The 113517-nt window shown below is 71.7% G+C and carries 111 protein-coding genes and 1 tRNA gene (2 of these 112 running past the window's edge); 82 read left to right on the top strand and 30 right to left on the bottom strand.

Going from position 1 to position 113517, the window contains the following annotated elements:
* The 8 genes from M3147_RS05030 to M3147_RS05065 all read left to right on the top strand — a co-directional run.
* Positions 1-630, top strand: partial view of a uracil-DNA glycosylase gene (locus M3147_RS05030; RefSeq protein WP_251202385.1) — the 3' portion only. Its footprint begins 72 nt before the window's first position; the window shows 630 of its 702 coding nt (coding positions 73-702); the start codon falls outside the window, past its left edge; it ends in the stop codon at positions 628-630.
* A gap of 70 nt (positions 631-700) precedes the next feature.
* Entirely contained in the window at positions 701-1279 is a 579-nt protein-coding gene (locus M3147_RS05035) for a GNAT family N-acetyltransferase (RefSeq protein ID WP_251202386.1), read from the top strand.
* A gap of 34 nt (positions 1280-1313) precedes the next feature.
* Positions 1314-2747: an amidase gene (locus M3147_RS05040; protein WP_251202387.1), complete on the top strand. Its 1434-nt coding sequence runs from the start codon at positions 1314-1316 to the stop codon at positions 2745-2747.
* Positions 2748-2925: 178 nt separating this feature from the next.
* Positions 2926-3894, top strand: a complete 969-nt coding sequence (locus M3147_RS05045) for a siderophore-interacting protein (RefSeq protein WP_251202388.1) — start codon at positions 2926-2928, stop codon at positions 3892-3894.
* Positions 3894-4988 carry a FecCD family ABC transporter permease gene (locus tag M3147_RS05050; protein ID WP_251202389.1) on the top strand — a complete coding sequence of 365 codons (1095 nt, stop codon included), beginning with the start codon at positions 3894-3896 and terminating at the stop codon, positions 4986-4988. The genes M3147_RS05045 and M3147_RS05050 overlap by 1 nt, the downstream gene beginning before the upstream one ends.
* Positions 4985-6055 (top strand): FecCD family ABC transporter permease, encoded by a 1071-nt coding sequence (locus M3147_RS05055; RefSeq protein WP_251202390.1) that lies wholly within the window; start codon positions 4985-4987, stop codon positions 6053-6055. Before M3147_RS05050 ends, M3147_RS05055 begins: the two co-directional genes overlap by 4 nt.
* Complete coding sequence (locus tag M3147_RS05060; protein ID WP_251202391.1) at positions 6052-6969, top strand: ABC transporter ATP-binding protein; 918 nt, start codon at positions 6052-6054, stop codon at positions 6967-6969. Before M3147_RS05055 ends, M3147_RS05060 begins: the two co-directional genes overlap by 4 nt.
* A 44-nt stretch (positions 6970-7013) precedes the next feature.
* Positions 7014-8042 (top strand): iron-siderophore ABC transporter substrate-binding protein, encoded by a 1029-nt coding sequence (locus tag M3147_RS05065; protein WP_251202392.1) that lies wholly within the window; start codon positions 7014-7016, stop codon positions 8040-8042.
* A gap of 238 nt (positions 8043-8280) precedes the next feature.
* On the opposite strand, the gene M3147_RS05070 is transcribed toward M3147_RS05065, so the two are convergent.
* From M3147_RS05070 to M3147_RS05110, 9 genes are all read right to left on the bottom strand, one after another.
* Positions 8281-8694: a Fe-S oxidoreductase gene (locus tag M3147_RS05070; protein ID WP_439954183.1), complete on the bottom strand. Its 414-nt coding sequence runs from the start codon at positions 8692-8694 to the stop codon at positions 8281-8283.
* Positions 8691-9542, bottom strand: a complete 852-nt coding sequence (locus M3147_RS05075) for an arginase family protein (protein WP_251202393.1) — start codon at positions 9540-9542, stop codon at positions 8691-8693. Before M3147_RS05075 ends, M3147_RS05070 begins: the two co-directional genes overlap by 4 nt.
* A gap of 94 nt (positions 9543-9636) precedes the next feature.
* Entirely contained in the window at positions 9637-10371 is a 735-nt protein-coding gene (locus tag M3147_RS05080) for a PspA/IM30 family protein (RefSeq protein WP_251202394.1), read from the bottom strand.
* Positions 10372-10486: 115 nt separating this feature from the next.
* Entirely contained in the window at positions 10487-12517 is a 2031-nt protein-coding gene (locus M3147_RS05085; RefSeq protein ID WP_251202395.1) for a TPM domain-containing protein, read from the bottom strand.
* Positions 12518-12601: 84 nt separating this feature from the next.
* Entirely contained in the window at positions 12602-13408 is an 807-nt protein-coding gene (locus M3147_RS05090) for a hypothetical protein (RefSeq protein ID WP_251202396.1), read from the bottom strand.
* Positions 13389-13925 (bottom strand): sigma-70 family RNA polymerase sigma factor, encoded by a 537-nt coding sequence (locus M3147_RS05095; protein ID WP_251202397.1) that lies wholly within the window; start codon positions 13923-13925, stop codon positions 13389-13391. The genes M3147_RS05090 and M3147_RS05095 overlap by 20 nt, the downstream gene beginning before the upstream one ends.
* 190 nt (positions 13926-14115) lie before the next feature.
* Positions 14116-14188, bottom strand: a tRNA-Arg gene (locus tag M3147_RS05100).
* A 50-nt stretch (positions 14189-14238) separates the two neighbouring features.
* Positions 14239-15432: an ROK family transcriptional regulator gene (locus M3147_RS05105; protein WP_251202398.1), complete on the bottom strand. Its 1194-nt coding sequence runs from the start codon at positions 15430-15432 to the stop codon at positions 14239-14241.
* A 38-nt stretch (positions 15433-15470) separates the two neighbouring features.
* Entirely contained in the window at positions 15471-16097 is a 627-nt protein-coding gene (locus M3147_RS05110) for a DUF3558 family protein (protein WP_251202399.1), read from the bottom strand.
* A 39-nt stretch (positions 16098-16136) separates the two neighbouring features.
* Here M3147_RS05110 and M3147_RS05115 point away from each other — a divergent pair, with 39 nt between their 5' ends.
* The 9 genes from M3147_RS05115 (at position 16137) to M3147_RS05155 (ending at position 28705) form a co-directional block, all read left to right on the top strand.
* Positions 16137-17810, top strand: a complete 1674-nt coding sequence (locus M3147_RS05115; protein ID WP_251202400.1) for an arginine--tRNA ligase — start codon at positions 16137-16139, stop codon at positions 17808-17810.
* A 10-nt stretch (positions 17811-17820) separates the two neighbouring features.
* The gene (locus tag M3147_RS05120; RefSeq protein ID WP_251202401.1) at positions 17821-18627 is read left to right on the top strand and encodes an LmeA family phospholipid-binding protein; all 807 of its coding nucleotides are present in this window, start codon (positions 17821-17823) and stop codon (positions 18625-18627) included.
* A gap of 166 nt (positions 18628-18793) precedes the next feature.
* Positions 18794-20227 carry a diaminopimelate decarboxylase gene (gene lysA / locus M3147_RS05125; protein ID WP_251202402.1) on the top strand — a complete coding sequence of 478 codons (1434 nt, stop codon included), beginning with the start codon at positions 18794-18796 and terminating at the stop codon, positions 20225-20227.
* Complete coding sequence (locus M3147_RS05130; RefSeq protein ID WP_251202403.1) at positions 20224-21534, top strand: homoserine dehydrogenase; 1311 nt, start codon at positions 20224-20226, stop codon at positions 21532-21534. The genes lysA and M3147_RS05130 overlap by 4 nt, the downstream gene beginning before the upstream one ends.
* The gene (gene thrC / locus M3147_RS05135; protein WP_251202404.1) at positions 21531-22628 is read left to right on the top strand and encodes a threonine synthase; all 1098 of its coding nucleotides are present in this window, start codon (positions 21531-21533) and stop codon (positions 22626-22628) included. Before M3147_RS05130 ends, thrC begins: the two co-directional genes overlap by 4 nt.
* 20 nt (positions 22629-22648) lie before the next feature.
* A complete protein-coding gene (gene thrB / locus M3147_RS05140; RefSeq protein WP_251202405.1) occupies positions 22649-23590 on the top strand; it encodes a homoserine kinase in 942 nt (313 codons plus the stop codon).
* Between the two features lie 257 nt (positions 23591-23847).
* Entirely contained in the window at positions 23848-25980 is a 2133-nt protein-coding gene (gene rho / locus M3147_RS05145; RefSeq protein ID WP_251202406.1) for a transcription termination factor Rho, read from the top strand.
* A gap of 7 nt (positions 25981-25987) precedes the next feature.
* A complete protein-coding gene (prfA, locus tag M3147_RS05150; RefSeq protein ID WP_251202407.1) occupies positions 25988-27064 on the top strand; it encodes a peptide chain release factor 1 in 1077 nt (358 codons plus the stop codon).
* Positions 27065-27733: 669 nt separating this feature from the next.
* Complete coding sequence (locus M3147_RS05155; RefSeq protein ID WP_251202408.1) at positions 27734-28705, top strand: hypothetical protein; 972 nt, start codon at positions 27734-27736, stop codon at positions 28703-28705.
* Positions 28706-28747: 42 nt separating this feature from the next.
* Here M3147_RS05155 and epsC read toward each other — a convergent pair whose 3' ends face one another.
* A complete protein-coding gene (gene epsC, locus M3147_RS05160) occupies positions 28748-29332 on the bottom strand; it encodes a serine O-acetyltransferase EpsC (protein ID WP_243570875.1) in 585 nt (194 codons plus the stop codon).
* A gap of 4 nt (positions 29333-29336) precedes the next feature.
* Complete coding sequence (gene cysK, locus M3147_RS05165; protein ID WP_251202409.1) at positions 29337-30272, bottom strand: cysteine synthase A; 936 nt, start codon at positions 30270-30272, stop codon at positions 29337-29339.
* A 112-nt stretch (positions 30273-30384) separates the two neighbouring features.
* On the opposite strand from cysK, the gene prmC reads away from it, so the two are divergent.
* Positions 30385-31263, top strand: coding sequence for a peptide chain release factor N(5)-glutamine methyltransferase (prmC, locus tag M3147_RS05170; RefSeq protein WP_439954184.1), 879 nt, complete (start codon positions 30385-30387; stop codon positions 31261-31263).
* 61 nt (positions 31264-31324) lie between these two features.
* Here the strand turns inward: prmC and M3147_RS05175 are convergent, their stop codons facing one another.
* Complete coding sequence (locus M3147_RS05175; RefSeq protein ID WP_251202410.1) at positions 31325-32386, bottom strand: TetR/AcrR family transcriptional regulator C-terminal domain-containing protein; 1062 nt, start codon at positions 32384-32386, stop codon at positions 31325-31327.
* Between the two features lie 115 nt (positions 32387-32501).
* On the opposite strand from M3147_RS05175, the gene M3147_RS05180 reads away from it, so the two are divergent.
* From M3147_RS05180 to M3147_RS05250, 15 genes are all read left to right on the top strand, one after another.
* Entirely contained in the window at positions 32502-33434 is a 933-nt protein-coding gene (locus M3147_RS05180; protein WP_251202411.1) for an ATP-binding cassette domain-containing protein, read from the top strand.
* A 44-nt stretch (positions 33435-33478) separates the two neighbouring features.
* On the top strand, positions 33479-34324 hold the full coding sequence (locus M3147_RS05185) for an ABC transporter permease (protein WP_251202412.1): 846 nt from the start codon (positions 33479-33481) through the stop codon (positions 34322-34324).
* 104 nt (positions 34325-34428) lie between these two features.
* Positions 34429-35196 (top strand): L-threonylcarbamoyladenylate synthase, encoded by a 768-nt coding sequence (locus M3147_RS05190; RefSeq protein WP_251202413.1) that lies wholly within the window; start codon positions 34429-34431, stop codon positions 35194-35196.
* Positions 35193-36473, top strand: a complete 1281-nt coding sequence (locus M3147_RS05195; RefSeq protein ID WP_251202414.1) for an MraY family glycosyltransferase — start codon at positions 35193-35195, stop codon at positions 36471-36473. The genes M3147_RS05190 and M3147_RS05195 overlap by 4 nt, the downstream gene beginning before the upstream one ends.
* Positions 36470-36943, top strand: a complete 474-nt coding sequence (locus tag M3147_RS05200) for a hypothetical protein (RefSeq protein WP_251202415.1) — start codon at positions 36470-36472, stop codon at positions 36941-36943. Before M3147_RS05195 ends, M3147_RS05200 begins: the two co-directional genes overlap by 4 nt.
* A gap of 196 nt (positions 36944-37139) precedes the next feature.
* Positions 37140-37919, top strand: a complete 780-nt coding sequence (gene atpB, locus M3147_RS05205; RefSeq protein ID WP_251202416.1) for a F0F1 ATP synthase subunit A — start codon at positions 37140-37142, stop codon at positions 37917-37919.
* A 45-nt stretch (positions 37920-37964) separates the two neighbouring features.
* On the top strand, positions 37965-38201 hold the full coding sequence (gene atpE / locus M3147_RS05210; RefSeq protein WP_108390493.1) for an ATP synthase F0 subunit C: 237 nt from the start codon (positions 37965-37967) through the stop codon (positions 38199-38201).
* Positions 38202-38231: 30 nt separating this feature from the next.
* Positions 38232-38792, top strand: coding sequence for a F0F1 ATP synthase subunit B (locus M3147_RS05215; RefSeq protein ID WP_243568764.1), 561 nt, complete (start codon positions 38232-38234; stop codon positions 38790-38792).
* A gap of 3 nt (positions 38793-38795) precedes the next feature.
* Positions 38796-39587: a F0F1 ATP synthase subunit delta gene (locus tag M3147_RS05220; RefSeq protein WP_251202417.1), complete on the top strand. Its 792-nt coding sequence runs from the start codon at positions 38796-38798 to the stop codon at positions 39585-39587.
* Between the two features lie 87 nt (positions 39588-39674).
* Positions 39675-41315, top strand: a complete 1641-nt coding sequence (gene atpA / locus M3147_RS05225) for a F0F1 ATP synthase subunit alpha (protein ID WP_243568762.1) — start codon at positions 39675-39677, stop codon at positions 41313-41315.
* 44 nt (positions 41316-41359) lie between these two features.
* A complete protein-coding gene (locus tag M3147_RS05230) occupies positions 41360-42256 on the top strand; it encodes a F0F1 ATP synthase subunit gamma (RefSeq protein WP_251202418.1) in 897 nt (298 codons plus the stop codon).
* Between the two features lie 22 nt (positions 42257-42278).
* On the top strand, positions 42279-43733 hold the full coding sequence (atpD, locus tag M3147_RS05235; protein WP_251202419.1) for a F0F1 ATP synthase subunit beta: 1455 nt from the start codon (positions 42279-42281) through the stop codon (positions 43731-43733).
* Positions 43734-43735: 2 nt separating this feature from the next.
* Entirely contained in the window at positions 43736-43996 is a 261-nt protein-coding gene (locus tag M3147_RS05240; protein WP_251202420.1) for a F0F1 ATP synthase subunit epsilon, read from the top strand.
* 32 nt (positions 43997-44028) lie between these two features.
* Positions 44029-44601, top strand: coding sequence for an AAA family ATPase (locus M3147_RS05245; RefSeq protein ID WP_251202421.1), 573 nt, complete (start codon positions 44029-44031; stop codon positions 44599-44601).
* Positions 44601-45368, top strand: coding sequence for a YaaA family protein (locus tag M3147_RS05250; protein ID WP_251202422.1), 768 nt, complete (start codon positions 44601-44603; stop codon positions 45366-45368). The genes M3147_RS05245 and M3147_RS05250 overlap by 1 nt, the downstream gene beginning before the upstream one ends.
* Before the next feature lie 100 nt (positions 45369-45468).
* Here M3147_RS05250 and M3147_RS05255 read toward each other — a convergent pair whose 3' ends face one another.
* Together M3147_RS05255 and M3147_RS05260 are read right to left on the bottom strand one after the other, a co-directional pair.
* Complete coding sequence (locus M3147_RS05255; protein WP_251202423.1) at positions 45469-46059, bottom strand: DNA-3-methyladenine glycosylase I; 591 nt, start codon at positions 46057-46059, stop codon at positions 45469-45471.
* A complete protein-coding gene (locus M3147_RS05260; protein ID WP_251202424.1) occupies positions 46056-46553 on the bottom strand; it encodes a methylated-DNA--[protein]-cysteine S-methyltransferase in 498 nt (165 codons plus the stop codon). Before M3147_RS05260 ends, M3147_RS05255 begins: the two co-directional genes overlap by 4 nt.
* A gap of 210 nt (positions 46554-46763) precedes the next feature.
* On the opposite strand from M3147_RS05260, the gene M3147_RS05265 reads away from it, so the two are divergent.
* Complete coding sequence (locus M3147_RS05265) at positions 46764-47909, top strand: DUF4192 family protein (RefSeq protein ID WP_251202425.1); 1146 nt, start codon at positions 46764-46766, stop codon at positions 47907-47909.
* A 145-nt stretch (positions 47910-48054) separates the two neighbouring features.
* On the opposite strand, the gene M3147_RS05270 is transcribed toward M3147_RS05265, so the two are convergent.
* Positions 48055-49437, bottom strand: coding sequence for an aspartate aminotransferase family protein (locus M3147_RS05270; RefSeq protein WP_424221786.1), 1383 nt, complete (start codon positions 49435-49437; stop codon positions 48055-48057).
* A 2-nt stretch (positions 49438-49439) separates the two neighbouring features.
* On the bottom strand, positions 49440-49928 hold the full coding sequence (locus M3147_RS05275) for an Lrp/AsnC family transcriptional regulator (protein WP_251202426.1): 489 nt from the start codon (positions 49926-49928) through the stop codon (positions 49440-49442).
* A 212-nt stretch (positions 49929-50140) separates the two neighbouring features.
* Here M3147_RS05275 and M3147_RS05280 point away from each other — a divergent pair, with 212 nt between their 5' ends.
* The 7 genes from M3147_RS05280 (at position 50141) to M3147_RS05310 (ending at position 58967) form a co-directional block, all read left to right on the top strand.
* On the top strand, positions 50141-50938 hold the full coding sequence (locus tag M3147_RS05280; RefSeq protein WP_251202427.1) for a PP2C family protein-serine/threonine phosphatase: 798 nt from the start codon (positions 50141-50143) through the stop codon (positions 50936-50938).
* A gap of 73 nt (positions 50939-51011) precedes the next feature.
* Complete coding sequence (locus M3147_RS05285; protein ID WP_251202428.1) at positions 51012-51656, top strand: FHA domain-containing protein; 645 nt, start codon at positions 51012-51014, stop codon at positions 51654-51656.
* A 155-nt stretch (positions 51657-51811) separates the two neighbouring features.
* Positions 51812-54667 (top strand): FtsK/SpoIIIE domain-containing protein, encoded by a 2856-nt coding sequence (locus tag M3147_RS05290; RefSeq protein ID WP_251202429.1) that lies wholly within the window; start codon positions 51812-51814, stop codon positions 54665-54667.
* Between the two features lie 152 nt (positions 54668-54819).
* Positions 54820-55962, top strand: a complete 1143-nt coding sequence (locus M3147_RS05295) for an ABC transporter substrate-binding protein (RefSeq protein WP_251202430.1) — start codon at positions 54820-54822, stop codon at positions 55960-55962.
* Positions 55963-55964: 2 nt separating this feature from the next.
* Entirely contained in the window at positions 55965-57161 is a 1197-nt protein-coding gene (locus M3147_RS05300) for an ABC transporter ATP-binding protein (protein WP_251202431.1), read from the top strand.
* A 1-nt stretch (position 57162) separates the two neighbouring features.
* On the top strand, positions 57163-58074 hold the full coding sequence (locus M3147_RS05305; RefSeq protein WP_251202432.1) for an ABC transporter permease: 912 nt from the start codon (positions 57163-57165) through the stop codon (positions 58072-58074).
* Positions 58075-58223: 149 nt separating this feature from the next.
* Positions 58224-58967, top strand: a complete 744-nt coding sequence (locus M3147_RS05310) for an ABC transporter permease (RefSeq protein WP_251202601.1) — start codon at positions 58224-58226, stop codon at positions 58965-58967.
* Between the two features lie 159 nt (positions 58968-59126).
* On the opposite strand, the gene M3147_RS05315 is transcribed toward M3147_RS05310, so the two are convergent.
* Together M3147_RS05315 and gabT are read right to left on the bottom strand one after the other, a co-directional pair.
* Entirely contained in the window at positions 59127-60116 is a 990-nt protein-coding gene (locus tag M3147_RS05315) for an asparaginase (RefSeq protein ID WP_251202433.1), read from the bottom strand.
* A complete protein-coding gene (gabT, locus tag M3147_RS05320; protein WP_251202434.1) occupies positions 60116-61474 on the bottom strand; it encodes a 4-aminobutyrate--2-oxoglutarate transaminase in 1359 nt (452 codons plus the stop codon). Before gabT ends, M3147_RS05315 begins: the two co-directional genes overlap by 1 nt.
* Positions 61475-61579: 105 nt before the next feature.
* On the opposite strand from gabT, the gene M3147_RS05325 reads away from it, so the two are divergent.
* Positions 61580-62062 carry an OsmC family protein gene (locus M3147_RS05325; RefSeq protein WP_251202435.1) on the top strand — a complete coding sequence of 161 codons (483 nt, stop codon included), beginning with the start codon at positions 61580-61582 and terminating at the stop codon, positions 62060-62062.
* A gap of 13 nt (positions 62063-62075) precedes the next feature.
* Here M3147_RS05325 and M3147_RS05330 read toward each other — a convergent pair whose 3' ends face one another.
* Complete coding sequence (locus M3147_RS05330) at positions 62076-62990, bottom strand: hypothetical protein (RefSeq protein WP_251202436.1); 915 nt, start codon at positions 62988-62990, stop codon at positions 62076-62078.
* A 103-nt stretch (positions 62991-63093) separates the two neighbouring features.
* Positions 63094-63894, bottom strand: coding sequence for a lysophospholipid acyltransferase family protein (locus tag M3147_RS05335; protein WP_439954185.1), 801 nt, complete (start codon positions 63892-63894; stop codon positions 63094-63096).
* Between the two features lie 46 nt (positions 63895-63940).
* Here M3147_RS05335 and dxr point away from each other — a divergent pair, with 46 nt between their 5' ends.
* The 5 genes from dxr (at position 63941) to M3147_RS05360 (ending at position 68874) form a co-directional block, all read left to right on the top strand.
* Positions 63941-65035: a 1-deoxy-D-xylulose-5-phosphate reductoisomerase gene (gene dxr / locus M3147_RS05340; protein WP_251202437.1), complete on the top strand. Its 1095-nt coding sequence runs from the start codon at positions 63941-63943 to the stop codon at positions 65033-65035.
* Positions 65036-65080: 45 nt separating this feature from the next.
* A complete protein-coding gene (locus tag M3147_RS05345) occupies positions 65081-66406 on the top strand; it encodes a M50 family metallopeptidase (protein ID WP_251202438.1) in 1326 nt (441 codons plus the stop codon).
* Positions 66407-66534: 128 nt separating this feature from the next.
* Positions 66535-67728, top strand: coding sequence for a sensor histidine kinase (locus tag M3147_RS05350; protein WP_251202439.1), 1194 nt, complete (start codon positions 66535-66537; stop codon positions 67726-67728).
* Positions 67729-67757: 29 nt separating this feature from the next.
* Positions 67758-68432, top strand: a complete 675-nt coding sequence (locus M3147_RS05355; RefSeq protein ID WP_251202603.1) for a response regulator — start codon at positions 67758-67760, stop codon at positions 68430-68432.
* Positions 68433-68571: 139 nt separating this feature from the next.
* Positions 68572-68874 (top strand): SHOCT domain-containing protein, encoded by a 303-nt coding sequence (locus tag M3147_RS05360; protein WP_251202440.1) that lies wholly within the window; start codon positions 68572-68574, stop codon positions 68872-68874.
* A gap of 48 nt (positions 68875-68922) precedes the next feature.
* On the opposite strand, the gene M3147_RS05365 is transcribed toward M3147_RS05360, so the two are convergent.
* Together M3147_RS05365 and M3147_RS05370 are read right to left on the bottom strand one after the other, a co-directional pair.
* A complete protein-coding gene (locus M3147_RS05365; RefSeq protein ID WP_251202441.1) occupies positions 68923-70176 on the bottom strand; it encodes a low temperature requirement protein A in 1254 nt (417 codons plus the stop codon).
* Between the two features lie 83 nt (positions 70177-70259).
* Positions 70260-71444: an acetyl-CoA C-acetyltransferase gene (locus M3147_RS05370; protein ID WP_251202442.1), complete on the bottom strand. Its 1185-nt coding sequence runs from the start codon at positions 71442-71444 to the stop codon at positions 70260-70262.
* 130 nt (positions 71445-71574) lie between these two features.
* Here M3147_RS05370 and M3147_RS05375 point away from each other — a divergent pair, with 130 nt between their 5' ends.
* The 7 genes from M3147_RS05375 (at position 71575) to M3147_RS05405 (ending at position 78510) form a co-directional block, all read left to right on the top strand.
* A complete protein-coding gene (locus M3147_RS05375; protein ID WP_251202443.1) occupies positions 71575-72348 on the top strand; it encodes a CoA transferase subunit A in 774 nt (257 codons plus the stop codon).
* A gap of 1 nt (position 72349) precedes the next feature.
* The gene (locus tag M3147_RS05380) at positions 72350-72997 is read left to right on the top strand and encodes a CoA transferase subunit B (RefSeq protein WP_251202444.1); all 648 of its coding nucleotides are present in this window, start codon (positions 72350-72352) and stop codon (positions 72995-72997) included.
* 62 nt (positions 72998-73059) lie between these two features.
* The gene (locus M3147_RS05385; RefSeq protein ID WP_251202445.1) at positions 73060-74055 is read left to right on the top strand and encodes a YihY/virulence factor BrkB family protein; all 996 of its coding nucleotides are present in this window, start codon (positions 73060-73062) and stop codon (positions 74053-74055) included.
* Positions 74056-74164: 109 nt separating this feature from the next.
* On the top strand, positions 74165-74872 hold the full coding sequence (locus M3147_RS05390) for a hypothetical protein (protein ID WP_251202446.1): 708 nt from the start codon (positions 74165-74167) through the stop codon (positions 74870-74872).
* A gap of 146 nt (positions 74873-75018) precedes the next feature.
* On the top strand, positions 75019-75585 hold the full coding sequence (locus M3147_RS05395; protein ID WP_251202447.1) for a hypothetical protein: 567 nt from the start codon (positions 75019-75021) through the stop codon (positions 75583-75585).
* Positions 75586-75659: 74 nt separating this feature from the next.
* Positions 75660-76790, top strand: a complete 1131-nt coding sequence (ispG, locus tag M3147_RS05400; protein ID WP_251202604.1) for a flavodoxin-dependent (E)-4-hydroxy-3-methylbut-2-enyl-diphosphate synthase — start codon at positions 75660-75662, stop codon at positions 76788-76790.
* Positions 76791-77019: 229 nt separating this feature from the next.
* Complete coding sequence (locus M3147_RS05405) at positions 77020-78510, top strand: hypothetical protein (protein ID WP_251202448.1); 1491 nt, start codon at positions 77020-77022, stop codon at positions 78508-78510.
* On the opposite strand, the gene M3147_RS05410 is transcribed toward M3147_RS05405, so the two are convergent.
* Positions 78476-79942, bottom strand: a complete 1467-nt coding sequence (locus tag M3147_RS05410; protein ID WP_251202449.1) for an RNB domain-containing ribonuclease — start codon at positions 79940-79942, stop codon at positions 78476-78478. The two genes, M3147_RS05405 and M3147_RS05410, sit on opposite strands and share 35 nt — an antisense overlap.
* Before the next feature lie 62 nt (positions 79943-80004).
* On the opposite strand from M3147_RS05410, the gene M3147_RS05415 reads away from it, so the two are divergent.
* From M3147_RS05415 to rbfA, 6 genes are all read left to right on the top strand, one after another.
* Positions 80005-81774, top strand: a complete 1770-nt coding sequence (locus M3147_RS05415) for a proline--tRNA ligase (RefSeq protein ID WP_251202450.1) — start codon at positions 80005-80007, stop codon at positions 81772-81774.
* Between the two features lie 57 nt (positions 81775-81831).
* Complete coding sequence (locus M3147_RS05420; protein ID WP_251202451.1) at positions 81832-82899, top strand: TIGR00730 family Rossman fold protein; 1068 nt, start codon at positions 81832-81834, stop codon at positions 82897-82899.
* Positions 82900-83009: 110 nt separating this feature from the next.
* Positions 83010-83999, top strand: coding sequence for a transcription termination factor NusA (gene nusA, locus M3147_RS05425; RefSeq protein WP_251202452.1), 990 nt, complete (start codon positions 83010-83012; stop codon positions 83997-83999).
* Between the two features lie 65 nt (positions 84000-84064).
* Positions 84065-84310: a YlxR family protein gene (locus tag M3147_RS05430; protein WP_251202453.1), complete on the top strand. Its 246-nt coding sequence runs from the start codon at positions 84065-84067 to the stop codon at positions 84308-84310.
* A gap of 85 nt (positions 84311-84395) precedes the next feature.
* Positions 84396-87185 (top strand): translation initiation factor IF-2, encoded by a 2790-nt coding sequence (infB, locus tag M3147_RS05435; protein WP_251202454.1) that lies wholly within the window; start codon positions 84396-84398, stop codon positions 87183-87185.
* A 59-nt stretch (positions 87186-87244) separates the two neighbouring features.
* On the top strand, positions 87245-87709 hold the full coding sequence (rbfA, locus tag M3147_RS05440) for a 30S ribosome-binding factor RbfA (RefSeq protein ID WP_251202455.1): 465 nt from the start codon (positions 87245-87247) through the stop codon (positions 87707-87709).
* 73 nt (positions 87710-87782) lie between these two features.
* Here rbfA and M3147_RS05445 read toward each other — a convergent pair whose 3' ends face one another.
* Positions 87783-88667, bottom strand: coding sequence for an A/G-specific adenine glycosylase (locus M3147_RS05445; RefSeq protein WP_251202456.1), 885 nt, complete (start codon positions 88665-88667; stop codon positions 87783-87785).
* A 52-nt stretch (positions 88668-88719) separates the two neighbouring features.
* On the opposite strand from M3147_RS05445, the gene M3147_RS05450 reads away from it, so the two are divergent.
* Positions 88720-89307 carry a hypothetical protein gene (locus M3147_RS05450; RefSeq protein ID WP_251202457.1) on the top strand — a complete coding sequence of 196 codons (588 nt, stop codon included), beginning with the start codon at positions 88720-88722 and terminating at the stop codon, positions 89305-89307.
* Between the two features lie 52 nt (positions 89308-89359).
* Here M3147_RS05450 and M3147_RS19285 read toward each other — a convergent pair whose 3' ends face one another.
* Both M3147_RS19285 and M3147_RS05455 read right to left on the bottom strand, forming a co-directional pair.
* Positions 89360-89482, bottom strand: a complete 123-nt coding sequence (locus tag M3147_RS19285) for a hypothetical protein (protein WP_268243570.1) — start codon at positions 89480-89482, stop codon at positions 89360-89362.
* Positions 89483-89622: 140 nt separating this feature from the next.
* Complete coding sequence (locus M3147_RS05455) at positions 89623-89847, bottom strand: hypothetical protein (protein ID WP_251202458.1); 225 nt, start codon at positions 89845-89847, stop codon at positions 89623-89625.
* On the opposite strand from M3147_RS05455, the gene M3147_RS05460 reads away from it, so the two are divergent.
* A complete protein-coding gene (locus tag M3147_RS05460; protein ID WP_251202459.1) occupies positions 89837-90172 on the top strand; it encodes a hypothetical protein in 336 nt (111 codons plus the stop codon). The two genes, M3147_RS05455 and M3147_RS05460, sit on opposite strands and share 11 nt — an antisense overlap.
* A 28-nt stretch (positions 90173-90200) precedes the next feature.
* Here M3147_RS05460 and M3147_RS05465 read toward each other — a convergent pair whose 3' ends face one another.
* Complete coding sequence (locus tag M3147_RS05465) at positions 90201-91196, bottom strand: ketopantoate reductase family protein (RefSeq protein WP_251202460.1); 996 nt, start codon at positions 91194-91196, stop codon at positions 90201-90203.
* A gap of 55 nt (positions 91197-91251) precedes the next feature.
* Here M3147_RS05465 and truB point away from each other — a divergent pair, with 55 nt between their 5' ends.
* The 10 genes from truB (at position 91252) to M3147_RS05515 (ending at position 100070) form a co-directional block, all read left to right on the top strand.
* Positions 91252-92148, top strand: coding sequence for a tRNA pseudouridine(55) synthase TruB (gene truB, locus M3147_RS05470; RefSeq protein WP_251202461.1), 897 nt, complete (start codon positions 91252-91254; stop codon positions 92146-92148).
* On the top strand, positions 92145-92513 hold the full coding sequence (locus M3147_RS05475) for a hypothetical protein (protein WP_251202462.1): 369 nt from the start codon (positions 92145-92147) through the stop codon (positions 92511-92513). Before truB ends, M3147_RS05475 begins: the two co-directional genes overlap by 4 nt.
* Positions 92514-92559: 46 nt before the next feature.
* Positions 92560-93036, top strand: a complete 477-nt coding sequence (locus M3147_RS05480) for a hypothetical protein (protein WP_251202463.1) — start codon at positions 92560-92562, stop codon at positions 93034-93036.
* The gene (locus M3147_RS05485) at positions 93033-93968 is read left to right on the top strand and encodes a bifunctional riboflavin kinase/FAD synthetase (RefSeq protein ID WP_251202464.1); all 936 of its coding nucleotides are present in this window, start codon (positions 93033-93035) and stop codon (positions 93966-93968) included. Before M3147_RS05480 ends, M3147_RS05485 begins: the two co-directional genes overlap by 4 nt.
* Positions 93969-93971: 3 nt before the next feature.
* Positions 93972-95189: an MFS transporter gene (locus tag M3147_RS05490; RefSeq protein ID WP_251202465.1), complete on the top strand. Its 1218-nt coding sequence runs from the start codon at positions 93972-93974 to the stop codon at positions 95187-95189.
* Between the two features lie 158 nt (positions 95190-95347).
* Positions 95348-96292: a sugar-binding transcriptional regulator gene (locus M3147_RS05495; RefSeq protein WP_251202466.1), complete on the top strand. Its 945-nt coding sequence runs from the start codon at positions 95348-95350 to the stop codon at positions 96290-96292.
* 67 nt (positions 96293-96359) lie between these two features.
* The gene (deoC, locus tag M3147_RS05500) at positions 96360-97367 is read left to right on the top strand and encodes a deoxyribose-phosphate aldolase (RefSeq protein ID WP_251202467.1); all 1008 of its coding nucleotides are present in this window, start codon (positions 96360-96362) and stop codon (positions 97365-97367) included.
* 17 nt (positions 97368-97384) lie between these two features.
* Positions 97385-98953, top strand: a complete 1569-nt coding sequence (locus tag M3147_RS05505; protein WP_251202468.1) for an aldehyde dehydrogenase family protein — start codon at positions 97385-97387, stop codon at positions 98951-98953.
* Positions 98950-99810 carry an aldehyde dehydrogenase family protein gene (locus M3147_RS05510; protein ID WP_251202469.1) on the top strand — a complete coding sequence of 287 codons (861 nt, stop codon included), beginning with the start codon at positions 98950-98952 and terminating at the stop codon, positions 99808-99810. Before M3147_RS05505 ends, M3147_RS05510 begins: the two co-directional genes overlap by 4 nt.
* A gap of 2 nt (positions 99811-99812) precedes the next feature.
* Positions 99813-100070, top strand: coding sequence for a hypothetical protein (locus tag M3147_RS05515; RefSeq protein WP_251202470.1), 258 nt, complete (start codon positions 99813-99815; stop codon positions 100068-100070).
* Positions 100071-100079: 9 nt separating this feature from the next.
* On the opposite strand, the gene M3147_RS05520 is transcribed toward M3147_RS05515, so the two are convergent.
* The gene (locus M3147_RS05520) at positions 100080-100358 is read right to left on the bottom strand and encodes a metal-sensitive transcriptional regulator (protein WP_251202471.1); all 279 of its coding nucleotides are present in this window, start codon (positions 100356-100358) and stop codon (positions 100080-100082) included.
* Positions 100359-100442: 84 nt separating this feature from the next.
* Here M3147_RS05520 and M3147_RS05525 point away from each other — a divergent pair, with 84 nt between their 5' ends.
* The 10 genes from M3147_RS05525 (at position 100443) to M3147_RS05570 (ending at position 111254) form a co-directional block, all read left to right on the top strand.
* Positions 100443-102326: a DUF2207 domain-containing protein gene (locus tag M3147_RS05525; RefSeq protein WP_251202472.1), complete on the top strand. Its 1884-nt coding sequence runs from the start codon at positions 100443-100445 to the stop codon at positions 102324-102326.
* 378 nt (positions 102327-102704) lie between these two features.
* Positions 102705-104828, top strand: a complete 2124-nt coding sequence (locus M3147_RS05530) for a DEAD/DEAH box helicase (protein WP_251202473.1) — start codon at positions 102705-102707, stop codon at positions 104826-104828.
* Between the two features lie 149 nt (positions 104829-104977).
* Positions 104978-106009, top strand: a complete 1032-nt coding sequence (locus M3147_RS05535; protein WP_251202474.1) for a 6-phosphofructokinase — start codon at positions 104978-104980, stop codon at positions 106007-106009.
* An 11-nt stretch (positions 106010-106020) separates the two neighbouring features.
* Complete coding sequence (locus M3147_RS05540; RefSeq protein ID WP_251202475.1) at positions 106021-106503, top strand: 8-oxo-dGTP diphosphatase; 483 nt, start codon at positions 106021-106023, stop codon at positions 106501-106503.
* Positions 106504-106610: 107 nt separating this feature from the next.
* Entirely contained in the window at positions 106611-107789 is a 1179-nt protein-coding gene (locus M3147_RS05545) for an inorganic phosphate transporter (protein WP_251202476.1), read from the top strand.
* Positions 107786-108136 carry a peptidase gene (locus M3147_RS05550; RefSeq protein ID WP_251202477.1) on the top strand — a complete coding sequence of 117 codons (351 nt, stop codon included), beginning with the start codon at positions 107786-107788 and terminating at the stop codon, positions 108134-108136. Before M3147_RS05545 ends, M3147_RS05550 begins: the two co-directional genes overlap by 4 nt.
* A 77-nt stretch (positions 108137-108213) precedes the next feature.
* Positions 108214-109674 (top strand): NCS2 family permease, encoded by a 1461-nt coding sequence (locus M3147_RS05555; RefSeq protein WP_251202478.1) that lies wholly within the window; start codon positions 108214-108216, stop codon positions 109672-109674.
* Between the two features lie 193 nt (positions 109675-109867).
* The gene (locus M3147_RS05560; RefSeq protein ID WP_251202479.1) at positions 109868-110176 is read left to right on the top strand and encodes a hypothetical protein; all 309 of its coding nucleotides are present in this window, start codon (positions 109868-109870) and stop codon (positions 110174-110176) included.
* Between the two features lie 74 nt (positions 110177-110250).
* Positions 110251-110607: a Cd(II)/Pb(II)-sensing metalloregulatory transcriptional regulator CmtR gene (gene cmtR, locus M3147_RS05565; RefSeq protein ID WP_251202480.1), complete on the top strand. Its 357-nt coding sequence runs from the start codon at positions 110251-110253 to the stop codon at positions 110605-110607.
* Complete coding sequence (locus tag M3147_RS05570) at positions 110604-111254, top strand: cation diffusion facilitator family transporter (RefSeq protein WP_251202481.1); 651 nt, start codon at positions 110604-110606, stop codon at positions 111252-111254. The genes cmtR and M3147_RS05570 overlap by 4 nt, the downstream gene beginning before the upstream one ends.
* Positions 111255-111699: 445 nt before the next feature.
* Here the strand turns inward: M3147_RS05570 and M3147_RS05580 are convergent, their stop codons facing one another.
* Both M3147_RS05580 and M3147_RS05585 read right to left on the bottom strand, forming a co-directional pair.
* Positions 111700-112986: a uracil-xanthine permease family protein gene (locus M3147_RS05580; protein ID WP_251202482.1), complete on the bottom strand. Its 1287-nt coding sequence runs from the start codon at positions 112984-112986 to the stop codon at positions 111700-111702.
* Positions 112987-113208: 222 nt separating this feature from the next.
* Positions 113209-113517, bottom strand: the final stretch of a protein-coding gene (locus tag M3147_RS05585) for a GMC oxidoreductase (protein WP_251202483.1). The gene runs 1341 nt beyond the window's last position; the window shows 309 of its 1650 coding nt (coding positions 1342-1650); the start codon falls outside the window, past its right edge — the gene reads right to left on this strand; the stop codon is at positions 113209-113211.

The following is a 113517-nucleotide window of genomic DNA, read 5'->3' on the forward strand; positions in this document are numbered from 1 at the left end:
CTCGAACCCGTCGCCCCGCGCATCGCGGAGCTCGGCGACTTCCTGCGCGCCGAGCAGGCCGCCGGGCACGGCTACCTCCCGGCCGGCGACCGCGTGCTGCGCGCCTTCTCGCAGCCGATCGGCGACGTCCGGGTGCTCATCGTGGGCCAGGACCCGTACCCCACCCCGGGCCATCCGATCGGCCTCAGCTTCGCCGTCGAGGCGCACGTCCGCCCGCTGCCGCGCAGCCTCGGCAACATCTACAAAGAGCTGCGCGACGATCTCGGCGTGGAGCCCCCGGCGCACGGCGACCTCGGCGCCTGGAGCCGCAACGGGGTCATGCTCCTGAACCGCGTGCTGACGGTGCGCCCGGGCACACCGGCCTCGCACCGGGGCAAGGGCTGGGAGGCCGTCACCGACCACGCCATCCGCACCCTCGTCGCCCGCGGCGCGCCGCTCGTCGCGATCCTCTGGGGGCGTGACGCGCAGTCGCTGAAGCCGCTGCTCGGCGAGGTCCCGACCGTCGAGTCGGTGCATCCGAGCCCGCTCTCGGCCTCGCGCGGCTTCTTCGGCTCGAAGCCGTTCAGCCGGGCGAACGCGCTGCTCGAGGCGCAGGGCGGTGCGCCCGTGGACTGGTCGCTGCCCGCCTGAGCCGCGCCACCGACCGACTGGATCCGCCGCCGAAACGTGGACGCAACACCGGACGCGTAGGCTGACCGCCATGCTCGAGGAGGAATACCAGCAGCGGCGCGTGCCGCCGCCGCACCTGCGGCCGGTCGAGCCCGCCGAGGCGCCGTTCGAGTACGTCATCCGGCCGGCGAGCCCCGCCGACCTGCCGAGCGTGCGCGAGATCTACAACCACTACGTCGCGAACTCCACGGTCACGTTCGACGAGGACGCGATGACCCTCCGCGCGTGGCGGCAGAAGTACGCCATGCTCGACAAGCTCGGCCTGCCGTTCCTCGTCGCCGAGTCGCCGTCCGGGCAATTGCTCGGCTACGCGCTCGCCGCGCCCTGGCGGCAGCGGCGTGCGTACCGCTACACCGTCGAGAACTCGATCTACCTCGGGCCGGCGGCGTCCGGCAAGGGCCTCGGCCGGGCGCTGCTCGGCGCACTCATCGACGCCTCGACGGCGGCGGGGCTCCGCGAGATGATCGCCGTCATCGCCGATCAGGGCGCCGAGGCGTCGCTCGCGCTGCACGAGAAGTTCGGCTTCGTGGAGATCGGCCGGATGGGCCGGGTCGGCTTCAAGTTCGACCGTTGGCTCGGCACGGTGCTGCTACAGAAGAACCTCCGCTGAGCGGGCGGGCTCCCGTCGGTCGTAGGCTCGACGGATGAGCGAACCGGTGGAACTGCACGACGCGACCGCCCTCGAACTGCACCAGCTGCTCCAGCGCGGCCGCATCTCGCCGAGCGAGCTCGCCGCCCATTTCCTCGCGAGGATCGAGCGGCTGGGGCCCGAGCTCGGCGCCTTCGCCCACGTGGACGCGGATGCCGCGCTCGAACGCGCCCGGCTCGTCGAGCGGGCGGTGCCGAAGACGGCGCCGCCCTGGGGCATGCCGCTCGCGGACAAGGACCTGCAGCTCCGCGCCGGGATGCCGGCCCGCTTCGGCTCCCGCGCCTTCGCCGGGTTCGTGCCGACCGAGTCCGATGCGCTCGTCCGCGACGTCGACCGGGCCGGCGCCGTGAGCCTCGGCAAGACGGCGACGCCCGAGTTCGGACTGCCCTCGTACACCGAAGGGCTCGCCTTCCCGCCGGCGCGCACCGCGTGGGACCTGTCCCGCGGCGCCGGCGGCTCGAGCGGTGGTGCCGCGGCGGCGGTCGCCGCCGGCCTGCTGCCGTTCGCCCCCGGGTCGGACGGCGGGGGCTCGATCCGGATCCCGGCGGCCTCCTGCGGGCTCGTCGGGCTGAAGCCCTCTCGCGGCCGGGTGCCGGGCGGCTCGGGGATCGGCAGCCTCGCCGGCCTGGGCGTCGCCGGCCCGATCGCGCGTACCGTCGCGGATGCCGCGCTGCTCCTGGACGGGCTGGTCGCCCCAGTGGGGTATCCGGCCGAGCATCCCTTCGCGCTCCGGCCCGCCGGCGGCGACGGCCCCTTCCTCGGGGCTGCGATCCGGGGCGAGGGCCGGTTCCAGCTCGGCGTGATGACCGACACCCCGTGGGACGAGTTCACGGAGATCGTCATCGAGCCGGAGGCGCGCGCCGCCCTCGACCGGGGCATCGAGCTGGCCGAGCGGCTCGGCCACGGCGTCGAGGCGGTGCCGCCCGTGCCGGAGCCGGACTACGCCGACGCCTTCCGTGCGGTGTGGCAGGCGGGGGCCGGCGGCATCCCGGTGCGGGGCGAGGGGGAGGAGCTGCTGGAGCCGCTCACGAGGTGGCTGCTGCGTCGCGGACGGGCGCTGCCGGCGACCGAACTCGTCGCGGCACTGTCGTGGCTCTCGGACTACGAGCAGCGCGTCATCCGCCGGCTCGCGAGCTACGACGCGGTGCTCACCCCTGCGCTCGCGATGACGCCGCGCCCGGTCGGCTGGTACGACGCCGAGGATGGCGAGCGGAACTTCGCCCAGCAGGTCGCGTTCACGCCGTTCACCTCCTTCGTGAACGTGACCGGGCTGCCCGCGATCACGGTGCCGGTGAGTTTCACCGAGGGCGGCCTGCCGATGGGCGTGCAGCTCATCGGACGTCCCGGCGGCGAGGCGGTGCTGCTGTCGATCGCCGCGCAGTTCGAGCGTCGGGCGGGGATCGTGGGGCAGCGCCCGCCCGTCTGGTGATCCCGCCCCGCCCCGCCCGCCTCGCCCGGTCGTGCGTCGCGCCCGGTGCGACAACTCAGGAACGCGTCCAGGACAGGCCCGGATTCTCGGGCCGTGCGGGAATGCTCGAGGGCCATATCGGGCAGATGTTCCTGAATTGTCTCTTCGCACACGGGGAGGCGTGTGCGAGACTTAGGTAATGCTTACCTCAGTAGCGGAGTCGGTCGTCCGGCCGCGACCGGCGTACCGCACCTTCCGCGCCGCCGTCGCGCGCGCCGAACGGCTCTCGCCCCACTTCGTCCGGGTCACCTTCGCGGGTGAGGAGCTCGCCGACTTCGGCACGGCCGGTCTCGATCAGCGGGTGAAGCTCGTGTTCCCGATCGAGGGCCGCGGCTTCGCCGACTTCCCCGCGGGCGAGGACTGGTACCGCGCCTGGCGGGAGCTGCCCGCCGACCGGCGAAACGCGTTCCGCACCTACACGGTGCGCGCCGTGCGGCCGGGCCGCCGCGAGGTCGACGTCGACTTCGCCCTGCACGGCGACCTCGGCCCCGCCTCCGCCTGGGCAGCTCGCGCGAGCGAGGGCGACGAACTCCTCATCATCGGGCCGGACGAGCGCAGCCCGGAGCGCACCGTGGGCATCGATTTCCGCCCCGGCGCGGTCGACACGGTGCTGCTCGCCGGTGACGAGACCGCGGCGCCCGCGATCTGCGCGATCCTCGAGCAGCTCCCGGCGGATGCCTCGGGCGCCGCCCTCATCGAGGTGCCGAGCCCCGCCGACGTCCTCCAGGTCGCCGCGCCGGAGGGCGTCGAGGTGCGCTGGCTCGCCCGCTCGTCGGCCGACGCCGTGCACGGCGAGCGACTGGTGCCCGCGGTGCGGGACTGGGTGGCCCGGGCGACGACGCCGATCGACGACCGGCCGGCGACCGACGCCGCGGCGGACGCCTCGGCCGCCGCGCTCTCCGCGGCCGAGCTGGCCGACGGCGACGATGTCCCGCTCTGGGACGTGCCCGAGGGCCGGAGCCTCGACGGAGCCTGCTACGCGTGGCTCGCCGGCGAGGCATCCGTCATCACTTCGCTGCGTCGTTTCCTCGTGCGCGACGCCGGACTCGACCGTCGTCAGGTCGCGTTCATGGGCTACTGGCGGCGCGGTCGCGCCGAACTGGAGTGATGCCGGCGACCGCCTCCCGCCCGGACGGATCGAGCACGCCCGAGTCCGGTGAGAGCCCCGCGGCGGCCGCCGCCGCGTCCGCGCCGGCGCCGCGCCGAACGAAGCGGGCCCGGCCCGGCCGCATCGCCCTCGTCTTCCTCGTCGCGTCCGTCGTCCTCGTGCTGATGGTGCTCGCGAGCCTCGCGTTCGGCGTCCGGGCGATGGACCCCGCCCAAGTCTGGCGGGCGATCTTCTCTCCCGACACGGCCGACCCCGACCAGTTCGTCGTGCTCCAGCTGCGCGTGCCGCGCACCGTCATCGGCCTCGTCGCGGGCGTCGCGCTCGGCCTCGCCGGCACCGTCATCCAGGGCGTCACCCGGAACCCGATCGCCGACCCGGGCCTGCTCGGCATCAACGCCGGGGCCTCCCTCGCTGTCGTTCTCGGGATCTCCTTCCTCGGCCTCGTCGACCCGCTCGGCTACATCTGGCTCGCCTTCGCCGGCGCCGCACTCGCGGCGGTCGCGGTGTTCTCGATCGGCCACGGCGAGCCGGTGCGTCTCGCGCTCGTCGGCGCCGCCGTGACGGCCTTCATCACACCGCTCATCGCGCTCGTGCTGCTGCAGGACACCGAGGCCTTCAACCAGTACCGCTTCTGGGCCGTCGGCTCCCTGACAGGTCGGGAGCTGTCGACGGTGGGCGTGCTCTGGCCCTTCCTCCTCGTCGGCGCCGTGCTCGCCTTCTTCCTGGCCCACCGGCTGAACCTCCTCGCCCTCGGCGAAGACGTCGCGAGCGCCCTCGGTCAGCGCGTCGGGGTCACCCGTGCGCTCGCCGGAGCGGCGATCGTGCTCCTGTGCGGCACCGCGACCGCGCTCGCCGGTCCGATCGCGCTCGTCGGACTCGTGGTCCCGCACGCGGCGCGCCGGCTCATCGGCAGCGACTACCGGCTCGTGATGCCGCTCGCGCTGCTGCTCGGGCCGATCATGCTGCTCGCCGCCGACGTCCTCGGCCGGCTCATCGTGCCGAATGCGGAACTCGAGGCGGGCGTCGTCGCGGCCTTCCTCGGCGCTCCCGTGCTCATCGCCGTCGCGCGCAGCCGGAAAGTGGCCGGCCTGTGAGCGCGGTGGAGGCCGAGCGCGACCGCACGGCGACGACACGGCCGGCCGGGGTCGCGCTGCTGCACCAGGTGCGCCGCCGACGCCGCAGGCGCGAGCTCACGGTCGTGCTGATCGTCGCGGCCCTGGGGCTCGCCGTCGCGCTCGCCGCCGCCTCGCTCGGTGCCGCCGCCGTCTCTCCCGACCGGGTGCTCGCGGTGCTGCTCGGGCAGGGCGAGCGGGTGGAGCGCTTCGTCGTGCTCGAACTGCGTCTGCCGCGGATCGTGGCCGCCCTCGTCGTCGGCTGGGCCTTCGGCCTGTCCGGCTCGGTGTTCCAGGCGGTGCTGCGCAATCCGCTCGCGAGCCCCGATATCCTCGGCATCTCGTCGGGCGCGAGCCTCGGTGCGGTCTGGGCGATGCTCGGACTCGGCCTTGCGGGCGTCTGGGTCGCCGGCTTCGCCTTCGCGGGGGGTCTCGCCGTCGCCGTGATCATCTGGGCGGCCGCCTGGCGCCAGGGGTTGCACGGCATCCGCTTCGTGCTCGTCGGCGTGGGGCTCGCGTACGTCTGCGGCTCGACGGTCAGCTGGCTGCTCGCCCGCGGCGACGTCCGGCAGGCGCAACAGGCGCTGCACTGGACGGTCGGCAGCGTCGCGGACGTGCGGGGCGACGACCTCGCCGGGCTCCTCCTCGGGGTCGCCGTCATGTCGCTCGCGGTGGCGCTCGCCTCCAGGATGCTCGCCGTGCTCGCACTCGGCGACGACCACGCCGCCTCGCTCGGCGCGCGGGCGCACACGGGTCGCGTGGTCCTGCTCGCCGCGGCCGTCGGGCTCGTCGCCGTCGCCGCGGCGATCGCCGGCCCGATCGCGTTCGTCGCGCTCATCGCCCCCGCCGTCGCCCGCCGACTCGTCGGCGGCGGCGGCGCGGCACTCGTCGCCTCGGCCGTCGTCGGCGGCGTGCTCACGCTCTCCGCGGACGTCGTCGGCCAGTTCGCGATCCCGGGGGTCACCGCCCCCGTCGGCATCGTCACCGGCCTCATCGGCGCCCCCTATCTGCTCTGGCTGCTCGCCCGCACCGAGAGGACTCGCGCATGACCCCCCGCGCACGCACCGTCGACCCGGCCGAGGCATCCGTCGCCCCGGGCGGAGCTGCCGCGCCGCCAGGCGACCACGCCCTGGGACTCGCCGCCGACGGGGTGAGTCTCGGCTACGACGGCCGGCGCATCATCGACGACCTCTCGTTGCGGCTGCCGGCCGGGCGCATCACGGCCATCGTCGGCCCGAACGCGTGCGGCAAGTCGACCCTCCTGCGCGGTCTCGCCCGCCTGCACCCGCTCGAGGGCGGCCGAGTCACGCTCGACGGCCGGGACGTCGGGCGGATGCCGCGCCGCGACCTCGCCCGACGGCTCGGCGTGCTGCCGCAATCCTCGATCGCCCCCGACGGCGTGCGTGTCGCCGATCTGGTGGGCCGGGGCCGCTACCCGCATCAGGGCTGGTTCGGTCGGCATTCGAGCGGTGACGACCGGGCTGTGGCGGAGGCGCTCGAGGCGACGGGCACGGCCGAGCTCGCCGACCGGCCGATCGACGAGCTCTCCGGGGGGCAGCGCCAGCGGGTGTGGATCGCGATGGTGCTCGCGCAGCAGCCCGACGTGATGCTGCTCGACGAGCCGACCACGTACCTCGATCTTGCGCACCAGCTCGAGCTGCTGGACCTGCTGACCTCGCTGAACCGGGAGCGGGGCACGACGATCGTGATGGTGCTGCACGAGCTGAACCTCGCCGCCCGGTACGCCGATCACCTCGTCGTGATGTCGGGCGGCCGGGTGGTGGCCGAGGGGGAGCCGGCCCGCGTGCTCGACCGCGACACGGTACACGGAGCGTTCGGGCTCGAGGCCGAGGTGATCGACGATCCGGTCTCCGGCGGGCCGCTCATCGTGCCGATCGGGCGTTTCCACGCGGGGCAGCCCGTCACCGGAGGTCATCCCGGTTCCCATTCCACTGAAGCTTAGGTTAGCCTGTCCTTATCATCCCCCGACCGACTCAAGGAGTCTCCGTGCGTTCTCGCCGTCCCCTGCTCGCCGTGGCCGCCGCCGCCGTCACCGCGATCGCCCTCTCCGCCTGCGCCGGCGGGAGCGCCGAGCCCACGCCGAGTGACGCCGCCGTCACCGGGGAGGGCTTCCCGATCACGATGGAACACGCCCTCGGCGAGACCGTGATCGAGAAGGCACCCGAACGCGTCGCCACCTGGGGCTGGGGCTCCACCGAGGCGGCCGTCGCCCTCGGCGTCTACCCCGTCGCGATCGGCGAGCAGGTGTGGACGGTCGGCGCCGACAACTACCTTCCGTGGGTCGAGGCGGCCTACGAGGACGCCGGCGTCGAGCTGCCGACCCTGCTGAGCGACCCGGAGGGCGGCGCGACCGTGCCCTACGAGGAGTTCATCGAGGCCGACCCCGACCTGATCCTCGCCCCGTACTCCGGCCTCACGCAGGAGCAGTACGACACGCTCTCCGAGATCGCCCCGGTCGTCGCATACCCCGAGGCGCCGTGGACCACCCCCTGGGACGAGGAGATCCGCATCACCGCCGAGGCGCTCGGCCTCGCCGAGCAGGGCGACGAGCTGCTGGCCTCGATCTCGGACCAGCTCGCCGAGACCGCCGCGGCCCACCCCGAGTTCGCCGGCAAGACCTTCGCCGGCATCTGGGACGGCGACGGCTTCGTCTCGGTCTACACGGCGGCCGACTCCAGGATCGAGGTGCTGACCGAGCTCGGCCTCGAGGTCGCACCGAGCGTCTCGAAGCTCGACACGAGCGACGGCGGCTTCTACTACGAGCTGAGCTACGAGCAGCTCGACCAGCTCGACGCCGACTTCATCGTGAGCTACCACTCCTCGAAGGAGGAGGCCGACGCGTTCCTCACCAAGCCCGAGGTGCAGGCCATCCCCGCGGTCGCCGCGGGCAGGGTCGCCCAGGTCTCCGACCCCGTCACGGTCTCGTCGGTGTCGCCGCCGACCGCGCTCAGCTTCGACTGGGAGGGCGGCCTGCCGACCCTCGTCGACGCGATCGCGGCGGCGCTCGCCAAGTAGTCGGCCTCCGCTGGTTCCCTGAGCCCGTCGAAGGGCCGCTTCGACACGCTCGGCGAACCGCCGAGGCATCCGGGCCGTTCCGTGTCGCTCGCCGTCCCTGCCTTCCACAACTCAGGAACAATCCGACCGGCATCCCTGCGAAGCCGCGCTTCGCGCAACGGCACGTCGCGCATAATCGCCAGATGTTCCTGAGTTGTGTAGGCGGCGGAGGGAGCGGGGGCGGCGGCGGGGAGCGGCGTCAGCGACGGCGGGGGAGGTAGCCGCCGTCCTCGAGGCCGGCCTCGATCTCGAACCGGTTCTTCAGCGGGTCGCGCCCGGCGACGAAGTAGAGCAGCGGGAAGAGCATGCCGTACCTCCGCCACTGCTGTCGGTGCACCGCCTCGTGCACGAGCACTCGCCGGCCGACGTTGCGGTCGGTGAGGTAGCAGCCGCCGACGCAGGATCCGCCGCGGCCGAACGTCCACTTCGGCATCCCCTGGAAGACCCAGAGCCCGTTGCGGCGCTCGACGCGTCCGGTGCTCCAGAGCGAGCCCCAGACGAACCCGACCGCCGTGGCCCACCAGTAGCCGACCCGGCTGACGGGCGAGTCGGTGAGGCGCAGCACGAAGCGGCGCGGCTCCCGGGACGGGATGCCGCGGGCCCCGCCCGTCACGCCTCGCCCCGGTCGGCCGAGGTGAGCGCGGCGACGAGGCGCAGGATGGTCGGCAGATCGTCCTCGGCGGCCAGGGGCGAGCCCGGGGCGAAGCCCGCGATCGCCGCGCCCGCGATCGGGAAGCGGGCGACCACCGCGCGGAGCGTCGCGGCGAGGGTCGCGGCGTCGACCCCGAACGGGAGCGGGTAGGACAGCCCGGCGAGCGCGGACGGGTCGAGCACATCGAGGTCCATGTGCACGAACACCCGCTTCGCACCGGTCGCCTCGAGGGCGCCGACCACGACCGTCGGATCGGAGAGGTCCTCGACGGTGAGGGTCTGCACCCCGTGCTCGTCGATGTAGCGGCGCTCCTCGTCGTCGAACGCGCGGGCGCCGCCGAGCACGATGCGCCCGGGCGGGATCCGGTGCGTTTCGTCGAGGGTGAGGCCGTCCGCGCCCTCACCGGCGATGGCGCGGAGGGTCATCCCGCCGAAGCCGCCGGAGGGCGAACTGTCCGGCGTGTTCAGATCGGGGTGGGCGTCGAGCCAGAGCACCGCGAGCTCGCCGTCGCCGCGTGCCGAGGCGTGCCCGACCGCGGCGAGCGAGGCCCCGCAGTCGCCGCCGATCGTGAGCGCCCAGTCGGGCACCTGTTCGAGGGCGAGCTCGGCGGCGTCGCGCACCCGGCGGATCGTGCTGTACCGCTGGATGCCGGTGCCGAGGGCCTCGCCGGCCTCGACGGGCACCTCGACGGCGATGGTCGCGGCCGACGGCAGGTCGCCGCGGATCGCCTCGGCCCCGTCGACGTGGCTCATCGCGCGAGCGGAGACGGAACCCTGCCAGAGGGGGACGACGACGAAGGTGGCCGGCATGGACTCCAGTATCGCCCCTTCGCGGAGCATCGGGGGAGAAACGGCGGATGCCCCGGGCGGTTCGCCCGGGGCATCCGACTCGCGCGCGGACGGATCAGCCGCCGATCGCGCCCTGGCCGCCGCCGGCCTTCAGCGCGGCGAGCCGCGCGTCGACCTCGGTGAGCTCGCCGAGGTCGTCGAGCTCGTTGAACTGGGCGTCGAGGCTCGACGCGGCGATCTCGGCCTGGCCCCGGACGAGCGCCTCCTCGCGGCGGATCTTCTGCTCGAAGCGGCCGAGGTCGCTCGTCGGGTCGAGGATGTCGATCGACTTGACCGCGTCCTGCACCTGACGCTGCGCCTGGGCGGTCTTCGCGCGGGCGACGAGCTCGTTGCGCTTGTTCTGCAGCTCGACGAGCTTCTGCTTCATGCCGTTCAGGCCGGCCTTCAGCTTGTCGACGACGTCGGTCTGCGCCGCGATCTGCGGCTCGGCGGCCTTCGCCTCGTTCTCGGACGAGATCTGCCGGCTGAGGGCGACCTTCGCGAGGTTGTCGAACTTGTCGGCCCCGGCTGCGTCGCCCGAGCCGCGGAGCTCGTCGGCCTTGCGGCTCGCAGCGAGGGCCTTGTCGCCCCACTCCTTCGCGGCGTCGACGTCCTCGCGGTGGTCGTCCTCGAGGAGGCGCAGGTTGCCGATCGTCTCCGCGATGGCGGCCTCGGCGTCGGCGATGGAGTTCGTGTAGTCGCGCACCATCTGATCGAGCATCTTCTGCGGGTCTTCGGCCTCGTCGAGCAGCGCGTTGATGTTCGCGCGGACGAGCTGCGAGATGCGACCGAAGATGGACTGTTTGACCATGGCGGTTCCTTTCCTGTGGCGGGTCAGCGGATGCCGTCGGCATCCGCGGGGTCGTCGGGCCGGCCGGGGCCGGCGGGTCGGCCGGGGCCGGTGCGTGTGGGGCGGGCTGTGCGGATCAGAATCGGCCTCCGCTCCCGCGGCGGGATCGCGTGCCTGAGCCGCCGAAGCTCCCTGCGGAGCGGCGCCCGGAGCTGCCGCCGCCGAATCCGCCGAAGCCGCCCGACGAGCTTGAGCCGCCGCCCCAACCGCTGCTCGAGCGGCGTCCGCCGCCGCCTCCTCCGAGCAGGTTGTCGATGAGGATGCCGCCGAGCACGGCACCGAACAGGTCGCCGCCGGAGCTCCGCCCGGCCGGGGCCGCGGGGCCGCCGAATCCGCCGCCGTAACCGCCCCCACCGCCGAATCCGCCGACGTCGGTGCGCGCGAGCGAGATCGCCTCGTCGGCGAGGCGTTCGGCCTGCTGCGCGGTGGCGAGCGCCGCGACGGGGTCGCCGGGCGCCTGGCTGCCTGCCTCGGTGACGAGCCGGCGCGCCTCGGCGACCCTGGTGCGCGCCTCCGGGCCGATCGCGCCGCGGCGCGCCACGATGTAGTCCTCCGCCGTCTGCGCTTTGGCCGAGGCGGCAGCGAGGGTGCGCTGCAGCTGCGCGGCCGCGCGCTGGGCGCGTTCGGCCGCGTCGCGCGCCCCGGCGATGGCCTGATCGATGGCGGCGTTCGCCTGCGCGAGCCGCGCCTGCAGGGCGAGGGGATCACGAGCGGCGCCCGAGAGTGCGCTGCGGAGCGCGGCCGCCTCCGCGGCGGTCTGCTCGGCGAGTGCCGCGAGCCCGTCGCCCGGCATCCCGCGGGCCGTCTGCACGTCGTGCTCGAGATCCGCCACCCCGGCGGCGACCGCCGCGTCCGCGGCGGAGAGTTCGGCCGCGAGCCGTTCCACCGCCGCCGCGAGCAGCTTCGCCTGGTCGACGGCCTCCTCGGCGGCGCGGATCTCGACGGCGGCGGGACCCTGTTCGCCGCGAGCGATGGCGGCCTCCGCCTCGGTCATCGCCTCGCGGGCGAAGTCGAGGCGGGCGCGAGCCTGCGTCGGGTTGTCGGCGATCGCGGCCAGCGCCGGGCCCGCGTACTGCGCCTGGAGCGAGGCGAGCCGCGCGGCCGCCGGGGCGGCATTCGTCTCGACCGAGGCGGCGGCCTGACGCACGCGGGCGAGCGCCTCGGGTGCGGTCCGCTCGAGTTCGCGGAGGGCGTCGAAACGTTCCGCCTGCGCGTCGAGCAGGGCGTCGGCCTCGCCGGTCACGCGGATAATCGTCGTGTACCACTCGCGGCGCTGCTCGTCGGTGTCGGGGACCTCGTCGTCGAGCTGTTGCTGGATCGCGAACGCCTCGCGCACCTTGCCCTTCGCCGCGGCGAGCGCCTCCCGGAAGGGCGCGGTGGCCTCGTCGCCGTAGGAGGCGACGGCGAAGCCGAGCTCCTCCTCGCTCGTCTTCAGGGCGTCGTCGATCTGCACGAGCGCCCCGCCGGCCGTGCGGCGCAGCTCCTCGAGCGACGGCGGTGGGGGACCGGCCGCCCCGGCGGCCCCGGCGCCGCGCCGACGGCGCGAGCGCACCACGAGCACGATGACGACCACGACGGCCGCGACGACGAGGAGGGCGATGACCCAGCCCCACCAGCCGCCGCCCGCGCCGGCGCCGCCCGCGATCGCGTCGGCCGCGGCGGTCGCGGCGCCCGCCCAGTCGCCGTCGCGGAGGCGCGGTTCGACGATCTCCGAGCTGATGCGGTCGAGCTCCGCGTCGGAGAGGGAGGCGTTCTGGTCGGCCGAGAGGTAGTAGGCGCGGCCGTCGACGGCGACCGCGAGGAGGTAGTCCTCGGCGCCCATGTTCGCGCCGACGGCGGTGTCCGCCGCCCATTCGACGGCGGAGGAGGGATTCGTGAACTCGTCGACGTAGGCGACGTAGAGCTGGCGGCCGCTGCGGTCGCCGGCCGCGACGAGGGCCTGCTCGACCGAGGCGAGCTGCTCGCCGAGCACGCCCGCCTGATCGACCACGGGCGAACTGCCGAACGAGACCGGGTCCTCGGCGTGCGCGATGCCCGCGGGCACGGCCACCGCGGCCAGGACGGCGCCGAGCGCCAGCAGCATCGAACCCAGACGTCGCTTCGACATGTACCAGCAGCCCTCCGCCCCGGGACCAGACGCTCCAGAGTCTATGTCCCGCCCCCGAACGGGCGCCACCGCGCGGGCCCGCGTTCAGCGGACGGTCAGCTCCACGGCCTCCGAGACGAGCGGGACGCCGAGCGCGGCACCGGGGGCGGCGAGCGCCACTGCGGCGCTCAGCCGGTACTCGCCGGGGGCCAGCGCCGGGAGGGCGCCGGGATCGGCGAGCGAGGCGTCGTCGTCGCAGCGCACGGCCCGCAGGGTGGCGGCGAGCTCAACCGAGGCACCGGGATCGAGCTCCAGCGGGGTCCGGACGGCTTCGAGCCCGCTCGTGTGCCACCGTGTCACCTCGTCGGCGATCGTCAGGGCTGGGCCGGCGAACAGCTCGCCGCGGTAGCGCGTCTCACCCGTGTTGGTGAGGACCACGGTCGCCTGCGCGCTGCCGCCGGCGTCGAGCCGGCCGACCGAGGCGATCGAGATCGTGAGGCCGTCGGCGCCGGGCGCGGTCGCCCCGACCGGGGGCGCGCCGCAGGCGTTCAGGCGGTCGACCGGTCGCAGCACGAGCTCCTCCTCCGGCGGCTCGTCGGCGGGGGCGACTCCGGTCGAGGGAAGCGACTGCCCCTCGGTCTCGGCATCCGTATCGGCCGACGAGCTCACCGGCGCGTCGGCCGTGGTCGACCCGGCGTTCAGCCCGAGACCGCCGGTCAGTGCGATCCCGCCGATGGCGAGCACCGCGACCGCGGCGGCGGTCCCGCCGACGAGGGTCGTGCGCCGTCGCCGGCGTTCCCGGCGACTGCGGGCGAGCACCTCGTCGAGGTCGAGCCGGGCGCCCCCGGCGTTCGAGGCATCCGCTCGCAGCGCCCGCCGCAGCTCATCGGGGTCAGGAGGTGGGGTGGGCATGTTCGCCTCCCGTTCTCGCGGCCGGATCGGCCGCGGCCAGCACGGAGGAGAGCGCCCTGAGCCCGTCGCTCAGGTAGCGCTTGACCGAGCCCTCGGCGATGCCGAGGAGCCGCGCGATCTCGGCGACCGGCAGGTCCTCGTAATACCGCAGCACGAGGCACGCCGACTGACGCGGCGAGAGCGCGCGGAGCCGCTCGGCGAGGTCGATCCGTTCATCCACCGCATCGGCGGCGGAGACGGGGAGATCCGGTTCGACGGCCAGGTGCCTGACCCGGCGCCAGGTGTCCCGCCGCCTGGAGCGGTCGATGACGAGGTTCAGGATGGCCCGGCGCACGTACGCTTCGGCGCGCGGCAGCTCCAGCGAGCGCCGGGGCCTGCCGAAGGTGCGGACGAGGGCGTCCTGCACGAGATCCGCGGCCTCCTCGCGGTCGCCGCAGAGCAGGTACGCGTACCGCAGGAGGGCGTCGCCGCGTTCGGCGACGAGCCGCTCCGCTACCCGGTCCCATGCGCTCGCCACGTTGGTTCCTCCCGACGACGGACGATCCGCCGTCACCCATACAGACGAACGAGTCGCCGGTTCGGTTGGGGCAGCCGTCTCCCCGACGCTACCGGGCCCTGCCGGCCGCGGCGGGCATCGGGCGGGATCATCGCGCACGAGCCGGAAACACGAATGACGCGGGACTCGTGTCCCGCGTCATTCGAACTCGTGCCCCCGGAGGGATTCGAACCCCCGACCTACGGTACCGGAAACCGGCGCTCTATCCCCTGAGCTACGGAGGCGCACAGCTGTCAACAGTAGCACCCCGCGAGGGGCGATCCGAACGCCGCGGTCAGTGCACGACGAGGCTCGCGACGGTGTCGAGCAGGTCCTCGCGCACCTTGGCGCGGAGGTAGGTGCGGGCGCCGCGGAGGACCGGGACGTCGCGCACCTCGGTCGCCACGACCTCGGGGTACCAGCGGCTGATCCGCCGGATCGCCGACTGCACGACGACCGCGAGCTCGTCGCCGCCGATCGCCGCGACCGGGCCGGCGAGCACCAGCTGGCGAGGGTCGAGCGTGGCGAGCAGCGGCAGCACGGCATGTGCGATCCGCTCGCCGAACTCGGCGGTGAAGCGGGCGCGGACCTCGGGGCCGGCGGCCGCGAGGGCGGCGAGCGCCGTGGGGTGGTCGCCGGCGGGCAGCCCCTCGGCGCGGACGAAGCGCTCGACCGCGCGGCCGCCGACGAGGTCCTGCACGGTCTGCGCCTCGGGGTCCATCGCGCGCGCCTCGGCCGACAGGGGCAGGAAGCCGATCTCGCCCGCGCCGCCGAAGCTGCCCCGATGCAGGTCGCCCGCGACGTCGAAGGAGGCGCCGACGCCGTTGCCGAGCCACACGAGCGCGAACACCTCGCCGTCGACCCCGGCGCCGGAGTCGCGCTCGGCGACGGCGGCGAGGTTCACGTCGTTCTCGATGAACACCGTCCGGTCGAGCGCCGCCTCGAGCGTCGCCCGGACGTGCAGCACCGGCCAGCCGGGAAGCGTCTCGGTGAACAGAGCGCCCTCCTCACCCGGGTCGACGTAGCCCGCGGTGCCGATCACGACGGTGTGCACCGCCGCTGGATCGGTGCCGGCCGCGGCGCTCGCGTCGGCGATCGCCCGTCGGATCTCGGCGACCGCGTCACGGTCGGCGACTGCGGCGGGCAGGGCGAAGCGGGCGACCGGATGCTCCGTGCCGACCGCGTCGACGACGGTCGCCCGGAGCTCGGCCGCATCGAGATCGACGGCCACGCCGAGCGGCCGGTCGACGCGCGCGGCGTAGAGGGCGGCGTTCCGGCCGGGGCTGCCGGCGACCGTGCCGCGCTCCTCGATCACGCCGGCCGCGAGGAGCCGGGTCATCATCAGCGACGCCGTGGGCTTGGAGACGCCGACGATCTCGCAGATGCGGTTGCGGGTGAGCGGACCGTGGTCGAGCAGAGCGGAGAGCCCCACCCGGTCGTTGACCGCGCCGAGCCACGATGGCGTCCCCTTGGCAGATCGCGCCGCCATCTTCGCTCCTCTCCGCTCCGGTCCACCCGGGACCGGCGTCACGCCGGCAGGTTCGACAGCACCGCCTCGACGAGCTGCTGGGCGTCGCCCGGCTCGAAGAGCGCACTCGACTCGATGACGACCCAGTAGCCGGACTCGGTGAAGATCTGCGCCTCGCCGGTGTTGCCGGATTGGCGGAAGTAGCCCTCCACCGCGGGCGGGGTGCCGTAGGTGGGGACGGCGTTGGAGGAGGACGCCGCCTGATTGCGCGCCGACTCCAGGACGGAGGGGGTGGGGGTCGCCACGCCGAGCTGGATCGGGTCGCCGCTCGTCTGGTTCAGCCAGCCGCACGCGGTGCCGCCGGCGTCGACCGTCGCGGTGACATCGGCGGAGGTGGGCTCGAAGCCGTCCTGCAGGCCGAAGTTCGGGTTGAAGGCGTAGATCTGCTCCGGAGTGATGAGCGTGTCGCAGTCTGCGGCGAACGGCGTCGGAGTCTCCGAGGGCGTGGGCGTCGGCGATTCGCTCGGAGCCCCGGTCGTCGCCGTCGGCGCCGAGCTCGGCGACCCGCTCGGCGCGGGGGACTCGCTCGCGCAGCCGGCGAGCGCGGCGGTCGCCGTCAGAGCGACGAGGAGCGCCGAGACGGCCCTCGGTGACCGGACGGCGGGGGAGCGGTGCATGCGCGACATGGGAGGAACCCTATCAATCACGAACGATAGGATTCGTGCGTGACTCCAGCCGATCTTTCGCATGCCCTGTCCGACCTCGTCGCCGCCCTCGTGGAGCGACGTCGCGCGGCGGGCGCGGAGCTCGAGCTCGAGGTCACCCCGGAGCAGATCGTGCTCGAGCGGCCGAAGCTGCGCGAGCACGGCGACTGGGCCTCGAGCATCGCGCTGCGCATCGCGAAGCCGCTCGGCGCGAACCCCCGCGAGATCGCCACGGAGCTCGCTGCGGGCCTTGCGGAGCTCGACGGTGTCGCGAGCGCCGAGGTCGCCGGCCCCGGCTTCATCAACATCCGCCTCGACGCCGCTGCCGCCGGCGCCCTCGCGAAGACGATCGTCGACGCCGGGGCCGGGTACGGACACGGCACGAGCCAGGCCGGCCGGGTGATCAACATGGAGTTCGTCTCGGCGAACCCCACCGGCCCCCTGCACATCGGCCACACCCGTTGGGCGGCGCTCGGCGACTCGATCAGCCGCGTGCTGCGCGCCGCGGGCGCCGAGGTCGCGAACGAGTACTACATCAACGACGCCGGCAACCAGATGGACAACTTCGGGGCGTCGGTGCTCGCCGCCGCGAAGGGCGAGCCCACGCCCGAAGGCGGCTACCCGGGCCAGTACATCGCCGACCTCGCGAAGATCGTGCTCGAGCGCGAGCCGAACCTCGGCGAGCTCGACGACGCGGCCGCGCTGCACACCGCTCGCGAGATCGCCTACGAGCACCAGCTGGCCGAGATCAAGGCCTCGCTCGACCGCTTCAACGTGCACTTCGACGTGTGGACGAGCGAGCGCCGCCTGCACCAGAAGGACGACGAGGGCGTCTCCGCGATCGACGCGGCGCTCGAGCGGCTGCGCGCCCAGGGCCACGTCTACGAGGCCGACGACGCGATCTGGGTGAAGACGACCGACTTCGGCGACGACAAAGATCGCGTGTTCTGCCGCTCGAACGGCGTGCCCACCTACTTCGCCGCCGACGCCGCGTACTACCTCGACAAGGGCGACCGCGGCTTCGAGCACAAGATGTACCTGCTCGGCGCCGACCACCACGGCTACGTGCACCGGCTGAAGGCCGTCGCGGGCGCCGCGGGCGAGGACCCCGAGCGCGATATCGAGATCCTCATCGGCCAGCTCGTCTCCGTGAACGGCGCACGGCTGTCCAAGCGCGCCGGGAACATCATCGAGCTCGACGACCTGCAGGCCTGGCTCGGCACCGACGCGCTCCGGTACACGCTCGCCCGCTACCCGGCCGACTCGCCGATCGCGATCGACCCGGAGGTGCTGAAGCGCCGCACCAACGACAACCCCGTCTTCTACGTGCAGTACGCGCACGCCCGCACGGCGGCCGTCGCGCGGAACGCCGCGGCGTCCGGCGTCGACCGCTCCGAGTTCGCTCCGGAGCTGCTCGAGCACGAGACGGAGTCGGCCCTGCTCGGCGCCCTGCAGGAGTTCCCGCGCGTCGTGGCGCAGGCGGCGGAGCTGCGCGAGCCGCACCGCGTCGCCCGGTATCTCGAGGAGCTCGCCGCGCTCTATCACCGCTGGTACGACACCTGCCGGGTGCTGCCGCTCGGCGAGGAGCCGGTCGGCGCGCTGCACCGCACCCGGCTGTGGCTGAACGACGCCGCGGGCCAGGTGCTCCGCAACGGCCTCGATCTCCTCGGCGTCTCGGCGCCCGAGCGGATGTGACGAGGGCACGATGAGCGAGGCCGCGACGGTGCCGATCGACCCGGCTCCTGGCGCCCGGGAGCCGAAGCCGAAACGGCGCGGGCTCCGCGCTCTCGTCATCGTGCTCGTGGTGGTGGTCGTGCTCGGCGTGGCCGCGGTCGTCGCCGACGGCATCGCCCGCGGCATCGCGCAGCAGCAGGTGTCGGCGAAGATCCAGCAGAAGCTGCCCGAGGGCGTGCAGGGCGACGTCGACGTCCGCATCGGGGGATTCTCCGTCATCGCCCAGTACCTCTCCGGCCGCATGGACGAGGTCGAGCTCTCCGCCCCCGAGCTCGAGGTGCGCGGCGCGCCGGTCGCGGTCGACGTCACTCTCCACGGGGTGCCCGTCGACCTCGCCGAACCGGTCGGCCGGCTCTCCGCCCGCGTCTCGATCGGGCAGGACGCGCTGAACACCCTCATCGCCGAAGCGGGCACCGCCGCGGCGGTGGGCACCGTCGAGCTCGGCGACGGCACGGTCGGCTACGCCGGCCAGGCCGAGCTGCTCGGCTTCACGGTGGACTACACGGCGAGCGCGCGCCCGGAGGCCGCCGGCGACGAGGTGCTGCTCACCCCGGTCGACGTCTCCGTGGGCGCCCTCGGCGGCAGTATCGACGTCTCAGGGCTCGTCGAGCGGCTGCTCGGTGAGGAGCCGATCGCCGTGTGCGTCGCGCAGTACCTGCCGGAGGGGCTCCGGGCGGAGCGGGTGCAGGTCGAGCCGGGAACGGCCACGGGGTGGCTCGGCGCGGAGCGCTTCGTGCTCGACGGCGAGAGCCTGGCGACGACCGGGAACTGCGACTGAGTCCGGCGCTCCGAACGCGTCGTCATCAATTTCAGCGGCTCCCGCACGCTCGATAGACTCGCGATGATCCGCCGAGGCGGATGACGCCGACTGGCTTCAGGGACCAATCCGGGTTCGCTCGCCGCGCAGCACGCCCCCAAGCTCCCGCATCCCGTGAGGTTCGTACGTGGCAGGACACGCAGCAGACCGCGGCACCCTCGAGGTGCCCACCGACCCCAACGCGCTCGCCGAGGGCGTGTGGCCCGCGAGCGCGACGCGCGACGCCGAGGGCCGGCTCGTCGTCGGCGGCGTCGACGCCGCGACGCTGGCGTCCCGCTTCGGCACGCCGCTGTACGTGCTCGACGAGGGCGAGGTGCGGGCCAGGGCCATCCGCACCCGCGAGGCCTTCGAGGCCGCGGCGCGCCGAATCGGCACCGAGACGACGGTGTACTACGCGGGCAAGGCCTTCCTCTCCACGGCGATCGTCCGCTGGGTGACCGAGTCCGGTCTCGCGGTCGACGTCTGCTCGGGAGGCGAGCTCGCCGTCGCTCTCGCCGCCGGGGCCGACCCCGCGCGGCTCGGCTTCCACGGCAACAACAAGTCGGAGACGGAGATCGCCGCCGCGGTCGAGGCGGGCGTGGGCGCCCTCATCATCGACAGCGAGATCGAGATCGAGCGGGTCGCCCGGGCGGCGGCCGCAGCCGGGCGCGTGCAGCGCGTCCGGCTCCGGGTGAACAGCGGCGTGCACGCCTCGACGCACGAGTTCCTCGCCACCGCCCACGAGGACCAGAAGTTCGGCGTCACGCTCGGCCGTGCGGTCGAGCTCGGCGAGCGCATCCGCTCGCACCCCTCGCTCGAGTTCCTGGGCCTGCACTGCCACATCGGCTCGCAGATCTTCGACGCGGCCGGCTTCGCCGAGTCGGCGGCGCGGCTCCTCGCCGAGCACGCCGCGCTCCTCGCCACGGGCCCCGTGCCCGAGCTGAACCTCGGCGGCGGCTTCGGCATCGCCTACACCGCGGCCGACGATCCGGCGCCCATCGAGCGCATCGCCGACGGCATCGCCGACGCGGTGGCCGAGGGCTGCCGCGCCCTCGGCATCCCCGTTCCGAAGCTCGCCTTCGAGCCCGGCCGCACCATCGTGGGTCCCGCCGGCATCACCCTCTACCGGGTCGGCACGGTGAAGCCCGTGCCGACCGAGGAGGGCTGGCGGCACTACGTCTCGGTCGACGGCGGCATGAGCGACAACGCGCGCTTCGCGCTCTACGGGGCCGACTACTCGGCCCGGCTCGCCTCGCGCAGCTCGGCGGAGCCCGCCGCGCTCGTCCGCATCGCGGGCAAGCACTGCGAGGCCGGCGACATCGTGGTCGACCGCGAGTACCTGCCGCACGACGTCGGGCCGGGCGATCTCGTCGCCGTCGCCGCGACCGGAGCGTACTGCTGGTCGCTCTCGAGCAACTACAACCACGTGCCCCGCCCGGCGGTCGTCGCCGTCGACGGGGGCGCCGCGCGCGTCATCGTCCGCGGCGAGACCATCGCCGATCTCCTCGCCCGCGACGTCGGGCACGAGGCATCCGGAACCACGGACGCCGTCTCCACCCCAGCCGAAGGGACCTCAGAATGATCGAGTACCGCTCCATCCGCGTCGCACTCCTGGGCGCAGGGTCGGTCGGATCGCAGGTCGCGAGGCTCCTCCTCGAGCACGGCGACGAGCTGGCCCAGCGCATCGGCGCGCGGCTCGAGCTCGTCGGCATCGCGGTCCGCGACGTCGACGCCCGCCGCGATGTCGAGTTGCCCCGCGAGCTCCTCACGACCGACGCGGAGACGCTCATCCTCGGCGCCGACGTCGTCATCGAGCTGATGGGGGGCATCGAACCGGCCCGGGGCCTCGTGCTCCAGGCGATCGGCTCCGGCGCCGACGTCGTCACGGGCAACAAGGCGCTCATCGCCGCGCACGGCCCGGAGCTCTTCGCCGCGGCCGAGCAGGTCGGCGCGCAGCTCTCCTACGAGGCCGCCGTCGGCGGGGCGATCCCGATCATCCGGCCGCTCCGCGACTCGCTCGCCGGCGACCGGGTCGAGCGCATCCTCGGCATCGTGAACGGCACGACGAACTTCATCCTCGACCGCATGGACACGACGGGCGCCTCCCTCGAGGACGCCCTCGCCACCGCGACCGAGCTCGGCTACGCCGAGGCCGACCCGACGGCCGACATCGGCGGGTACGACGCGGCGCAGAAGGCCGCGATCCTCGCGAGCCTCGCCTTCCACACGACGGTCCCGATCGAGGAGGTGCACCGCGAGGGCATCACCCAGGTGAGCGCGGAGCAGGTGGAGTCGGCCCGGAAGGCCGGGTACGTCGTGAAACTCCTCGCGATCTGCGAGCGGATCGCGGATGACGCGACCGGCGAGGAGGGCGTCTCGGCCCGGGTCTACCCGGCGCTCGTGCCCCGCAGCCATCCCCTCGCCGCCGTGCACGGGGCGAACAACGCGGTCTTCGTCGAGGCCGCCGCCGCCGGTCCGCTGATGTTCTACGGCGCGGGCGCCGGCGGGGTGCAGACGGCCTCCGCCGTGCTCGGCGACCTCGTCGCGATCGCCCGCCGCCACGTCATCGGCGGCCCGGGCACCGCGGAGTCGACGAACGCCGCCCTGCCGGTGCTGCCGATCGACCGCATCACGACCCGCTACGCCATCACGCTCGAGGTGGCCGACGAGCCGGGCGTGCTCGCCACGATCGCGCACGTCTTCGCCGACCACGGCGTCTCGGTCGAGCAGCTCGAGCAGACCGTCGACGAGGCCTCCGGCCGGGCTACGCTGGTCATCGGCACGCACGAGGCCAGTGAGGGCGCCCTCGCCCAGACCGTCGCCGCGCTCGCGGCGAGCCCGGTCGTCGTGTCGGTCGCGTCCGTCCTCCGAGTCGAAGGAGCCCAGTGAACCAGCCCACCCCCAAGCCGGGTTCGCGCCAGTGGCGCGGCGTCATCCGCGAGTACGCCTCGAGGCTCGACGTCACCGACGCCACCCCCATCGTCTCCCTCGGCGAGGGGGGCACACCGCTGATCCCCGCGCCCGCGCTCGGCCGCCGAACGGGCGCCGACGTCTGGGTGAAGTTCGAGGGCATGAACCCGACCGGCTCGTTCAAGGACCGCGGCATGACCATGGCCGTCACGAAGGCGGTCGAGCGCGGCGCCGAGGTCGTGATCTGCGCCTCGACGGGCAACACGTCCGCCTCGGCGGCCGCCTATGCGGCGCACGCCGGCATCACCGCGGCGGTGCTCGTGCCCGAGGGCAAGGTCGCGATGGGCAAGCTCAGCCAGGCCGTCGCGCACGGCGCGCGCATCATCCAGCTGCAGGGCACCTTCGACGACTGCCTCGACATCGCCCGCGAGCTCGCCGACGTGCACCCCGTGCACCTCGTGAACTCGGTGAACAACGACCGCATCGAGGGGCAGAAGACGGCGGCGTTCGAGGTCGTCGAGGTGCTCGGCGACGCGCCCGACTTCCACTTCGTGCCGGTCGGCAACGCCGGCAACTACACGGCGTACACGCGCGGCTACCGCGAGGACATCCAGGCGGGCAACGCCACTCGGATGCCTCGGATGTTCGGCTTCCAGGCCGCCGGCTCGGCGCCTATCGTCCGCGGTGAGCCGGTGCGCGACCCCGAGACGATCGCGAGCGCCATCCGCATCGGCAATCCCGCCTCGTGGGAGCTCGCGCTCGCGGCACGGGACGAGACCGACGGCTACTTCGGCGCGATCGCCGACGAGCGCATCCTCGAGGCCCAGCGCATCCTCTCCGCCGAGGTCGGCATCTTCGTCGAGCCGGCGTCCGCGATCTCCGTCGCGGGCCTGCTCGAGCGTGCGGAGGCCGGGCAGGTCCCGGCCGGCTCGCGCGTCGTGCTCACCGTCACCGGCCACGGTCTGAAGGACCCGCAGTGGGCGGTCCGGCGTGCCGACGGCACGGAGGAGCAGCCGGTCGTCGTCCCGGTCGACACGGCCCAGGTCGCCTCGCTGCTGGAGCTCGGCGCGTGAGCGGCGGGATGCCCGGCGCGATGCCGGACCAGCAGCTGCCCGAAGCCCCCGGCATCGCGGGACGCTCCATCCTCGTGAAGGTGCCCGCCACCTCGGCGAACCTCGGCCCCGGGTTCGACACGCTCGGGCTCGCGCTCGCCCAGTACGACGAGCTCGAGGTCAGCGTGATCGACGCCGGCCTCGAGATCGAGGTGCACGGCGTCGGCGCCGGCGAGGTGCCGCTCGACGACTCGCACCTCGTCGTGCGCGCCGCGGCGCACAGCTTCGCCCGGGCGGGGTACGCCCTCCCGCCGATCCGGCTCGTCGCGCGGAACACGATCCCGCACGGCCGCGGGCTCGGCTCCTCCGGAGCGGCCATCGTCGCGGGCGTCATGATCGCGAAGGGGCTCCTCGAGGGCATCGTCGAGTTCGACGCCGACCGGCTGCTCGAGCTCGCGACCGAGCTCGAGGGCCACCCCGACAACGTCGCCCCGGCGCTCTTCGGCGGGCTCACGATCGCGTGGACCACGCCAGAGGGCCCCCGGCACAAGAAGCTCATCGTGCACCGCGGCGTCTCGCCGCTCGTGCTCGTGCCCGAGCACGAGATGTCGACGGCGCTCGCCCGTTCGCTGCAGCCCGAGCAGGTGCCGCACGAGGACGCGGTGTTCAACGTCTCGCGCTCGGCCCTGCTCGTCGCGGCGCTCATCCAGAGCCCCGAGCTGCTGCTCGCGGCCACGGAGGACAAGCTGCACCAGAACTACCGCGCGCAGGCGATGCCCGAGACCGACGCCCTCATCCGGGCGCTGCGCGCTGCGGGGCATCCCGCGGTCGTCTCCGGTGCCGGGCCCTCGATCCTCGTCCTCGCGAGCGACCCCGCCCAGCGGGCGGAGGCCGCCGCGCTCGTGGCCGAGCGCGCGGAGACGGCGTGGCAGGCGCTGCCGCTCGCGGTCGACTTCAAGGGCGCGACGGTCCAAGCGGGCTGAGCCGGCACCCGGCGGACGGTTCCGTACGGATCCGCGCGTCGCGGTTCGTCCCGAGGCGGGGTCGGGTGCTAGACTCGACCCCGCACCCGACGACCGACACGCGGTTCGCGTCCGTCGCCGCATGGTGCGATTCCCGGCAATTCATTGCTCTCGCTCACGCGCAGGTCTGCGCCCCGTGCGCATCGATCGCCCGCTGTCGAGCGACCAGCCCTTCCGAGCCCGCGAATCTCGCGGCCGGGGGAAAGGAACATACCCCAGTGACCAACGGAACCGACCGCGTCCAGAACGCGGCCAGCACCGCAGAACTCAAGAGCCTCAAGGTGGCCGAGCTCGTCGAGCTCGCCGGCTCCCTCGGCATCGCCGGCGCTTCGAAGCGCCGCAAGGGCGAGCTGATCGAGCTGATCGAGGCGCAGCAGGCAGCCGGCAGCGTCGAGCTCGACGTCCCGGCGGAGGCCGCTGCGGCCGTCGTCGAGGCCCCGGCCGAGCCGGCGCCCGCCGCCGAGCCCGAGGCCCCCGCGACGGAGGCCCCCGCGACGGAGGCCCCCGCGACGGAGGCCCCCGCCGAGGCACCGGTCCAGGCCGATGTGCCGGTCGAGGCATCCGCTCCGGCCGAAGCGCCCGCCGAGGCATCCGCCCCGACCGAGGCCCCCGCCCGTCGCGGCCGCCAGTCGCGTCGCGTGACGAGCAGCGGCACCGCCGCCGTGCAGCACGTGAACGGCGGCGGAGCCGGCGTGCCGCTCGTCCCCGGCGACGACGAGGCGGCCCGCGAGGCCGCCCGCGCCGCGGTGCGCGAGGAGCTCGCGGCGGCCACCGGCGAAGCGGGCCAGCGCCCGGCCGCCGAGGCCGAGCAGGGCGAGACGCCCGAGCCCCGTCAGGGGCGCCGCCGCGGCCGCCGTGGCGGTGAGCGCAACGGCGACGACAAGCAGCAGAACGGCCGCGGTGAGTCGCAGCCCGAGGGTGAGAAGTCGCAGGGCGGTCGCAACGGCGACGCCCGCAACGCCGAGCGCAAGAACGACAAGAACGACAAGCACGACGGCGACAAGCCCGCCGACGGCGACAAGGGCGGCGAGAAGCAGGCCCGCGAAAAGTCGGGCCAGCAGAACCAGCAGGGCGGCCAGCAGAACCAGCAGCAGGACGGCGAGGGCGGCCGTCGCAGCCGGTACCGCGACCGCAAGCGCCGCGGTCAGGGCGGGGGCGGCGACGAGGTCGAGCCCGAGATCCTCGACGACGACGTGCTGATCCCGGTCGCCGGCATCCTCGATGTCCTCGACAACTACGCCTTCGTGCGCACGACCGGCTACCTGCCCGGCCCGAGCGACGTCTACGTCTCGCTCGGCCAGGTGAAGAAGTACCACCTGCGCAAGGGCGACGCCGTGGTCGGCGCCATCAAGCAGCCCCGCGACGGCGAGGGCAACAGCCGCCAGAAGTACAACGCGCTGGTGAAGGTCGACTCCATCAACGGCCAGACGACCGATGAGGCCGCGGCGCGCGTCGACTTCCAGAAGCTCACGCCGCTCTACCCGCAGGACCGCCTGCGCCTCGAGACCGAGCCGACGAAGCTCACCCAGCGCATCATCGACCTCGTCGCCCCGATCGGCAAGGGCCAGCGCGGCCTCATCGTCGCGCCGCCGAAGGCCGGCAAGACGATCGTCCTGCAGCAGATCGCCAACGCGATCTCGCAGAACAACCCCGAGGTCCACCTCATGGTCGTGCTCGTCGACGAGCGCCCCGAAGAGGTCACCGACATGGAGCGCACGGTGAAGGGCGAGGTCATCGCCTCCACCTTCGACCGTCCCGCCGAGGACCACACCACCGTCGCCGAGCTCGCCATCGAGCGCGCGAAGCGCCTCGTGGAGCTCGGTCACGACGTTGTCGTGCTGCTCGACTCGATCACCCGTCTCGGCCGCGCGTACAACCTCGCCGCGCCGACCTCGGGCCGCGTGCTCTCCGGCGGTGTCGACGCCTCGGCGCTGTACCCGCCGAAGCGCTTCTTCGGCGCAGCGCGCAACATCGAGAACGGCGGCTCGCTCACCATCCTCGCCACCGCGCTCGTCGAGACCGGGTCGAAGATGGACGAGGTCATCTTCGAGGAGTTCAAGGGCACCGGCAACAGCGAGCTGCGGCTCAGCCGTCAGCTCGCCGACAAGCGGATCTTCCCGGCCGTCGACGTGAACGCGTCGTCCACCCGTCGCGAGGAGATGCTGCTGAGCCCCGACGAGGTGAAGATCACCTGGAAGCTCCGTCGTGCGCTCGCCGGCCTCGAGCCGCAGCAGGCGCTCGAGGCGGTCCTCGGCCGGCTGAAGGAGACCCAGTCGAACACCGAGTTCCTGCTCCTCATGCAGAAGTCGGCGCCGGTCGGCGGGCACTCGAACGAGTCCGACCACCGCTGATCCGCCGATGTTCGAATCCGTCCAGCCGCTGATCGCCGAGCACGGCGCGCTCCAGCAGGAGCTCGCCGACCCGGCGCTGCACGCCGACCCCGCTCGAGCGAAGAAGGCGAATCGGCGCTACGCGGAGCTCTCGAAGATCGTCGCCGCCCACGACACCTGGGTGCAGGCCGGCGACGATCTCGAGGCCGCCCGCGAGCTGGCGAAGGAGGACGACGCGTTCGCCGAGGAGGTGCCGGCGCTCGAGGCCGCCCTCGCCGAGGCGCAGGAGAAGCTGCGGCGCCTGCTGATCCCGCGCGACCCCGACGACGGGCGCGATGTGATCATGGAGATCAAGGGCGGCGAGGGCGGCGCCGAGAGCGCGCTGTTCGCCGCCGACCTGCTGCGCATGTACATCCAGTACGCGCAGTCCAAGGGGTGGAAGACGGAGCTGCTCGAGCGCAACGAGTCCGACCTCGGCGGCTACAAGGACGTCCAGGTCGCTATCAAGTCGAACGCCAGCGATCCCTCGCAGGGGGTGTGGGCGCACCTCAAGTACGAGGGCGGCGTGCACCGCGTGCAGCGGGTGCCGGTGACGGAGACGCAGGGGCGCATCCACACGTCGACGACCGGGGTGCTCGTGTTCCCCGAGGTCGACGAGCCCGAAGAGGTCGACATCAACCAGAACGACCTCAAGATCGACGTCTACCGGTCTTCGGGCCCCGGCGGGCAGTCGGTGAACACCACCGACTCGGCGGTGCGCATCACGCACCTGCCCACCGGCATCGTCGTCTCGATGCAGAACGAGAAGTCGCAGCTGCAGAACCGCGAAGCGGCCATGCGCGTGCTCCGCGCCCGGCTGCTCGCCCGGCAGCAGGAGGAGCTCGCCGCGGCCGCTTCCGACGCCCGCAAGTCGCAGATCCGCTCGATGGATCGCTCGGAGCGCATCCGCACCTACAACTTCCCCGAGAATCGCATCGCCGATCACCGCACCGGGTACAAGGCGTACAACCTCGACCAGGTCATGAACGGCGCCCTCGACCCCATCATCGAGTCGGCCATCCGCGCCGACGAGGAGTCGCAGCTGGCCGCGCACGGCGACGAGTAGGCGCGGCTGCGCGGGCGCTGCGCGCTGACGGCCCGAGAACACCGGCTGCCTGGCGGCTGACGGCGAGCTGACGGCCCTCACCACCTCCGGTGACTCCCCGAGGCATCCGCGCCAGTTCGTGCTCGTTGCGCCACTTGGAGTGGCGCGTGGCCGTCGAAGTGGCGCGGATGCCTCGGCCCTCCGCCCTGCGGTGCGCGGGAGGGGTGCGGGCGCGCCACGTACGCGGCTGGGGGTCCGTTCGCCGCACCGGTGATGGCGGTGTGCGCCAGTTCGTGCTCGTTGCGCCACTTGGAGTGGCGCGTGGCGGTCGAAGTGGCGCGGATGCCTCGGCCCTCCGCCCTGGGCTGTGCGGGAGGGGCGCGGGCGCGCCACGTACGCGGCTGGGGGTCCGTTCGCCGCACCGGTGATGGCGGTGTGCGCCAGTTCGTGCTCGTTGCGCCACTTGGAGTGGCGCGTGGCGGTCGAAGTGGTGCGGATGCCTCGGCCCTACGCCCTGGGCTGTGCGGGAGGTGCGTGGGATGGGTGCGGGCGCTCCACGTATGCGGCCTGAGCCCGCGGCGCCGAAGCGCTTCGGCTTCATCCCTCCTCCACATCGTCGTGCCCGGCAGCGCCGTCCACGGAAGTCGTCCGAGCGTCCGAACGGCCTCTCAAACGGCCGATGCTGGGGCGATGACCAGCCATGCGCATGAATCCACGCCCCTGCCGATCGATCGCCATCGGCTGATCCACGCGTCCGTGGTGCTGCACGCGGGGCAGCAGGCGCAACTTCTCCGGGCGGTGCGCGCCGGCGAGGTGCAGCGTGTGCGACGGGGCGTCTACTCGCCGGTCGGCGCCGACCCGCCGCGGCGCGGAGCCGAAAGCCACCTGCTGACCGCGTTCGCCGCGGCCGCCCAGCGCGACCACCCGGTCTTCGCTGGCTACACGTCCGCGCTGCTGCACCGGATGCCGGCGGTCGGCGCGATCCCGACGCAGGTGACCCTCCTCGCGAGCGGCGCCTCCGGGCGCATCCGCAACGGGGTCGTCGAGCTCGGTCGGCGTGCCGACACCATCATCGAGACGCGTGACGGGATCAGGCTCACCTCGCTCGCCGACGCGGTCCTCGAAGTCGGTCGCCGCTCACCGCTCGTGACCGCGCTCGCGATGGTGGATGCGGCGATCGGTCGTCGGTTCGAGGGTGACGACCGGCCGGGCTGCACACTCGACGAACTCGTGGCGATCCTCGATCGCCGGCGCCCGTTCCGGGGGAGTCGCCGGGTCGCCGCCGTGCTCGCTCGCGCCGACCCGTTGGCGGAGAGCCCCCTCGAGTCGTTGAGCCGGCTGCGGTTCGAGGAGTACGGATTTCCTCCGCCGCTCTCGCAGCACGAGGTGCGCCTCGTCGATGGGCGAACCGCACGGCTCGACTTCGCTTGGCCGGGCATGGGGGTCTGGGGCGAGGCCGACGGCATCGGCAAGTACGGCAGCAGCGGCCGGCACTCGGCGGAAACCGTCATCGACGAGAAACGGAGAGAGGATGCGATTCGGGCGATCACCGGGTGGCGATGCGTGCGATGGGGATGGCAGGACGCGTGGCGCGGTGTTCCCCTCGCGCGTGCCCTGCTCGACGCGGGGCTTCCCACGAGCGGCCTCGCCCGGCGGCGATGAATCGGTCCGGTGCGGGCAGCTCGGTGCTGCCCCGGGGCCGGGTCAGATCTGCCAGTGCCAATCGTGCACGCCGCGCGCGGCGTCGGCGGCGGCGTTCGAGAGCGGCCGCACGGTCGCGGGCACCCCGACGACGAGAGAGTGGGGCGGGGCATCCTTCGTGACGACCGCGTTCGCGCCCACGGCGCTCCACGCGCCGATCGTGATGTTGCCGAGTACCTTCGCGCCGGCGCCCACCGTCACGCCGTCCTCGAGGGTGGGATGCCGCTTGGTGCCTGGCGGGGTGTTTCGGGGCGCTTTCCCGCCGAGGGTGACGCCGTGGTACAGCATCACGTCATCCCCGATGACCGTGGTCTCGCCGATGACGACGCCCATTCCGTGGTCGATGAAGAAGCGTCGCCCGATGGTGGCGCCCGGGTGGATCTCGATCCCCGTGAGGAAGCGTGCGAGCTGCGAGACGAGCCGAGCGAGGAAGCGCCAGCGGCGGCGCCACATCCGGTGCGTCAGCCGGTACGTCCAGATGGCGTGCAGTCCGGAGTACACGAGGAAGACCTCGAGACCGCCCCGTGCGGCGGGATCGTGCGCACGGGCGGTCGCGAGGTCTTCCTTCAGGCGCGAGAAGATCGTCACCCGATCAGTCAAGCAGACCTTCGTACAGGACCGTCGACAGGTAGCGCTCACCGTAGCTCGCGACGATCACGACGATCGTCTTGCCGGCGTTCTCCGGGCGCTTCGCGAGCTCCAGCGCCGCGTACACCGTCGCGCCGGAGGAGATGCCGCCGAGAATGCCCTCCTCCTGACCCAGCCGGCGCGCCGTGGCGACCGCCTGGTCGATGTTCACGTCGATGATCTCGTCGTAGACCTCGCGGTCGAGCACGGCGGGCACGAAGTTCGCGCCGATGCCTTGGATCTTGTGCGGGCCGGGATCGCCGCCGTTCAGGATCGGCGACTCGGCGGGCTCCACACCGACGATCTTCACCTCGGGCTTGCGTTCCTTCAGCACCTGGCCGGTCCCCGTGAGCGTGCCGCCCGTGCCGATGCCGGAGACGAAGATGTCGACGCCGCCGTCGGTGTCCGCCCAGACCTCCTCGGCAGTCGTCTTGCGGTGGATCTCGACGTTGGCCTCGTTCTCGAACTGGCGAGCGAGGATGGCGCCGGGTGTCGAGGCCGCGATCTCCTCCGCCTTCGAGACCGCGCCGCGCATGCCCTCGGAGCCCGGCGTGAGCACGAGCTCGGCGCCGTACGCCTTCAGCAGCGCCTTGCGCTCGGCCGACATGGTCTCGGGCATCGCGAGGATGACGCGGTAGCCGCGGGCCGCACCGATCAGGGCGAGCGCGATGCCGGTGTTGCCGCTCGTGCCTTCGACGATCGTTCCGCCGGGCTGCAGCTGGCCGGATGCCTCGGCCGCGTCGACGATGCCGACCCCGAGGCGGTCCTTCACACTCGCCGACGGGTTGTAGAACTCGAGCTTCGCGAGCACGGTGGCGCCAGCACCCTCGGTGAGCCGGTTCAGGCGCACGAGCGGGGTGCCGCCGAACGTCCGGGTGATGTCGTCGTAGATCTTGGCCATCTGGAGCCCCTCTCGGAGAGCAACGGGTCGGGCGCTGCGGAGCGCAACTGGGTCGGGCGTTGCCAGACTACGGCGGGACTCTCACAGCCGGGTGTGCGTTACATTCCATTGCGTGAATCCGTTCGACGCGCCCGCCCGTTCCCTGCGCCAGCTGCGAGAGGAGACGGTGGCTCGACTGACGGCCGCCGGCGTGCCCGACCCGGAGGTCGATGCCGAGCTGCTCCTCGGCCACGTACTGGGCCTCAGCCGCGGCGCCGTCCAGGCGAAACTCGTCGTGGGCGCCGACGTTCCCGATACGGAGGTCGCGACGCTCGACGGCCTCGTGGCCCGCCGTGTGCGACGCGAACCGCTGCAGCACCTCACGGGGCGCGCTGCGTTCCGCTCGCTCGAGCTGCACGTCGGACCTGGAGTGTTCGTGCCCCGTCCGGAGACCGAGCAGGTGACCGGGCTCGCCGTCGAGGCGCTGCGGGCGGTCGCCGCTCCGGAGCCGGTCGCCGTCGACCTCGGCAGCGGAAGCGGGGCGATCGCGATCGCGCTCGCCACGGAGGTGCCGCACGCGCGGGTGTACGCCGTGGAGAAGTCCGACGACGCGATCGACTGGACGCGGCGGAACGTCGAGGAGCTCGCGGGCGCGAACCTCACCCTCGTGCACGGCGACCTGGCCGACGCGCTGCCCGAGCTCGACGGCGCCGTCGACCTCGTGATCTCGAACCCGCCCTACGTGCCCGACGAGGCGGTGCCGCGGGACCCCGAGGTCTGGTTGCACGATCCGGCGATGGCGCTGTACGGCGGGGTCGACGGGCTCGACATCGTTCGCGTGCTCTCGCAGCGCGCGCTGCGGTTGCTGCGGCCGGGGGGCATGCTCGTCATCGAGCACGGGGAACTGCAGGCGGCGCCGATCGCGGCGCTGCTGGCCGGGGACGGCTGGCGCGGCATCTCCCATCATCGCGACCTCACCGCTCGCGACCGGGCGACGACCGCCCTCCGCTGAACCGGGCGGGCGCGGCAGTTGCCGGTCCCTGCCCTGGTCCGCGGGCATCCCTCGGCGGAGCTCAGCCCTGGCGCGCGGCCTTCTGCTTCGCCTGCAGCTCCTTCTCCCTGGCGTGCTGCTCGCGCTCGCGCGCGTGCTTCACTGCCTCGCGTTCCCGCTTCCGGGCGTCGCGCAGGGCCTTCTCGGCCTCGCGGACCTTCTGCTCGGCCTCCTTCCGCGCCTTCGCCGCGTCGCGCACCTTGGGGTCGCGGGGGAGGACGAGGAGGGGGTCCGGTTCCGCGGCGGCCCCGGCTGCGGAATCCGTCGACGGCCCGGCCGGCCCGTCCGGCGCGGCCGGCCCCTCCGGCCCGTCCGACCCGGCTGCGGCGATCCGGTCGAGGTGGTACTGGAGCCCGTCGAGGATGCGCTCGAGGCCGAAGGTGAAGTCCGTGTCGATGTCCTCATCGAGGTCCTCGACCGGCGGCACGTAGCCGCCGGCGGCGAACAGCGGGCTGAGGGACGGGAAGCGCTCCGGTGTCACGAGCTCCGCGAGCGCGGCGAACGCCGCTGAGCCCGTCGCGCCGGGCTCGCGCGCGGCGGCCCGGAGATCGCGGTCCTGTGCGCTCGTGGCGCGCACGTACGCGGTGAGCAGGAGGAGGGCCGACATCTTCTCGCCGTCGCTCAGCGGCAGTTCCCGCACCTCGTGCAGGAACCAGTCGACGATCTGCAGGCTGTTCGGCGTGATCGGGGCGCCGGAGACCGGGATGTCGACGAGCCAGGGGTGCTCGCGGTACGTCGAGCGGATGCCGAGCGCCCACGCGGTGACCCCGGCTCGCCAGTCCCGTTCGACCGATTCGCTGGGCTGCACGGGAAGGCTCGCGCCTTCCTGCATCAGTAGGACGAGGTCGTCCTTGCTCGTGACGTAGCGGTAGAGCGACATGGTGGTGAACCCGAGAGCGGTGGCGACCTTGCTCATCGAGACGGCGGCGAGGCCCTCGGCGTCGGCGAGCTCGATCGCCGTCTCCACGATCCGTTCGATGGAGAGTTCGCGCTTCGGGCCGCGCTGCGGATGCGCGGCGACGCCCCACGCCAGGGCCACCCCGCGGGGCAGCTCGGGGTCGGTGGATGGCTCGGGCTGATTCACTCGGCACTCCTCGATTCGGCTTGACCACAGTCTAGAACTGTGTATTACTTAAACAACGGTAGGTAACATAAACAGTTTGCGACATACGCAGACGACTCGACGAAGGGACTCACCCGTGGAACTCGCCATCGAAGCCCGCGGACTGCGGAAGCGGTTCGGCAGCACCGAAGTGCTCGCCGGACTCGATCTCGCGGTCGCGGTGGGCAGTATCTTCGCGCTACTCGGCCCGAACGGCGCGGGCAAGACGACGACCATCGGCATCCTGACGACGCTCGTCCGGCCGGACACCGGGAACGCGACCGTCGCCGGCGCCGACGTGCGCACCGCGCCCGGCGAGGTGCAGCGGCGCATCGCGTTGACCGGCCAGTCCGCCGCGGTGGACGGGGAGCTCACCGCGATCGAGAACCTGGTGATGCTCGGGCGGTTGTCCGGGCTGGGGCGGAGGCCGGCGCGCGAGAAGGCCGCCGAGCTGCTCGCCAGGTTCGATCTCGACGGGGCCGCCAAGCGGCGCGTCAGCACCTTCTCCGGGGGGATGCGCCGACGCCTCGACCTCTCGCTGAGCCTCGTCGTCGACGTTCCGGTGCTCTTCCTCGACGAGCCGACCACCGGCCTCGACACCCGGAGTCGGCAGGAGCTCTGGGCGATCATCCGCTCGCTCGCCGATGCCGGCACCACCGTCTTCCTCACCACGCAGTATCTGGAGGAGGCCGATCGCCTCGCCGATCGCATCGCCGTGCTCGATCGCGGCGTGATCGCCGCGGAAGGCACCGCCGCCGAGCTCAAGGCGCGCGTCGGGGGCGAGCTCGTCGAGCTCCGCGACGCCGGCGGCGAGCTGCTGCGGGAGATCCCGACCGACGGCAGCGTGCACGCGCTCCGACGCGCCATCGACGAGCTCGACCGCAGCGAGCTCGGCGCCGTGCCCGGCGCGCGGATCGGCATCCGACGCCCGAGCCTCGACGACGTGTTCCTCGCGATCACCGGCGACGGAACCCGTGGCCGGGCCGAGGCATCCGCCGCACCTGCCGGCGAGCTGCTCGAGACCAAGTGACCGGCCGACTCGACGAACCACGACTCGACGAAAGAAGGACGACCATGACCGCCCACGCCCCCACCCTGCCGTCGCGCGGCACGCCGGCCGTGCCGTCGCGCACCGTGCCGTCGCGCAGCCTGCGGCCGCGCATCCGCGGCACCGTCGCCGAACGCGTCTTCGTGACCCGGAGCCTCCTCCAGGAGCTCCGCGACCCCGAGGCGCTGCTGATGGCCGTCGCGCTGCCCGTGATGCTCATGCTGATGTTCACCTTCATCTTCGGACAGGCGATCGACCCGAGCGGCGGCTACGTCGACTACGTCGTGCCCGGCATCATCCTGCTCTGCGCGGGCTTCGGCGCGTCCTCGACGGCCGTCTCGGTCTCCCGCGACATGACGACCGGCATCATCGAGCGCTTCCGAACGATGCCGCTGCGCAGCGGGGCCGTACTCACCGGGCACGTCATCGTGAGCGTCATCCGGAACCTGTTCGCGACGGCCGTCGTCATCGGCGTGGCGCTCCTCGTCGGCTTCCGGCCGAGCGCCGGCCCGCTGGACTGGGTCGCGATGTTCGGCGTGGTCGCGCTGTACATCCTCGCGATCACCTACCTGTTCGCGGCGATCGGCCTCGCCGCCTCGAGCCCGGAGGCCGCCAACGGCTACGGCTTCATCCTGCTCTTCCTGCCCTACGTCTCGAGCGCCTTCGTCCCGGTCGCCACGATGCCGGACTGGCTCCGGCCGGTCGCGGAGCACCAGCCGATCACGCCGGTGATCGAGACGATCCGTTCCCTCCTCCTCGGCACGCCGCTCGGCAACACCGGGTGGATCGCGCTGGCCTGGTGCGTCGGCATCGTGCTGGTCGCGGCCGTGTGGGGTGCTTGGCTGTTCCGGCGCAAGGCCGGCCGCCGCTGAGCGAGACGACGGGCGGATGCCTCGGGCGCGGGTCGCCCGAGGCATCCGCCGCACCCGGCCGGAGGCCCGCGGCACCCCGGCGCCCGGACTAGAATCGGCAGGTCATGACTGCCATCTACGACTGCTCGGTCGACGCCCAGCTGCTCACCGGAATGCGCCTCGCCAGGGGTGCGATCGGCCGGGGCGAGCTCGTGGTGCTGCCGACCGACACCGTCTACGGGCTCGCGGCCGACGCCTTCGCACCGGCTGCCGTGCAGCGGTTGCTCGAGGCCAAGGGCCGCGGGCGCACCTCCCCGCCGCCCGTGCTCGTGCCCGGCATCCCGACGCTCGACGCCCTGGCGGCCGAGGTGCCCGACGCGGTCCGCGAGCTCGTCGCGGCGTTCTGGCCGGGCGGCCTCACCCTGATCCTCCGGGCTCAGCCGTCGCTGCAGTGGGACCTGGGGGAGACCCGCGGCACCGTGGCGCTCCGCATGCCGTCGCACCCGATCGCGCTCGAGCTGCTGAGCGAGACGGGACCGCTCGCGGTCTCCTCGGCGAACCTCTCCGGGCGTCCGAGCGCGACCACGGCCGCAGAGGCCGAGGCCATGCTCGGCGACTCGGTCGCGGTGTACCTCGAGGCGGGGCCGAGCGGCGCCGGCTACGAGGCGGTCGGCGAGCGCCCCGGCGACCTCTCGTCGACCATCGTCGACGCGACCGCGCTCGCGAGCGGCGGGCCGCTGCGCATCGCCCGCGCCGGCGTCATCACCCGCGAGCGCATCGCGGAGGTGGTGGGGGAGGAGCTCCTCGCTCCGATCGTGGACGCGGACTCCGCCGCCGATGCCTCGAGCCCGGCCGAGGCCGGCGCCGACGGGACGGACGCCGCCCGCTCATGACCCTGTTCGTCGCGCTCGCGCTCCTCGCCGCGCTCGTCACCTTCGGGTGCGCGGTCGTCGTCTGGCGGCTCAGCCTGAAGTACCGGCTGTACCCGAAGATCCGCGAGCGCGACGTGCACACGCGGCCGACGCCGCGGCTCGGCGGCATCGCCATGTTCATCGGCGTGCTCGCCGCGTTCGGGGCGGCCTGGTTCGTCTCGTCGCTCGGCTCGACGCGGTTCGCGAACATCGCGATCATCTTCCAGAACCCGGGCCAGGTGCTCGCGATCCTCGGGGCGGCCCTGCTCATCGTCCTCATCGGCGTCGCCGACGACCTCTGGGACCTCGACTGGATGACGAAGCTCGCGGGCCAGTTCATCGCCGCCGGGCTGATCACCTGGCAGGGGGTCTCGATCGTCTCGCTGCCGATCGGCGGGATCACGGTCGGCTCGTCCTGGATGTCGGCCGCCGTGACGGTGTTCGCGATCGTGCTCGTGATGAACGCGGTGAACTTCATCGACGGGCTCGACGGCCTCGTCGCCGGCGTCACGCTCATCGCCAACGGCGTGTTCTTCGTCTACACCTATCTGCTCGTGCAGCAGACCTCGCCGACCAACTACTTCAACCTGGCCTCGGTCATCGCGGTCGCGCTCGTCGGCGCCTGCGCCGGCTTCCTCCCATTGAACTGGCGACCGGCGAAGCTCTTCATGGGCGATGCGGGAGCGCTCCTCGTCGGCCTCCTGATGGCGACCTCGGCCATCTCGGTGACGGGCCAGCTGAATCCCGGCAGCGTCGGCTTCGAGCAGCTCTTCGCCGCGTTCATCCCGATCCTGCTGCCGTTCATCGTGCTGCTCATCCCGCTGCTGGACTTCGGCCTCGCGATCGTCCGCCGCCTGCGGGCCGGCAAGTCGCCGTTCGCCGCCGATCGCAAGCACCTGCACCACCGGCTGCTCGACATGGGGCACAGCCACCTGAACGCGGTCCTCATCTTCTACGGCTGGACGGCCGTCGCGTCCGTCGGCTGCCTCCTCACGTACGTGTTCCCCGTCTACTTCGACATCGACGTGCTGTGGGCCTTCGTGTTCCTCGGGGTCGGCTTCGTCGTGTGCACTGTGTTCACCCTCGCCCCGCTCGGTCGGCGCAAGCGGCTGACGGTGGCCGCCGAGGAGCGCCCGGTCGAGGGGCCGGTCAACTCCATCGACGGCAAGACGGAGGAGCCGGTGCACGCCGACGGGCTCGACGAACTCGCAGCGACGCCCTCGGTAGAATCGGGCGACCCCGGAACAGGAGCCCGATGAACGCCGACGCCCCCGCCGACCGCACGCCGACCTCGAACCCGGTGCTCCGCCGAGCGCTGACGTGGGGCGGCCTGCTGGCCGCCGTGATCCTCGTCGTGAGCTCGGTGCTCGGGCTGATCTTCGCCGGCGTCCCCGGCCTCGTGAGCGCCCTCATCGGCACGGTGATGGCCGTGCTCTTCATGGGCATCACGTCCGCGAGCATCCTGCTCGCCAACCGATACGCGAACAGCGACCTCTTCGTCGGCATCTTCTTCGGCGTCGTGCTCGGCGGCTGGCTCGTGAAGTTCATCGTCTTCATCGTGCTGGTCGTCGTCCTGCGCGGTGTCGACTGGCTCGATCCGACCGTGCTGTTCCTCAGCATCGTGGCCGGCGTGCTCGCCTCGCTCGTCGTCGACGTGCTCGTCGTCGCACGGTCGCGACTGCCCTACGCGAGCGATGTCGAGCTCCCGAAGGCCCCCACCGAGGACTGATCTCGGGGAAACACCCGGCTACGGCGAATTCGTCTCGATGTAGAAGTATTGCTAGAGTAGACGGCGATCCCCTACGGTTTGCGCCGCTTACGCGTGTGCAAAACCGTATCCGATGTTCGTCGTCGCGAGAGCCCCGCTCCACGCCCCGAAACAGGAGAACGCGCTGCTAGCACACGCTGTGAACCTGCTGGTTCCGATGTCAACCGATGATGGTGAATTCCACGGGCCGTCGATCGGCGAATTCTTCCCGGGCCCGTTCCTGTTCGAGGACACGCCGTTCGAGATCAACCGCATCATGCTGGTGCGCTTCGTCGCCGTCGCCGCGCTCCTCCTGCTCTTCTGGCTCGGCACGCGCCGCATGCGCGTCGTCCCCGGCCGCTTCCAGAGCATCGTCGAGATGGGTCTGGACGTCGTCCGCGTGAACATCGCCGAAGACCTGCTCGGCAAGAAGGACGGCAAGCGGTTCCTGCCGATCCTCACCACCATGTTCTTCATGGTGCTGTTCATGAACATCACGGGCATCATCCCGTTCCTGAACATCGCCGGCACCTCGGTCATCGGTGTGCCGCTGGTGCTCGCGATCGTCTCGTACATCACGTTCATCTACGCCGGTGTGCGCAAGAGCCCGAAGAACTTCTTCAAGAACGCGCTCTTCCCCGCTGGGGTGCCGTGGCCGGTGTACATCATCGTCACGCCGATCGAGTTCATCTCGACGTTCATCATCCGCCCCGTCACGCTGACGCTGCGACTCATGATGAACCTGATCGTCGGCCACCTGCTGCTCGTGCTCTTCTTCTCGGCCACGCAGTTCTTCTTCTTCACGGCGCCCGGGCTGTTCAAGCTCCTGGGCGTGGGCAGCCTCGCCTTCGGCCTGGCGTTCACCCTCTTCGAGATCCTCGTCGCCGTGCTGCAGGCATACGTCTTCGCTCTTCTCACCGCGGTCTACATCCAGCTCGCGGTCGCAGAAGAGCACTGAGCCGGGCAACCGCCCACACCAATCCCTAAGAAAGGAAACCCCAACGTGGACGCAACCACCGTTCTCGCTGAGATCAACGGCAACATCGCGACGGTCGGCTACGGCCTCGCTGCCATCGGCCCGGCCATCGGCGTGGGCATCGTCGTCGGCAAGACGATCGAGGGCGTGGCCCGCCAGCCCGAGCTCGCCGGCCGCCTCCAGGTGCTGATGTGGATCGGTATCGCCTTCACCGAGGCGCTGGCCTTCATCGGTATCGCCACCTACTTCATCTTCACCAACTAGTCCCCTTCCGCAGCGAGTTAGGAGGCCACTGTGCTTCACGCAGTACTCAAGGCTGCGACGGAGGAGTCGACGCAGAACCCGGTGATCCCGGAGTGGTACGACATCATCTGGTCGTCGGTCTGCTTCGTCATCATCCTCGTCTTCTTCTGGAAGTACGTGCTGCCGCGCGTCCAGAAGATGCTCGACGAGCGCGGCGAGGCCATCGAAGGCAACATCGCGAAGGCCGACGAGGCTCAGCGCAAGGCCGAAGCGGCCCTCGAGGAGTACACCGCTCAGCTCGCCGACGCGCGCGCTGAGGCCGGTCGCATCCGCGAGACCGCCCGCGAAGACGGCAAGCAGATCGTCGCCGAAGCCAAGGACACCGCGGTCGCCGAGGCCGCTCGCGTCACCGCGAGCGCGCAGGCGCAGATCGAGGCCGAGCGTCAGTCGGCGCTCGTCTCGCTGCGCAGCGAGGTCGGCACCATCGCGATCGACCTCGCCTCGGGCGTGGTCGGCGAGACGCTGTCCGACGACGCGAAGGCGAAGGCGGTCGTCGACCGATTCCTCGCCGATCTCGAGGCCGACACGGCCACCGCCGGAGGGAAGAACTAGCCCATGGGGAGCGCCACGACCCAGGCCCTGGCCGCCACGCGCACCGCACTCGGTGCGCTCGGCCCGGCCGAGCTGTCGGTCGCGAGCGAACTGCTCGCCGCCGTTCGCGTGATCGGTGCCACGCCGCAGCTGCGCACCGCACTCACCGACAACGAGGCGGACGCCGCGCAGAAGCGCGCACTCGTCGAGTCGGTCTTCGGCGGGAAGATCTCGGCCGGCGCGGCCTCGCTCCTCGTGAGCGCCGCGTCGAGCCGCTGGTCGAACGCCGCGGACTTCCTCGCGGGTGCCGAAGAGCTCGGCATCCGGGTCGCCGCCCGGACGTCGGGCGACGCGGAGGTCGACGCCGAGCTGTTCGCCTTCGACCGCACGGTCGCGGGCGACTCCGAGCTCGAGCTCGCGCTCGGCTCGAAGCTCGGCGGCCCCGAGCCGAAGGCGGCGCTCGTCGACCGCCTCCTCACCGGCAAGGCCTCGCCCGCGACGGTGGTCATCGTTCGTCACCTGGTGCAGCAGCCCCGCGGCCGCCGCATCGGCGAGATGCTCCGCGGTGCCGCATCCGTGGTGGCCGACGAACGCGGCTTCGAGGTCGCGACCGTCACGACCGCCGTCCCGCTCACCGCCGAGCAGCTCGCCCGGCTCGAGCGCGGCCTCGCCGCCCAGGCCGGCCGTGCCATCCGCTTCGACACCATCGTCGACCCCGCCGTCGTCGGCGGAGTCCGCGTGCAGATCGGCGACGAGGTCATCGACGGCAGCGTCGCCAGCCGCCTCAACGAGCTGCGGCAGAAGCTTGCCGGCTGACGCCGGACGACAACGACCGGCGTCCCGCGCCGCGACACATCAGTAGCTGTACCGCGGTACAGGCCAGCCCAGGAAAAGGAAAAGGCAATGGCAGAACTCTCCATCAGCCCCGATGAGATCCGCTCGGCTCTCTCGGAGTTCGCTCAGGCGTACGAGCCTGGCGCGGCGCAGAAGACCGAGGTCGGGTATGTGACCGACGCGGCCGACGGTATCGCCCACGTCGAGGGCCTGCCCTCGGTCATGGCGAACGAGCTCGTCCGCTTCGCCGACGGCACCCTGGGTCTGGCTCAGAACCTCGACGAGGACGAGATCGGTGTCGTCGTGCTCGGCGAGTTCACCGGCATCGAGGAGGGCATGGAGGTCACCCGCACGGGCGAGGTCCTGTCCGTCCCGGTGGGCGAGGGCTTCCTCGGCCGTGTCGTCGACCCGCTCGGCAACCCGATCGACGGCCTCGGCGAGATCACCGACATCGACGGCCGTCGCGCCCTCGAGCTCCAGGCGCCCGGCGTCATGCAGCGCAAGAGCGTGCACGAGCCGATGCAGACCGGCATCAAGGCGATCGACGCCATGATCCCCGTCGGCCGCGGCCAGCGCCAGCTGATCATCGGCGACCGCCAGACGGGCAAGACCGCCATCGCGATCGACACGATCATCAACCAGCGCGCCAACTGGGAGTCGGGCGACCCGACCAAGCAGGTCCGCTGCATCTACGTCGCGATCGGCCAGAAGGGCTCGACCATCGCGAGCGTGAAGGGCGCCCTCGAGGAAGCCGGCGCGATGGAGTACACCACCATCGTCGCCGCGCCGGCCTCGGACCCGGCGGGCTTCAAATACCTCGCGCCGTACACCGGCTCGGCCATCGGCCAGCAGTGGATGTACGCCGGCAAGCACGTCCTCATCGTGTTCGACGACCTGTCGAAGCAGGCCGAGGCCTACCGCGCCGTGTCGCTGCTCCTCCGCCGTCCGCCGGGCCGCGAGGCCTACCCGGGCGACGTCTTCTACCTGCACTCGCGTCTGCTCGAGCGTTGCGCCAAGCTCTCCGACGAGCTCGGCGCCGGTTCGATGACCGGCCTGCCGATCATCGAGACCAAGGCGAACGACGTCTCGGCGTACATCCCGACCAACGTGATCTCGATCACCGACGGCCAGATCTTCCTCCAGTCCGACCTCTTCAACGCGAACCAGCGCCCGGCGGTCGACGTGGGTATCTCGGTCTCGCGAGTCGGCGGTGACGCGCAGGTCAAGTCGATCAAGTCGGTCTCCGGCACGCTGAAGCTCGAGCTGGCCCAGTACCGCTCGCTCGAGGCCTTCGCGATGTTCGCGTCCGACCTCGACGCGGCCAGCCGTCGTCAGCTCGCCCGTGGCGCACGTCTGACCGAGCTGCTGAAGCAGCCGCAGTACTCGCCGTACCCGGTCGAGGACCAGGTCGTCTCGATCTGGGCCGGCACGAAGGGCCACCTGGACGAGGTCCCGGTGGAGGACATTCTGCGCTTCGAGTCGGAGTTCCTCGACTACCTGCGCCGCAACTCGGACGCCCTCACGGTGCTCCGCGAGTCCAACAAGCTCGAGGACGAGACCATCGCCAAGCTCGAATCGGCGATCTCGACCTTCAAGAGCGAGTTCCAGACCGGTGAGGGCAAGCCCCTCGCCTCGGTCGGCAGCGAGCAGTTCGAGGCCATCGCCGAGGAAGACGTCAACCAGGAGAAGATCGTCAAGGGTCGCCGCTGAGGCATCCGGCGATCTAGCCAGGTCACCAGGGATACAGGAGAGACATGGGAGCGCAACTTCGGGTCTACCGGCAGAAGATCAAGTCTGCCCAGACGACGAAGAAGATCACCAAGGCGATGGAGCTCATCGCCGCCTCGCGCATCCAGAAGGCGCAGGCCCGAGTGACGGCGTCGTCGCCGTACTCGCGTGCCATCACCCGTGCCGTCTCGGCCGTGGCGACGTACTCCAACGTCGATCACGTGCTGACGACCGAGCCCGAGAAGATCGAGCGAGCGGCCGTCGTGATCCTCACGAGCGACCGAGGCCTCGCCGGCGCCTTCAATTCGCAGGTCCTGCGTGAGGCGGAGGAGCTCGCCGAGCTCCTCCGCTCGCAGGGCAAAGAGGTGGTGTACTTCCTCGTCGGACGCAAGGCGGTCGGATACTTCCAGTTCCGGCACCGTGCGTTCGAACAGCAGTGGACGGGCAGCTCGGAGAACCCCGAGTTCGAGCTGGCGAAGGAAGTCGCCGACGCCGTGCTCGAGGCCTTCCTCCGCGATGCGGCCGACGGCGGCGTCGACGAGATCCACGTCGTGTACAACACCTTCGTCAGCATGATGACGCAGACCCCGACGGTCGTGCGTCTGCTGCCGCTCGAGGTGGTCGAGGGCGTCGAAGAGCCGGATGCCACGGTGCAGCCGCTCTACGAGTTCGAGCCCGACGTCGAGACGGTGCTCGACGCGCTGCTGCCGGTGTACATCGAGAGCCGCATCTTCAACGCGCTCCTGCAGTCGGCGGCCGCCAAGCACGCCGCGACGCAGAAGGCGATGAAGTCGGCCTCCGACAACGCCGACAAGCTGATCACCGACTACACCCGCCTCGCGAACAACGCTCGCCAGGCCGAGATCACGCAGCAGATCTCCGAGATCGTGGGCGGCGCGGACGCGCTCGTCGTCGCCAAGTAGCAATCCAGAAAGAGTGAGCAGAATGACTGACACCATCGACATGGTCGCTGACCAGGCCGTCGCGGTCGGCCGGATCGCCCGCGTGACGGGCCCGGTCGTCGACATCGAGTTCCCGCACGACTCGATCCCCGAGATCTACAACGCCCTGACCACGCAGGTCGCCATCGGCGGCGAGACCACGACCCTGACGCTCGAGGTCGCCCAGCACCTCGGCGACGACGTCGTCCGGGCGATCGCGCTGAAGCCGACCGACGGTCTCGTCCGCGGCCAGGAGGTCACCGACACCGGCTCGCCGATCTCGGTGCCCGTCGGCGACGTCACCAAGGGCAAGGTCTTCAACGTGATCGGCGAGGTGCTGAACCTCGAGCCCGGGCAGACCATCGAGGTCACCGAGCGCTGGCCGATCCACCGCAAGCCCCCGGCCTTCGACCAGCTCGAGTCGAAGACTCAGCTCTTCGAGACCGGCATCAAGTCGATCGACCTCCTCACCCCGTACGTGCAGGGTGGAAAGATCGGCCTGTTCGGTGGTGCGGGCGTCGGCAAGACCGTCCTCATCCAGGAGATGATCCAGCGCGTCGCGCAGGACCACGGCGGTGTGTCGGTGTTCGCCGGGGTCGGCGAGCGCACCCGTGAGGGCAACGACCTCATCCACGAGATGGAGGAGGCGGGCGTCTTCGACAAGACCGCGCTCGTCTTCGGCCAGATGGACGAGCCGCCGGGCACGCGTCTCCGCGTCGCGCTGTCGGCCCTCACCATGGCCGAGTACTTCCGCGACGTCCAGAAGCAGGACGTGCTGCTGTTCATCGACAACATCTTCCGCTTCACGCAGGCGGGCTCGGAGGTCTCGACCCTCCTCGGCCGCATGCCGTCCGCGGTGGGGTACCAGCCGAACCTGGCCGACGAGATGGGCATCCTTCAGGAGCGCATCACCTCGACGCGCGGTCACTCGATCACCTCGCTGCAGGCGATCTACGTGCCGGCCGACGACTACACCGACCCGGCCCCCGCCACCACGTTCGCGCACCTCGACGCGACGACCGAGCTCTCGCGTGAGATCGCGTCGAAGGGTCTGTACCCCGCGATCGACCCGCTGACCTCGACCTCGCGAATCATGGACCCGCGCTACCTGGGCGCCGACCACTACCGCGTCGCGACCACGGTCAAGCAGATCCTCCAGAAGAACAAGGAGCTGCAGGAGATCATCGCCATCCTCGGTGTCGACGAGCTCTCCGAGGAAGACAAGATCACCGTGTCGCGCGCACGTCGGATCCAGCAGTTCCTCTCGCAGAACACCTACATGGCGAAGAAGTTCACGGGTGTCGAGGGCTCGACCGTTCCGCTGAAGGACACGATCGAGTCGTTCGACGCCATCTCCCGTGGCGACTTCGACCACGTCGCCGAGCAGGCGTTCTTCAACGTCGGTTCGATTTCCGACGTGGAAGAGAAGTGGGCGCAGATCCAGAAGGAGAACGGCTGATCATGGCCGCCCTCAATGTGAGCGTCGTCTCGGCCGACCAGGAAGTCTGGTCGGGCGAGGCGGCGATGGTGGTCGCGAAGACCGTCGAAGGCGAGATCGGCATTCTGCCGGGTCACGAGCCGATGCTCGCGATCCTCGCCGGTGGCGAGGTCCGCGTGACGCTGGACGGAGGGGAGAAGCTCACCGCGAACGCGGAGGACGGCTTCCTCTCGGTGCAGCAGAACTCGGTCCAGATCGTGGCGTCTCGCGCCGCGCTCGTCTGAGCGACCGACCCAGTTGAGATAGGAGTTCGCGGATGCCTGGGGAGCAGCCGTTCGACCGCCAGTTCGGTGACCTCGCGGTCACCCAGCTCATCGTCATGGCGGGGCTGCCGGGTGCGGGGAAGTCGACGATCGGTGAGATCGTCGGCGCCCGCCTCGGCGCCACCGTCGTGTCGGTCGATCCGATCGAGTCCGCCGTGCTTCGCGCCGGCATCGATGCGGATCAGCCCACGGGCCTCGCCGCCTACCTCGTCGCCGAGGAGATCGCGCGCAAGGAGCTCGAGGCCGGCCGCACGGTCATCGTCGATGCGGTGAACGCGGCCGAGGCCGCGCGCCTGCAGTGGCGAGATCTCGCGGAGCGCACGGATGCCCGGCTCCGCGTCATCGAGGTCGTGTGTTCGGACGAGGGCGTTCACCGCTCGCGTCTGGAGAAGCGGGAGCGCAAGCTTCCGCACCTCGACGAGACCACGTGGCGTGCCGTCGAGCAGAGCCTCGAGGGATACGCGGCGTGGAACGGTCCTTCGGCGGCACTGCCGCGGGTGACGATCGATTCGGTGCGCTCGCTCGGTGAGAACGTCGACGCGGCGCTCGCGTTCATCGCCTCGTAGTGCTGCTCGTCCTCCCGCCATCCGAGACGAAGCGGAGCGGTGGCGCGTTGCCCCCGCTTCGGATCGACGGGCTGTCGTATCCGTCCCTGGAGCGGGTGCGCGCCGAGCTGGTTCCGGCAGTCGTCGAGCTCGCTGCCGATCACGAGGCCGCGATGCGCGCACTGAAGCTCGGCCCGCGCTCCGCGGCCGAGGTCGATCATGATCGCGTCCTGCAGTCGTCGCCGACGATGCCCGCGCTCGACCGGTACACGGGGGTGCTGTACGACGCTCTCGACGCGCCGAGCCTGGACGCGGAAGCCCGCGCGTACGCGGGACGACATGTCGCCGTGCACTCCGCCCTGTTCGGCCTCGTGGCTGCGCTCGATCCGATTCCGGCGTACCGCCTCTCGCACGATTCCCGGGTGCCGGAGCATCAGCTGAAGCACCTGTGGCGGGAACCGATCGCGGCGGAGCTCGCCGCGCATCGCGGCCTCGTCGTCGATCTGCGGTCCGAGGGATACGTCGAGCTCGGCCCGGCCCCTCCCGGGTCGGTGTTCGTGCGGGTGGTCGCGGTCGACGGAACCGGCCGCAAGCGCGCCCTCAACCACTTCAACAAGCGGGCGAAGGGCGAGTTCACCCGAGCTCTGCTCGCGGCGCGCCCTGCGCCGCTCGACGATCTCGACGCCCTGCTCGCCTGGGCCCGTGCTGCGGGATTCGAGCTCGGTGTCGGCGCGGACGGTCAGCCCGGCCACCAGGGCGTGCACGAACTGGAGCTGCTCGCCGCCTGATCCGCCTTCGGTGGGCGCCCGGTGGCTGCGGCGGCGGCCTCAGGGCGTTGCGACTGGGACTGGGACTGGGACTGGGGCCGGGACAGCGCGGCCTGACGGCTCAGCGCGATCGGGTGGAGCGGAAGCAGCCTTCGAGATGGTCGTCGACCATTCCGGACGCCTGCATCAGGGCGTACATCGTCGTCGGCCCGACGAAGCGGAATCCCCTCCGGCGGAGTTCGGCGCTCATCGCGGTCGATTCCGGCGTCGTCGCAGGGACATCGGCGAATGCCGTGAAGGGCGCGTCGCGCGCCGGCGGCGCGAACGACCACAGCAGCTCGTCGATCGGTCGATCGAGCGCCAGGGTGGCCCGAGCGTTCTGGATGGTGGCCTCGATCTTGCCCCGGTGCCGGATGATTCGCGTGTCGCCCAGGAGGCGTTCGACGTCGTGCTCGTCCATCGCGGCGACCAGCACCGGATCGAAGCCGAGGAAGACCTCTCGGAAGGCTGGTCGTCGTCGCAGGATGGTGATCCAGGACAGGCCCGCCTGGAAACCCTCGAGGCAGAGCTTCTCGAACAGTCTGACGGGATCCCGCATGGGGGTGCCCCACTCCTCGTCGTGGTAGCGCGAATACTCGGCGTCGTTGGCGCCCCACGCGCAGCGGGTACGCCCGTCGTCACCGACGACGAGGTCGGCCTTCGGTGCGCTCACGCGGCGAAGCCGATCTGCTCGTGCCCGAGCAACCAGAGCTTCGTGGGAATGCCGTGCCCACCCGAGTAGCCGGTGATGCGCCCATCGGAGGCGAGCACCCGGTGGCAGCCGATGACGATGGGGATCGGATTGGCCCCGACCGCCCCGCCGATCGCTCGTGCAGAGCCGGGGCGGCCAACGGCTGCGGCCAAGGCGCCGTACGTGGTCGCCTCGCCCCAGTGCAAGCGGGCGAGTTCCGCCCAGACGGCGCGCTGGAAGTCGCTGCCGCCGGCCGGCTTCACGGGCAGCTCGAACTCCGTGCGTGTTCCGGCGAAGTACTCGGTCAACTGCTCGCGGGCGAGCGCCAGCACGGCATTGACCCGCTCGGGCTCGTCGTCGTGGGGCAGCGCGCCGTCGGCGTCCTCGATGGTCAATGCGACGAGATGCTCGTCGTCGCCGACGAGCTCGATGCGCCCGATCGGTGAATCGATGCGGAGGAGGTAGACGTTGCTCATGCTTCGAGCGTAGCCGCGCCCCCCGATGTCATCTCGCGGGAATCGGACGCCTGTGGAAGCCGAATCTGCGTACCAGGCTGTGGGGGGAGAGGCAGCGGTGCATGCACGCCGGGTGCGGGTCTCGTCCTCCCCAGGGCGGTGCCCGACGACTCCCTCAACAGAATCGGCTGCCGCCGGTCGGGGCTATACGGTGGCGCCGAAGCTGGGCCGATGACGAAACAGATCACCGTGCGCGCCACAGGCGGGCACGAGCTCCTCGCCCTTCTGCCACAGCTCGCCGGCACCTCGCTCCGTCGCTCCCTCGTCTGCATCGCCTTTCGCGGCAGCACGGTCATCGGGGTCCTCCGGCACGACCTCCCGCGGCGAATGGCAGATCATCCGGTGCTCGTGACCGCGGTGGTCGGCGCCGTGTGCCGAATCGAGGGCGCTGACGGCATCATCGTCGCGGTGTACTCGGATCGCGAGTATCCGCGCACCAACGGGGTGGCAGAACGCCGCCTGCTCGATCGAACGTGCGCGCGGCTCGAAGACGCCGGCTTCGAGGCGCATGACGGGTTCCTCGTCGCAGCGACCGGGTGGGGCTCGGTCTCAGACCCGTGCGTCCCGGTCGGCGGGCACGACCTCGGTCTCATCGACGCGGCGGCGTCGGTGCTACCCACCCTGGGAGAGGCCATGCCCGAGCCTCGGCCACCGGTCGCGGACCGCGCCCGAGCGGCTCGACTGCGTCGGCGCCTCCTCGCGTTGCGCGAGCGGAGTTCGACCGAGTGGCTCCACCGCGAGCTCGGGGCGCAGATCGATCCGATCGAGCTCGTGGAGCGGGTGCTGCACGAGCCGGCGCCGTCCGACGCGCAGGGCGCATGGTTCGCGGAGCTCGCCGCATCGGCGGTCTTCCGAGACGCGATCGTGCTGCAGATCGCGTTCGGCGCCTCGGTGGGGGAGATCGCGCTCGAAGGCATGGCCGGAGCGGCAGACGAGGTCGAGCAGATGCCTGAGCACGAGTGGTCGGGCGACTCCGGCCGCTCGGAGGGGAGCGACGAGTTCGTCTCGGAGCTCTATCTCGGTCGCACTCGGCTGAAGCCGGCGGCGGCGCGGGTCGAAGCGGGGCTGGTGTTCGTCGAGCAGCTCCTGGTGGACCTCCCGCGAGCGAATCGGCCGGGCGTGCACTGCATCGCCGGGTGGCTGCACTGGGCCCTCGGGCGAGGGAGCCGGGCCGGGGAGCATCTCGATCGTGCGCTCGAGATCGACCCTGACCACGCGATGGCCTGTCTTCTCGACATGTATCTGGGATCAGGAGCGCTGCCGGAGTGGGCGTTCGTGCGCGACGACGAAGCCGAGGCGCTCCCTGGTGCGGACTGACGCGGGGAGTCGCATCACCGCCGGTCCGTGACGCTCCCGCGCGCGTCGCGGCGACGGCGAAGGCCCCGGACGACGAGCGTCCGAGGCCTTCGGGCTCCGACCGGATCGGCTCGCCCGGATGCCGAAGGCATCCGGGCGAACACGGTCACAGACGGTTGGATGCCTCCGTGAGCACGCTGCGGAGGATCTGCTCGATCTCCTGGAACTCGGGCACGCCGATGGTGAGGGGCGGCGACAGCTGGATGACGGGGTCGCCCCGGTCGTCGGCGCGGCAGTAGAGTCCGGCGTCGAAGAGGGCCGTGGAGAGGAAGCCACGGAGCAGTCGCTCGGACTCTTCCTCGTTGAAGGTCTCGCGGGTCGCCTTGTCCTTGACCAGCTCGACCGCGAAGAAGTAGCCCTCGCCGCGCACGTCGCCCACGATCGGCAGATCGTTCAGCTTCTCGAGCTCGGCGCGGAACAGCGGGCTGTTCTCGCGGACGTGCTCGTTGAGCTTCTCCTCCTCGAAGATGTCGAGGTTCTCGAGCGCGACCGCCGCGGAGACGGGGTGACCGGCCCACGTGTAGCCGTGGTAGAAGGTCGTGTCGCCCTTCTTGAAGGGCTCGTAGATCTTCTCGTTGATGATGGTGGCGCCCATCGGGGCGTAGCCGGAGGTCATCGCCTTCGCACAGGTGATCATGTCGGGCACGTAGCCGAGCTGGTTGCACGCGAAGTAGTCGCCGATGCGGCCGAAGGCGCAGATGACCTCGTCCGAGACGAGCAGCACGTCGTACTTGTCGCAGATCTCGCGCACTCGCTGGAAGTAGCCGGGGGGAGGCGGGAAGCAGCCGCCGGAGTTCTGCACGGGCTCGAGGAAGACGGCGGCGACCGTGTCCGGGTCCTCCATCAGGATCTGCTCTTCGATGCGGTTCGCCGCCCAGAGGCCGAAGGCCTCGATGTCGTCGGCCGGCGCGCCCATCTCGGCGGCGCGGTAGAAGTTGGTGTTCGGCACGCGAAGACCACCGGGGGTGATCGGCTCGAACGGCGCCTTGATCGGCAGGCCGGTCACGGCGAGGGCGCCCTGCGGGGTGCCGTGGTAGGCGAGGGCGCGCGAGATGACCTTGTACTTGGTCGGCTTGCCCATCAGCTTCCAGTAGTTCTTCGCGAGCTTGTAGGCCGTCTCGACCGCTTCGCCGCCGCCGGTCGAGAAGAACACGTGGTTCAGATCGCCGGGCGCGTACTCTGCGAGACGGTCGGCAAGCTCGATCGCCTTGGGGTGCGCGTAGGACCAGATCGGGAAGAACGCGAGCTCCTCGGCCTGCTTCGCGCCCGCCTGGGCGATGCGCGAACGGCCGTGGCCGGCGTTCACAACGAAGAGGCCGGCGAGGCCGTCGATGTAGCTCTTGCCGTTGATGTCGAAGATGCGGTGGCCTTCGCCGCGCGTGATGATGGGCACGCCCTGCTCCATCGTCGACTGGCGCGCGAAGTGCATCCAGAGGTGATCCTTCGCCTGCTTCTGCAGCGTCGCATTGTCGTAGCGGACATCGGTCATGGTCATCGGTTCCTCACGGTTCCCCAGTTGTAATGCTGCTTCTGCAGCCTCAGGTAGACGAATGTCTCGGTCTGCTGCACGCCGTCGAGCGAGCGGATGCGGGCGTTGAGGAGATCGATGAGCTCCTCATCGTTCTCGCACACGACCTCGGCGAGCAGATCGAAACTGCCGGCAGTGAGCACCACGTAGTCGATCTCGGGGATCGAAGAGAGCTGCTCGGCGAGCAGCCGGGTGTCGCCCTCGGCGCGGATGCCGATCATCGCCTGCCGGGTGAACCCGAGCTGCATCGGGTCGGTGACCGCAACGATCTGCATGACCCCGGCCTCTTGCAGCCGTTGCACGCGCTGGCGCACCGCGGCCTCGGAGAGGCCGACGGCCTTTCCGATATCGGCATAGGAACGCCGGCCGTCGGTCTGGAGCTGCTCGATGATCGCCTTCGACACATCGTCGAGTTGCACCGGACGCGACGTCAGTCGTCCTGTGTTCGTCATGGCTCGATCATGACAGTCGAAAGCGCCAGAAGCAAGGGAATCAGTCGAATGGTAGGCGTTTCACAACTGATTCCATGGATCTCCTCGCCCTTCGTGCCGCGACGCGCGCGCCGCCCGGAACGAGCCGGCATCAGCCGGGCGCGGGTTCGAGGCGCTACGATCGACGGGTTCCCTCACATCCTGACGCGTCCCCCCGCAGACAGGCGAGATCCGTGACCCAGATCGGCATCGGCAATCCGCGCCATCGCGTCGTGCTGCCCGGCGGCACCGAGGTGGAGATCGGGTGGTCGGCTCTGACCGATACCGGGCTCCGGCGCGAGGTGAACGAGGACAGCTTCCTCGCCCAGCCGCCGATCTTCGCCGTGGCGGACGGGATGGGCGGTCACGCGGCCGGTGATTTCGCCAGCGCCGCGGTGGTCACGAGGCTCGCCGAGTACGGCGGACGGACGGTCGTGGGCACCCCGGAGATCGACCAGGCGCTCCGCTCGGCCGTGCAGGACATGGGGCGAGGTCGCGGCGTGACCGACGAAGGCAGCGGGACGACGGTCACCGGCGCCGCACTCGGGTCGATCTCGGGCGAACCGGCGTGGATCGTCTTCAACATCGGCGATTCGAGGGTTTACCGGTTGATCGGGGGAGTCCTCGAACAACTCACGGTCGACCACTCGATCGTGCAGGAACTCGTCGACGCCGGGCAGATCACCCGTGAAGAGGCCGAGACCCATCCGCACTCGAACGTGATCACGCGCGCGGTCGGCTTTCACGAGGCGCCGCTGCCCGACTACCGAGCGATCGCGATCGAGCCCGGGATGCGGCTCCTCATCTGCTCCGACGGGTTGACGAAGGAGATCACCGCCTACGGCCTCCGTCACTTCCTCGCATCCAATCCGACACCGGATGCGGCGGCCCGGCATCTGATGGACGCCGCGCTCGGCAACGGAGGGCGCGACAACGTCACGGTCGTGGTCGTCGACGTCCTCGAGGTCGTGCGGCCCCCGGCCGCCGACTGAGCCGCGCTCGGCGACACGGGCGCCGCTCGCCTGCGCCGGCTCGGCGTATCCCGCGGCTACGCTGGAAGCCGAGATGAGGAGCGTGCACGTGAACTGCCGGATCTGCGATGCGGAGTTGCCCGATGGGGCGATGTTCTGCGGTGAATGCGGAAGCTCGACGAGTGCGACGCCCGAGTCTCGGCGCAAGCTCGACCCGCGCCCCGGTGACACGACGATCGTCCACCCGATCGCGCGCCGAAACAGCGGCGTGATCAGCATCCCGGTCGGTGGTTTCCTCGCGCCGCCCGCCGAGGCCGAACGCGACGAGCGTTCGCCGGTGGCCGATGCGCCGGGGTCCGGAGCGCCGGAAACGCCCGTCGCCGAGTCGCCGGCCGCTCGCCGCGTCGGGGAGAGCGACCGGTTCCGCCTGCGGTTCAGTACGGGCGAGACGAGGATCGTATTCGGCAGCGGGCTCATCGGGCGCAAGCCACTGCCTCAGCCGGGGGAGCAGTTCGACCATCTCGTGCAGATCGCGGATCGCACGCTCTCCGTCTCGAAGACTCACCTGGAGTTCGGTTCGCACGACGGGGTGCTGTGGATCGCCGACCGCTTCTCGGGCAACGGCACCATGGTGCGCCGGCCCGATGACGGCGCGGTCCGCTGCGAGCCGGGCCGTCGTTACCAGGTGCCACGGGGCAGTACCATCGAGCTCGCGCAGCAGCAGGTCATCGTCGACTAGCTGCGGTCCGCGGTTCTCGTCCTCCACAATGGATGACCCGCCATCTCGCACCCCCAGATCTCGCACGCCGGCGCAGAGGGACGGCACCGCGCTGCTGAGCTGGGGGCATGGACGCGCCGACCGATCGACTCCCGCTGCTCCGGCTTCCTCCGCCGGTGAGCAGCCGCAAGAGGACGCCGTTCCCGCTGCTTGCGACACTCGCGCCGATCGTGACCGCCGGGCTGCTCTATGCGCTCACCCGCTCGCCGCTCGCGCTCGTGTTCGCGGCGGTCGGGCCGGTCGTCGGGCTCGCCGCAGTCCTCGACGGCCGGCGTAGCGCTCGGCGGCAACTGCGGCGCGAGCAGCGAGAGCGCGCTGAGGGGCTGCGTGCGCTCGCCGACGAGATCGCACATCGTCACGCGGCGGAGCACGACGACGTCTGGCGGCGCGCGGCCGAACTCGAGACCGTGCTCGCCGAAGCGGCGGGCGCACGGTGGACGAGCGCTCGGGCGGGCGAACTCGTGCTCGGCCGCGGCACGGTTGCGAGCGCGCTGCGCATCGAGGGGGAGCCCGTCGACGAGGGCGATCGCGCCCTGCTCGCTCACGCGTGGGCCCTCGCCGACGCCCCGATCCGGGCCGATCCGGACGTGGGGATCGGATTCGTCGGCCCCACCTTCCTGGCACGCGCCGCGGCCCGCGCGGCGGTCATCAGGTGGGCGTCCACCGTGCGACCCGGCGTCGCAGGCCTCCGCCTCCCCGAGACCGACGCGTGGGCGTGGGGTGCGTCGCTGCCGCACCACGGCGCCGGGGCCGGGATCACGGTGGTCGAGGGCGAGCAACGCCCCGATTCCGGCGGCGTGATCGCGGTCGCGCGCGAGCGAAGGGCACTGCCGCCGGGCCTGCGCACCGTGGTCGAGCTTCGCTCGGCCCGCCGAGCCCGCATCGAGGTCCTCGGCGCACCCGAACGCAGTCAGGAGTTCGTGCCCGAACTCCTCGGTGACCGGCAGGCGGGGGTCGCCGCGCACCGCTTGGCCGAGACGGCGGCCCGCAGCGGGCTCGGCGCCACACCCCTCCCGCCGCGGGTCGACCTCGCGACGCTGTCGCAGCCGAGGACCGCTGGGCGGGCGCGTCTTGCGGCCGCCGTCGGAACCGCGTCGGGCGGGGTGCTCGAGCTCGACCTCGTGCGGCAAGGCCCGCACGCGCTCGTCGGCGGCACGACCGGCAGCGGCAAGAGCGAGTTCCTCCTCGCCTGGCTCGCCGCGCTCGCCACTTCGTACTCACCGGCGGCGCTCGCCATGCTGTTGGTGGACTTCAAGGGCGGAGCGGCCTTTCAACCGATCGCCGGGCTCCCGCACGTCGTCGGAGTCGTCACCGATCTCGACGAGGCCGAGGCGCTCCGCGCCGTCGAGAGTCTTCGAGCCGAGATCCGCCAGCGCGAGCGTCGGCTACGGGCGAGTGGCGTGCGAGACTTCGTCGAGCTCGATCGTTCGGTCGAGCTGCCGCGGCTGGTGATCGTCGTCGACGAGTACCAGGCGCTGGTCGAACGGTTCGACGAGCTCGGTCGGCTCTTCGCCGACCTCGCGGCCCGCGGTCGATCCCTCGGCATGCACCTCATCCTGTCCACCCAGCGGCCGAACGGGAGCGTCCGCGAACAGATCACCGCGAACTGCCGGCTGCGCGTCTGCCTTCGCGTGCTGCACGCCAGCGACAGCCGCGCCGTCATCGGCGTCGACGATGCCGCCGGGATTCCACCGACCTTCCCCGGCCGGGCGATCGTCGACGATGGGACGGCTCGGCCGCAGCCCTTCCAATCGGCGATCGCCGACCCGGTGCACCTCGAACTCCTGCGGGCCGGGAGCAGCGGCGAGCGGCCGGCCAAGCGTACCTGGCTCGACCCGCTTCCCGCGCGACTCCAGCTCGCCGAACTCGAGCCAGTCGGCGAGGGAGTCGCGTTCGGACTGCTCGACGTCCCGGAGCAGCAACGGCGTCTGAACGCCGTGTGGCGGCCGGAGTCAGACGGAGCGATGCTGGTCTGCGGTGCGCCCGGGAGCGGACGGAGCACGGCCCTGCGGACGATCGCGGCGGCGTTCGCGGCGCGGTACGGCCCGCACCGGGTCATTCGGCTCTCCGAGCACCGCTCCGAGGCCTGGGACACCCTCACCGCGCTGGCTCAGGCGGCGGAAACGGGCGACGCCTCCGCCACTCCGCAGCTCCTGATGGTCGACGGAGTCGACGTGCGATTCCGCGCCTGGCCGGACGAATATCGGCTGGCCGCCGTCGACCAGCTCGCGACGATCCTCGACGGCGCCGGCGGCGCGTTCCTCGTGGCGTCGGCGACGAGACCTGCGGCGCTGTCGTCGGAGATCCGCGACGGCTTCCGATCGCTGCTCCTCCTCCGGCAGCCGTCGCGCGGCGAACTCGCCCAGCTGGGCGGTGATCCGACCCTGTGGCGGTCCGACGAGGGGCCGGGAGCGGGGCAATGGCGTGGGCTTCGCCTCCAGGTCGCGCTGGCCGAGGCGCCGCCGCCCGAGGCAGTCACCCCGACGGCGCTGTCCCCCCGCGGGCATCCTCAGGTTCCGGAGCTCGTGCTCCGAGACGGCGTCAGCCACGCGCTCGTCGCTCGCAACGTGCCGCTCGTGCTGGCGCGGCTCTCGGAGCTCTCGGGGGTCCGCATCCACCGCCTCACCTCGACCGGCGCGGTCGAAGCGGTGCCCGGCACGGCCGACTCCCCGCCCGGCGGAGCGGAGGTGATCGTCGGCGACGCGGAGGGATGGGCGGCGGGGTGGCGGGTCTGGGCCGAGCTGAAGCACCGCGGCGTCGCGATCGTCGACGGCGGGCTCGCCGAATTCCGGGCGCTGTACCGGGGGCGCGAGTTGCCGCCGCTGCTCGACCGCGCCGCCGCGCAGGGATGGCGCATCGCCCCGGACGGCAGCATCGAACGGTTCGTCTGGCCCGCGCGGCGATTTCAACGGAAACCGCCGTCGAAGCCGCACAATGCAACCGGAACCATCGCGCACGACGCACGAACGTAACGAATCGGACATCCATCCGTGATTCCGGCCGAGCAGTGTGGCAGGATCAATCCACCCCGCAGTGCTGCGAACCCGAGAGGAAGCCCGTGACTCGGCAACCCCCGACGGATCCACGAATCCGTTCCCTCATCGATCTCGCACGCCGTCAGCAGTTGAGCCGCAGAACCCTGCTCGCCGGTGCCGGCGCCGGGGCAACTGCGCTCGCGCTCGCCGCGTGCCAGAGCGGACCCCGACCGAAACCGAAGCCCGCCGCAGACCGCTCCGACGGCGACCCGACGGTGCGCTGGGCCAACTGGGCCGCGTACATCGACGAGGACGACGACGGCAACTATCCGACCCTCCAGGCCTTCACCGAGGCCACCGGAATCTCGGTCGACTATCAAGTCGCGGTCGACGACAACAACACCTACTACGGCAAGGTGAAGGATCAGCTCGCGCTCGGCCAGGACATCGGCTCCGACACCGTGTGCCTCACCGACTGGATGGTGGCTCGCTGGATCCGCTTCGGCTACACGCAGGAGCTCGACCACGCCAACATGCCGAACCTGGCGAACCTCAACCCCGCGCTCCGCGACCCCGATTTCGACCCCGGCCGTACGTTCTCGGTGCCGTGGCAGGGGGGCTTCGGCGGCATCTGCTGGAACAAGGAGGCGATCCCCGGCGGCATCACCCGGGTCTCCGACCTGTGGGACCCGTCCCTCAAGGGCCGGGTGGGCGTGCTCTCCGAAATGCGGGACACCATGGGCTGCATCATGCAGGACCTCGGCACCGATATCGCGGGCGACTGGGGCGACGACGAGTTCACCGCGGCCATCGACGTGTTCCGCGAGCAGGTCGACCGCGGCCAGGTGCGCAACATCAAGGGCAACGCCTACCTCGAAGACCTGAAGTCCGGCGACACCCTCGCGGCGATCTGCTGGTCGGGCGACATCACCGTGATCAACGCGGAGGCCGGTGACAAATGGGAGTTCGCGCTCCCGGTCGGCGGCGGCACCCTGTGGAACGACAACTTCCTCGTCCCCGTCGGGTCCCCGCGCAAGGCGAACGCGGAGCGCCTCATCGACTTCTACTACCAGCCCGAGATCGCGGCGGAGGTCGCCGCGTGGGTGAACTACATCACTCCGGTCGACGGAGCGAAGGAGGCCGCGATGGCCATCGACCCGGAGCTCGCCGAGAACCAACTCATCTTCCCGAACGCCGACACGCTCGAGCAGGCCCACGTGTTCCGCGGGCTCACGGCGCGCGAGGAGCAGAAGTACCAGACCCAGTTCCAGTCGATCCTGTTGGGAGTGTGACCATGGCGATGCGCGAATTCGCCGAGCGAGGCGCGGACCTCGAACTCGTCGGCATCCATAAGCGGTTCCCCGGCTTCACCGCCATCGAGGAGCTCGACCTCACGATCCCGGCGGGGTCGTTCTTCGCCCTGCTGGGGCCGTCCGGCTGCGGCAAGACGACGACGCTCCGCCTCGTCGCCGGGCTCGACGAGCCGACGAGCGGACGAATCCTGATCGGTGGCACCGACGTCACCGCCACACGCTCGCACGAGCGTCCGGTGAACACCGTCTTCCAGAGCTATGCGCTGTTCCCGCACATGACGATCCTCGAGAACGTCGCCTTCGGCCTACGTCGTCGTCGGATCGACGACCCGGTCGGGAAGGCGCACGAAGCGCTCCGCCTGGTCGAACTCGACCACATCGCGCAGCGCCGTCCGCAACAGCTCTCGGGCGGCCAGCAGCAGCGCGTCGCGCTCGCCCGGGCGATCGTGAACCGTCCTGCACTCCTCCTTCTCGACGAGCCGCTCGGCGCACTCGACCTGAAGCTCCGGCGGCAGATGCAGCTCGAGCTGAAGGCGATCCAGGAAGAGGTCGGGCTCACCTTCCTGCACGTCACGCACGACCAGGAGGAGGCCATGACCATGGCCGACACCGTCGCGGTCATGAACAAGGGTCGCATCGAGCAGATGGGTGCCCCCGAAGAGCTCTACGAACTGCCGAGGACCGCGTTCGTCGCGAACTTCCTCGGCCAGTCGAACCTGTTCACGGGGGACGTCGTGGGCGCCACGGACACGGCCGTCGCGGTCGATGCCGGGGGCTCGCGCATCGTCGTTCCGGCAGCTCGCGCGCAGCGGCACACCGGGCAGATCACCGTCGGCGTCCGACCGGAGAAGGTCGAGCTGCACCGCGATCAGCCACAGGCGGAGGCCGGTCGGAACCTGCTCGGCCCCGGCGTCGTGGTCGACGTCTCCTTCTCGGGCGTGAGCACCCAGTACATCGTCGAGATCCCCGGCGCGGGCCGTGTGCTCGTGTTCGCGCAGAACATCGGCTTCGGGCCCGCCGCGGCCGAGGGCGACCGCGTCTGGGTCAGCTGGGCGGTCGAGCACGGCTTCGGACTGGAAGACACTCCCGACGAAGCGCGGTTCCAGGCGGACGACTCCACGAGCTCCATCGCGGCTCAACACCGCGACGCGCTCGTGGCGGAGCTCGAGGAGCACTGAGGTGGCCTTCGCAGCCTTCGCCACCGCAGAGGCACAGCCCCAGGCGCCGAGGAAACGCAGCGCGATCGCCCTCGTGCTGCTCGCCCCCGGCATCGCCTACCTCGTGCTGTTCTTCCTCACCCCGCTCGTCTCGCTCCTCCTCACCTCTTTGCAGGTGCAGAGCGAGTTCGGCGACATCGGCGAGTTCGACTACGGCTTCAACTGGCAGAACTACGTCGACGTCGTCACCGCCTACTGGCCGCACATCCTGCGTTCCTTCGGCTACGCGCTCGTGGCGACGATCCTCGCGCTCGTGATCAGCTACCCGATCGCGTACTTCATCGGCGTGAAGGCCCGCAGCAAGCCGCTCCTGCAGGGCATCCTGCTCGTGCTCGTCATCGCGCCGTTCTTCATCTCCTTCCTCCTGCGGACGCTCGCCTGGAAGCAGGTGCTCTCGGACGAGTCGTTCATCATCACCTCGCTGAAGGCGCTGTCGCTGATGGCCCCCGACGCGCACTTCACGGGTACGCCGTTCGCGGTCATCTTCGGTCTGACGTACAACTTCATCCCGTTCATGACGCTGCCGCTGTACACGACCCTCGAGCGGCTGGACCTCCGGTACCTGGAGGCGGGTGGCGACCTTTACGCGAGCCCGGCGACGGTGTTCCGCAAGATCACCGTGCCGCTGTCGATGCCCGGCATCGTGGCGGGCACGCTGCTCACCTTCATCCCCGCGGCCGGTGACTACGTCAACGCCAGCCGGGACTTCCTCGGCGGGCCGGGCACGCAGATGATGGGCAATGTGATCGAGGCCAACTTCCTCGTGCTGCTGAACTATCCGGCGGCCGCGGCGCTCTCGATCATCCTGATGGCGGCGATCCTCGTGCTCGTCGGCATCTATGTGAAGCGGAGCGGAACGGAGGACCTGCTGTGAGCGGTGAAGGACAGGCCGGGGCGGTCCTCGGCGGCCTCGCGGAGAGCGAGCAGCTCGAGCAGCGTACGCAGCCAGGGCGCGACCGGCCCAGGCGGGGGCTCGGCCGCTGGCTGCTGCCCACCTACGTGACGATCGCGTTCGCGTTCCTCATGATCCCGATCGTCTACACCTTCGTGTTCAGCTTCAACGACTCGGTTAAGTCGAACATCGCCTGGCGCGGGTTCACCTTCGACAAATGGCTGAATGTCTGCAACGTCGAGGGCGGTGCGGTCTGCCAGGCCTTCGGCAACAGCATCCTCATCGGCGTGGTCGCCACCGTGCTCGCGACCACGCTCGGCACGATGATCGCGATCGCCCTCGTCAGGTACCGCTTCCGCGCACGCTCCGCGATCAGCCTGCTGCTGTTCCTGCCGATGGCCACCCCCGAGGTGGTCCTCGGCGCCGGCCTCGCGGCGCAGTTCCTCGCGGTCGGCGTGCCGAAGGACATGGTGACGATCATCCTGGCGCACACGATGTTCTGCATCAGCTTCGTCGTCGTCACTGTGAAAGCCCGTGTGGCGAGCCTCGATCCAGCCCTCGAGGAGGCGGGTCGCGATCTCTACGGTTCGCCGGCTCAGGTGTTCTGGCGGGTGACCTTCCCGCTGCTCATGCCCGGCATCCTCGCCGCGGCGCTCCTCTCCTTCGCCCTGAGCTTCGACGACTTCATCATCACGAACTTCAACTCCGGTTCGGTGTCGACGTTCCCGAAGTACATCTACATCTCGGCCGCTCGCGGCATCCCGGCCGAGGCGAACGTCATCGCCTCCGCGGTGTTCCTCTTCGCGATGATCCTCGTGATCACGGTGCAGGTGTCTCGCGCGGCCCGGGAGAAGCGCCTCGCCAAGCTGAGCTGAGCTGAGCTGAGCTGAGCTCGGCTGGGCTCGGCCGGCTGAACCGTGCCGGATCCGGGCGGGCGCTCCGAACGCCCGCCCGGAACGCCCGCCCGGAAGATCCGCTCGGAGCGACCGGGACGAAACGCCCGCCCGGAACCCCCGGCCGGAACGACGAACGAGCTAGACGGTCGCGCGGATCTCGCCGACGGGGCGGTCGCCGCCCATCACCCAGAGGTCGAGTTCGGCGCGGGCGAGGTCGACGTCGTCGTGGTCGAGCGCCTTCGCATCGGCGAGCAGCCGGAGCGCGACGATCGTCGACGCGCGGGACGATCCGTCGAGCACCTTCAACGCCACAGTCGTGCCGTTCGGAGCGGTCATCACCATCACGCCCTCCGCGCCGAACTTCGCGAAGACTCCGAGCCGCTCGATCGCCACGGTATCGGGTTGCCCCGGGCCGGCGACCGCCCACGGGTGGGCCCGAGCCGCTTCAGCCAGCTCCGCGGCCTCGCGGTACAGGGCGAACGGCGAGCTGGTCTGGGCGGTCGTGATCTTCTGGATGCCGCGGGCCAGTCCGGTGAGGCTGATCGCGTGCACCGGGGCGCCGCAGCCGTCGACGGCGCTCGCGGCCGGGCGCTCGCCGGTCAATCGTTCCAGGACGTCGAGGATCTTCCTCTGCAGCGGATGCTCCGAGGAGAGGTAGCCCTCGACCGGCCAGCCGTTCTGCACGCAGGCGAGCAGCATGGCCGCGTGCTTGCCCGAGCAGGTCATGAAGACGCGCTCCGCGGTGCCGCCGGCACGGAGCAGCTGTTCGCGCGCCGCCCGGTCGCCGGGAAGTGCGGGCGGGCAGCCGAGCGCGGATCCGCTGAGCCCCTCTCGGTCGAGCAGCCCCTTCACGAGCGCCACGTGGGCCGCCGTGCCGGAGTGGCTCGCCATGGCGATGGCGGCATCCTCTCCGCGGAGGACGACGCCGGAGGTCATCACCGCGACCGCCTGGAACGGCTTCAGCGCGGAGCGCGGGAAGACCGGCGTGCGCACGTCGCCCAGGCTGCGAAGCACCTCGCCCTCCGGGGTGAGCACGATGGCGGAGCCGGCGTGCCTGGACTCGATGAAACCACTGCGTTCGACCACTGCGAGCTCGACGGAATCGGCGATGCTGAAGGTGCCGGCCATCAGCCGAGCGTCGCGAGGCCGGACTCGAGCACGCCGAGCGCATCCGCGATGAGCTCGTCGGTCACGGCGAGGCTCGGCAGGAAGCGGAGCACATTGCCGTAAGTGCCGGCGTTCAGCAGCAGCACGCCCTGCTGGGCCGCGTGCGCGATGAGCGTCGCGACCGCCTCGGGGTACGGCTCCTTCGTGGTGTCGCGGGTGCCGGGGCGCACGAGCTCGATCGCGATCATCGCGCCCTTGCCGCGGATGTCGCCGATCACGTCGAAGCGCTCGGCGAGCGAGCGGAGCCCCGCGGTGAGGCTGGCCTCGATTCGGCGGGCCTCGGCGAGGAGCTCGTCCTCCTCGATCGCCTCGAACACGGCGACGGCCGCCGCGCAGGCGACCGGGTTGCCGCCGAAGGTGCCGCCGAGGCCGCCGGGCTGGGCGGCGTCCATGATCTCGGCGCGCCCCGTGACGGCCGCGAGCGGCAGGCCACCGGCGATGCCCTTGGCCGACAGCACGAGGTCGGGCTCCCAGCCGAGCTGCTCGCTCGCGAAGTAGCTGCCGCTGCGGGCCATGCCCGACTGGATCTCGTCGGCGATCATGACGACGCCGTGCTCGGTGCACCAGGCCTGCAGCGCGGGCAGGAAGCCCTCGGCGGGCACCATGAAGCCGCCCTCGCCCTGGATGGGCTCGACCACGAGGCAGGCGAGGTCTGCGGCGCCCACGACCTTCTCGAGGTAGGCGATCGTGCGCGCTGCCGCCTGCTCGCCCGTGAGCCCGTCACGGTACGGGTAGGAGTTCGGCGCGTGGTACACGTCGCCCGCGAGCGGGCCGAAGCCCGAGGCGTAGGGGTGGGCCTTGTAGTTCATGGCCATCGTGAGGTTGGTGCGCCCGTGGTACGCGTGGTCGAGCACCGCGACGCCGCGGCGACCCGTGAACTTGCGTGCGATCTTCACCCCGTTCTCGACGGCCTCGGCCCCCGAGTTCACGAGCACGGACTTCTTCGCCCAGTCGCCAGGGGTGTGCTCGGCGAGGAGCTCGGCGACGCGCACGTACTCCTCGTACGGCGTGACCGTGAAGAGCGTGTGGGTGACGTCGTGGAGCTGCGCCGTCGCCGCCTCGACGACGTGCCGTTCGGTGTGGCCGACCGTCGTCACGCCGATGCCGCCGCCGAAGTCGACGAAGCGGTTGCCGTCGACGTCGACGAGGATCGCGCCGCTCGCGCGCTCGATGTAGACCGGCAGGGCGCTGGACACGCCCGCGGAGACGACCGCGGTGCGTCGCTCGTGCAGCGCGATCGACTTCGGGCCGGGAACGGCCGTGACGAGCTGGCGCTGCTGCGGCACCGTGTACGAGGGTGCGATCTGGGTCTCAGTCATGATGCGCCCAGCTTATCCCCGAGGCAGAATCGTGTGGGCGGTCGATCCGGCCGCCGGCCCGGACGGCGCAGCGCGCGGGCCGCGGGAGGGTCGGATGGAGGCGAGATGCTGGGCGAACACCACTACGAGGTCGAGGTCGAGTGGACGGGCAATCTGGGCACCGGCACGAGCGGGTACCGCGCGTACTCGCGTCGGCACGTCGTGCGCGCACCGGGCAAGGAGCACGGGGTCGCGGGTTCCGCGGACCGCACCTTCCACGGCGATCGCGAGCGCTGGAACCCCGAGGAGCTGCTGCTCGCGGCGCTCAGCCAGTGCCACATGCTGTCGTATCTGCACGTCGCGACGAATCACGGCGTGGTCGTGCTCGGCTACGAGGACGCCGCGACGGGCACGATGAGCGAGGACGGACGCGGGGGCGGGGCCTTCGTCGCCGCGACGCTGCGTCCGAGGGTCACTGTGGCGGACCCGGCGATGGCCGAGCTCGCGCAGCAGCTGCATACGGAGGCATCCGAGAAGTGCTTCATCGCGGCATCCGTCTCCTTCCCGGTCGGCCACGAACCGACCGTCGTGGTCGCCGGGGCCGACTGAGTCGGCAGTGGGGTCAGTCCTCGCGCGGCGGCGCGGTCGGGATGCCGGGCGTCGGGCAGACCTGCCCGTCGACGAGCCGGCTGCACGGCGGCAGGAAGCCCGGGTAGCGTTCGCTCGTCGGGTCGCCGAACCAGCGGTTCCACAGCAGCCAGAAGTTCAGGTTGCCCCAGGCGGAGCAGCCGTCGCCGCCCGCGTCCGCCGAGACCAGCGCGGCCTCGTTCGGCTGGTACGGCGTGTAGTTGTAGAGGTTCGCCGTCGCCTGGTTCCGGATCAGCACGGTGCTACCGCCACAGGCGGCGTCCGGGTTGTACGAGACCGGGACCGCACCGATGCGGTACTGCCGGTCGGGCTGCTGCGTGTACTGGCGGAACTGCCACGCGGCGTTGTACACCTGGTTGAAGAAGCCGAAGTACTTCACGTCGCAATCGGCGGTGTCCGGGCAGGCGTACCCGGTCGCCCGAAGGTAGCCGTGCTCGCTCGGGCGCGTGAGCAGCGACTGCTCCTTCTGCAGCAGGACGAGCAGCGTCTTCGGGCTCACCCCGCACGCGACCGCGGTCTTCGCAATGATGCGGCTCGCGCGCTCCTTCACCCCGCCGCGGTACTCGGCGCAATGCCCCGGACCCACGGCGGGCTGCGTCTCGGTCGTCTGCCGGTAGTCGGCGAGGCAGCTGATGCCGGCATCGGGGCGGCAGGGGAGCGCCTCGAGGAAGTCCTGGATCTGGTCCTCGTCGAGCGCCGTCGAGTCGAAGAAGCTGTCGTCGCTGACGATCAGCCCCGGATCGAAGCCGCTCGTGTCGACCTCGTCGATCTGCTCCGGATTCGCGCGGACCGTCGCGGCGGGGTCGGCGGTCGGAGCGCAGGCCGTGAGCAGCACGACGACGCCCGCGGCGATCGCGGCGAGGGCGGAGAGCGGTCGGAGGCTGGTCACCCGCTCGACGCTAGCGGGTGTGGGTGCCAAGCCGCTGAGAAGCGCCGGAGCGTCGCGGGGTGCACCGCGCAGTAGGCGTCGCGGGGTGCACCGCGCAGTGGGCTCAGACCCGCTCGCGCGGGACCACCCGGTCCGCGATGCGCGCGATCGCGCTCTGCGGCGGCGTCTCGTTGTAGCGGCCCGCGAGCTCCTGACCGCTCAGCGCGTGGATCGCCGCCATGATCTCGTCGGTCGCCGCCCGTCGCGCCTTGCCGGACTCGGCGCTGCCGTGCACCGAGAGGTCGAGCGGTTCGCCGAAACGCACCTGCACGGGCCGGATGCGGGGGAGCTTCGCGCCCACCGGCTGGATCTCCTGGGTGCCGACGAGGCCGACCGGCACGACGGTCGCGCCCGTGGTGAGCGCCAGCCAGGCGACCCCGGTGCGGCCCTTGTACAGGCGGCCGTCGAGCGAGCGGGTCCCCTCCGGGTAGAGGGCGAAGGCGTTGCCCCCCTCGAGGATGCGCCGGCCGAGGTCGAGCGCCTCCTGCGCCTGCGAGCCGGCGCCGCGCTCGACGCTCACCGCACCGATCGACCCGAAGAAGGTCCGCGAGACCCAGCCCTTGAGTCCTTTGCCGGTGAAGTAGTGCGACTTCGCGAGGAACTGCACGGGCCTCGGCGCGGCGAGGGGGATCACGATGCTGTCGATGAACGAGAGGTGGTTGGAGGCCAGGATGACCGGACCGCGCCGAGGCACGTGCTCGCGGCCCGTGATCTTCGGCCGGTAGACGATCGCCACCAGGGGACGGAGGATGCCTCGCACGATCGTGTACAGGGGCCCGGGGCGCTTCGGCGCAGCAGGGACGGCTTCGGCCTCGATCTCGCTCACCAGACGAGCGTAGGGCCATCCGTATGCGCTCGGCGGCATACCCGGAACCCGGGCGGATGGTCGTCGTCGGCCCTAGGGTGGAGGCGTGCGCAGCGTGATCATCCTCGGCTCATCCGGTTCCATCGGCACCCAGGCGCTCGACGTCATCCGCGCCAATCCGCGCCGCTTCGAAGTCGTCGGCCTCGCAGTCGGCTCCGACCGGGCGACCCTCGAGCGGCAAGCCGCCGAGTTCGGCGTCGAGCACACCGCGGTCGGCATCGACGAGGCCGTGCAGCTCGTCGACGACGTCGACGCCGATGTCGTCCTGAACGGGATCACGGGTTCGGTCGGGCTCGGACCGACGCTCGCGACGCTCCGGCGCGGCACCACCCTCGCGCTCGCGAACAAGGAGTCGCTCATCGTCGGCGGCGATCTCGTGACCGGGCTCGCGGCGCCCGGGCAGATCGTGCCGGTGGACTCCGAGCACTCCGCGCTCGCCCAGGCGCTCCGCTCCGGCACCGACGACGAGGTGCGCCGGCTCGTGCTCACCGCATCCGGCGGGCCGTTCCGCGGCCGGACGCGCGAGGAGCTCGAGGCGGTCGCCCCGGCCGAGGCGCTCGCGCACCCGACCTGGGACATGGGGCTCGTCGTCACCACGAACTCCGCGACGCTCGTGAACAAGGGGCTCGAGGTGATCGAGGCGCATCTGCTCTTCGACGTCGACTACGACCGGATCGACGTGGTCGTGCACCCGCAGTCGATCGTGCACTCGATGGTCGAGTTCATCGACGGATCGACGATCGCGCAGGCCTCACCGCCCGACATGCGGCTGCCGATCTCGCTCGGGCTCGACTGGCCGAACCGCGTCGGCGCCGTCGGGCGTCCGCTCGATTGGACGCAGGCGCAGAGCTGGACCTTCGAGCCGCTGGACGATGCGGCGTTCCCCGCGGTGCGGCTGGCGAAGCAGGTCGGCCGGGCGGGCGGGGAGTACCCCGCGGTCTACAACGCCGCCAACGAACAGGCCGTGGCCGCCTTCCACGCCGGCCGCATCGGCTTCCTCGACATCGTCGACACGGTGCGGGACGTCGTCGAGCAGCACGAGACCGCCGGCGCCCTCACCCTGGAGTCGCTCGCCGCGGCCGAGGCATCCGCCCGCCGCTCCGCCGACGCGAGGATCGCGCGCCGCTCAGCGGATCGATAGCCGCCGCCCAGCGGCCTCCGAGCGGATCGCAGTACGCTTCGTCCCGTGGAATCCGTGCTCGCCTTCATCCTCGGCGTCGTCATCATCGTGATCGGCCTCGGCCTGTCGATCGGCCTGCACGAGATCGGGCACCTCCTGCCCGCGAAGCTCTTCAAGGTCAAGGTCACCCAGTACATGATCGGCTTCGGGCCGACCATCTTCTCGCGACGCAAGGGCGAGACCGAGTACGGCGTGAAGGCGATCCCGCTCGGCGGCTACATCTCGATGATCGGCATGTTCCCGCCGGGGAAGGGCGGGCAGGCGAAGGCCGATTCCACCGGCTTCTTCCGCGGCCTCGTGCAGGACGCCCGCGACTCGAGCGCCGAATCGATCACTCCGGGCGACGAGGACCGCGCCTTCTACCGGCTGCCGGTGTGGAAGCGCATCATCGTCATGTTCGGCGGCCCGTTCATGAACCTGCTGCTCGCCGTGGTGTTCTTCGGCATCCTCTTCATGGGGCTCGGAATGCCGCAGCCCTCCACGACCATCGGCAGCGTGAACGCGTGCGCGCTCCCCGCGACGAGCGAGCGCCAGAGCTGCGAGAGCGGCGACCCGCAGGCGCCCGGCGCCGAGGCGGGGCTGAAGCCCGGCGACCGGATCGTCTCGATCGACGGCACCCCGATCACCAGCTGGACCCAGTCGACGGCCCTCATCCGGGAGCGCCCGAACGAGGCGATGGCCTTCGTCGTCGAGCGCGACGGCTCCGAGGTCGAGCTCACGGTCACGCCCATGCTGAGCGAGCGCTACGCGCTCGACGATCGCGGCGAGGTGGTGACCGGCGCGAACGGCGAGCCGGAGACCATTTCGGCCGGCTTCGTCGGCATCGGAGCCGCGTACGAGCGGGTCGCGCAGTCACCGGGGACGACGCTCGAAGCGGTCGGGCAGCAGATCTCCGGCGTCGCCGGGATCATCGTGAACCTGCCGCAGCGCATGATCGACGTCGCGAACGCGGCCTTCGGGCCGGGCGAGCGCGACCCGAACGGACCGATCTCGGTCGTCGGCGTCGGGCGGGTCGCCGGCGAGATCGCGACGATCGACACGATCCCGCTCGTCGACAAGGCCGCCGGCATGATCGGCATCCTCGGCTCGCTGAACATCGCGCTCTTCGTCTTCAACCTCATCCCATTGCTCCCGCTCGACGGCGGACACATCGCGGGCGCGCTCTGGGAGGCGATCCGCCGCGGCTTCGCGAAGCTGTTCCGCCGTCCGGATCCGGGGCCCGTCGACCTCGCGAAGCTCATGCCGCTCACCCTCGGCGTCGTGGTCGTCGTCGGCGCGATGAGCGCCCTGCTCATCTACGCCGACCTCGTGAAGCCGGTGACGCTGCTCTGATCCGGGACGGCCGCAGGGGAGCAGCGCGTGCCGGGATCGGCTGGGCGGCACGGCTACGCCCGCGGGAGTATCGCGGTCGCCTCCCCTGGGCGGATCCGGACGGGCAGGCCCGGGGCTACGATCGGGACATGCCCCTGCCCCCGTGGGACGATCAGGCCGCACGGCAGGGTCCGCCGGCCGCCGTCGTCCTGCTCCTCCCCGTCGTGCTGAGTCTGCTCGTGCAGGTCCCGGCCGCGATCGGCATCGCCGTCTGGACGGCGGCACCCCCGGCGCTCGCCGCGCTGCAGATCGGGCTCGCCGCGGCCGGCGGACTCGCCCTGCTCGCCTCGCGGCGCTGGCCCGGGCCGACCGTCGCGCTCGTCACCCTCCTCGCGCTCGCCGCCGTGCTCACCGGCCCAGATGTCGGGCCCCCGTACCTCGCGCTCGCCTTCGCGATCGTGCTGGCGATCGTGCGGGGCGCCGCCGTCTGGGCCGCGAGCGCGGTCGGTGTCGCGTGGGTCGCCGCCGTCGCGCTCGGGCCGGCCACCGGGCACACCTGGTCGCCGTTCCGGGTCGCCGCGACCACCGCGGGCCTCGGGTTCTGCTTCGCGATCGGCTGGTTCGCACGCCGCCGACGCGAGCGGGCGAGCGCCTTCCGTGAAGCGGTGGCGCGCCGCCGACGGACCGCGGAGGAACGCGAGCGCGTGCGGATCGCGAGGGAACTGCACGATGTGCTGGGTCACGCGCTCTCGCAGATCAACGTGCAGGCGAGCGTCGGGCTGCACCTGATGGACCGCGATCCCGAGCAGGCGCGCTCCGCGCTCGCGAGCATCAAGGGCGCCTCCAAGACCGCGCTCGAGGAGGTGCGGAGCGTGCTCGGCGTGCTCCGTGAGGGCGAGGCTCCGCTCGCGCCCCAGGCCGAGCTCGCGCAGCTGCCCCGTCTGGTCACGGAGTTCACGGTGCCCGGGCTCACCACCAGCCTCGACGACCGCCTGGGCGGTGAGGTGCCCGCGCGTCCGACGCAGTTCGCCGCCTACCGCATCGCGCAGGAGGCGCTGACGAACGTCGCCCGCCACGCCGACGCGACCCGGGTGGAGCTGCGGCTCGAGCGTGACGCGGACGCCCTCGTGCTCACGATCGACGACGACGGCGTCGGGTTGCCCGCCCCGGCCGATGCGGCGACGGGCGGTGCGATCGCGCTCGGCGACGGGCTGGAGGCCGGCCGAGGCATCCTCGGCATGCGTGAGCGGGCGGCCCTGCTCGGCGGCACCGTCGACTTCACGGCGGCACCGCACGGCGGCGCCCGGGTCATCGCCCGGCTGCCCTGGGGAGCGCCGCGATGAGCGAGCCGGCCGCCGCCGCCGAACCCCGGGTGATCCGCGTCGCCCTCGCCGACGACCAGCTCCTCGTGCGCGCGGGCTTCCGCGCCCTGCTCGACGCCGAGCCGGATGTCGAGGTGGCGGTGGAGGCGGCGGGCGGCCGGGAGCTCCTCGCCCGACTCCGCGAACGACCGGTCGACGTCGTGCTGATGGACATCCGGATGCCGGACGGCGACGGTCTCTGGGCGACGGAGCAGATCGCAGCGGATCCTGCGCTCGCCGGCGTGCGGGTCGTGATCGTCACCACGTTCGAGCTCGACGAGTACGTGGCGCGCGCCGTGCGCGCCGGGGCGAGCGGATTCCTCGTGAAGGACACCGAGCCGGTCGATCTCATCCGCGCGGTCCGTGTCGTCGCCGAGGGTGAGGGACTGCTCTCACCCGGGGTGACGCGGCGCTTGCTCGAACGGCTGTCGACCGGTCTCCGCGAGTCGCCCCGCCTCGCTGAGCTCGATGTGCTCACCGAGCGGGAGCGCGAGGTGCTGCGCCTCGTCGGGTCGGGGCTCTCGAACGAGGAGATCGCGGCGCGGCTCGTGCTCAGCCCGCTGACGGCGAAGACGCACGTCTCCCGGATCCTGTCCAAGGTGCACGCCCGCGACCGGGTGCACCTCGTGGTGCTCGCCTACGAGACCGGGCTCGTCGCTCCGGGATGGCACGGCCCGGCCGGCTGAGCACGGTCGAGGTCCGGCGCTGCTCCCTGGGGAGCAGTCGAGGTGTCTCCTGCCGGCGGATTCGTCGCCGGTGCACGACGAGGAGGCTCGAATCGGAGCGGCCCACTCGGGGCCGACCGGATCGCAAAGGACCTCCACCATGTTCTCCACCACACTCGCGGCGGCCGTCGCCGCCCATGCCGGCCCCTGGGGCGCCGGATTCGGCTGGGTGTTCTTCCTCATCCCGCTGTTCTGGATCCTCGTCTTCGTGCTCGTCTTCGGGCTGCTCGGCCGCAGCTGGCGCCGCGCCGCCTGGGCGCAGGGCGGTGCCTACGGCCCGCCGTGGGCCCGCGCGGCGAGCGCCGAACAGACCCTGGCCGAGCGCTTCGCGAAGGGCGACATCGACGAGCAGGAGTACCGCGCGCGGCTCGAAGTGCTGCGGGCGAACCGGCCGAACGGCTGAGCAGCGTCCGGGCTGCGACGGGCGGGCGCTGCGGCGCCCGCCCGTCGCTCAACGCCCCAGAATCTCGTTCAGTGCGCGCCGCTGGTGACGATGGCCGACCGTCTCGTAGCCGACCACCACCACGACGGGAGCGAGCGCCGCGATCAGGATGCCGAGCGGGAGGCTCGCCCCCGCCGCGACGGCGACGGCGGCGAGTGCCAGCATCACCAGGCTGCCGAGGTACAGGCCGATGTGGAAGGGATCGAAGCGGCCGAGCAGGAACGAGTACAGGGCGAACAGCATCGTCAGGAACACGGCGACCGGGACCACGACGGTCGCGAGTGCGGCGATCTCGGAGATCTCCACGTGCCCGCCGATCGCGTTCGCCGCCACGTGCAACCCGGCGCCGGTCGCGGCGAGCGAGCCGAACACGAGCATGTGGCCGTACCCCCAGACGAACGACCGCCGGGGGAACGCCGCCAGCAGCTTGCCGGACGGCATCGTGAAGTAGCACCACCAGAGCCCGAAGGCGAGCAGCACTCCGCCGAACGCGACGATGACGGCATCGGCCGACCAGCCCTGCTCCTCGACGACGGCCGAGATGGCGAGGATCGTGCCGAGCACGATCTCACCGAGGGTGATGATGACGAGCAGCGAGTAGCGTTCGGCGATGTGGTGCGGATGCCACGGCGTCGTGCCGCCACGGCGCTCAGCGAGCAGCGGCACGAGCATCTCGGCGACGCCGAACAGCACCATGAGCCAGATTGCCACGCCGAACGGCGGGTACACGACGATCTGGACGATCCAGGCGACCTGGACGGCGCCGAGGAGCCACGCATACCGGAGCGCCGTGCGCCGATAGCGGGGGTCGTGCCGCGCGACGCGCAGCCAGAGCGCGATCGTCGAGACGCGCATGACGACGTAGCCCGCGATCATGATGCCGTTCTCGACGTGCGCGCCAGCTTCGATGGAGTGGAAGAAGGGCGGCAGGCCGAGGGCGAGCACGAGCACGCCGAGCATCTGGATCATCGTGGCGACGCGCACGAACACGTCGTCGTTGTCGAAGGCGCTGGCGAGCCAGGAGTAGTTGATCCACGCCCAGCAGATCGCGAAGACCGCGAGGCAGAAGGCGAGCAGCGCCGGTCCGAAGCTGCCGATGCCGAGCAGATGCGCGGCCTGAGAGCCGGCCTGGCTGAACGCGACGACGAGGGTGAGGTCGTAGAGCAGCTCGAGCGGTGTCGCCGCCCGATGCTGCTCTTCGGGGTCGCGGCCGACCATCCGGCGCAGCCGGTGGTCGAGCGGCGGGTGGGCGGGCGAGGTCATGCGCACATCGTCGCACGGGCGGAAGGAACGGCGACAGCCCCCGGATCGGCGGCGATCCGGGGGCTGTCGGGTTGGTCGGCGCGTCAGCGGGAGAGCAGCAGCGCCTCACCCTGTCCGCCGCCGCCGCAGAGCGCGACCGCGGCGCGACCACCGCCGCGGCGCGAGAGCTCGAGCGCCGCGTGCAGCGCGAGCCGGGCGCCGGAGGCGCCGATCGGGTGGCCGAGCGCGATGGCGCCGCCGTGCACGTTCACCCGCTCGTGGTCGAGGCCGAGGTCGCGGGCTGACTGCAGGGAGACCGCGGCGAAAGCCTCGTTGATCTCGACGAGGTCGAGCTCACCGGCCGTCCAACCCGCGCGCGTCAGTGCCGCCTCGATCGCGTTCGCCGGCTGGGAGTGCAGCGAGTTGTCGGGGCCGGCGACCTGCCCGGCGGTGCCGACCACGGCGAGCCAGCTGAGGCCGCGCTCCTCCGCCCAGCTGCGGCTCGCGACGACCACCGCGGCCGCGCCGTCCGACAGCGGCGAGGAGTTGCCTGCGGTGATGGTGCCCTCGGCGGCGAAGGCGGGGCGGAGCTTCGCGAGCACCTCGACGGAGGAGTCCGGCCGCACCCCTTCGTCGGAGGACACGGTCACCGGGTCGCCCTTGCGCTGCGGGATCTCGACGGGCACGATCTCGTCGGCGAAGAGGCCGTCGGCCTGGGCGCGGCCCGCGCGCACATGCGAGGCGGCGGCGATCTCGTCCTGCTCGGGGCGGCCGATCCCGTAGCGACCGTTGACCCGCTCGGTGGAGGCACCCATCGATTCGTGGTCGAAGGCGTCGGTGAGCCCGTCGTGCGCGGCGTGGTCGAGGAGCTCGATGCTGCCGTACGTGTGCCCGGCCCGGGAGCCGGGGAGGAGGTGCGGCGCCTTCGTCATCGACTCCTGGCCGCCGGCGACCACGACGCTCGCCTCGCCGAGACGGATCATGCGCGCGGCGTCGGTGATGGCGACGAGGCCCGAGAGGCACACCTTGTTCAGCGTCATCGCCGGCACGCTCCACGGGATGCCCGCGGCGACGGCGGACTGACGGGCCGGGTTCTGCCCGGCGCCGGCCTGCAGCACCTGGCCCATGATGACGGCGTCGACATCGTCGGGGGAGACCCCGGCGCGCTCGAGCGCCCCGCGGATCGCGGCCGTGCCGAGCTCCACGGCGCTGCGGCTCGCGAGGGTGCCGTTGATGCGGGCGAACGGGGTGCGGGCGCCGGCGATGATGACGACGTCTTCGGTGCTCATGGTGGGTGGACTCCTTCGTCGGGGCGCGGGCTTGCGCGACCCCACCATTCTACGGTTCAGTTAACGGTGATTCACCGGATTCGGGCGAACGGCCGATTTCCGGTGGTCGACGTGACGAGGAGGTCGCGACATGACGCTCGACAAGACCGTGCCGGACGCTGCCGCCGCGGTGGCCGACATCCCCGACGGCGCCTCGCTCGCCGTCGGCGGCTTCGGCCTCTGCGGCATCCCCATGGTGCTCATCGACGCGCTGCTGGCACGCGGTTCCCGCGAGCTCGCCGTCGTGTCGAACAACTGCGGCGTCGACGACTGGGGGCTCGGCGTCCTGCTGGCCGCCGGGCGCATCCGCAAGATGACCTCCTCCTACGTGGGGGAGAACAAGGAGTTCGAGCGCCAGTACCTCTCCGGTGAGCTGGAGCTCGAGCTCACCCCGCAGGGCACGCTCGCCGAGAAGCTCCGTGCCGGAGGTGCCGGCATCGCCGCGTTCTTCACACAGACGGGCGTCGGCACCCAGGTCGCCGAGGGCGGGCTGCCGCAGCGGTACGCCGCCGACGGCGGGATCGCCGTGGCCTCCGCCCCGAAGCCGGTGCAGCGCTTCGAGGTGCGCGGCGAGCCGCGCGACTTCGTGCTCGAGGAGGCCATCACCACCGACTTCGCGCTCGTGCACGCGCAGCGCGGCGACCGGCACGGCAACCTGGTGTTCGACAAGTCGGCGCGCAACTTCTCGCCGCTCGCCGCGATGGCCGGCCGGATCTGCATCGCCGAGGTCGAGGAGCTCGTCGAACCCGGCGAGATCGACCCGGACGCGGTGCACCTGCCCGGGATCTTCGTCGACCGGCTCGTCGAAGTCGGCCCCGACATCGAGAAACGCATCGAACGGCGCACCGTGCGAGAGGAGCACTGACATGGCGCTCAGCCGGCTCGAGATGGCGGCACGGGCCGCGAAGGAGCTCGCCGACGGTTCGTACGTGAACCTCGGCATCGGGCTGCCGACCTTGGTGCCGAACTACGTGCCCGAGGGGGTCACCGTGGTGCTGCAGTCGGAGAACGGCATCCTCGGCGTCGGCCCGTACCCGCGCGAGGACGAGGTCGACCCCGACCTCATCAACGCGGGCAAGGAGACGGTGACGGTGCTGCCCGGCGCGGCGTTCTTCGACTCGGCGACGAGTTTCGGCATGATCCGCGGCGGCAAGGTCGACGCCGCGATCCTCGGCGCGATGCAGGTGTCGGCCAGCGGAGACCTCGCGAACTGGATGATCCCCGGCAAGATGGTGAAGGGCCCGGGCGGGGCGATGGATCTCGTGCACGGCGCCCGACGCCGGATCGTGCTCATGGAGCACGTGGCGAAGGACGGCTCGCCCAAGATCGTGCGCGAGTGCTCGCTGCCGCTCACGGGGCGCGGCGTCGTGGACCGCATCATCAGCGACCTCGCCGTCATCGACGTGACGCCCGCGGGACTGCGGCTCGTCGAGCTCGCACCGGGGGTGGGCGTCGAGGAGGTCGTCGCCGCGACCGAGCCGCCACTCGACGTCAGTGCCGTGGCGGCGCACTAGCGCGGATCCGGTCGCAACGGAAGGGGCTGCGGCGCTCGGCCGACGTCCGCCAGAATCACAGCGTGGACCGCCCAGCATCGCCCGTGCAGTTGAGTCGAGCCGCGTGGCGGGTCGCCGCCCGCCGCACGTCGCGCACCTTCTTCGCGGGCAACGGCATCGACCGCGCCGCGGCGCTCACGTTCTTCAGTGTGCTCGCGATCTTCCCCGCGGTGCTCGTCACGGCCTCGATCCTCGCGCTCGCCGGGCAGGAGGGGCGAGCGCTCGGTGCCGCCATCGACCTCGCGGGCGACGTGCTGCCGCGGGAGACGGTGGCGTTCCTCAGAGAGCGGCTCGGAGAGTTCGCGGTGTCGCCGGCGGCGAGCCTCGGCGTCATCACCGGCGCGGTCGTGGCGCTCTGGACGGCCTCCGCGTACGTGACCGCGTTCGGCCGGGCCATGAACGATGTCTACGGAGTCGAAGAGGGTCGGCCGATCTGGAAACTGCGCGGGCTCCAACTCCTCGTGACGGCCGGGCTGCTGGTGCTCGTCTCGGTCATCGTGCTGCTGCTCCTCCTCGGCGGCGGGGTCGCGAACGCGGTCGCGGAGCAGCTCGGCGCGGGCGAGGCGGTCCAGCTCACCTGGGCCGTCGTCCGCTGGCCGCTCCTCGTCGCCGTGCTCATCGGGCTCATCGCGCTGCTGTACCGGGCGACGCCGAACGTGCGCCAGCCGCGGTTCCGCTGGGTGAGCGTCGGCGCCGTCGTCGCGATCGCGGTGATCGCGGTCGCCTCGGCGGCGTTCCTCTGGTATCTCACGGCCTTCGCGCACTACGACCGCGTCTACGGCTCGCTCGCGGGCGCGGTCGTCTTCCTGGTCTGGCTGTGGCTCGTGAACGGCGGGCTGCTGATCGGCGCCGCCTTCGATGCTGAGCTCGAACGTGCGCGAGAGCTGCAGGCCGGCGCCCATGCCGAGGACCGCATCCTGCTCGAGCCCCGGGACACGACGCGGATCGCACGCAACGCGGAACGGCTCGCGGAGGAGCGCGAGCGGGCCAGGCGGCTCCGTCGCGAATCCGGCGAGTGACGCGTTACCGGATCGTGCTCTCCGCTCGCTGTCCAGGGGTGAATGCTTCCGGCAGAATGTGCTCGACGGGCCCGAGATGCCCGGAGAGGCATGGTGGGGGATGCGCCGGATGCGCGTGGGGATCTTCGGGGCCGTCGTGGCGGCCGCGCTCATGTTGACGGGCTGCACGGCCGAGCCGGCGCCGACCCCGACTCCGAGTCCCTCGGCGGCGCCGGCCGAGTCGCCGACCCCGACTCCGACGCCCAGCGCCGATCCGCTCGCCTCCGTCGATGCGCTCGTGATCCGGCCGACGGCGCTCGAACTCCGCGCGGGTGAGGCGGTGGTCGAGACGCTCGACTACATGTCGGAGCCGGCGGCCGCGGTGGCGACGCTCACCGAGCTCTTCGGGCGGCCTCCGGTCGATGAGGCCTACCAAGGTGGAAATCATTGGCCCGACGGCGTCTATCACCGCTGGGGCGGCTTCGTACTCGACGAACGCTTCTACGACGAGGAACGTCGGCAGCGCGATGGGCACGACTGGCTCGTCTGGCCCCGCTTCGCCGTCTTCTTCGACGGAACGGTCGCCGAGACGGTCTCCCTTCGATCACTCGAAGGTTCGCAGATCGGGGATGAATGGGCGGTGCTCGCCGAGCTCCCTTCCTTCGATCCCGACCTCGTGGTCTGCAACGGCGTCTCGATCGAAGCCGAACCGATCGAGACACCGCGCGATCGGCCCGCCCGAGTCAGCGTCGTCGCGGTGAAGGACGACGACGACGGCACCGTGCAGTGGATCAGCGCTCCCGAGATCGAGCTTGAAAGGTTCGGCGGATGCGCGTAGCGATTCGCGCGAGGGCCGCCTGCGCGGTCGTGGCGGTTCTGCTGCTCGCAGGGTGCTCGCCGTCGGCGCCGACGCCAACTCCGCCGCCGACGCCAGCGGCGACTGCGGAGCCGACATCGACCCCGATTCCGACGCCGAACGCTGCGGTGGTCGCCGCACTCATCGTTCGGCCGGAGGCGCTCGAGCTGCGCGATATGGGTGGCGCGGTCATCGCCGCGCTTGACTACCGGAGCGATCCGTTCGCCGCGCTCGAGGTGCTGCGGAGCGCTCTGGGGCCCGAGTCGTCCGCCGAGGAATTCCACGGGAGCAGCGAAGTGCCGCCGACGACCACGTACACCTGGGACGGACTGGCCTTCCTCGAGCGCCGGTACGTCGATCATTGGGCGTTCGCCGCCGACGAGCCACGCACACTCACCGGGTCGAGCTTCGATGTCTGGGTATCCGGTCCGACGGCAGCCGGGATCCCGATCGAGGCGGAGGGAGGGTTTGTCGTCGGCATGCCGTGGTCCACCGTTCTGGCCGCACCGGGGCTGCAGACGAATCCGAGCGGCTGCTCGGGGCCGTACGTCGACTTCGTCACCGAACGGCTCGACCGGCCGGACGGCGCGATTTCGGATCGTCGCGTCGCCGTCGACTTCTGGCCGGATGACACGGCGACGACACTCGCGCGCATCACCGCGCCGACGACGGTGTACGAGGACGGCTGCGTCTGAGGGATCTGGGTCGCTCGGCCGCGACCCAGCCCGGCGGAACTAGACTGCAAGACGTGCCTGCTGTGAATCTCGGAATGCCGAAGGTCCCCGAAGTCCTGGCCCCGCGACGCAAGTCCCGCCAGATCAAGGTGGGCAAGGTGCTCGTCGGCGGCAACGCCCAGGTGAGCGTGCAGTCGATGACCACGACACCCACGACGAACATCAACGCGACGCTCCAGCAGATCGCCGAACTCACGGCGTCCGGTTGCGACATCGTCCGCGTGGCGGTGCCGAGCCGCGACGACGCCGAGGCGCTGCCGATCATCGCCAAGAAGAGCCAGATCCCGGTGATCGCGGACATCCACTTCCAGCCGAACTACGTGTTTGCCGCGATCGACGCGGGCTGCGCCGCCGTCCGGGTGAACCCGGGCAACATCCGCAAGTTCGACGATCGCGTCGGTGAGATCGCGGCCGCTGCGAAGGCGGCCGGCGTCTCGCTCCGCATCGGCGTGAACGCCGGGTCGCTCGACCCGAGGCTGCTCGAGAAGTACGGCAAGGCGACGCCGGAGGCGCTCGTCGAGTCGGCGGTGTGGGAGGCCTCGCTGTTCGAGGAGCACGACTTCCACGACTTCAAGATCTCCGTGAAGCACAACGACCCCATCGTCATGGTGAAGGCGTACCGGCTGCTCGCCGAGCGCGGCGACTGGCCGCTCCACCTGGGCGTGACCGAGGCGGGGCCGGCGTTCCAGGGCACCATCAAGAGCGCGACGGCCTTCGGCATCCTCCTCGGTGAGGGCATCGGCGACACCATCCGCGTCTCGCTCTCGGCTCCGCCGGTCGAGGAGGTGAAGGTCGGCCTGCAGATCCTGCAGTCGCTGAATCTCCGCGAGCGGAAGCTCGAGATCGTCTCCTGCCCGTCGTGCGGGCGGGCCCAGGTGGATGTCTACACGCTCGCGAACGACGTCACCGAGGGCCTGAAGGACGTCACCGTCCCGCTCCGCGTCGCGGTCATGGGCTGCGTCGTGAACGGGCCCGGCGAGGCCCGCGAGGCCGACCTCGGCGTCGCGAGCGGTAACGGCAAGGGGCAGATCTTCGTCAAGGGCGAGGTGATCAAGACGGTGCCGGAGGCGGAGATCGTGCAGACGCTCATCGCCGAGGCCCAGCGCATCGCCGAGGAGATGGGCGGCGACGCGCAGACCGGTTCGCCCACCGTCGTCACCGTCTGATCCGCGAGAACGCTCGAACGACCCCCACTCGGGTGCCCCGAGCTGGGGGTCGCTCCGTGTCTGCCAGGGGTGGAGAATCGGGGCACTCCCTGATCTGAGAAAACCTCACAGATCAGTACCGTGATGGCGTGAACCGGGACGCCGCGCCGGTGCCGCCTCCGCCCCGTTCCGGGAATCGCCGAACCCGACTGCCGCCTGCCCTGGCGGCTGCACGAATGGAGCGATACCCATGTCCATCCGAACGCGCGCTCACGCGCGGCTCGGCGCCGGCCTCGGTGCCGGTGCTGCGCTCGCCGCGCTGAGCCTCCTGCTCACGCCGCTCGCGGCGCAGGCCGAGGAACCGGCCCCGGCCGACCCCGCGGCCGCCACGGCCCCGGCCGACCCGGCACCCGCCGCGGAACCCGTCACGGCATCCGAGCCGGCCCCCGCCGACCCCGCTCCCGAACCAGCCCCGGCCTTCGAACCGCCACCCACGACGGAACCGGCGTCCGCTCCCGAGGCCGTCGCCGCACCGCCTGCGGTCGTCGTCGCGGAGCCCGGCACCACCGCGGCGGAGTCGCTCGCCGAGCCCGCTGCGGAGCCGACCGTCACGCTGTTCTCCGGGGCAGCGACGGCGACGGCCCCGGCGGCCCCGTTCGCCGCACCCGAACCCGGTGACCCCTGCTATCCGGCCGTCTGCATCGACAACGGCACGATCCTGCTCGCCGTGAACCCGACGGGCGAGCTCAACACCCCGAACGGGGCGGGCTCGAAGGCCGGCCCCGGCGACGCCGGACTCGACTACTTGCCCACGAACAACGACGCCACTTCGCCGGGATGCCTCTGCGAGGGCTGGGGCGTCGCGGATCCGGCGAGCGGCGTCTGGGGCGGCGCGAACCTCGACACCGAGGGGCCGGGCGGGACGAACCTCGTGCTCGAGTCGTTCACGCACACCGCATCGACGGCGACCTCGGTCGTCGTGGTCCAGGACGCGGAGGCCCGACCGGTGTTCCGGGTCACCCACCAGTACGTGCCGTCGACGGCGACGAAGAACCTCTACCAGGTGAACGTCACCATCGAGAACCTCTCGGGCGAGACCATCGCCACCGTGAAGTACCGCCGCGTCATGGACTGGGACATCGAGCCGACGGCGTTCAGCGAGTTCGTCACGATCGACGGCGGCTCGGCGAGCGCGCTCGCGTACTCGAGCGACGACGGCTTCGCGAGCCCGAACCCGCTCGCCGGTCCGAGCTCGATCAACTTCGAGGGCAACGCCGTCGACAACGGGCCCGCCGACCACGGGGCGCTGTTCGACTTCGCCTTCGGCCCGCTCGGTGCCGGGGGCTCGCTCAGCTTCGTCATCTTCTATGGCGCGGCGGCGAACGAAGCGGAAGCGAGGGCCGCGCTCGCCGCGGTCGGCGCGGAGGCGTACTCCTTCGGGCAGACGAGCGACGATCCGAGCGGCGGCACGCCGAACACCTTCATCTTCGCGTTCGGCAACGTCGGTGGTGCGCCGATCTTCCCGATCGACGGGCAGGAGCCGGAGACCCCGGTGGCCGCTCCCGCACCCGGCGCACCCGTCGCGGTGCCTGCCGCAGCGGTGGAGATGACGGAGGCGTCCGGCGACGAACTGGCCTCGACCGGCGCCGAGCCGGCCGACGGTCTCCTCGCCGCCGCGCTGCTGGCGTTCGCGGGACTCGGGCTCGTCACGACGGCAGCGGTGCGCCGCCGCCGGGCCTGAACCCGATCGACCCCGAGCGGATGTCGGCGTGCTCCAGCACGACCGGCATCCGCTCTCCCGCCTGCGGCGCCGCCCGACCGGCCGGGGCGGCGCAGTTCGCCGTCACCGCGGGGTCGTCGAGCTGCACGATGAGCCGCTCTCCGCTCCGCACCTCGACGACGGTCGCCTCGAAGACCTCGCCCACGCGGTCGGCCAGGAGGGCTGCCTCGACCCGGTCGAGGGTCGCCTGCTCGAGCCGGCTCGCGCGGGTGGCGGAGGCCTGCATCAGCGCCGGCAGCTCGGGCAGGCTCTCCCGCAGCCAAGCGGGCACCGGCCGGCCCTCGGCGATCGCGAGGCTCGCGACGAGCCCCCACCGATCGACCAGCCGCCGGATCGGCGCCGTGACGTGCGCGTAGGGCGCGGCGATCGCCGCCTGCCCCGGGTCGGACGGGGGAGCACCGTCGAACACCGCGTAGCCGGCGCCGCGGAAGAGCGCGGCCGCCGCCCGGAGCACGGGTCCGGTGCGCGGATCCAGGCGATCGAGCGCGCGTAGGTACTCGCCGTACGCGAGGTGCTGCGGCCAGGGCAGGCCGAGGGCGGCCGTCCGGGTGCGGAACGCCGCGACCGCGTCCGCGTCGGGCGCCGGCATGGTCCGCAGCACCCCGACGCCGCCGTCGAGCATGAGCCGGGCGGCCGCGATCCCCGTCATGATCGAGAGCTGCGCGTTCCAGGTCTCGACCGGCAGCGGCAGCCGACGCTCGATGCGGTAGCCGCCGTGGTCGTCGCGGACGACCTCCTCGTCGGGCAGGTCGAGGCTCGCACCGCCGCGGAGCCGCTCCTGTTCGAGTCGGGCCGCCCCGAAGGCCGGGAGCTCGGCGAGCGGCCCGTCGTGCTCGCCGGCGTCGACGGCGCGTTGGACCGACTCGTAGTCGAGCTGCGCCCGGGATCGGACGAGCGCCCGCTCCAGCTCGGTGCGCCGAACCGCGCCCGCGGCGTCGAGCTCGAACGACCAGACGTAGGCGGTGCGGTCCTCGCCCGGCAGGAGCGAGGCACGGTCGACGCCGATCACCGGCGGATGCAGCGGGATCATGCCGTCGGCCGCGTAGAGGCTCTGCCCGCGGCGACGGGCCTCGGCGTCGACCGCGCCGCCCGCCCGCACGAACGCGGGGACGTCGGCGATCGCGTAGCGGACGAGCCATCCGCCTCCCGATCGCGGCTCGATCACGAACGCCTGATCGAGATCGCGGGCGCCCGCCGGGTCGAGCGTCACGAACGGCAGCTCGCGGAGGTCTCGCCCGGGCGCCGGCTCTGCGGCTCGCGCCGACTCGGCCTCGACGAGCGCCTCGGCGGGGAAGTCGCCGGGCAGCTCGAGTTCGGCCCGCAGCGAGGCGAGGGCCTCGGCGAGCTCGCTCTGCGCGGTGGACGGGGCGAGGTGCGTGCGGCGGGCGGGCATGGGGTCAGCCTACGAGCCGGCCGGGCACGGGGCCGCCCGCCGCTCGCAACTAGACTCGTCGCGTGCCCACACGTCTTACGAACTTCTTCCTCCGCACCCTCCGTGAAGACCCCGCCGACGCCGAGGTCACGAGCCACAAGCTGCTCGTCCGCGCCGGCTACATCCGGCGCCAGGCGCCGGGCATCTTCGCGTGGCTGCCACTGGGACTGCGGGTGAAGGCGAAGATCGAACGGATCATCCGTGACGAGATGACCGCGGCCGGCGCGCACGAGGTGCACTTCCCGGCGCTGCTCCCGCGGGAGCCGTACGAGCTCACGAACCGTTGGACCGAGTACGGCGACGCGCTGTTCCGGCTGCAGGACCGCAAGGACGCCGACTACCTGCTCGCGCCGACGCACGAGGAGGTCTTCACCCTGCTCGTGAAGGACCTCTACTCCTCGTACAAAGACCTGCCGCTCACGATCTTCCAGATCCAGGACAAGTACCGCGACGAGGCGCGTCCGCGCGCGGGCCTGCTGCGCGGTCGCGAGTTCACGATGAAGGACGCCTACTCCTTCGACGTCAGCGACGAAGGACTGGATGCCTCGTACCAGGCGCAGCGCGACGCGTACGAGCGCATCTTCACGCGGCTCGGCCTCGAGTACGTGATCGTCAAGGCCGACGCCGGCGCGATGGGCGGCTCGAAGAGCGAGGAGTTTTTGCACCCCACCCCCGTCGGCGAGGACACCTTCGTGCGCTCCGCCGGGGGGTATGCGGCCAACGTCGAGGCGTTCACGACCGTCGTCCCCGATGCCATCCCCTTCGACGGCCTGCCCGCCCCCGTCGTCTTCGACTCGCCGAACACGCCGACGATCCAGACGCTCGTCGATCTCGCGAACGCCGAGGTGCCGAGGCCGGACGGCCGCGCCTGGACGGCCGCCGACACGCTGAAGAACGTCGTGCTCGCGCTCACCCAGCTCGACGGAAGCCGCGAGCTCGTCGTCGTCGGCCTGCCCGGTGATCGCGAGGTCGAGATGAAGCGCGTCGAGGTCGCGTTCGCCCCGGCCGAGGTCGAGCCCGCCACCGAGGCGGACTTCGCGAAGCACCCGGGGCTCGTCAAGGGCTACATCGGCCCCTGGTCGGAGGCCGGAGCGGTGCTCGGCGAGGAGTCGACGACCGGCATCCGGTACCTGCTCGACCCGCGCGTCGTCGACGGCACCGAGTGGATCACGGGCGCCAATGTCGACCAGAAGCACGTCTTCGGGCTCGTGGCCGGCCGCGACTTCGTCGCCGACGGCATCGTCGAGGCCTCGGACGTGCGCGACGGCGACCCCGCCCCGGACGGCTCGGGGCCGGTCGAGATCGCCCGTGGCATGGAGATCGGCCACGTCTTCCAGCTCGGCCGCAAGTACGCCGAGGCGCTCGGCCTCAAGGTGCTCGACGAGAACGGCAAGCTCGCGACCGTGACGATGGGCTCCTACGGCATCGGCGTCACCCGCATCCTCGCGATCATCGCCGAGCTCAACAACGACGAGAAGGGGCTCGTCTGGCCCGCCGCGGTCGCGCCGTTCGACGTGCACGTGCTCGCGACGGGCAAGGACCAGGCCGCGTTCGACGCGGCCGAGCGCGTCGTCGCCGAGCTCGAGGCGAGCGGGCGCGAGGTGCTCTACGACGACCGTCCGAAGCTCTCGCCCGGGGTGAAGTTCGCCGACGCCGAGCTGATCGGCGTGCCGAAGATCGTCATCGCGGGTCGCGGCGTCGCCGACGGCGTCGTCGAGCTCTGGGACCGTGCGAGCGGGGACCGCGTGCAGGTGCCGATCGACGGCGTCGTCGCCGCGCTCGCCGCCGACTGAGCCGAGCGCAGGGGCGCGGCGGGCGAGGATCGCCGCGCCCCGTGCGAGGCTGGAGGCATGAGTCTCACGCCCGCTGACACCCCGAGTCTCCCGTCCGAGCTGCAGGGCGCCGTCGACGAACTCATCGCCGAGGCGGGGATCTCGGCGAACCGCTCACTGATCGAGCGGATCCTCGTGACCGGCCTGCATCTCGGCACCGATCCCACCGACCGGCTCGATCTCAAGATCACGGCGGCGGCGCTCGAGGAGATGCGGGCGGCGTTCCGCCTCTTCGCCCCCTATGCGGACGTGCCGAAGGTGACGGTCTTCGGCTCGGCGCGGACGAGGCCGGAGGACCCGGGCTACGCACAGGCCGAACAGGTGGCCGAAGCGCTCGCCGAGCAGGGCTGGATGGTCGTCACGGGCGCCGGACCCGGGATCATGGAGGCCGCCACGAAAGGCGCCGGGCCGCGCCGTTCGCTCGGTGTCTCGATCCGGCTGCCGTTCGAGGAGAGCCCGAACCCCGTGCTCGTGGACCCGAACCGCGTCGCGATGAAGTACTTCTTCACCCGCAAGCTCATGCTCGTCAAGGAGTCGCGGGGGTTCGTCTGCCTGCCCGGCGGCTTCGGCACCCTCGACGAGACCTTCGAGCTGCTCACGCTGCAGCAGACCGGCAAGGCGGAGCCGGTGCCGATCGTGCTGCTCGACCGGCCGGGCGGCCACTACTGGCGCGGACTCGCGGACTTCGTCGAGACGGAGCTGGCGGCCGGCGGCTTCATCGCGCCCGACGACCTCGACCGTGTGCTGATCACGGAGGACCCGGTGCGCGCGGTCGACGAGATCGTCGGGTTCTGGCGCAATTACGACTCCCTCCGCTGGGTCGGCGGCCGCCTCGTGCTGCGGCTGCGGGCCGAGCCGAGCGACGAGGAGATCGCGGGGCTCAACGAACGTTTCGCGGGCCTGCTCGCGGGCGGGCGGATCGAGCGCGTCGCGCCCTTCGCCGTCGAACGGAACGACGACGACCGGCTCGAGCTGCCCCGGCTGGCGCTCGAGCTCGTGCCGAGGCAGGTGGGGGAGCTGCACCGGCTCATCCGCGCGCTCGACGAGCTGCCGAGCGCGCCCGCCGAGCCGCCGCTCGGCGTCTGAGCGTCGCCGGCGTACGCGGCGTCGCACGGACGGTACTGACCGGCCGGTCGATCCGGTACCCTGGGATCTCCGCCGAATCGGCGGGAAGAGCTGAATAGAGGAGGCCGGCGATGGATATCGACCTCAGCATGCTCCGCATGGTGGAGCGCGAGAAAGAGATCCCGTTCGACGAACTGGTGCAGATCATCGAGCAGGCGATCCTGATGGCCTACCTCAAGCACAGCAATCCGAGTCAGCACGGTCATGCCAACCCGAACGGGGCGCGCGCCGAGCTCGACCGTAAGAGCGGTCACGTCGCGATCTTCGTGCCCGAGCTCGACGAGGAGGGCGACGTCATCGGCGAGGCCGAGGACACGCCGGACGACTTCGGCCGCATCGCCGCTTATGCGGCCAAGCAGGTCATCAGCCAGCGCCTCCGCGACATCGCCGACGACGCCGTGCTGGGCGAGTTCCGCGGGCGCGAGGGCGACATCGTCGCCGGAATCATCCAGCAGGGGCCGAACCCGAAGATGGTGCACATCGACCTCGGCACCGTCGAGGCGATCCTGCCGCCCGAGGAGCAGGTTCCGGGCGAGGAGTACCCGCACGGCCAGCGCGTGCGCGTCTACGTGACGAGCGTCGCGAAGGGCGCCAAGGGGCCGTCGATCACGGTGTCCCGCACGCATCCGGCGCTCGTGCGCAAGCTGTTCGCCCTCGAGGTGCCCGAGATCGCGTCGGGCGTCGTCGAGATCGTCTCCCTCGCCCGTGAGGCCGGTCACCGCACGAAGATCGCGGTGCGCGCGAATCAGCCCGGCGTGAACGCCAAGGGCGCCGCGATCGGCGAGCTCGGCCAGCGCGTGCGCGCGGTGACCGCCGAGCTCGGCAACGAGAAGATCGACATCGTCGACTTCTCGGACGATCTGGCGACCTTCGTCGCCTCCGCGCTCTCGCCCGCCAAGGTCACTCGCGCCTACGTGGTCGACGAGTCGCTCCGCGCGGTGCGCGCGCTCGTGCCCGACTACCAGCTCTCCCTCGCCATCGGCAAGGAGGGGCAGAACGCGCGCCTCGCGGCGAAGCTCACGGGCGCGAAGATCGACATCCAGCCGGACACGGCGGAATAGGAGAACCGCGGTCGGGCGGCTCCGTCGCGCCCGGACGCGACGGAGCGAGCGGCCGGGGGTGTAAGATGGAAGCCGTCAGAACGTGCATCGGTTGCCGTGCGCGTGCCCCACGATCCTCACTTCTGAGGGTCGTTCTCCAAGATTCCCGACTGGTCGCAGATGCGGCTGCGGTGCGTCCTGGGCGGGGTGCGTGGCTGCATCCGACGAACGAGTGCTTCCTACTCGCGGACCGGCGCCGAGCCTTCGGGCGCGCGCTCCGATTCACGGGTTCGCTGGACACCAGCGACGTACAGAACAGGCTGAACGGCTAATGGACCACTGATGAGCGGCTCGAAATGAGACCCGTCCACTATTAGGTCTGCCCCTGTCCGGGCGCAGACCCGGAACAGGAGAGTTGTGGCTGCCAAACCACGCGTACACGAGATCGCCAGCGAACTCGGGGTCGACACCAAGATCGCCCTCGAGAAGCTGAAGGAACTGGGCGAATACGTCAAGGGCCCGTCCTCGTCGATCGAACCCCCCGTCGCCCGCAAGCTCAAGGCCGCCCTCGAGGCCGCCGGAGCAGCCGGCACCGCGGCACCCGCCGCGGCGCCGAAGCCCGCGGCGGCGAAGCCCGGCCCCAAGCCGGGCCCCAAGCCCGCCGCGGCCCCCGAGCCGGCCCCCGCCCCCGCGGGCGAGGCCCCGCTGACGGTCGCCGAGCGTCAGGCGCAGGCCGAGAAGGCCGCCGCCGAGAAGGCGGCAGCCGAGAAGGCCGCCGCCGAGCAGGGCGGCGACGAGCAGGCGCCCGCGGCTGAGAAGCCCGCCGGCGACGCCGTCAAGCCCGGCGGAGCGCCGAAGCCCGGCGCGCCGCGCCCGGCCGGCCCGAAGCCCGCCTCCTCGCGTCCGGGCAACAACCCGTTCTCGAGCTCGCAGGGCATGGGTCAGCGTCCCGCGCAGCCCCGCCCGGGCAACAACCCGTTCGCGAGCTCGCAGGGCATGGGTCAGCGCCCGAGCCCCGGCAACATCCCGCGCCCGCAGGCGCCGCGTCCCGGTTCGCCGCGCCCCGGCGCCCCGCGTCCCGGTGGCGCCGGTCGTCCCGGCGGTGCCGGGCGCCCCGGTGGTGGCGGCGGCTTCCGTCCCGGCGGTGCTCCCGGCGGCGCAGGCCGTCCGGGCGGTCCCGGTGCAGGCGCCGGCGGCTTCCAGCGCCCCGGCGGCGGCTTCGGCGGCCCGCGTCCCGCGGGCGGCGGCGGTCGTGGACGTGGCCCCGGCGGTGGCACCGCCGGCGCGTTCGGCCGCGGTGGCGGCAAGAGCAAGGCGCGCAAGTCGAAGCGGACGAAGCGGGCAGAATTCGAGATGCGGGAGGCTCCGTCGCTCGGCGGCGTGAGCGTGCCCCGCGGTGACGGTTCGACCCTGATCCGGCTGCGCCGCGGCGCCTCCATCTCGGACTTCGCCGACAAGATCGACGCGAACCCCGGTTCGCTCGTCACCGTGCTGTTTCACCTCGGCGAGATGGCGACGGCGACCGAGTCGCTCGACGAGGCCACCTTCCAGGTGCTCGGCGAGGAGCTCGGCTACAAGATCCAGGTCGTCTCGCCCGAGGACGAGGACCGCGAGCTGCTCGAGGGCTTCGACATCGACCTCGACCAGGAGCTCGAGGATGAGACCGACGAAGACCTGGCCCAGCGGCCTCCGGTCGTCACTGTCATGGGTCACGTCGACCACGGTAAGACCCGACTGCTCGACGCCATCCGCAACGCGAACGTCGTGGCGGGCGAGGCCGGCGGCATCACCCAGCACATCGGTGCGTACCAGGTGCACACGCAGCACGAGGGCATCGACCGCGCGATCACGTTCATCGACACCCCGGGTCACGAGGCGTTCACCGCCATGCGTGCCCGTGGAGCGCAGGTGACCGACATCGCGATCCTCGTGGTCGCGGCCGACGACGGCATCATGCCGCAGACGGTCGAGGCGCTGAACCACGCGCAGTCGGCGAACGTGCCGATCGTGGTCGCGGTGAACAAGATCGACAAGCCCGAGGCGAACCCCGCCAAGGTGCGTCAGCAGCTCACCGAGTTCGGCCTCGTGGCCGAGGAGTACGGCGGCGACGTGATGTTCGTCGACGTCTCGGCCCGTGAAGGCATCGGCATCCAGGACCTGCTCGACGCGGTGCTCCTCACCGCCGACGCGGGACTCGACCTGCGGGCCAACCCCGACAAGGACGCCCGCGGTGTCGCGATCGAGGCGAAGCTCGACAAGGGCCGCGGCGCCGTGGCGACCGTGCTCATCCAGTCGGGCACGCTCAAGGTCGGCGACGCGATCGTCGCGGGCACGGCCTACGGCCGCGTGCGGGCGATGAGCGACGAGAACGGCGAGCCGGTCGAGGCCGCGCTGCCGTCGCGTCCGGTTCAGGTGCAGGGTCTGTCCTCGGTGCCTCGCGCCGGTGACACCTTCCTCGTGACCGAGGACGACCGCACGGCGCGTCAGATCGCCGAGAAGCGCGAGGCCGCCCAGCGGAACGCGCAGCTCGCGAAGGCCCGCAAGCGCATCTCGCTCGAGGACTTCACCCGGGCCCTCGAGGAGGGCAAGGTCGAGGCGCTCAACCTCATCATCAAGGGCGACGTGTCGGGTGCCGTGGAGGCGCTCGAGGAGTCCCTGATGAAGATCGAGGTCGACGACTCGGTCCAGCTCCGCATCCTGCACCGCGGTGTCGGTGCGATCACGGAGTCGGACATCGACCTGGCCACCATCGACAACGCGATCGTGATCGGCTTCAACGTGCGACCCGACGTGAAGGCGCGCGAGCGCGCCGCCCGCGAGGGCGTCGACGTGCGCTTCTACTCGGTCATCTACAACGCGATCGACGACATCGAGAACTCGCTCAAGGGCATGCTCAAGCCCGAGTACGAAGAGGTCCAGTCGGGTGTCGCCGAGATCCGCGAGGTGTTCCGCTCCTCGAAGTTCGGCAACATCGCCGGTGTCATCGTCCGTTCGGGCACGATCACCCGCAACGCGAAGGCGCGCGTCATCCGCGACGGCGTCGTCCTCGCGGACGGGCTCGCCATCGAGTCGCTGCGTCGGTTCAAGGACGACGTCACCGAGGTCCGCACGGACTTCGAGTGCGGTATCGGCCTCGGCAAGTACAACGACATCCAGGTCGGCGACGAGATCGAGACCGTGGAGCTGCGCGAGAAGCCTCGCGTCTGATCGAAACGGCCGGGGCGGTTCGCCGCCCCGGCCTTTCGTTCGAAAGGAGACCCTGCATCATGGCTGATCCCCAGCGCGCCAGGAAGATGGCCGACCGCATCCGCGAGATCGTCGCGCGTCGGCTCGAGAAGGGGCTGCGCGACCCGCGGCTCGGCTTCGTGACGATCACCGACGTCCGCGTGACGGGCGACCTGCAGCACGCCAGCATCTTCTACACGGTCTACGGCAGCGAGGAGGAGCGGCGCGACTCGGCGCTCGCCCTCAAAGCGGCGACCGGGATGCTGCGCACCGAGGTGGGTCGCAACATCACCGCACGGCTCACCCCGTCGCTCGAGTTCATCGCGGACGCGATCCCCGAGAACGCCGAGCACATCGAGGAGCTGCTCCGCGAGGCGCGCGAGCGTGACGCCGAGACCACGGCGCTCGCCTCGGGCGCGAGCTTCGCGGGCGAGGCCGACCCCTACGTGAAGCCCCGTGTGGACGAGGACGACGAGGACGCGGCGCCCGCCGCCGCTCGCGACTGAGCCGCATCCCGCCCCTGCATCACTGAACGCCCGGCGATGCCGGGCGTTCAGCGTTCCGCCCGGCCGTGGGCGTTCAGGCGTCGGGGAGGGAGTACCCCTCGGCGCCGACGACCGCGAGGCCGTCGGCCACGAGCGTGCCGAGCGCGCGCTCGAGTTGCACGGCGTCGGCCCAGCGCGTGTCGAGGAGGGCCCGGGCGACGGGCGCGTGGGCGGCGCGCAGCTCCGCGAGCACGATGCCGCGCACCTGACGGTCGGATCCCTCGTACCGGGCCTGCCGGCGCTTCGGCGCGGCATCCTGCGGGCGGCCCGCGGCGAGCCAGGCGCACCGCTCACGCACGGGGCAGCGGTCGCAGTCCGGCGCCCGCGCCGTGCAGACCGTCGCGCCGAGCTCCATCGCCGCCGCGTTGAACCGGCGTGCCGCGGCGGGCTCGATCGGCAGCTGCGCGGACATCGCGGCCAGGTCGCGCGCCGTCGAGGGGGCACCGGCGCTGGCACGGCCGTCGATCGCGCGGGCGAGCACTCGGCGGGTGTTCGTGTCGACGACGGGGTGGCGCTCGCCGAACGCGAAGGCCGCGACCGCACGCGCGGTGTACGGGCCGATGCCCTTGAGCGCGAGCAGCTCGTCGAGCTCGGCGGGGACCTCGCCGCCGTGGCGTTCGACGATTTCCGTCGCGGCCTCGTGCAGCCAGAGGGCGCGACGCGGATAGCCGAGCCGGTCCCAGGCGCGGACGGCCTCGGCCGGGGGAGCGGCGGCGAGCGCGGCCGGGGTCGGCCACCGCTCGATCCACGCGCTCCAGCGGGGGAGCACCCGCGAGACCTGCGTCTGCTGGAGCATGAACTCGCTGACCAGCACCGCCCACGGCGACACCTCGGCGGCGCGCCAGGGGAGGGGCCGCGCGGCGTGTGCGAACCAGTCGTCGACGAGTTCGGCGAAGCTCTGCTGGGTGGGACGTGACATCCTCTCGAGCCTAGGCCGTGCCGTCGCCGCCTGCGGCGGTTAGGCTCGCAGTATGCGACTCGTGACGACCCCGCGAGTGACGTTCCTCCGGGACCTCGCCGACCTCGTGCAGCTGCGCACCGCCCGGGGGAGAGTGGTGGTCGCGGTCGACGGGCCGCTGCGCTCGGGCAAGACCGCGTTCGCCGACGATCTCGGTGCGGTGCTCGAGGAGCGCGGCGCGACGGTCTTCCGGGCGCGGATGGAAGGCTTCCACCGGTCGCGGGAGGCGCAGGCGGCGTTCGGACCCGACACGGCCGAGCGGTACGTCGACTACGGGTTCGACGAGTCGGCGCTGCGCCGGGTGCTCGTGGAGCCGTTCCGGCTCGCCGGGTCGACGGGGTTCGTCACGCGGGTGCGCGACGTCGGGCGGGACGCCTGGGTCGAGCCGAAATGGCTCACCGGGCCCGAGGATGCGGTCCTCCTCATCGACGGTCGGTTCCTGCTGCGCGACCGGCTGCGTCCGCTCTGGGACTTCTCGATCGCGATCGCCGGCGAGCCGGTCGACCCGGCGGATGTGATCGCCTACGGCAGGTGCGATCCTCGACGGGTCGCGGACGTGGTCGTCGACCTCGCGGACCAGTCCCGTCCGCACGCGGCCTGAGCGCCGTGGGGTGCCGCACGGGTGCGGGCGGCTGCCCGCACCCGGATCGGGCTCAGCGCTTGCGCGCCTTGATGATGCCCTCGTCGGCCTTCTCGCGCTTCTGCGCTCGCTTCTCCTTCAGCGAGAGCTGAGGTTGCTTCTTGGACGTGCTTGCCTTGGGTGACTTTCCGGCCATGATGAGCTCGCTTCCCTTCGTCAGCTGGCGGGCTTCCGGAAACCATAGTCCATTTCTGCGCTCGGGACGGACTCGCGTTCGTTCGACTCCCGCGGCTGCAGGGAATTGCCGTTCACCAGGGAATCTGGGATGATAGCCAATCACTCGAAATCGAACCGGGGAGGGCAGTCGTGATGGTTCACCGCACCGCGGGCGCGCTGCTGCGCGACCGCGTCGTCACCCCCGACCGCCCCGCCCGACCGCCAGGCAGCTGAGCCGAACACCCAGACGCTCAACGCCACCCGGTCGACGACCGGGTGGCGTTCTCCGTCGCCGCCGTCCACCGACCGTCCGACCGCAGAAAGGACCACGACCATGACCACCACCGACCGCCTCGCCGGCCTCGACGCCGAGCAGCTGCACCGCATCGTCGTCGCGCACGAAGCCGCCAAGCGCGCCCGGTTCAGCGCCGAGTACCTGCGCGCCCGCGTCACGATCGCCGGGGCGCCGGAGTTCGCCCAGGCCTCCGCCGAGATCACCGACGACGTGATCGAGCTCATGGACCGCGTCGGGTACACCGGCGGCCGCAACACCGCGCTCGCCACCATCCGGTGGGCGCTTCTCGCCGACCGCTTCGGTGAGCTCTTGAGCGAGGAGGAGCACCGCGCGCTCACCGCCTCGTTCGATGCGGCGGCGGTCCCGGCGGCCTGAGCCCACCTTGGCCGCACCCGGATCGCGCTCAGCCCGGAACGGCCGCGAGCAGTTCGGCCTCGTCAAGCGGTGCGCCGGCGCGCTCGACGCGGTGCACTAGCTCGACGAGGGCGGCGTTCACCGGCGCGACGAGCCCGGCGGCCGCCGCCTCACGCACGACGGCGCCGTTCAGGTAGTCGATCTCAGTCGGCTGCCCTCGGCGGAGGCTCTGCTGGGTGGAGCCGAGGTTCGGCACCCGGCCCATGCGCACCCCCATCAGCCACGGGAGGACCTGGCCGAGCGAGATCGGGAGCGCCGCGAAGCAGCGCAGGCGCCGGTGGCCGAGCCCCTGCAGCGCCCCGAACCGGACGCCGCGGGCGATGCCGACCCGCACGGTCTCGCGCATCGACCGCGCGACGATCCGTCGCGTCGGGCCGTGGCCGAGCACGTCCTGCACCGGGCGGCCGAGGATGGCGGGGACCGCGTTGACCATGTTCACGACGAGCTTCGACCACTGGGCGCCGCGGAAGTTGCCGATCGCCGTGACCGGGACCGCCGCGGAGAGCAGCGTCGCGATCCGTCGGCTGTCCACGTCGGCCGGCCCCGCGCCGCGGCCGAGGTAGCTCGTCGCCGTCGTCGTGACCCTGACGACGCCCGGCTCGGTGTAGTTCGCCGCGATGATCGAGAGCACGCCGAAGCACGGCGTGCCTGGCAGCACCCGCTCGGCGGTGGCGACCCCGTCCAGCCCGTTCTGCACGACGACGACCGGAAGACCGGCGATCAGCTCCGCGTTCGCGGCGATGGCGGCCTCGGCGTCCTGGGCCTTCGTGCACACGAGGACGAGCTCCGGCCGGCGCGTGAGCCGGGTGTTCGCCTCGACCGCGACCGCGGTGTCGCCGTATCCGCCCGACAGGCGGATGCCTCCGGAGCGGATGGCCTCGAGGCCCGCCCCGCGCGCGGTCACCTCGACCTCGTGACCGGCCCGGGCGAGCAGCGCCGCGAAGGTGCCGCCGAGCGCGCCCGCGCCGATGATCCCGATCCGCATTCCTCCAGCGTAGGGGCGGCGATCGCGTCCGCGGGCGACTGTTAGCCTTGACCGCGTGAACAGCGGCATCCTCCTCGTCGACAAGCCGCAGGGGATCACGAGCCACGATGTCGTCGCACGTGTCCGGCGTCTTGCCGGGACGCGCCGAGTCGGCCATGCCGGCACGCTCGACCCGATGGCCACCGGCCTCCTCCTGCTGGGGGTCGGCGGCTCCACCCGACTGCTGCACTACCTCGTCGGGCTCGACAAGCAGTACCTCGCCACGATCCGGCTCGGGTGGGGGACCGCCACCGACGACGCCGAGGGCGAGCCGTCCGACCCGGCCGATCCGGCGGCTGTCGCGGCCGTCGCCGATTCGGCCATCGCCGCGGGCATGGCGGCGCTCTCCGGCGAGATCGAGCAGGTGCCGAGCTCGGTGAGCGCGGTGAAGGTCGACGGACGGCGGGCGTACGACCGGGTCCGAGCGGGCGAGCAGGTCGAGCTCGCGCCCCGTCGGGTGACCGTCTCGGCATTCGAGCTGCTCGAGCTCCGCCGGTCGGACGACCACCTGGACCTCGACGTGCGCGTCGACTGCAGTTCGGGCACGTACATCCGCGCACTCGCCCGCGATCTCGGTGCCGACCTCGGCGTCGGCGGCCATCTGACCGCGCTCCGCCGCACTCGGATCGGCGGCTTCCCGGTCGAGGAGGCCGCCGAGCTCGACGGGCTCGACGTCGCCGAGCGGATCCTGAGCCCCGCGGATGCCGCGCGGCGGGCCCTGCCGACCGTGGTGATCGACGCGCAGCAGGCGGTCGATCTCGGCCACGGCAAGCGCATCCCGGCGGGCGACGTTCCCGCCAAGCAGCCCATCGCCGCGATCGGTCCTGCGGACCGGCTCGTGGCCATCGTCGAGCGCCGCGGCGACGAGCTCCGCGTCATCGCCGGCTTCCCGAACGAGGAGACGACCCCGTGATCGAGTGGTACACCTGGGTGCAACTGGGCGTCGCCGTGGCGGCGGGACTGCTCTGCCTCGTCCTCGGCCTCGCCGGACGCAAGCCGAGCGACCTCTCGGTGGGTGCGCTCGCCCTCGTCGAGGTGCTGCTCCTCGCGCAGCTCGTCGTCGCACTGCTCGCACCCGCGTTCGGCAACGTGCCGAGCGGCAGCGTGCTCGAGTTCTACACCTACCTCGTGAGCGCCCTGCTGCTCCCGCCGGCCGCGGCGCTGTGGGCGCTGCTCGAGCGCAATCGCTGGTCGACCGTCGTGCTCGGCGTCGCCGCCCTCGCCGTGGGGGTCATGGTCTACCGCATGCTGCAGATCTGGACCGTCCAGGGGCTCTGACGCCCGTGCGCCGCACCGCCGGCGCGTCTGAGAGAATCGAAGCGACATGAACAGCGCACCCCAGAGCCCGGCCGAGCCCGGCGCACGCCGGCGGATGAGCGGCATCGGCCGCGTCCTCGTCGCCGTCTACGGCGTGCTCGCCCTCGCGGCGCTCGGCCGCTCCTTCGTGCAGATCGTGCAGAAGTTCGACGAGGCGCCGCTCGCGTACACCCTCTCCGCGCTCGCCGCGGTGGTCTACGTGATCGCGACGATCGCGCTCGTCCGCTCCGGTCGCGGCTGGTACCGGGTCGCGTGGGCGACGATCGTCTTCGAACTGACCGGCGTGCTCGTCGTCGGCACGCTCAGCATCGCGCTGCCCGGGCTGTTCCCGCACGACACGGTGTGGTCGTGGTACGGCCGCGGCTACCTGTTCATCCCGCTCGTGCTGCCCGTGCTCGGCATGTGGTGGCTCGCGAAGCACCGGCCCGCCGCCGACGCCCCGGTCAGGGAGCCCCTCGCCGCCGCCGAACGGCCGGCCCAGTGAGGGTCTTCGACGACCTCGCCGGAGTCCCGGCGGGGTTCGGGCCCGCTGCCGTCACGATCGGCAAGTTCGACGGCGTGCACGTGGGCCACCGCGCCGTCATCGGCCGGCTGCGCGAGATCGCGGCCGAACGGCAGCTTTCCGCGGTCGCCGTCACGTTCGACCGCAATCCGCTCGCCCTCCTCGCTCCCGACCAGTGCCCGGCCTCGCTCGTGAGCACGAGGCAGAAGCTCGAGCTGCTCGCGACGACCGGCCTCGACGCCACCCTGCTGCTGCACTTCGACCGCGTGTTGGCCTCGGTGCCGGCCGAGGAGTTCGTCGAGCGCATCCTCGTCGGCGCACTCGACGCGAAGGCGCTGCTCGTCGGCGACGACTTCCGCTTCGGCGCCCGGGGCGCGGGTGACGTCGCACTGCTCCGGCGTCTCGGCGAGCGTCACGGCTTCACCGTCGAGGTGCTCGGCGACATCCGGCCCGACGGCGAACGGCGGGTGTCTTCCACCTGGGTGCGCGAGCTGCTCGACGAGGGCGACGTCGCCCGCGCTTCCGAGCTCCTCGGCGGGCACCGGCCGACGGTGAGCGGCGTGGTCGTGCACGGCGCCGCACGCGGGCGGGAGCTCGGCTTCCCGACCGCGAACCTCTCGCCCGAGTCGGAGGGGCTCATCCCGGGCGACGGGGTGTACGCGGGGTGGCTGACCGACGCGGGGGTCCGCTATCCGGCGGCGATCTCGGTCGGGAACAACCCGACGTTCGAGGGCGTCCCGAAGAAGCAGGTCGAGGCATACGTGCTCGATCGGGAGCTCGACCTGTACGACCACCTCGTCGACGTCGAGTTCGTCGAGCGGATCCGCGGCATGGTCGCGTTCACGACGGTCCCCGACCTCATCGCGACGATCCAGGACGACGTCGACCGCATCCGCACCATCCTGCTGGGCTGATCCGTGGCGCCAGCGGATCCGGCGTCGATCAAGGGACCGTGGCGCGGGCGCCTGCTCGCGCTGCTCGGCATCGTGCTCGTCGCGTTCAACCTCCGCACCGCCGTCGCGGCGATCTCGCCGGTGCTCGCGCGGGTCGGCGAGGACATCGCACTCAGCCCGGCCCTCGTCGGCTTCCTCGGTATGCTGCCACCGCTGTGCTACGCGGTGTTCGGCATCCTGACGCCGCTCGTGGCGCGCCGCTTCGGCCTCGAGCGCACGCTCGTGGCCTCGCTGCTGCTGCTGACCGGCGGGCTCGCGTGGCGCGGGCTCGCGGCCGACGCCGGGCAGCTCGTGCTGGCGAGCGTCGCGACGTTCGCGGCGATGGGCGTCGGCAACGTGCTGCTGCCGCCGCTCGTGAAACGCTACTTCCCGGAGCGGATCGGGCTCATGACGACGGTGTACGTCACGGCGATGTCGGTGAGCACGTTCGTGCCGCCACTCCTCGCCGAGCCGGTGGCCGAGGCCGCCGGCTGGCGGGTCTCGGTGGGGGAGTGGGCGATCGTCGCGGCGGTCGCGCTGGTGCCGTGGGTGATCCTACTGGCGCGGCCGGGATCGACCGACCGGCCGGACACGGACGAGCCCCGGGCCGGGCTGCTGGCGCGCGCCGCGCGATCGCCGCTCGGCTGGGCGCTGATGGTGGTCTTCGCGGTCGCCGGGTTCAACGCCTACTCCGCGTTCGCGTGGCTGCCGGAGATCCTGCACGACATCGCCGGCTCGTCGCCCGCCGAGGCGGGCACCCTGCTCTCGCTCTACGCGGCGATGGGGATTCCGGCCGGGCTGTTCGTGCCGGTGCTCGCGGTGCGCTTCGGTTGGGTGCGCCCGCTCGTCTGGTTCGCGGTGCTCGTGTTCATCGCCGGATACCTGGGCCTGCTGCTGGCACCCGGGCACGCGACCTGGCTCTGGGTCGCGCTCGTCGGGAGCGGCCCGATGCTGTTCCCGCTCTCCCTGGTGCTCATCAACCTCCGCACGCGGAGCCACGACGGTGCGGTCGCGCTGAGCGGATTCGTCCAGTCGGTCGGGTATCTCGCCGTCGCGGTCGGACCGCTCGCGGTCGGCCTGCTGCACGAGGCGAGCGGCGGCTGGACGTGGCCGCTCCTCCTGCTGCTCGCGTCCTCGCTGCCGGCGGCGGTCGCCGGGGCAGTCGTGGCGCGACCGCGGTATCTGGAGGATGCGGCGCGCTGACGGCGTCTCGGACGCGCGTCGCACGGTCGGACGGATGCCTCGCCGCGCCGCTCGCTCGCGTGCGGCGCGCAGTCCACCTGCTCATCTGAGCAGAAGGAGCTGCGAGTGTTGCTGGGAACCACTCCGATGCCTACCCTGGAACGAGGGGAAGGAGACGGATGGACGAGACCGATGAGCTGCTGTCGATCCGGGCCGCTGAGCTCTACTACGAAGAGAACAAGACCCAGGACGAGATCGGGCAGGCCCTGCGCCTGACCCGCTGGAAGGTCGGGCGGCTGCTCGCCCAGGCCAAGCAGCGGGGATTCATCCGCATCGAGATCCTGCACCCGCGCGCCCGGCGGCTGCCGATCGAGCGGCGGCTGCGCGAGGAGCGCGGGCTCGCCGACGCGATCGTGGTGTCCTCCGCGGGGGTCGCGGGGCCCGAGGAGCTGCAGGCGCGCACCGCCCAGGCCGCGGCCGACTACCTCACCGCCCTCCGCCCCGTGCCGCGCACGCTCGGTGTGAGCTGGGGGCGCACGCTGTACGAGATCTCGCAGCACCTCCGCAACGGCTGGGCCACCGGGGTCAACGTGGTGCAGATCAACGGCGGCGTGAGCCTCAACCGACGTCCGGGCACCGCCGCGGCCACGGCCGTCGGCATCGCCCAGAAGGGCGGCGGCCAGGCGACGCTGCTGCCGAGCCCGGCGATCCTCGAGCGGCTCGAGACCAAGCAGGCCATCGAGTCCGACCGCGTCGTGGCCGGCGTCATCGAGCTCGCCCGTTCCGCCGACGCCTACCTCTTCAGCGCCGGCGCGGCCGACGAGAGCTCGGTGCACGTCGAGAGTGGCTACCTCTCCGTCTCCGACGTCGAGCTCCTCGTCGCCAAGGGCGCGGTCGGCGACGTCGTCGGCCGCTACCTCGACTCCGACGGCAACATCGTCGATCCGGCCCTCGACGCGCGCACGGTCGGGCTGACCCTCGACGAGTTGCGCGAGGCCCCGCTCGCCATCGCCGTCATCGCCGGCCAGGCGAAGCACCCCGTCGCCGACGCGGTGGTGCGCAGCGGGCTCTGCACCGTGCTCGTCACCGACGAGGCCACGGCGCTCCACCTCCTCGACGGCTGAACGCCGCGGACCACCACGAACCACGAACCACGAATCGCCACAACAGCCGGAAGGCAGGTCACCCAGAATGACTGGCACCACCCTCGTCGCCGCGCGCGAGCGCGCACTCGCCGTGCTCGGCGGCGACCCCGACGACGCGACGCTCCGCCGCTATCTGCACGGCATCCCCGGCGTCGACGCCGTCGGCCTCGAACAGCGGGCCGCCGGCCTCGGCACCCGCTCCATCAAGACCAGCTCGAAGGCCTGGGCGCTCGACCGCATCATCTCGCTGATCGACCTGACCACCCTCGAGGGCGCCGACACCCCCGGCAAGGTCCGCTCGCTCGTCGCGAAGGCACAGACCCCCGACCCCGCCGACCCCGGCGCGCCGCGGGTCGCCGCCGTCTGCGTCTACGGCGACATGGTGTCCACCGCCGTCGAGGCGCTGGGCGCCGCTCACGGCGACCCCGACGACGGCGCCATCTCGGTCGCGGCGGTCGCGACGGCCTTCCCGTCGGGTCGGGCCTCGCTCGACATCAAGCTCGCCGACACCGCCGAGGCCGTCGCAGCCGGTGCCGACGAGATCGACATGGTGATCGACCGCGGGGCGTTCCTCGCCGGCCGCTACGGCCTCGTCTTCGACCAGATCGCCGCCGTGAAAGCGGCCTGCCGCCGCGCCGACGGCACGAGCGCGAGCCTCAAGGTGATCCTCGAGACCGGCGAGCTCGTGACGTACGACAACGTGCGCCGCGCCTCGTGGCTCTCGATCCTCGCCGGTGGCGACTTCATCAAGACCTCCACCGGGAAGGTGCAGCCCGCGGCGACCCTGCCCGTGACCCTGTTGATGCTCGAGGTCGTCCGCGACTGGCACCGCCTCACCGGGCACAAGGTGGGCGTGAAGCCGGCCGGAGGCATCCGCACCTCGAAGGACGCCATCAAGTACCTCGTCACCGTCGCCGAGACCGTGGGCGAGGAGTGGCTCGTGCCGCACCTCTTCCGCTTCGGCGCCTCCAGCCTGCTGAACGACGTGCTGCTGCAGCGCCAGAAGCTCGCGAGCGGGCACTACTCCGGCGCCGACTACGTGACCATCGACTGACCGAGACGAGACCTGAGATGAGCTTCCTCGAATACGCACCGGCCCCCGAGTCGCGGGCCATCCTGTCGCTGCGCGACCGCTACGGCCTCTTCATCGACGGCGAGTTCGTCGACGGCCGCGGCACCCCCTTCCAGACGATCTCTCCCGCGAACGAGGAGCGGATCGCCGAGATCGCCTCGGCGAACACGGAAGACGTGGCCGATGCCGTCGCGGCCGCCCGCCGCGCCTACGAGCGGGTCTGGTCGAAGATGAGCGGCCGCGACCGCGGCAAGTACCTCTTCCGCATCGCCCGCCTCGTGCAGGAGCGGGCCCGCGAGCTCGCCGTCGCCGAGTCGCTCGACAACGGCAAGCCGATCAAGGAGTCGCGCGACGTCGACGTGCCGCTCGTCGCGGCCTGGTTCTTCTACTACGCGGGCTGGGCCGACAAGCTCGACCACGCCGGCCTGGGCGCCGACCCGCGCGCCCTCGGCGTCGCCGGCCAGGTCATCCCGTGGAACTTCCCGCTGCTGATGCTCGCGTGGAAGATCGCCCCGGCGCTCGCCGCGGGCAACACGGTCGTGCTGAAGCCCGCCGAGACGACGCCGCTCACGGCGCTGCTCTTCGCCGAGATCCTGCAGCAGGCCGAGCTGCCGGCCGGGGTCGTGAACATCGTCACCGGCGCGGGCGAGACGGGGGCCGCGCTCGTCGCCGCCGACGTCGACAAGGTCGCCTTCACCGGCTCGACGGGCGTCGGCCGGGCGATCGCGAAGCAGGTCGCCGGCACGCAGAAGAAGGTCACCCTGGAGCTCGGCGGCAAGGCGGCGAACATCGTCTTCGACGACGCGCCCATCGACCAGGCGATCGAGGGCATCGTCAACGGCATCTTCTTCAACCAGGGGCACGTGTGCTGCGCCGGCAGCCGCCTGCTCGTCCAGGAGAACATCCACGACGAGGTCGTCGACCGGCTGAAGCAGCGCCTGTCGACGCTCCGCCTCGGCGACCCGCTCGACAAGAACACCGACATCGGCGCGATCAACTCCGCCGCGCAGCTCGCCCGCATCCGCGAGCTCAGCGACGTCGGCGTCGCCGAGGGCGCCGAGCGCTGGAGCGCGCCGTGCGAGCTGCCCGCCGAGGGCTTCTGGTTCGCGCCGACGATCTTCACGGGCGTCGAGACGAGCCACCGCATCGCCCGCGAGGAGGTGTTCGGCCCGGTGCTGTCGGTGCTGAGCTTCCGCACCCCGCAGGAGGCGATCGCGAAGGCGAACAACACCCCCTACGGCCTCTCGGCCGGCATCTGGAGCGACAAGGGCAGCCGCATCCTCGCGGTCGCCGACCAGCTCCGGGCGGGGGTCATCTGGGCCAACACCTTCAACCGCTTCGACCCGGCGAGCCCCTTCGGCGGCTACAAGGAGTCCGGCTACGGTCGCGAGGGCGGACGGCACGGGCTCGGTGCCTACCTCGCGCCCGCGACGAGCCGCAGCGCCCGCGCCGCGCGCGCCGTCGAGGCATCCGCGCCGGCCGCGAAGGCGGATGCCGAGGCGAAGCCGGCGCCCGCCGAGCGGAGCCGCCGAACGAGCAAGTCCGCTGAGAAGGGAGCCGCGAAGTGAGCCGCCTCACCGTGCCGAAGACCTACAAGCTGTTCATCGGCGGGGCGTTCCCCCGCAGCGAGTCCGGCCGCACCTACGAGGTGACGAGCGCGTCGGGCGGCTTCCTCGCCAACGCCGCGAAGGCCTCGCGGAAGGACGCCAGGGACGCGGTCGTCGCAGCGCGCGGCGCCGTCGCCGGCTGGGCCGGCGCCACCGCGTACAACCGTGGGCAGGTGCTCTACCGCATCGCCGAGCTCCTCGAGGGGCGGCGGGCGCAATTCGTCGCCGAGATCGAGGAGGCCGAGGGCGTCTCCCGTGCCGCGGCGGGCGCGCAGGTCGACGAGGCCATCGACCGCTGGGTCTGGTACGCAGGCTGGGCCGACAAGTTCGCCCAGGTCGCCGGCAACGCCAACCCGGTCGCCGGGCCGTACTTCAACCTCTCGGTGCCGGAGCCGACGGGGGTCGTCGCCATCGTCGCGCCGCAGGACTCCTCGCTCCTCGGCCTCGTGTCGGCCGTCGCCCCGGCGCTCGTCGCCGGGAACGCGGTCGTCGTCGTCGCGAGCGAGCGCTTCCCGCTCTCGGCGATCTCGCTCGCCGAGGTGCTCGCCACGAGCGACGTGCCGAAGGGCGTCGTCAACGTGCTCACGGGATCGCCCGCCGAGATCGCGCCGTGGCTCGCGAGCCACGCCGACGTCAACGCGCTCGACCTCGTCGGCGCGGGCGCGCTCGACTGGATCGAGCTCGAGATCGCGGCGGCCGACACCCTGAAGCGGGTGCACCGCCCGGAGCAGGGTGCGGATGCCGCGGCGCCGACGCTCGAACGCATCGTCGGTTTCACCGAGACGAAGACGGTCTGGCACACGAAGAGCCTCCGCTGAGCGTGGCGGGTCGTCGTGGTGCGTCCGACGAGCGCGGTCGTCTCATCGACGATCCGTTCGCCCGGCGTGCCGCGGCGTCCGGCCGGCGGCTCGTCTCCCGCGGCGGCCGCCGGGTCATGAGCGTCGCGGGGCCCGGGGCGGCGCGCTTCCTCGCGCGCCCGGAGCGGGCCGAGGCGGACGACGACCTCGTCGTGCAGCACCTGCCGGCCCGCGCGACCGGCACCTCTCGCCGGGGCGGCGAACAGCGCTCCGGCGGCTGAACCGCGGCCTCAGCCGCGGTTGTTCGAAAGCTCGAAGATGCGGATCAGCTCGGCGACGGCCGCTTCGCGCTGCTCGCCCCCGGCCTCGTACTGGTGGCTCACGTGCGTGCGCAGGTGGTTCTCCACGAGCAGCTTGTTCAGTGAGCCGAGCGACTTCTGCACCGCGAGCGACAGCGTGATGATGTCGACGCAGTAGTCCTCGTTCTCGATCATCTTCTCGATGCCGCGGAGCTGGCCCTCGATGATCTTCGTGCGGTGCAGCGCCCGCTTCTTGATGTCCTCGATCACCCCCTCAGGATAGCGCCTGCGAATCCAGTACCGACCGGGGTATTCATGCTCGGGCGGCCGGCCGTGGTTCGCTACGGTGGCAGCATGAGCCGCCGGATGCCCCGCACCGCCGCCGCCCTCGTGGCCGGCCTCCTCACCGGCGCCGGGCTCGCCCTCGCCGGCGCCCCGCTCGCGTTCGCCGCCCCGAGCGGCTCGGCGGCGCACTCGCCGCACTCGCCGCACTCGCCGGCCGCGCCGGCCGCGCCGGCCGCGCCGGCCGCGCCGGCCGGTGTCTCCGTGGTGCCGGCGGGCACCGACGATTTCGTCTTCGACTCCTTCGACGCCGTCTACGAGCTCGGCACCGACGCCGACGGCCGGTCCGTGCTCGACACCACGGAGACGCTCGTCGCGGTGTTCCCGGAGTTCGACCAGAACCGGGGCATCCGCCGGGCCATCCCGCTCTCCTACGACGGCCACCCGGTCGACCTCGAGGTGCGCTCGGTGACCGACGAGGCGGGCACGCCGCGCGCGTACTCGACCGAACCCGACGACGACGACGAGTTCCTCCTCGTGTCGATCGCGGGCGACGAGTACGTGCACGGCCGGCAGAGCTACGTCATCGAGTACCGGCAGCACAACGTCACCCACGTGCCCGACGATCGGGCGATCGACGAGTTCTACTGGGACGTGAACGGCACGGGCTGGGCCCAGCCCTTCGGCCGGGTGAGCGCCGAAGTGCGGCTGAGCGGCGCCGCGGCCTCGGGCTTCACCGGCGAGGGCGCCTGCTACCAGGGCCCGTCGGATTCGAACACGCCGTGCACCTCGCTCGAGCTCGGTGAGGCCGGAGCAACAGCCTCCGCCGACGCCGTCGGTCCGTACGAGAACCTCACGATCGCGCTCGCCTTCGAGCCGGGCACCTTCGTGCCGCGCGACGACGCCTTCACCTCGTCGCCGGCGGCACTCGCCGGGGCCGGGGGAGCCCTCCTCGCGCTCGGCGCGGCCGCCACCGCGATCATCGCCCGCGCCACGAGGTGGCGTGATCATCCGGGACGCGGCACGATCATCGCGCAGTACGAGCCGCCGCCCGGGCTCAGCGTCATGGAGGCGGCCGAGATCGCCGGCCAGCCCGGCAAAGGCGTCACCGCGACGATCCTGCAGCTCGCGGTGCAGCACCGCCTCCGGGTCGTCGAGCTCGCCCCGAAGCGCTTCGCCGTCGAGTACGGCGGCGGTGAGGGACCCGACCCGGACGCCGACCAGCTGCTGCGCGACCTGTTCGCCACGAGCGGCCGGCGGGAGCTGAAGCAGCAGGACACCGCGCTCGGCAAGAAGCTCCTCGCGCTCCGGAGCGCCGTGCGCAGCCGGGTCGTGACGGAGGGGCTCCGCCGCACCCCGCCGGTGGGGCCGCGGCTGCTGCTCGGCCTGCTGGCCCTCCTCGGCGGGATCGCGGGCATCGTCTTCGGCATCATCGCCCTCGACCAGGCGATGGGCGGGGGCTGGCCCGTGCTCGGCCTCGTGCTCGGCATCCTCGCGGTGCTTGCGGCGGCGTTCGCCGTCATCGACGTCCGGCCGTTGACTGAGCCGGGTCGCGCCGCGAAGGATCACCTCGAGGGGCTCAAGGTCTACCTCCAGCTCGCCGAGGCGGATCGCATCCGGATGCTGCAGAGCCCGGAGGGCGCGCTGCGCACCGGCGGCCCCGAGGCGGTGCTGAAGCTGCACGAGAAACTCCTGCCCTACGCGGTGCTCTTCGGCATCGAGCGCGAGTGGAGCCGGGTGCTCGCCGCGGAGTACGCGGAGCGCGGCGCCCAGCCGGAGTGGTACTCGGGTCGCGGGCCGTTCGACGCCGTCGCCTTCAGCGCCGGGGTCTCCGCGTTCTCGGCGACGTCCTCGAGCTCGTGGTCGGGCTCGAGCTCCAGTTCCTCCTCGAGCGGCTCGGGCGGCGGCGGCTCCTCGGGCGGCGGCGGGGGCGGCGGCGGAGGCGGCGGGCTGTGAGCCGTCCCGCCCACGGGGTCGGATCGCGGCGGCCGTAGGGGGCGGCAGCCCAGTTCGTGACGGGAATCGACCCCTTCGGGATGGTGAGGGGCGGCGGTGGAGCGCGGCGCTCGGGCCCCGTGCGCCGCGCCGTTCCGCGAGAACTCGCCCGATCGGCGCGATTCCGGCTAGAATGTGGGGTGCGCCGGGCGATTCCGCTCACGGGGCAGGCGGTGCGATCCGCACCCAGCCGTCCCAGATGCCGCCCTGCAGTCGACGATCGACACCGCGCAGTCCGCGGTTCCGGTCGTGCGGCATCCGTCAGCCGGAGGCCGCGAGGGGGAGTCGTCGTTCCGAACGGGCCGACGCTCGGCGCGACGGCCAAGAGACCGGAGGACCATGGCCCAGACCAGGCAGCGCGCCCGCACGCGCTCCCGCGACGACGACGCGCCCATCATCCCCATCCTCGCGCGCAAGGTGCGCGAAGTGGAGCAGAAGGCGCAGAAGAACAAGCTCGGCCCGACCAACCGGACCAAGTTCCAGGTGATCGCGCTGCTCATGCGCGAGGAACGGTCCCGCGTCAAGGCCGACGCCGAACTGAGCGACGCCCAGCGGGCCGAGCTGCTGAAGCGCCTCGACGGCATCGCGCAGATCCTCGCGAAGACCGCGGCGCGCGACACCAGCCTCATCACCCTGCTCGAGCCGGACGCCTCGATCTCCACGGTCGCGCAGCGCTTCCGCCGGGACTGGCTGCTCGAGTCCGGCGCCGAGCTCAGCGCCGACGAGCTCATCATCACGCGCGAGCCCGAGCCCGCGCCGATGATCGCCGAGAACCAGGTCGTGCCGCGCTCGGTGAAGTCTCGACAGCTCGCCAGCCCGTTCCTCGCGCCGGACTTCTCGCAGCAGCCGCAGCCCGCCGTGCCGGCCCGCCGCCTCGCGAACTGGGAGCTGCTGAGCCCCCTGTTCAAGGCGTTCGAACTCGGCTCGGGCGGCCAGTCGGCGACCATGCCGCTGCCGGAAGCGCCGAAGATCGACCGGGTCACCCCGCGCGGCCTCGAGCTGATGAAGCACCAGGCCCGTTTCGTCGAGGCGGCCCGCCTCGGCCACCGCACCTTCCTGCTCGCCGACGAGCCGGGCCTCGGCAAGACGGCGCAGTCGGTGCTCGCCGCCTCCGTCGCCGACGCGTACCCGCTCCTCGCCGTCGTGCCGAACGTCGTGAAGATGAACTGGGCGCGCGAGGTCGAGCGCTGGACGCCGCAGCGTCGCGCCACCGTCATCCACGGCGACGGGCAGACCGTCGACGCCTTCGCCGATGTCGTCGTCGTGAACTACGACGTGCTCGACCGGCACATGTCGTGGCTGTCGACCCTCGGCTTCCGCGGCATGGTGGTCGACGAGGCGCACTTCATCAAGAACCTCAGCTCGCAGCGCTCGAAGAACGTGCTCGCCCTCGCCGAGCGCATCCGGCGCAGCGCGCCCGGCGGCGACCCGCTGCTGCTCGCCCTAACCGGTACCCCGCTCATCAACGACGTCGACGACTTCCGGGCGATCTGGCAGTTCCTCGGCTGGATCGACGGCGACAAGCCCGCGCCCCAGCTCCTCGCCGAGCTCGAGCGCATCGGGCTCACGCCCGCGGACCACGGCTTCTACGCGGAGGCGCGCCGGGCGGTCATCGACCTCGGCATCGTGCGCCGCCGCAAGGTGGACGTCGCCGCCGACCTGCCCGCCAAGCGCATCGCCGACCTCCCCGTGGAGCTCGACGACGAGCTGGGCCGCTCCGTGCGGGCCGCGGAGCGCGAGCTCGGCAACCGGCTCGTGCAGCGCTTCCGGGCGCTCGTCGAGGCGCGCGACCTCCGCGTCGGCGATCTCGACGAGGACACCCGCGACCAGTTCGTCCGCGCGGTCGCGAGCGCCGAGCTCGAGGAGTCGAAGCAGGCCAAGTCCGGCGAGAACGTGTTCACGATGGTGCGCCGCATCGGCCAGGCGAAGGCCGGGCTCGCGGCCGACTACGCGGCCCAGCTCGCCCGCTCGGTCGGCAAGGTCGTCTTCTTCGCGAAGCACATCGACGTCATGGACCAGGCCGAGGCCGCTTTCGCCGCGCGCGAGATCCGCACGGTGTCGCTCCGCGGCGACCAGACGGCGATCGCCAGGCAGGCCGCGATCGACGCCTTCAACTCGGACCCCGAGGTGCACGTCGCGGTCTGCTCGCTCACGGCGGCCGGCGTCGGCGTGAACCTGCAAGCGGCGTCCAACGTCGTCCTCGCCGAGCTCAGCTGGACGAGCGCCGAGCAGACGCAGGCGATCGACCGCGTGCACCGCATCGGGCAGGACGAGCCGGTCACCGCTTGGCGGATCATCGCGGCGCACACGATCGACGCGCGCATCGCCGAGCTCATCGACCAGAAGCAGGGCCTCGCCGCCCGTGCGCTCGACGGGCAGGACGTCGAGCCCGGCTCGGCGGACTCGGTGCAGCTCGACGCGCTCCAGCACCTCCTTCGGCAGGCGCTCGACGGCGCGCTCTGAGCGATCCGTGCGCGACGGGGCCGGGGCGTTCGCCCCGGCCCCGTCGTCGTCCCGGGGTGCCCGTGGGGAGCGTATAGACTCCGATTCGACCCCGCCGACGTGGTCATGCACCCTTCCCGCCTTCCCACTTCCCCAGGAGACGTGCACATATGAAGATCGGCCTGCTCACTTCCGGCGGCGACTGCCCCGGACTCAATGCGGTCATCCGCGGCGCCGTGCTGAAGGGCGTCATCTCCCACGACACCGAGTTCGTCGGCTTCCGCTGGGGCTGGCGGGGCGTCGTCGAGCGCGACATCGTGCCGATCACCCGGCACGACGTGCGAGGCCTCGCACGTCAGGGCGGCACCATCCTGCACTCGAGTCGCACGAACCCCTTCGAGGGGGAGCTCGGCGGTCCCGAGAACATCCAGCGCACCCTCGACGAGCACGGCATCGACGCCATCATCGCCATCGGCGGCGAGGGCACGCTCACGGCGGCCCGGCGGCTCTACGACGAGGGCGGCATCAAGGTCGTCGGCGTGCCGAAGACGATCGACAACGATCTCGCCGCCACCGACTACTCGTTCGGCTTCGACACCGCGGTCGAGATCGCGACCGAGGCCATCGACCGGCTGCGCACGACGGCCGACTCGCACGGCCGCTGCATGGTGCTCGAGGTCATGGGCCGTCACGTCGGCTGGATCGCCCTGCACTCGGGCATGGCCGGCGGCGCCCACGCGATCCTCATCCCGGAGCAGCCCCAGTCGATCGAGCAGATCTGCGAGTGGGTCGAGTCGGTGCGCTCACGGGGCCGCGCGCCGCTCGTCGTCGTCGCCGAGGGCTTCACGCTGCCCGGCATGGACGAACCGCACTCCCACAAGGGCCTCGACGCCTTCAACCGTCCGCGCCTCGGCGGCATCGCCGACGTCCTCGCGCCGATGATCGAGGAGCGCACCGGCATCGAGTCGCGCGCGACCGTGCTCGGGCACATCCAGCGCGGCGGCGAGCCGAGCGCGTACGACCGCGTGCTCGCCACCCGCCTCGGCATGGCGGCCGTCGAGGCGGCCTATGACGAGGCCTGGGGCTCGATGGTGACGCTCCGCGGCACCGACATCCGCACGGTGTCGATCGCGGAGGCGACCGGCAGCCTGAACGTCGTGCCGCAGTCGCGCTACGACGAGGCGAAGATCCTCTTCGGCTGAGCGGGCGACGGATGCGGCATCCCGAGGTGTGCGTCTGCTACCTCCTGCGCGAGCGGGAGGGACGGCAGGAGGTGCTCCTCGGGCGCAAGAAGCACGGGCTCGGCGAGGGCCGCCTCGTCGCGCCGGGCGGCAAGCTCGAGCCGGGGGAGACCCCGGCGGCCGCGTGCGTGCGCGAAGTCGCCGAGGAGGTCGGCCTCGTCGTGGCGGAGTCCTCGCTCGAGGCGCGCGGCGTGATCGACTACCGCTTCCCGAGCCGGGAGGCGTGGAGCCAGCGCTCGCACGTGTTCGTCTGCCGTGACTGGCAGGGGGAGCCGACGGGCTCCGACGAGCTCGATCCCGAGTGGTTCCCGGTCGACGCGGTGCCGCTCGAGCGCATGTGGGACGACGCCTCCCGTTGGCTTCCGGGCGTGCTCGCGGGCGGTCGGGTCGAGCGATCGTTCGTCTTCGGCGACGATCTCGCGACCGTGGTGGAACCGGGCCCGTCCGTCGCGTAGGATCGACGGGTGCGCGGGCTCCCCGGAGGCCGCAAGCGGTACCCCATGAACTTCTGGTGAAGGTCTTCACCGATCACAGAGGCAGCGTCCACTACAGAAAGGCGCCGGTGGATCTCACCCTCATCGTCGTGCTGGTCATCGCACTGGCGCTCTTCTTCGACTTCACGAACGGCTTCCACGACACGGCGAACGCGATGGCGACGCCGATCGCCACCGGGGCGCTCCGGCCCAAGGCCGCCGTCACGCTCGCCGCGATCCTGAACCTGGTGGGCGCGTTCCTGTCCACCGAGGTGGCGAAGACCATCTCGGGCGGCATCATCCGCGAGGGCGACGGCGGAGTGCTGATCACGCCGGAGCTCGTGTTCGCGGGGCTCATCGGCGCCGTGGTCTGGAACATGATCACCTGGCTGCTGGGGCTCCCGTCCTCGTCCAGCCACGCCCTGTTCGGTGGCCTCATCGGCGCGGCGATCGTCGGTGCGGGTCTCGGCGCGATCGACTTCCCGGTCGTCGTGTCGAAGGTCATCCTGCCGGCGCTCCTGGCCCCCCTCACCGCGGGCCTCGTCGCCTACGCCGCGACGAAGCTCGCCTACGCGATCACCCGCCGCTACGACGGCAAGCCCGACGGCCGTGACGGCTTCCGCTACGCGCAGGTCTTCTCCTCGTCGCTCGTCGCGCTCGCGCACGGCACGAACGACGCGCAGAAGACCATGGGCGTCATCACGCTCACGCTCGTCGCCGCGAACCTGCAGGCGCCCGGCAGCGACGTGCAGTGGTGGGTCATCGTCACGTGCGCCATCGCGATCGCGCTCGGCACCTACATGGGCGGCTGGCGCATCATCAAGACGCTCGGCACCGGCCTCACCGACGTGAAGCCCGCGCAGGGCTTCGCGGCCGAGACGGCCACCGCCGCGACCATCCTCGCCTCCAGCCACGTCGGCTTCGCCCTCTCGACCACGCAGGTCGCGTCGGGCTCGGTGATCGGCTCGGGCCTCGGCCGGCGCGGCTCGAAGGTGCGCTGGCGCACCGCGGGACGCATCGGCGTCGGCTGGCTGCTGACCCTGCCCGCCGCCGGCGCCGTGGGCGCGCTCGCCGCGCTCGTCGCGCACCTCGGCGTCGGCGGGGTCATCATCGACGCCGTGGTCGGGGTCATCGTCATCATCGGCATCTTCATGTGGTCGCGGCGCAGCGAGGTCTCGCACCACAACGTCGTCTCCGAGGTCGCCGACTCCGGCCGGGCCGTGAAGATCAAGCGCAATCCGAAGCCCAAGCGGAAGGCGAAGAAGTGATCGACTGGCTCGACTTCCTGCTCGTCCTCGTCTCGGCGCTCGTCGGGGCCTGCGTCGTCGTGAGCGCGTACGCGCTCGGCATCCGGCTGCTCACCCTGTCCGGCCGCACCCCGCTCGTGACGCCCGCGGAGTTCACCGACGCGATCACCATCGTCACGCCCGCCGAGATCAAGGCCGCAGCGAAGCGCGCCGCGAAGGCGGCCAAGAAGAGTCCGCTCACGGAAGGCCAGAAGCGACTCGCGCTCGTCGGAGCGTGGGGGTGCTTCGCGCTGAGCGCGATCGCCGTGCTCGTCGGGATCTACCTGATCCTCGGCGAGCACCTCACGCGGCTCGTCGGCGGGGCCTGACGCCCGAGCTGCTGCACCACCCTTCGGATTCCCCACCTCCGAGCGACCGCTCGGCGACCCCAAAGAAGGCGCAGCCAATGACGACCACCCCGACTGCTGACGCTCCGCAGCAGGCCCCCAAGAACGCGCTCGACCGTTTCTTCGAGATCACCGCCCGCGGTTCCTCCGTAGGCACCGAGATCCGAGGCGGCATCGTCACCTTCGTGACGATGGCCTACATCGTGATCCTGAACCCGATCATCCTGTCCTCCGGCGTCGACGTCGACGGCAACCAGCTCGGCTTCGCCCAGCTGTCGGCGGTCACGGGGCTCACGGCGGGCGTCATGACGATCCTCTTCGGCGTCGTCGCGCGACTCCCGTTCGGGTTCGCGGCCGGCCTCGGCATCAACTCCTTCCTCGCGGTCTCGGTCGTCGGCCAGGTCACCTGGCCCGAGGCGATGGGGCTCGTCGTCGTGAACGGCCTCATCATCGTGTTGCTCGCGGCGACCGGCCTGCGGCGCATGATCTTCAACGCCGTGCCGATCCAGCTGAAGCTCGCGATCACGGTCGGCATCGGCCTGTTCATCGCTTTCATCGGCTTCGTCGACGCCGGCTTCGTCACCGCCACCGGGGTCTCCTCGCCGCCGGTCGGCCTCGGCGCCGGCGGCTCGGTCGCCACCGTGCCGAGCCTCGTGTTCATCCTCACCCTCCTCATCACCGGCGTGCTCGTGGCGCGCAAGGTGAAGGGCGGCATCCTGATCGGCCTCGTCTCCGGCACCGTGCTCGCGGTGGTCATCGAGGCGATCTGGAACCTCGGCCCGAAGATCGCCAACGGCGAGCTCGTCAACCCGAACGGCTGGGGCCTCTCGGTGCCGGAGCTCTCCGGCTCGCCGGTGAGCCTCCCCGACCTCTCCCTCGTCGGCCAGGTCTCCTTCGGCTCCTTCGAGCGCATCGGCGTGCTCGCCGCGCTGATGCTCGTGTTCACCCTCGTCTTCACCAACTTCTTCGACGCCATGGGCACCATGACGGGCCTGTCGAAGGAGGCGGGGCTCGCCGACGAGCGCGGCGACTTCCCGCGCATCAAGTCGGCCCTCGTGGTCGAGGGCGTCGGCGCGGTCGCGGGCGGCTTCACCTCGGGCTCGTCGAACACGGTGTTCATCGAGTCGGGCGCCGGCATCGGCGAGGGGGCGCGCACGGGCCTCGCGAACGTCGTGACGGGCGCGCTGTTCCTGCTGGCGATGTTCTTCACGCCGCTCGTGTCCATCGTGCCGACCGAGGTCGCGGCTGCGGCGCTCGTCATCGTCGGTGCGCTGATGATGTCGCAGATCCGCTACATCGACTTCAGCGACTTCTCGGTGCTGCTGCCCGTGTTCCTCGCGGTGACGGTCATGCCCCTCACCTACTCGATCGCGAACGGCATCGGCGCGGGCTTCATCGCCTGGGTCGTGGTGCGCTCGCTCGGCGGCAAGGCGCGAGAGATCAGCCCGCTGCTCTGGATCGTCGCGGCCGGCTTCCTGCTGTACTTCGCGCGCGGCCCGGTGGAGGCGCTCTTCGCCTGATCGAGGCCGGAGACGCGGATGCCCCGGGCAGCACTGCTGCCCGGGGCATCCGCCGTTCGAGGTGCTCCATCAGACCGTCGTACCGGCCCGCCGACACCGCGGCGGAGGAAATCGCCCCGCGGGAGGATGGGCGAATTCTGGGGATCGTTGCAACACAGCGTGTGTGCGAGCGTAGCGGCAGGAGAATGGAGGGGTGATCGTTGAGGTGCTGCACATCGATGAATGCCCGTCCTGGGAGAAGGCCGCGGTTCGGACGCGCGAAGCGCTCGACCTGCTCGGCTTGGGTGCGGTGCAGGTGAAGGCGCGGGTGCTGCGCACCGCGGAAGAGGCGGCTGTGACTGCGTTCGCGGGGTCGCCGACGATCACCGTCGACGGTACCGACGCGTTCCCCTCGGACGGACGCACGGCGGACTTGGCCTGCCGGGTCTACCTCACTGATCAGGGGCTGGCAGGCATGCCGACGACAGACCAGATCGTCGAAGCGATTCGGATCCGGGTCTGAGTCATGCCGGGGTATTGAAGTACTGACGTAGCGGGTCGATTGGTTTAGTTCAGCACGGACTGTATAGTCAGCGCGTGCTGACTATTGCGACACGACTCGACGTGATGAACCGGCTGGGTCGAGCCATGGCGGACTCGACGCGTTCACGGATTCTGATGGTGCTTCTCGAGGGGCCGAGCTACCCGGCGGTGATCTCTCGTGAGCTGGATCTGACCCGATCGAACGTGTCGAATCACCTGACGTGTCTGCGGGACTGCGGCATCGTGATCGCCGAGCCCGAGGGGCGTCGGACCCGGTATGAGATCGCCGACGCGCACCTGGCGCGATCGCTGACCGCGCTGCTGGACGTGACCCTCGCGGTCGACGAGGGTGCACCGTGTATGGACGTGGGCTGCACCGTCCCCGGCTGTCGACAGGAAGCTGTCCGATGACCGCCACTGCCCTGACGGCGGAACATCGTTCCAGGCTGCATCGCCGGGTGCGGTTCATCGTTGGGTTCACGATCACGTACAACGTGCTCGAAGCGATCATCGCGATCTGGGCTGGCTCGATGGCGTCCTCGGCCGCCCTCATCGGGTTCGGTCTCGATTCCGTGGTCGAGGTGCTGTCTGCCGCAGCCGTGGCGTGGCAGTTCACCCGGAAGCACCCGGAACGGTGGGAGAAGGCCACGGTCCGCGCGATCGGGATCGCGTTCTTCGCCCTCGCCGCTTACGTGATCATCGACGCGATCCTGACCCTCACCGGCGTCGAAGAAGTCGACCACAGCCCGCTCGGGATCGGGATCGCGACGCTGAGCCTGATCGTAATGCCGGTGCTGGCGTGGTTCGAGTTCCGCACCGGACGTGAGCTCGGCTCGAAGAGTGTCCAGGCCGACGCGAAGCAGCTGCTGCTGTGCATCTACCTGTCCGGGACCGTGCTGATCGGGCTCCTCTTGAACTCGCTGTTCGGGTGGATGTGGGCCGACTCCGTCGCAGCCCTCGTCGTCGCCGGCCTCGCGATCCGTGAAGGCATCGAGGCGTGGCGCGGCGACGTCGAGTCCCCGTTCGAAGCCCTCGAAGACCTCGAGGCCGACGACTGAGCCGGCTACCCGGTCGCTGGCCCACCTCGCTGCCCTAATCCCAGGTCAGTGATCGGCGCAGCTGGGCGGGCAGTTCGGTGATGATGGCGCTGTTGCGCGCGACGCCGCGACTTCCGACGCGCGCGACTCGTGCGGAGCGCCTTGTACAGCTCACGGCGAAGACCGCCCAGCCCCGGCACGTACACCGCCAGGTAGATCGTCTCGTGCGCGACCTGCATCGCAGGCCGGTCAGGGAACTCACGGCGAAGCGCGTTCGCGATCTGCTCCGGGCTCCAGCGCAGATCGAGCCGGGACTCCACGTCGGCGCGAAGCTCCGGGAACGTCGCGATCTTGCTTGCCGTACTTCGCGCGCGGCCCGGTAAGGCGCTCTTCGCCTGATCGACGCCGGAGACGCGGATGCCCCGGGCAGCACTGCTGCCCGGGGCATCCGCCGTTCCAGGGCGAGCTACGCGGTGCCGCGCGCCTTTCCGATGGCGTTCATCACGTGGTACACGACGATCGCGGCGACGGTGCCGAGCGCGATGCCGTTGAACACCACGTTGCCGAACTCGATCGTGAAGTTCGCGATGCCGATGATGAGCGCCGTCGCGGCCGTGAACTGGTTCACCGGGCGCGAGAAGTCGACCTTGTTGTCGACCCAGATCTTCACGCCGATGATGCCGATGAGGCCGTACAGCGCCACCGTCGCACCGCCCAGGACGCCCGCGGGGATGGTGTTCACGAGCGCCCCGAACTTCGGCGAGAGGCCGAGCAGGATCGCCACGAAGCCCGCCACCCAGTACGCCGCCGTCGAGTAGACGCGCGTCGCGGCCATCACGCCGATGTTCTCGCCGTACGTCGTGGTGCCCGAGCCGCCGAAGAAGCCCGCGATGGTGGTGGCGATGCCGTCGGCGAAGAGGGCGCGACCGGTCTGCCGGTTGACGGAGGGCTCGGTCATCTGCGCGACGCCGCGCACGTGCCCGACGTTCTCGGCGATGAGGACCAGCACGATCGGCAGGAACGCGGGCAGGAGCCCCCAGAGCGCGGTGTCGGCGAAGGGGTTGCCCGCGAGGTGGAACTCCGGCAGCCCGACCCAGGCGGCCTGATCGATCTTGGTGAAGTCGACCTCGTTCTGCACGATCGCGGCGATGTAGCCGACGGCGACGCCGATGAGGATCGAGATCCGGCCCAGGATGCCGCGGAACAGCACGGTCGTGAGCAGCACGGCGCTGAGGGTGATGAGCGCGGTGAGCGGTGCCTGGTCGAAGTTGAACTTCGCCGCCGGGGCGAGGTTCAGACCGATGAGCGCCACGATCGCACCGGCGACGACCGGCGGCATGAGGGCGTCGATCCAGCCGGTGCCCGTCCAGATCACGAGCGCGCCGATGAGGGCGAGCATCACGCCGACGGCGACGATGCCGAAGAGCGCCGCCCCCATAGGATCGGCCGCCTGCTCGGCGGCGAGCGCGGCGGTGACCGGGGCGATGAACGCGAACGAGGAGCCGAGGTAGCTGGGCAACCGGTTCTGCGTGATCACGAGGAAGAGGATCGTGCCGATGCCGGAGAACAGCACCGTCGTCGCCGGCGGGAAGCCGGTGAGGAGCGGCACGAGGAAGGTGGCGCCGAACATGGCGACGACGTGCTGGGCGCCGAGACCGATCGTGCGCGGCCAGCTCAGGCGTTCGCCGGGGGCGACGACCTCGCCCGGGGCGACGGTCTTGCCGTCGCCGTGAAGGGTCCAGGGGAGTGCCATGGGGCTCCGTTTCGCGTGGTGGGGGTGCCCGTCGTCGCGGGGTCGCGCGGCGGGCCGGGGTGGAGCGGCGCGGCCGGGACCGTGCGCTGCATCGGAGCATAGCGAAGCGGAGGCGCCGCTGTCGCTGCTTCGATCGAAAGCAGCGGCCCGGCGTCCGCGGCTGCGCGCACGCCGCGCTCGCCGCGCTCGCCGCGCACGCCGCGCACGCCGCGCTCAGCGCGCTCAGCGGGCGAGCAGCTCCGCCTGGCTCGGCCGTTCATCGTCCGCGCCGGCCGGGGGCCAGTACGACAGGGCGCGCTCGGCGAGCGCGGTGATCGTGAGGGAGGGGTTCACGCCCGGGTTCGCGGGCACGGCCGCGCCGTCGACGACGGAGAGTCCGGGATGTCCCCACACCCGGTGGTACGCATCGACGACGCCGTCCGACGGCGACGCGGAGATCGGGGCGCCGCCGAGGAAGTGCGCGGTCAATGGGATGCCGAACACCTCCGGCCACGAGCCGCGCGCCTCGGCGGGCACGCCGCTCGCCTCGGT

The organism is Agromyces mediolanus (assembly GCF_023715325.1).
Taxonomy (GTDB): domain Bacteria; phylum Actinomycetota; class Actinomycetes; order Actinomycetales; family Microbacteriaceae; genus Agromyces; species Agromyces mediolanus_A.

What these genes read in the sequence shown, in the direction of transcription:
- atpD (WP_251202419.1), top strand. Translation starts at nt 42,279, where the DNA reads ATGACTGACACCATCGACATGGTCGCTGACCAGGCCGTCGCGGTCGGC.
- deoC (WP_251202467.1), top strand. Translation starts at nt 96,360, where the DNA reads ATGACTGGCACCACCCTCGTCGCCGCGCGCGAGCGCGCACTCGCCGTG.
- M3147_RS05120 (WP_251202401.1), top strand. Translation starts at nt 17,821, where the DNA reads ATGAGCGAGGCCGCGACGGTGCCGATCGACCCGGCTCCTGGCGCCCGG.
- M3147_RS05075 (WP_251202393.1), bottom strand. Translation starts at nt 9,542, where the DNA reads ATGCCGGCCACCTTCGTCGTCGTCCCCCTCTGGCAGGGTTCCGTCTCC.
- M3147_RS05045 (WP_251202388.1), top strand. Translation starts at nt 2,926, where the DNA reads ATGCTTACCTCAGTAGCGGAGTCGGTCGTCCGGCCGCGACCGGCGTAC.
- M3147_RS05380 (WP_251202444.1), top strand. Translation starts at nt 72,350, where the DNA reads ATGGCGCTCAGCCGGCTCGAGATGGCGGCACGGGCCGCGAAGGAGCTC.
- M3147_RS05445 (WP_251202456.1), bottom strand. Translation starts at nt 88,667, where the DNA reads ATGTCACGTCCCACCCAGCAGAGCTTCGCCGAACTCGTCGACGACTGG.
- M3147_RS05505 (WP_251202468.1), top strand. Translation starts at nt 97,385, where the DNA reads ATGAGCTTCCTCGAATACGCACCGGCCCCCGAGTCGCGGGCCATCCTG.
- M3147_RS05240 (WP_251202420.1), top strand. Translation starts at nt 43,736, where the DNA reads ATGGCCGCCCTCAATGTGAGCGTCGTCTCGGCCGACCAGGAAGTCTGG.
- M3147_RS05525 (WP_251202472.1), top strand. Translation starts at nt 100,443, where the DNA reads ATGAGCCGCCGGATGCCCCGCACCGCCGCCGCCCTCGTGGCCGGCCTC.
- M3147_RS05315 (WP_251202433.1), bottom strand. Translation starts at nt 60,116, where the DNA reads ATGGCCGGCACCTTCAGCATCGCCGATTCCGTCGAGCTCGCAGTGGTC.
- nusA (WP_251202452.1), top strand. Translation starts at nt 83,010, where the DNA reads ATGGATATCGACCTCAGCATGCTCCGCATGGTGGAGCGCGAGAAAGAG.
- M3147_RS05555 (WP_251202478.1), top strand. Translation starts at nt 108,214, where the DNA reads ATGACGACCACCCCGACTGCTGACGCTCCGCAGCAGGCCCCCAAGAAC.
- M3147_RS05040 (WP_251202387.1), top strand. Translation starts at nt 1,314, where the DNA reads ATGAGCGAACCGGTGGAACTGCACGACGCGACCGCCCTCGAACTGCAC.
- prfA (WP_251202407.1), top strand. Translation starts at nt 25,988, where the DNA reads ATGTTCGAATCCGTCCAGCCGCTGATCGCCGAGCACGGCGCGCTCCAG.
- M3147_RS05195 (WP_251202414.1), top strand. Translation starts at nt 35,193, where the DNA reads ATGACCCTGTTCGTCGCGCTCGCGCTCCTCGCCGCGCTCGTCACCTTC.
- atpA (WP_243568762.1), top strand. Translation starts at nt 39,675, where the DNA reads ATGGCAGAACTCTCCATCAGCCCCGATGAGATCCGCTCGGCTCTCTCG.
- M3147_RS05270 (WP_424221786.1), bottom strand. Translation starts at nt 49,437, where the DNA reads ATGACCGATGTCCGCTACGACAATGCGACGCTGCAGAAGCAGGCGAAG.
- M3147_RS05365 (WP_251202441.1), bottom strand. Translation starts at nt 70,176, where the DNA reads ATGACCTCGCCCGCCCACCCGCCGCTCGACCACCGGCTGCGCCGGATG.
- M3147_RS05410 (WP_251202449.1), bottom strand. Translation starts at nt 79,942, where the DNA reads ATGCCCGCCCGCCGCACGCACCTCGCCCCGTCCACCGCGCAGAGCGAG.
- M3147_RS05130 (WP_251202403.1), top strand. Translation starts at nt 20,224, where the DNA reads ATGATCGAGTACCGCTCCATCCGCGTCGCACTCCTGGGCGCAGGGTCG.
- M3147_RS05230 (WP_251202418.1), top strand. Translation starts at nt 41,360, where the DNA reads ATGGGAGCGCAACTTCGGGTCTACCGGCAGAAGATCAAGTCTGCCCAG.
- M3147_RS05050 (WP_251202389.1), top strand. Translation starts at nt 3,894, where the DNA reads ATGCCGGCGACCGCCTCCCGCCCGGACGGATCGAGCACGCCCGAGTCC.
- M3147_RS05430 (WP_251202453.1), top strand. Translation starts at nt 84,065, where the DNA reads ATGGAAGCCGTCAGAACGTGCATCGGTTGCCGTGCGCGTGCCCCACGA.
- M3147_RS05495 (WP_251202466.1), top strand. Translation starts at nt 95,348, where the DNA reads ATGGACGAGACCGATGAGCTGCTGTCGATCCGGGCCGCTGAGCTCTAC.
- M3147_RS05285 (WP_251202428.1), top strand. Translation starts at nt 51,012, where the DNA reads ATGAGGAGCGTGCACGTGAACTGCCGGATCTGCGATGCGGAGTTGCCC.
- M3147_RS05390 (WP_251202446.1), top strand. Translation starts at nt 74,165, where the DNA reads ATGCGCGTGGGGATCTTCGGGGCCGTCGTGGCGGCCGCGCTCATGTTG.
- M3147_RS05245 (WP_251202421.1), top strand. Translation starts at nt 44,029, where the DNA reads ATGCCTGGGGAGCAGCCGTTCGACCGCCAGTTCGGTGACCTCGCGGTC.
- M3147_RS05190 (WP_251202413.1), top strand. Translation starts at nt 34,429, where the DNA reads ATGACTGCCATCTACGACTGCTCGGTCGACGCCCAGCTGCTCACCGGA.
- atpB (WP_251202416.1), top strand. Translation starts at nt 37,140, where the DNA reads ATGTCAACCGATGATGGTGAATTCCACGGGCCGTCGATCGGCGAATTC.
- M3147_RS05580 (WP_251202482.1), bottom strand. Translation starts at nt 112,986, where the DNA reads ATGGCACTCCCCTGGACCCTTCACGGCGACGGCAAGACCGTCGCCCCG.
- M3147_RS05035 (WP_251202386.1), top strand. Translation starts at nt 701, where the DNA reads ATGCTCGAGGAGGAATACCAGCAGCGGCGCGTGCCGCCGCCGCACCTG.
- M3147_RS05110 (WP_251202399.1), bottom strand. Translation starts at nt 16,097, where the DNA reads ATGTCGCGCATGCACCGCTCCCCCGCCGTCCGGTCACCGAGGGCCGTC.
- M3147_RS05185 (WP_251202412.1), top strand. Translation starts at nt 33,479, where the DNA reads ATGACCGCCCACGCCCCCACCCTGCCGTCGCGCGGCACGCCGGCCGTG.
- M3147_RS05370 (WP_251202442.1), bottom strand. Translation starts at nt 71,444, where the DNA reads ATGAGCACCGAAGACGTCGTCATCATCGCCGGCGCCCGCACCCCGTTC.
- M3147_RS05155 (WP_251202408.1), top strand. Translation starts at nt 27,734, where the DNA reads ATGACCAGCCATGCGCATGAATCCACGCCCCTGCCGATCGATCGCCAT.
- M3147_RS05460 (WP_251202459.1), top strand. Translation starts at nt 89,837, where the DNA reads ATGACCACCACCGACCGCCTCGCCGGCCTCGACGCCGAGCAGCTGCAC.
- M3147_RS05375 (WP_251202443.1), top strand. Translation starts at nt 71,575, where the DNA reads ATGACGCTCGACAAGACCGTGCCGGACGCTGCCGCCGCGGTGGCCGAC.
- M3147_RS05300 (WP_251202431.1), top strand. Translation starts at nt 55,965, where the DNA reads ATGGCGATGCGCGAATTCGCCGAGCGAGGCGCGGACCTCGAACTCGTC.
- M3147_RS05080 (WP_251202394.1), bottom strand. Translation starts at nt 10,371, where the DNA reads ATGGTCAAACAGTCCATCTTCGGTCGCATCTCGCAGCTCGTCCGCGCG.
- M3147_RS05200 (WP_251202415.1), top strand. Translation starts at nt 36,470, where the DNA reads ATGAACGCCGACGCCCCCGCCGACCGCACGCCGACCTCGAACCCGGTG.
- M3147_RS05350 (WP_251202439.1), top strand. Translation starts at nt 66,535, where the DNA reads ATGCCCCTGCCCCCGTGGGACGATCAGGCCGCACGGCAGGGTCCGCCG.
- M3147_RS19285 (WP_268243570.1), bottom strand. Translation starts at nt 89,482, where the DNA reads ATGGCCGGAAAGTCACCCAAGGCAAGCACGTCCAAGAAGCAACCTCAG.
- M3147_RS05535 (WP_251202474.1), top strand. Translation starts at nt 104,978, where the DNA reads ATGAAGATCGGCCTGCTCACTTCCGGCGGCGACTGCCCCGGACTCAAT.
- M3147_RS05085 (WP_251202395.1), bottom strand. Translation starts at nt 12,517, where the DNA reads ATGTCGAAGCGACGTCTGGGTTCGATGCTGCTGGCGCTCGGCGCCGTC.
- M3147_RS05105 (WP_251202398.1), bottom strand. Translation starts at nt 15,432, where the DNA reads ATGGCGGCGCGATCTGCCAAGGGGACGCCATCGTGGCTCGGCGCGGTC.
- M3147_RS05420 (WP_251202451.1), top strand. Translation starts at nt 81,832, where the DNA reads ATGAGTCTCACGCCCGCTGACACCCCGAGTCTCCCGTCCGAGCTGCAG.
- thrB (WP_251202405.1), top strand. Translation starts at nt 22,649, where the DNA reads ATGCCGGACCAGCAGCTGCCCGAAGCCCCCGGCATCGCGGGACGCTCC.
- gabT (WP_251202434.1), bottom strand. Translation starts at nt 61,474, where the DNA reads ATGACTGAGACCCAGATCGCACCCTCGTACACGGTGCCGCAGCAGCGC.
- M3147_RS05570 (WP_251202481.1), top strand. Translation starts at nt 110,604, where the DNA reads ATGACCGCCACTGCCCTGACGGCGGAACATCGTTCCAGGCTGCATCGC.
- M3147_RS05260 (WP_251202424.1), bottom strand. Translation starts at nt 46,553, where the DNA reads ATGAGCAACGTCTACCTCCTCCGCATCGATTCACCGATCGGGCGCATC.
- M3147_RS05090 (WP_251202396.1), bottom strand. Translation starts at nt 13,408, where the DNA reads ATGCCCACCCCACCTCCTGACCCCGATGAGCTGCGGCGGGCGCTGCGA.
- M3147_RS05540 (WP_251202475.1), top strand. Translation starts at nt 106,021, where the DNA reads ATGCGGCATCCCGAGGTGTGCGTCTGCTACCTCCTGCGCGAGCGGGAG.
- M3147_RS05335 (WP_439954185.1), bottom strand. Translation starts at nt 63,894, where the DNA reads ATGCCGCCGAGCGCATACGGATGGCCCTACGCTCGTCTGGTGAGCGAG.
- M3147_RS05325 (WP_251202435.1), top strand. Translation starts at nt 61,580, where the DNA reads ATGCTGGGCGAACACCACTACGAGGTCGAGGTCGAGTGGACGGGCAAT.
- M3147_RS05360 (WP_251202440.1), top strand. Translation starts at nt 68,572, where the DNA reads ATGTTCTCCACCACACTCGCGGCGGCCGTCGCCGCCCATGCCGGCCCC.
- M3147_RS05405 (WP_251202448.1), top strand. Translation starts at nt 77,020, where the DNA reads ATGTCCATCCGAACGCGCGCTCACGCGCGGCTCGGCGCCGGCCTCGGT.
- M3147_RS05310 (WP_251202601.1), top strand. Translation starts at nt 58,224, where the DNA reads ATGATCCCGATCGTCTACACCTTCGTGTTCAGCTTCAACGACTCGGTT.
- ispG (WP_251202604.1), top strand. Translation starts at nt 75,660, where the DNA reads ATGCCGAAGGTCCCCGAAGTCCTGGCCCCGCGACGCAAGTCCCGCCAG.
- M3147_RS05450 (WP_251202457.1), top strand. Translation starts at nt 88,720, where the DNA reads ATGCGACTCGTGACGACCCCGCGAGTGACGTTCCTCCGGGACCTCGCC.
- M3147_RS05275 (WP_251202426.1), bottom strand. Translation starts at nt 49,928, where the DNA reads ATGACGAACACAGGACGACTGACGTCGCGTCCGGTGCAACTCGACGAT.
- M3147_RS05060 (WP_251202391.1), top strand. Translation starts at nt 6,052, where the DNA reads ATGACCCCCCGCGCACGCACCGTCGACCCGGCCGAGGCATCCGTCGCC.
- rbfA (WP_251202455.1), top strand. Translation starts at nt 87,245, where the DNA reads ATGGCTGATCCCCAGCGCGCCAGGAAGATGGCCGACCGCATCCGCGAG.
- M3147_RS05480 (WP_251202463.1), top strand. Translation starts at nt 92,560, where the DNA reads ATGAACAGCGCACCCCAGAGCCCGGCCGAGCCCGGCGCACGCCGGCGG.
- M3147_RS05530 (WP_251202473.1), top strand. Translation starts at nt 102,705, where the DNA reads ATGGCCCAGACCAGGCAGCGCGCCCGCACGCGCTCCCGCGACGACGAC.
- M3147_RS05220 (WP_251202417.1), top strand. Translation starts at nt 38,796, where the DNA reads ATGGGGAGCGCCACGACCCAGGCCCTGGCCGCCACGCGCACCGCACTC.
- cysK (WP_251202409.1), bottom strand. Translation starts at nt 30,272, where the DNA reads ATGGCCAAGATCTACGACGACATCACCCGGACGTTCGGCGGCACCCCG.
- M3147_RS05465 (WP_251202460.1), bottom strand. Translation starts at nt 91,196, where the DNA reads ATGCGGATCGGGATCATCGGCGCGGGCGCGCTCGGCGGCACCTTCGCG.
- M3147_RS05265 (WP_251202425.1), top strand. Translation starts at nt 46,764, where the DNA reads ATGACGAAACAGATCACCGTGCGCGCCACAGGCGGGCACGAGCTCCTC.